Origin of the sequence: Lederbergia wuyishanensis (assembly GCF_022900255.1) — a bacterium.
Classification (GTDB): domain Bacteria; phylum Bacillota; class Bacilli; order Bacillales; family Bacillaceae_C; genus Lederbergia; species Lederbergia wuyishanensis.
Genome location: NZ_JALIRM010000016.1, coordinates 1 through 110,367 on the forward strand (window position 1 = coordinate 1; position 110,367 = coordinate 110,367).

Below are 110,367 nucleotides of genomic sequence, written 5' to 3' on the forward strand. Positions count from 1 at the left end.
ATTCGCTCGACTTGCATGTATTAGGCACGCCGCCAGCGTTCGTCCTGAGCCAGGATCAAACTCTCATTGAAGTTTGTAGCTCATTTGCTGGCAATGGTTTAAAACCATTGTTTTTAAAATAATTTAACGTTCGTTTCGTTCAGTTTTCAAAGATCAAACATGGTTGCTATTTTTTAGCGACTTTAATATTATATCAAAATCACTTTAGCTCGTCAACACTTTTTTTGAAAAACTTTTTTCGGAGTGTTTTTTCAGCTCGGAGCTTTTTTCAGCAACGGATATTAATATAACAAGGTTCTTTCTCTATGTCAATCACTTTTTATAATTTATTTTCCTGTACCGCTCGATCTTTTTGAAGAAGGTAAAACATACCGCATACAATCATATTGGGAAGCGACTCGTTTAAATAATGAAAATAGTGTTTTATAACGTTCTTCCATAGATTGTTTGACGATTGATTCTATTCTTGCGTCCTTTAAATCAAAAAGAATTTCATCCATTTCTCTTTTTAATAAATATATGATTTCTTCTTTATCTCGATCATTTAAAAGAAGACCAAGCATGTTTACACCTCGAATATTTTGGATTTCTATAGTGTTATCTTTATGTATAGTTATGTATGTCCATTTTAGTTACAAAATATAAACACTAAATACCATTAATATATTCATATCGCGAGCATCACCATACATAGACTAGTATGGACAGGCAGACGAGGAGGATTGGTATGAATTTTTTTATCACGGTAAATGGCCGTAAAGTAAAACAAGGGTTATTTGTCGTATTAATCTCTTTTTTTACAGCCTTATTTTTTTTCTCACAAGCTACTCTTCAAACTCCGGTGTTTGGAACTAAAGATGATCCTAAAGCAATTTATAAAGGGGAAAAAGGTATAAGCTTGACGTTTAATATAGGATGGGGAGATGTCCAGGCCGAACCCATTCTAAATGTATTGGAGGAAAAAAAAGTCAGATCGGCTACTTTTTTTCTTTCGGGCTCGTGGGCAGAAAAACATCCTGATATGGTAAAAAGAATTAAGGATATGGGCTTTGAAATAGGAAGTCTCGGTTATGCATACGAAGATTATACAGAATTAGAAGACGAAAAGGTAAGAAGAGATATCTTACGGTCGATCGACGTTCTGAAAAAGTTGGATATTAAAGATATTACATTGCTCCGCTCCCCTACCGGGCATTTCGATAAACGAACACTAAAAATCGCAAACAATCTTGGACTCACTGTTGTTCATTGGAGTCTCAATTCACAAGATTGGAAAAACCCTGGAGTTGATGCAATTGTAAAAAATGTTCAAAAGGTACAAAAAGGAGATATTATTTTAATGCATGCCTCTGATTCCGCAACTCAAACAGCTCAAGCCCTTCCACCTGTCATTTCAATTATTAAGGAAAAAGACCAACTCGTCACACTTTCAATACTTATTGCCAACGGAAAAGTGAAAACCACTTTAGTGCCATAATCATAAAAAAGCGATCCATTTAACGGGTCGCTTTTTTGGTTTGAATATTTGATGTTCGTTTTGCTCTTTCTTCTGCTGATAAACGATTATATTTTGGTAACATTAATATTTGGTACGCGTTACATGCAATTAGCGGGAAAATCATTAAGTAAATCCAACTTTCGTCATTAGGACGCAATACAGGAAGCCACTCAAGGATTGTAACGACTGCCATAAAAAATAATGCGGAAACGAATATACTTCGATTCGTCATTTTTGCTTTTAAGTAAGCGACAATTAGTGCCGCGATTAAAATAAATACAGCTAGCCCAATATACGGGAGCAAACTCTCATTTTCACCCGCAAAGGCTTGGAAACGGAAATATATAAGATCAAACAAGACAAAAACGACAAGAACAAGCTGAACAGCGTTCCATAAAGATTTAAATAGCCCTAGTCCAAACTGATGAATAAATAAATAAGCAAAAAAGCCTACCTGGCTTACAACTGCAAAAATAAAACCAACTCCAACAAGCCAAATAAATGTAGAGACAATTGCTCCAATTTTAACATCTGTAAAATATGGTTGGAATTCACTCCAACGAATAATAAACCCTAGTATGCCAGTTATCAAACCACCCAAAATGAGTGAGTTAAATAAAAACTTCATTAAGTTTCTTATTGTCACTTTAAGATTTCCCCCATCGATATACTTAACAAACCGATTTTATCAATCTTCCTATAAAAAAGCCACGATTGTCTAGATTGTGCATAAATTTTTCACAAAATCTCATATTAACTATAAGGGATATTGTTAAGAAAGGAGCCTCTTTCATGCGAAAAAGTGTTTATTTGCTCCTGTTAATTGCTTTATTAACGCTCTCTTCCTGCAGTGGCAATGAACCAGGAAATGCAAAATTAGATTATGACCAAACGAAAAAGATGATGGTTGATATTTTAAAGTCAGATGAAGGTAAAAAAGCCCTTCAGGATATGATGAAGGATGAGGAAATGAAACAACAATTGATTATGGATCAAACTGTTGTTAAAGATACAATTGAAAAAACACTAACATCTAATAAAGGTGAAGATTTTTGGAAAAAGGCAATGGGAGATCCTAAGTTTGCGGCTACTGTTGCAAAAAGCATGAGAAAAGAACATGAAGCTCTACTTAAGGATTTAATGAAAGATCCTGAATACCAAGGGTTATTAATGGATATTCTTCAAAATCCGGAAATGCAAAAAGATTTTGCTAAGGCACTAAAAAGTAAAGATTTCCGTGAACAAATGCAACAGGTTGTAAAAGATACGTTAGATAGTCCCCTTTATAAAGCAAAAATTCAAGAGTTGCTTTTAAAAGCTGCTGAAGAAGCAGGGAAGCAAGGCGGGAAATCGGAAAATAAAGATCAAGGCGGTGGGGGAGCCGGTAGCGGCGGAGGCGGTCAGTAAAAGTTTCTTAATCACATTCAGAACGAAGATACCATATAAAAAAAGCCATATATCCTAATCCAAGGTATATGGCTCTTTATTTGAAAACATTTAACCTAGTAGCTGTACCATTTTTCCGGCAATTTCACCGTAAATATGTCCGATTTTATGATCCTCACCGTAGATCGAAGGTGCAAAATCTTCTTCATTCCAGTCAGGTTGTTGCAGAGGTAGTTTTCCTAATACTTCTGTTCTAAGTTCTTCTGCAAGTTTATCTCCGCCACCTTGACCAAATACAAATTCTTTTTCTCCAGTCAATTTACTTTCAAAGTAAGACATATTTTCAATAACACCAAGAATTTCATGATTTGTACGGAGTGCCATTGCGCCTGCTCTTGCAGCAACGAATGCCGCCGTTGGATGTGGTGTAGTTACAATGATTTCTTTACAGCTTGGCAGCATTGTGTGTACATCAAGTGCAACGTCTCCAGTACCTGGTGGCAAATCAAGCAATAAATAATCAATGTCTCCCCATTCTACTTCACTAAAGAAGTTATTAAGCATTTTTCCAAGCATCGGCCCACGCCAAATGACAGGGGAATTATCTTCAACGAAAAAACCCATTGAAATAACTTTAACACCAAAACGCTCTACTGGGATAATTTGGTTTTCTCTTACCTTTGGACGGTTCGTAATGCCCATCATATCTGGAACACTGAATCCATAAATGTCTGCATCAATAAGGCCTACTTTTTTTCCTAGACGAGCAAGGGCCACAGCTAAGTTAACTGAAACAGTCGACTTGCCTACCCCTCCTTTACCACTTGCTATTGCGATAAAAGTTGTTTTGCTGTTTGGTGAAAGTAGACCGCCTGTGTCGCTTTGCAAGTCTCCAGAAGCACGGAGTTTTTCCAATTCCTCCTCTGGTAAAGTAGCGAAACGAATTCCTACAGTTTCAGCTCCCGCTTTTTTTAATGCATCTACTATTTTCATTTGGAACTGTAGTTGCTCAGGAGTTCCTGTTTTAGCCAATGCAATTTTTACACTGACATGTGCCTTTTCTTCTTTCGCTTTCACCTCAAGAATACCGTTAGTTTCTTCAAGTGTTTTATGTAGTAATGGATCTTCCATTTTTTTTAACAAATCATAAGCTTTCTGTTCAGTGATCAAGGCTGTACACCTTCCTTATCATCGATTTCATTCCTACCCAGTATAACATAATGCACTTTTGAAAGAATCTTATACGCTCATAGAAAAGCGGAGGACGCTTGATTAGGGGCGACATGCAAATGTTCTGAGAAAGAAAAGTCCGTCTTTTGACTTTTATGTCTCAGGTTATTTGACCTCGAGCCCCTAGCGACTGCAGCTGGACATAGAAAAGTGGAAGCGCCTGTTTATCGACGTATAAACTTCAGGGACTTAGACTTAGATAAAGGAAATACGATGAGGAACGAGTCGATGTTGACCTAGAGCCTGCAGCTGGACATTCTCCGTAAAACAAAAATTCGGGTTCATATGTGAATCCCGAATCATTCCAACGATTTTTCATTCGAAAAGAATCGAATGACCCCTTTATAAATAGAGAATGCGACTTTATCTTGATACTCTTCTTGCTTTAATGCTTCACGTTCTGTGGGGTTTGATAAAAATCCAATTTCTACTAGTGCACCTGGCTTTTTTGCGTTTTTCAACAAATAAATATGTTCTATGGTTTTTGCTTCCCTTTTAGTATTTCCTAAACTTTTGACTAGTTCGTCTTGAATAAACTTTGCTGCCCTTTTATTATCGGGATCATGTGGGGCATAAAACGTTTGAGCCCCACTCCAACGGGGAGATGGAATGGAATTTAAATGAATGCTAAGAAATAAATCCGCCTCTGACTCGTTTACGATTTTAAGCCTTTTTTTCAAATCCTCTGTTTTCCGCCGACTCAGTCCCCTTGTGTCAGACTCTGCCAAGTCAGTATCGGATTCTCGTGTCATTAATACGAGGGCTCCCTGCTCCTGTAAATAATCTCTTAATTTATTGGCGACTACTAATGCAATGTCTTTCTCTTGTGTATCTCCACTCTCCGCTCCTCCATCCGGACCGCCATGCCCAGGATCTAAGTATATAATTTTCCCTGTTAATGGAAGATTCCACGTATCAAAAGAGTCCTTTGGCAAAAAATTGTATTGAAAAAGAAGAAATAGGATTGCCGCCCCTACAGAAAATATAATAATTTTTGCTTTTTTCCCCATTCGATCTTCCCCTTCATGCTTTCTTCGTAAAAGCATATGGGACAAGATTGTTTTTTAGAACGAGTTTCCTAATGAAGACGTAATTTGTATCTTCTTTCTCCTTTTCGATAACCATTTATCCACCAATAATCTACAAAATGTTCACAAGCTATAAAGATGTCTTCATCACTAATCATCCTTTTCTCAAAATCCCAGTAAAGCCAAAAATAATATAATGTATCGATAAAGTGAGTAATTTCCCGATGACTTCTCTTTTTCACCATTTCGATTGTTTCGCCATGAATGGTGAATCGACTGAATTCTCCTCCATTTAGATATGCTTCAATAGCAACATCAAAACACGCTTCTTCTACCCCTTCCTCTAAAGGTCCTACTCCTATACGCATTCGATTAAAATGGACGATCATGCTCTTTTTTACTTCTTCTATAGATAATTCACGTAAAAGCTTGCGCTCATATAATAACTGTTTTTCTCGCTTTCTCTCTTCAAAATTCAACATGACATTCATATTACTTCATCCTCCCTTCACCTTAGTTTCAACGAACAGGGAGAAGTCATGCGCAATACAATCAAAAAATGATTTATGGAAATCGAAACATTATTTAACATTAAAACGTCTATAACATGTAAGGAGGCTTACAAATGAAGAAATATTTCGTAATAGCATGTCTCTTTTTATTAACGGGATGTACACCATTTATTAATAATAATGTAATTATTGACTGGGTTGATTTTTTACATTTTAATGGAGAAAAGTATTTAGGAAGTCAATTGGAAATTGCTGATTCAAAATTTATCGGAGGAAAAATAGGTAAAATTAAAAAGAAGTTGGATGACAATGTTAAAAATCCAAATTATAAATCTAAAAATGGTGATGCTGCTTTTCTTCCTGTTGGAACCAATTTGTACGAAGTAATAAATGAACCTAACCTTATAGCGGTAAGAGACAAGAATTCTATAAATGGTTATAAAATTTATTCCAAAACTGACTATAAATCTGATTTCTATTCCATTAACAAAGATGAAGTGGTGAAAATTCAAATTTTCGACGAAGTATCTTATGACCAATTCATCTTGAGGAAAGCTATTAACAATAAGAAAGACATCGGTAAATTTATAGATATTTTACAATCAGGCAATCCAGATTCATCCGTTGTTTTCGATTATGCCGATCCAAAAATGAGTTCGTATGTTGTCCTCGTTTATACTTCAGAATCCGTTGCCAAAAAAATCCCTCTCTTTTTTGACGGAGAAAAATATTTCTGGCATCACAGAGACAGTGAAGTGTTGCCTAAAGAAGTTGAAGAAATCTTGAATGTTAGAGATGATTAATATAAAAGGAATGGACTGAATTGCATAAAAGACTTTCTTACCTCTTTTTTATTACCGGATGCTTGATCATTGTGTTTAGTATATGGCAATTGTTCGAAATGAACTTTTTAAAGGATAATGCTTTAAAGGAAGCAAAAACAAAAATTGGACATATAAATAAAAAAGAGATCCAACCTGAAAATTTGATTGATATTAGCGTAAAAAATGGCGATGTCATTGGTATTTTAGAAGTTCCTGCCTTGGAGAAGGAAATCCCTATTTTGCATGGAGTCGATGAAGAAGAACTTAAAATCGGAGTTGGCCATTTTCCAGGAACCGCTTTTCCTGGGCAAAAAAATCAAATTGTATTATCTGGCCATCGGGATACGGTATTTCGGAAATTTGGAGAACTTAAAATTGGCGATTCTTTCATTGTAAAGATGCCTTATGGGGAATACGAATACATTATTGACCATACTAAAATTGTTAGTGCTGATGATCAAACTATCATAGTTCCAAATGACGGCCAGGAGGTTCTTACTGTCACTACATGTTATCCATTTCAATATATTGGGAATGCACCTGACCGCTATATTATTTACGCACTCCCTAAAAAGTGAAGCAAACTAAATGTAGGGCTTCACTTTTTATTATTTTTTCAAAAATTTGCCATAAAACCATTATCCTTTTAAATAAGAAGGTGTTATAATGATGTTGAGGATATTGCTCACTATTTCACAAATATATTCTCACTTGCTCAACATTTCACAATATCTTCAATCTACTATTTGCTTAAAATATCAAGGAGGTCTTTAGGATGTCTCATTGGAAAGGTTTTATAGAAGGTCGCTGGCAGCAGGAAGTGGATGTTCGAAATTTTATCGTGAATAACTATTCTCTTTATGAGGGAAACGAGGAATTTTTAGAAGGACCTACAGAAGCTACAAACGCATTATGGAAGCAAGTGATGGAGTTAACAAAACAAGAGCGTGAAAACGGCGGCGTGTTAGACATGGATACTAACGTAGTATCTACTATTACCTCTCACGGTCCTGGATATTTACAAAAAGAACTAGAGCAAATTGTTGGATTCCAAACAGATAAGCCGTTTAAAAGATCCCTCCAACCATTTGGTGGAATTCGTATGGCTCAAGCAGCTGCTGATTCTTATGGATTCAAAGTAGATGATGAAGTAGAAGAAATATTTACAAAATATCGCAAAACACATAACCAAGGTGTCTTTGATGTTTATACGTCTGAAATGCGTTTAGCCCGCAAAGCTGGCATCATTACCGGTCTCCCAGATGCTTATGGGCGCGGACGAATCATTGGGGATTATCGTCGAGTTGCCTTATACGGGGTCGATTTCCTTATTCAGCAAAAACAAGCTGAAGTCAATTTAATTGGAAACGGCATGATGACAGAAGAAGTCATTCGTGAACGTGAAGAAATGGCTGAACAAATCAATGCACTTAGGGAATTAAAAGAGCTTGCGCAAATCTACGGCTATGATATTTCTAAACCAGCAACGAATGCAAAAGAAGCATTCCAATGGCTATATCTTGCGTACCTTGCAGCAATAAAGGAACAAAACGGTGCAGCTATGAGCTTAGGCCGAGTTTCTACTTTCCTTGATATTTATATTGATAGGGATTTGAAAAACGGCACTATAACAGAAAGCGAAGCACAAGAACTCGTTGATCATTTCGTAATGAAATTGCGTTTAGTGAAGTTTGCTAGAACACCAGATTACAATGAACTATTTAGTGGTGACCCTACGTGGGTAACGGAATCTATCGGAGGAATCAGTCTTGACGGGAAACCGCTCGTCACCAAAAACTCTTTCCGATTCTTGCATACCCTAGATAATTTAGGACCATCTCCGGAACCAAACTTAACGGTTCTTTGGTCCACTCAACTTCCACAGAATTTTAAAAAGTACTGTGCAAACATGTCTATTAAAACAAGCTCTATCCAATATGAAAATGATGATTTGATGCGAGGTATTTATGGTGACGACTACGGTATCGCCTGCTGCGTATCAGCGATGACAATTGGAAAACAAATGCAATTTTTCGGAGCTCGCGCCAACCTTGCGAAAGCATTGCTATACGCGATTAATGGCGGTAAGGATGAAATTTTAAAGGCGCAAATTGGCCCTGCGTTTGCACCAATTACAACAGAGTATTTACAGTTTGAAGAAGTCGTAGAGAAATTTGACGCTATGATGGAATGGCTTGCAGGACTTTATATGAACACACTTAATATTATTCATTACATGCATGATAAATATAGCTATGAAAGAATTGAAATGGCTCTTCATGACAGAGAAATTTTACGCACGATGGCTGGAGGTATCGCCGGATTATCTGTTGTAGCAGATTCTCTAAGTGCCATTAAATATGCAAAAGTAAAACCAATTCGCGATGAAAATGGCATTGCCGTTGACTTTGAAATTGAAGGAGATTTCCCTAAATACGGAAATAACGATGCTCTTGTCGATGACATCGCAGTAAATCTTGTGAAAACCTTTATGAATAAGTTCCAAAAACATAAAGCTTATCGTGGTGCAACACCAACACTATCTGTCTTAACGATTACATCTAATGTTGTGTATGGTAAAAAAACGGGTAATACACCAGATGGAAGACGCAAAGGCGAACCATTTGCACCAGGAGCCAACCCGCTTCATGGACGTGACCAAAAAGGAGCGATTGCATCTTTGAGTTCTGTTGCAAAACTCCCATATGAATATGCATTAGACGGAATTTCTAATACTTTCTCTATCGTGCCTAAAGCACTTGGAAGAGAAGAAGAGACTCGGATTTCTAACTTGGCTGCAATTTTGGACGGATACATGACGAAGCAAGGGCATCACTTAAACATTAACGTATTCAATCGAGAAACATTGCTAGATGCAATGGAACATCCAGAAGAGTATCCACAACTTACAATCCGTGTTTCTGGATACGCTGTTAACTTCATCAAATTAACGAGAGAACAACAAATCGACGTTATTAACCGTACGTTCCACGAAACGATGTAATTAGAAAAGCGGAAGGCGCCTGAAGAGGAAGGAAGGCTAAAAGCGCAACGTCCTGTTGCGACGCCTTCCTGACCCGCATCCTGCGGGCCTCCGACAAGCAAATGTGCTGAGTCAAAAAAGTCCGGTCTTTGACTTTTATTGACTCAAGTTATTAGACCTCGAGAGGCTGCCGTCTGGAGCTAGACAGCAAGAGTATTAAATGGATAGAGCCAGTGCTAAGTGTGCTGGCTCCCCAAACGAAAGGATTTGAAGTAATGAAAATCCAAACTCGTATTCATTCAATTGAATCATGTGGTACAGTGGATGGCCCAGGACTAAGGTATGTCATTTTTACACAAGGTTGCCTATTACGCTGTCTATATTGCCATAACCCCGATACTTGGACATTTGGAAATGGAGAAGGAAAGGAAATTTCTGTTGAAGAACTAATGAAGGATATTAAAGATTATCTTCCTTTTTTACAAGCTTCTAATGGCGGAGTGACGGTTACTGGTGGAGAGCCTCTCCTTCACGTTGATTTTCTTATCGAATTATTTACTGAATGTAAAAAACTGGGTATCCATACGGCAATTGATAGCTCTGGCGGATGCTTCACGAGGAAAGAAAGATTTATTAATTCACTTGATCGTCTTATGGAAGTAACCGATCTTGTCCTACTAGATTTAAAACAAATCGATGAAGCAAAACATAAACACTTAACATCTGTTTCAAACAAGCATATTCTAGACTTTGCCCATTATCTTGAGGAGAAGAAAAAACCCGTATGGGTTCGGCATGTACTTGTCCCTGGGCTTACGGATGATGAAAAAGATTTACAAAAACTCGGTGCATTTATTCGTACTTTATCCATCGTAGAAAAAGTGGAAATTCTCCCTTACCATCAGTTAGGGGTTTATAAATATGAAGCACTAGGAATCGAGTATCCGCTCAAAGGTGTGCAAACGCCGGCAGATGAAAAAGTAAAGTGGGCTTATGGGATACTCATGAATGGATAACCAATGAATTACATCTCCGATATTTTTAATAAGTAGTCCCCTAAAATTCGCTAATTTTTTTAATTGGATGGATTTTAGGGGATTGTTCTTATTATAAACAATGGACGTTCCATCACTGTTGCCCATTGTTCCTAATCTTCAATTTGCTCTGGAGAAGGAATTTGAAAAGTAAATTCTATTTTTTCATTATTTATAAAAAGTGGGATGTGGCACTCTAAACCCTCAAATAACTTGTCATCAAGTAAAAAGTCTGCTTCAAAAGAGGCTTGCTTTCCAGCTGAAAAAGAAAAAATAACCGTATCATCTCCTTCTTTTATTGTTACCATATCGTCCCAACCGTGTCCTACCAAAGGAAAGTGCTTTTTCGGGTTCCTCAATAGAAGCACATTATCCGTAGTATCTTGATTTTTTGTTGCTGTCAATACAGCAGGAGAATTCCTTTGATTTTCAAGTTTGAAAGTAACTGAAATACGTTGTTCATCCATGTTATTGTAGTATTTGACTTTATATAAAGTCATTCGAATAACGTTATTATTTTGCGTTTCATTTAGCTCAACCTCCCTATTATATAACTTGTCATTCAAAATAAAGTGATTGAAAAGAAGGGAGCATCCTGCTAATAGGACTACGTAAAAGAATATAATTAACCATATATCTTTCTTCATCATTTACTGCCTTTCTGTACCTCAGATACCATTTGTTGAAAAATCTTATAAACACCTTCTTGCTTGATAACATCTAAATCATAATATTTTCCGCTACCTTTTAATGAGATGGCCTGGGGCTCCGGTCCATACAAAAACGAAATCACATGAAGATAGGCCTCATTTTGGTCGATTAATAATGGTCCTATTTCTGGGTCAGTTATCTGCTGAAGGTCCACTCCGTCCCGGGCAGCAGAATCACGCATCCTCTTTAGCCAGGACTCTAGATTATCGGACTGTTTATAATGTTCTAGTTGGGTTATCGTAGTATGACTTCCTGTTTCGATCATTTCTGTCTCCATCATTTTATAATTCACTACGGTTAAGGAGAGTCCGTCTTCGCTCTGTTCTTTCGGGACATAAATCATCTCAGCTTCTGCTTGTTGGAAAACCTCCCATCCAGCAGGAATGCTCACTGTAACAGATTTGGAAAATATTTTTGCGTTTGATAACGATACAGCTGATACTATCGCCACAAGGAAAATACCAACTAGAAACCATCTACGCTTTTCTTTACGGAATGAACGGATCATCTTCATTCTCCTCACCATTTGAGATTTGGTGGAAATAAAATTTGTTGCTCTCGGAAATTGCGGTAAATCCATATTACTTTGAATTACTTTTAATATGGTGTTCCCGTAGTCTTTCAGGGCATCACCATCAATTTTTGATAGTGCAAAGGCATCGCTCGAAAGCTCCTGATCTTCACGCATGCGGGAATAACAATACCAAAGTAAAGGATTGAACCAGTGAAGTAGCAACATAAGTGTCATTAACCAATTGACCCCAATATCGCGATGCTTAAAATGTGCCAACTCATGATAGAAAATAAACGATAAATCCTTCTTACTAAACTCCTGCAACTGTTTGGATGGCAGAATTAACTTTGGCCGCCACAAGCCGTACAACGCAGGAGAAAATATGGCGGGGCTTGCCATAAGTCGAATGTTCGAATGAATGTTTGATTTCTGTTTACACTTTTGAAATAGTTCCAGTATAGAAAGCTCAGAAATTGATCTGGACGAATCCAGACATTTGCTGAATTGACGATTAGAGCGATAAAGCTGAATGATTCCAATTACCATGACAGCCAGCCATATAAAAGCGGCAATTATAATTATAGGATGAAAATTACTTGAAGTGGGATTCTCGGAAGTTGTATTTGTATCTAGTTCTGTTCTAGGTTGGAGGGTTACAAATGATGGTTCAGAATAAAGGGTATGATTAAATTGAAAGGGTATAAATGCATCCGATTTACTCGGCGTAAATAAGTTAAATAAACTGAAGGAGCTCTCAGGTACCCAAGGGAGCATTAATCGTATGACAAGGATGAGCCAAAGCCAGACGAACCATCTCGGTTGAAGCTTTTTCTTGAATAGAGCTCTGATAAATAAAATAAAGACAGCGATTATACTGGATAATAAGGAAGTTACAAGTATCCATTTAAAACAATGAACGAGTATTGTAAGAAACTGGTCTATCTTAATCCCTCCTTTCATCAAGTAGGCGCTTTAATTCTTCGACATCATCTTGGGACAATTTATTGGTCTTAACTAAATGAACAAGCATAGGTTGAAGCGCTCCCCCGAAAATTCTCTGCAAAAAAGATTCCGATTCGTTTTGAATGCTTTCTTCTTCTGAAACAAGCGCAAAATATCGACGCTTCCTTCCTTCTTGCTCATAGCCAACCACTTTTTTACTCACTAATCTAGTGACGAGCGTTTGAATAGTCTTCGGTTTCCAATCCGTGCTTTGAGTCAGTTCATGAATAATTTCACTCATAGGTAAAGAATCGGAATTCCAAAGTACCTGCATAACAACCCATTCAGCCTCAGTAATGTTTGCAGCTTCCTCCTTCACTTTTTCACCTCCATAGGATTACAATTGTAAGTTTAAATTCATTTTATGCTAAAGTCTTATAAATGGCAATAGATTTCCATAAATAGAATGAAGTAAAATAACCTTTCAAAATAGGAGGAAACTCGCGTTTATTTCCATTTCATTGAAACCTTTTACAAACTATGGGTAAAATAAATACACTTATACACGAAATATGAGGAGGACAAAATGAATGTTCCGTTACACAGCTTTCACCTTAATAATATTTGTACTCTCTCTATTCCTCCCTTCTCTTGTAAAAGCAAACGAACAAAACTATGTCATTATCGGATATTATGCAGGTTGGTCACCACCTAAAAACTTCAATCCACAGTCCGTTACCCACATTAATTATGCATTTGCAGATGTGTGTTGGGATGGAAAACATGGAAATCAGGAAGCTAGTAATGGCGGCTTACAGCCTTGTACGGATTTCAACGGAAACGAACAAAACGATACCCCAAACGGCACTGTCGTTTTAGGCGCCCCCACTACCGACCTTCCAAACTTAGATAATTTAAAGGGCTTTAAGCATGTAAATCCACAATTAAAAACTTTAATTTCAATTGGTGGCTGGTCATGGTCAATGAATTTATCGCTCGTAGCCAGAACGGAAGAAACTCGTATGCAGTTTGCAGAATCCGCTGTTGCATTTATCCGGTCATTCGACATGGATGGAGTCGATCTTGATTGGGAATATCCAGTTAGTGGCGGTATGCCGAATAATCATCATGACCCTTCTGATAAGAAAAATTTTACCCTATTACTTCAGGAAATACGGAATTCCCTTAATCAAGCTGAACAAAAGGATGGAAAGAAATACTTGCTTACAATTGCGTCAAGCGCAGGGTTCTCCTATTTAGAAAACACTGAATTAGATAAAGTGGCAAAAATAGTCGACTACATTAATATCATGACGTATGACTTTAACGGGAGCTGGTCACAGACTACTGGCCATAACGCGCCCCTATACAAAGATCCACAAGCAATAGAAAATGATGTTCACCCTCATCATGTAGCTGCCGCCGTCAAAGGACATCTAGATCACGGTGTTCCTACAAAAAAGCTTGTTTTAGGTCTTCCTTTTTATGGACGATCTTGGGGAAATTGCAACCCTGAAACGGAAGGAAAAGTACTGGGTAACGGTGGATATCAGCTTTGCTCTGGTAATGGTGGGGGCAATCTAGAGCCAGGCACCTATGATTACAATTTTTTAGAAAAACATATTATAAATCAAAATGGCTTCCAGCGTTATTGGAACGATACAGCTAAGGTGCCATTCCTTTACAGTGAGGAAAAAAGAGAGTTCATTTCATACGATGATTCTGAATCTATAAAGGAGAAAACTCATTATATTACCCAAAGTGCTTTAGCAGGAGCGATGATTTGGGAATTGAGTGAGGATGATGAAACACAAACTTTAATGAACAGCGTACGCGAAGGTTTAGGTTTGCCAAACCTAGAGCCGTCAAAGCAACCTGAGGAAAAGCCAGCAACCAAGTGGACGTTCTTCATCATTACAGGCATTCTAATCATAATTCTTGTATTTTTTATTAGAAAAAAAAGAAAATAACAGCACGCCCATTTTGGAGTGCTGTTTTTCTTATGTCAGCTTTGATAATAATAACGATGCAATTGAAAAATATGTTATTAAAGAGAAAATATCATTTACAGTTGTAATCAAGGGACCCGAAGCAACAGCAGGGTCCAATTTACATTTATAGAGTATAAGCGGAATAATCGTTCCCGCCATTGTACCAAGTATCAGTGTGAACAAGAGTGAACCGCCTACGACAATACCCAAATATATATTCCCTTGCCAAATAAATGCAATGATTGAAATGAGTAGACCGCATGTAACTCCTATAAGGAGACTTACCCGAAATTCCCGTAATATCAATTTAACAACCGTTTTGGCATCTATTTCATTTTCAGCTAATCCACGGACCACTACTGCAAGTGATTGAGTTCCCGTATTTCCCGTCATTCCGGCAATAAGCGGCATGAAAAAAGCTAATGCTACTACTTTTTCAAGCGTCCCTTCAAATTTTGAAATAATACTTCCCGAAATGAGCCCTATAAAAAGGAGAATGATTAACCATGGCAATCGCCTGAAAGCTGCAATGAATGGCTTTGTATTAAAATCAATCTCCTTACTAGCTGTTGAAAGTTTCCCATAATCATCACTTGTTTCTTGAATGAGTGCGTCTACCATATTATCAAAAGTAATAATCCCAACTAGCACACCCTCTTCATTCGTAACCGGTAATGCCGTAAAATCGTAACGTTGAAGCAATCGGACAATATTGGCACGCTTTGTAGAGACCGTTACGCATAGAACCTGTTTAAGCATAATATTTCTCAACATTTCATTTGGCTCACCAAGTAGTAAATCTTTATATGGTACCGTACCTGTCAACTTTCCTTTTTTATCCGTAAGATATAAATGATTACTGCCCTCTGTATAAAGAGCATCAGCTCTAATTTTATTTATAGCATCACGTACGGTTGAGTTGTCCTCAATGGAAATATAACGATTCGTCATTAAGCTTCCGGCGGTATTATCCGGATAATCTATCATCGATTTGACATAGCTGGCATTTTTAGCATCCATGTCTTCTAAGAATTTTGTTATTTTTACTTGTGGGTATTTTTTTAGTAATCGAGTAAGAATATTCGTATCAAGTAAAGCGAGCACTTTATTTGCTTTCTCGGGTCCAATTTTCCCAAGTACCTCAAGCTTTTGCATCGTATTTATTTTTTGCATCATACTCGCAATAGTCGTTTCGTCCAGATTATGAAGGAGAGCTGTCCCGTGTTTTTCAGGAAGACTTTGAAAAATAATACTCATATCATAAGGTCGCTTTTTCCTAAACATTTCGTTTAATTCCTGAAATTTTTCATTTTGTAAGTTCTCGATGACTTTTAATGTTTCCTCTTCTAATTTCTCTTTTGTGATAATAGCAATCACTCCTTCCTTCTCGCACCTTCATAAAATCCTATATCCTGTTTCTTCTTTCTTAAACTTTTCAGTAGGAATTTGAATTCTTTGTAAAATCTGGTAACAATTTTGGTGATTCTTGCGTCTACCTATTGACTAAAGTTAGAGTAAAAGGAGAGAAAATATTCAATGAATCTATTGAAACGTTCAGGACTTTTATTAATAGCCATCATGTTATTTATAGTTATTGGGGCAGTAAAAGAAGGTTCAGCAAATGAACTGCCTTTCTCTGTTGGATCTGGCAGCACATTAAATGATTACACGGTTCAAGCCTCAAAGTATTTTATGAGCGGAACTACATTTATTCAGATAGTGTCTGCTGATAGAGTAAAAGTATCGGGAAATACGAAGGCTTATAACCCAGTGGATAATATAAAGGTTGATCTAATATTACAGAGATGGGATTCTTCCAGTGGACAATGGGTTGATGTACTTAATATCGGGAGTGCGACAAATTATAGTTCTTCAATCGTATCACTTTCCAAAGAAGCGAAGGTTTTAAAAAATTCATATTACCGCGTTTGGGGAATTCACCGTGTCATGCATGCGGGGGTCATTGAACAGCAAGCAAGCATTTCAACATATGTATTCGTAGATTAAGAGGTTCTCTCAAAGGGAACCTTTTTTATATTTGCATATATCCCAATCCATCATATCGGATTATAATTATGGTATCTAATTCCATCCCGTACGAGGTGACGTCTTGAGGTTAACCCTTTTAAGCAACATTCGCTTATTTATGTTTATATTGTTAAGTTACATATACTATGTTTCTGCTGAGATCCATACACTTTTTACTCTAATATTTGTCATTGTGGCTGGATTGGGATTCTCCATCAATCACTTTTTATTAGTTACTCCGCTGGCGAAAAGGTTTTTTGTTTTAGCTCTTACACTCGATTCTATTCTCACACTAGGATTTGTCTTTTTCTTCCCTGGCTCTACTCTCTATTTGATTTTGTTCGGAGTAAATGCTGTAACTCTTTTTTTAATTGCTGAAAACAAGCGCATTATTTGGGGATTTTCCATTGCCTTTTTCTTCGTCTGGTCGCTTAGTATCTACTACACGTATCGAATGATGGGTAGCATTGATGTTATGAGTAACATCATCAACTTCACCTTCATCGTTTTTGAAGCCATTGTAGGTAGGTTGATTCATAAGCTTTTACATGCACAAGAAAAAATTGCAGCCCAATATGACGAACTGCAAGAAACTCATCATGCCTTAAAAGATGCCCATGAGCAATTGCACCATTATTCTAAACAAGTTGAAGAACTAACACTTACCCAAGAGAGAAACCGCATATCACGAGAGATTCATGATACAGTTGGACATAAAATGACCGCATTACTTGTGCAACTGCAAGTAGCTAAAGAACTTCAAAATATTCAACCGGAAAAGAGCAAACAAACGATTCTCCTTTGCGAGGAATTGGCGAGAAATGCTCTTCAGGAATTACGTTTGTCAGTCCGTACTTTAAAAGATGAAAACAGATCTTTTATTACAACGACTAAAAAAATTCTTGCAGACTATCAAGAAATGACCGGATTAAAGTCTAGCTTTCATATACAAGGAGATGTTTCAAAAATACCAACTTCTATTCAACTGGACTTAACCCGCATCATCCAAGAATCGATTACAAACGCTGTACGTCATGGTCAGGCAACTGATTGTAACGTCACGATAGAGATAACCGACTCGGACATTCACACTTTTATAAAAGATAATGGAAGAGGCGCAGCACAGGTTAACCCCGGGTTCGGATTAAAGAATATGAGAGAAAGAGTTTACGAGCATGGAGGACATATTACGTTTGAAAGCAATCCTCAAGAAGGATTTATCGTAAAAATGAGTATGCCATTGAAAGAGATTCAGTGGCAGTTGGGGTGAACAAGGTGATAAAAATATTAATTGTCGATGACCAAGAATTAATGAGGGATGGCCTTGCTACAATTCTTAATCTTAGGCCCGAAATCGATGTAGTTGGAGTTGCATCCAATGGGCAGGAAGCGTTTGATAAAGCAAGTGAACTCCGGCCTGATATTGTATTAATGGATATTCGCATGCCCATTGCAAATGGGGTTGAAGGAACAAAATTAATTACTTCTTCACTCCCCGACACGAAAGTATTAATGCTTACAACCTTTAGTGACAGCGAATTAATTTTTGAAGCACTTGAAGAAGGAGCTAGCGGCTACTTATTAAAAGACATGCCGACAGACGCGATTGTTCAAGCCATTATGACAGTGCAGTCAGGCGGAATGGTACTACCTAGAGAGTCGACTGCTGAGATTGTAAAGGAAATGAGAAAAAACAAAGAAACTAACCATGTTAACGAAGTTCCCAAAATAATTAATGACTTAACGGAACGAGAGCTGGAAGTATTGAGTAAAATTGGCTTTGGATTAAACAATAAAGAAATTGCACAGGAGCTTTATATCTCGGAGGGAACCGTTAAAAACCACGTTTCTAACTTAATTAGTAAGCTTGAGCTAAGGGATCGAACACAAGCAGCCATCTTTGCCGTAAGGTACCATATCTCTAACTTCTGACTAATGACTTTTGGCATAGTGCCCTATGACATACAGCTATATAAGCTGTATTTTTTTATGGGAAAAATCTATCTGGAGAGAGATTTGTTAATAAAGGATACACAATATACTGTAATTAGTTAATAAAACGGAATTAAAAAAGGACGTGGAACGATGTTAGAAGTTAAAGAGCTTAAGAAAAGCTACGGAAAAAAAGAAGTAGTGAAAAATGTTTCTTTTACAATTGAAAAAGGTGAAGCATTTGGACTCCTAGGTCCTAATGGTGCAGGAAAATCCACTACTATCTCTATGATTTGCGGTCTTATTCCATACGTACAAGGAGAAGTGTTGGTTGACCATCTATCTGTAAAAAAATCACCAATGCTCATTAAGAAAAAAATTGGTGTTGTACCACAAGAAATTGCCCTTTACCCAACAATGTCCGCAAGGGATAATCTACTATTTTGGGGAGCCATGTATGGATTGAAAGGATCGCAAGCAAAAAAACGAGTAGATGAAGTACTAGAGTTTGTTGGATTAAAGGATCGCGCTAAAGATCGAATCGAAACATTCTCTGGCGGGATGAAAAGGAGAATCAATATAGGTGCAGCCTTAATGCACAAGCCGGAATTATTGATTATGGATGAACCAACAGTAGGAATTGACCCACAATCAAGGAATCACATTTTAGAAACTGTCAAAAAGCTAAATGAAGAAGGAATGACGATCATTTACACGAGCCATTACATGGAAGAAGTTGAGTTTTTATGCAATCGTGTCGGTATCATTGATCATGGCGAAGTCATTGCATTAGGAACACAAGCTGAGCTATGCAGTCGCCTAGTTGGTGGTTCAGTCATTCAATTAACTGTTGAAAATGATTCTATTCAAGCGATCGATGCTATTAAGAAACTGGAAAATGTAAATGAAGTTGTGAAGAAAGAAGAATCTAATACTCTAGAAGTTTATGCCGGGCAGCCATATGAGACATTAGGTTCCATTATGTCTGCAGCTGTGAATAACGGAATGAAAATTGGATCGGTTGAAATAAAAGAACCTAACCTTGAGACCCTTTTCTTACAATTAACAGGGCGCTCATTACGGGACTAGGAGGTTAATAAATGAGCTCTTTTACAATTGCGTGGAAAGATATGAATATCCGCTTACGTGATCGAAAAGGTTTTATCAGTATGTTACTGATGCCACTTGTCCTCACAGCAATCCTAGGTTCCGCTCTTAGTGGACTTTTTGGAGAAAGCGGGTCCATTCCGGATACAAAAGTCGGCATTGTCGTATCTTCGGCGGATGACTTTACAGATCAGTTTATCAATAAAGTGTTGCAAGGCGATGAGTTGAAAGAAAGTATTACTGTTAAAGAATATAAGACTGAAACAGCTTTAAAAACAGCTATGAAAAATCAAAAGGTTGATGTTGGGATGGTTCTTCCTGCTCACTGGGGAGACGGATTAATGAAGGGTGATGTCAAGGAAGTCACAATATTTAGTAATCCCGAAAAAGAAATTCAGTTTACGATATTAAACTCTATTACGAATTCTTTTATTAACCGAGTAACATCTGTTTCACTTGCAACAGAAGTGGTTTCAAAAGAAATAACGGCAGTTCCCGTTACGAATCAGGATATTAATATCCCAAATGTAATAGGAGGTTTTGCAAACGAACTTTCCGAAATTGCCAGTTCTGATTTGAATGCTGTAACTTCCGAAGAAGATGGTAAGGAACCTATTTCAGGAATGCAATATTATGCGGCAGCCATGTGTGCGATGTTTATTTTATTCAACACTACTGTTGGTGCAAAGTCGATTATCCAGGAACGTAAAACAGAAACACTGGCACGCTTAATGAGTAGCCCTATCTTACGTTCTTCCATTGTATTTGGAAAGTTTTTAGGCACTTTTTATTTTTCCTTCCTCCAATTTATCGTGTTTGTCATAGCAACTCACTATTTGTTTGGAGTTAATTGGGGAAGCAATATTTTACAATTACTTACGATTGGTTTAGCATTTTCCATTTCTGTTGCAGGGTTTTCTATGATTATTGCAGGAATCATCACAGAGGAAAAAACAGCTGATTCAGTCGGTGGGATTGGTGTTCAAATACTGGCCTTATTAGGTGGGTCTATGATTCCACTTGCCGCATTCCCAAATAGTATTCAACTTATAGGAAATATAGCTCCAAACAAGTGGGCTCTTGAAAGTTTTATAGAAATTATGAATGGAACGACTTGGAATACACTTATATTACCAATTAGCGTCCTCATTTTAAGTGGATTACTAACATTAACGATCGGGTCGCTTAGATTAAAGCCAAGATAAGGAGTGAAAAAGTATGAGAAGAATAAAAGCCATTATGATATTTGAATTAAAAAGAATATTTCAAAAGCCACAATCTTTCCTCCTTATGTTTGGTATGCCGTTATTGTTCACTTTTATCTTTGGTGCACTTTTTTCTAGCGACTCGGAACCGAAACCTAACATAGTGGTAGTAGATGAAGATCATTCCACCTTATCTAAAGCATTGATCAATGAGTTGGAAAGTAAAAATATTATGGAACTGAGTCTTGAGAATGCTAAAGACGCACGTTCAAAGTTCGATGATCAAAAGATAACAGGCTATATACGAATCGATAAAGGCTTTGAGGAGCAAATACTTAATAAAGATATTCCAGTCATTATTTTTGTATACTCTCCTTCATTTAATGGAGCAAAGATGATAGAACAAGTCATTAATGACAGCATGGTAAAACATAGAATTGTAGCTTCAGCTTCAAGTGTTTATCAGGAAATAACAGGAGACAACTGGAAAGGCGTTCAGGAGAAAATCACGAACGAGCTTGCAACTTCAGATGGAATAAAAAACATCCCAATTACGAAGAACAAAGAGCTTGAGACGATGAATAATATGACCGCTCGCTCTGCAGGATTTACGATTATGTTTGTCATGATATCTCTACTTATTAGTACAGGAGTATTTTTAGAAGCTAGACAGACGGGAGTATGGTACCGAATCATGTCGACACCAACTTCAAAAAAAGAGATATTAATCGGATACCTACTTGCCTTCTTCCTTATTGGATGGATTCAATTCGGGGTATTGATGCTCGTTTCAACCTTTGTATTTAATGTTAACTGGGGAAATATGTTAGGCATTTTCGTACTTGTTTCTTGCTTACTACTATGTACGATTGGGCTAGGTCTTTTTATTGCGGGCTTCGTCAAAACATCCGAACAGCAATCTGTATTTGGAAATCTAATTATTGTTTCCACCTGTATGCTCGGTGGTGTCTATTGGCCACTTGAAATCATGCCAAATATGATGCAGCAAATCGCTAAATTTGTTCCACAATACTGGGGCTTAGAAGGTTTTGCAGAATTAGCAGTAAGAGGTGGAACGGTAGCAGATGTTCTTGCACCTAGCGGAGTTTTACTAGTATTTACTATAGTATTCTTGTTTGTAGGAATGACAAGAATTAGATTTGAATGATAGGAGGAAAAAAATGAAAAAAAAGAAGTTCAATTTAGCCTACATGTCTGCAACAACATATCCTATCCTTCTCATAGGATTTATTAATAAAAACTGGGTAGTTATTACTTTAAGTTTCTTATTGTTAGCATCTTTTATAATAGGTGGGTCTATTCAAAACAAACGTCAAATATATTAAAAGCTATAATAGATGAATGATTTTCCAGACCGTTTTGAAAACGCTCGTCATACAAGGCGCGAAGACGCGAAAATAAATTGCCTTCATGAGCGAACGAGTGAGGAAAGCAACGCAGTATGCGAGCGTTTGTCAACAGTCTAAAGGTTCTCCGATTATCTTAGGAGAACCTCTTTTATATAGACTTTGCGATTATTAATATTTCTTCTTTCGTCAACTTACCCTCTATAGATAGATAATGGCTTTGAGTCATCCATATTAATTGGGCAGTTCCGTTTTTAAAAATGACTAAACTCCCCTTTTGCCCTTTTATCTCAACTTGTTCTATCGTCACGTCATCTTTATCCATACTTGCCCCAAATCCAATTGGATTCTCAATTGGCATTTCTGTTACCATAAAACCTCTATCCTTGCCAACATAGCTTAAATAAACAGCTTCAACTTGTTCTTCATATCCGTCCATAACGGTTACTTCCTCTAATTGAAACTCGTTCATAAGGTTTTTAGGAGTTAAGATTGGAAAGTGCGCAGCTTTCTTTGCCTCTTCTAGACTCATTTGTTTAGATACGATTTCCGTCTCGTCAATGACTTCGAACGTTCCCCCATCTAAACCTGGTCCATCACTTTCCCCTTCAGACTTCCCAAACAAATACACAACATTTCCTTGAATAGTATGGAAGATATCCGTAAATTGATTAAAAGCAATCCCTGATTTAGGTGCCGTAGCAAATAGAAGAATGAATAATAAAGAAGCAGAAATCAATAAAGGTTTACGAAATGTACGAATTAGCGGGGATGTTTTTCTCTTTCCATCCCTTCGCCTTTGAAGTTGATTCCACGCCTCCGATGCCTCTAATAGCGGAGGAGGACATTCATTCATTTTTTCACTCAATGCTTCGCGGATGATGTTGTCCAAATGGAGTTCTTTATATTTTGGCATTATGTATCATCTCCCTCATATCGGGTTGTGTTTCCAATGCTTCCCTTAATTTCAATTTTGCACGGTGGATTCGGGTTTTGACCATCGTCACCTTAATATCCAATGCTTCCGCAATTTCTTCGTATTTCATATCATGAAGATACGCCAGAATTAGTACTTGTTTATGTTCTGGTTTTAATTCATCAATCTCTCGAAGGAGTATATTTTTAAGAAATTTCTTTTCAACAATTGTTTCAACAGTAGAATAATGATCATCACTTTTGGAAAGCTGTTCATCTATAATATGGTCCTCAGTAACAACGTCATTCCATTTTTTGATTTTCCTTACATAATCAATGGCTGTACGGGATGCAATTGCTGCTAACCAAGCTCCTAACTTTTCACCATCTTTAACTGTATGCATATTTTGAAATGCCTTCAGAAAGGTTTCCTGTACGATATCCTGAGCCAATTCACGATCTTGAACAATATAGTACGCTGTATAATAGACACGCTGATAAAACATTTCAAAAATGATTCTCTCAGAATCACGATCTTTTTTTAATAGTTTTTGTACTAATCTATTAATCATCCCCACACCCTCTCTGAGTGAAGATTTCCTCAATTTTCCTTTTATTATAACTTAAGACGGATGACTTTTGTAAAAAGAAAATAAGATTTAGTATCTTCATAATATTTATGTAATCCTTCTTTCATGAATATGTACATTTTCACAACAAAAAGGGCAGAATATGTGGGAATTGTTCAGAATTTGTATAGTTTCCTATGCTGTAATGTACATTGAAAGGTCTTTTGTACTACGAATCAAGAGACCTCACAATTTACACTAAGTAAGATGGAGGCATTGATAATGAAATCCCCTTATAATCGCCCGACTGGCTTTCCATACCGGAAAGGGAGTTTCTACCTAAAAGTTTACACAAAATTTTGGTTAAGCCATTCGGTAGCATTCCTTTGGATGTGCATCTCTATTTACCTAGCAAGACATTGGCTAATTGATTTATCTATTATTATTTCTCTGCCCTTGGCGCTTTTAGTGATTGCTGGAATTTCATATATACCGGGGTACATGAATGCTTTTTTAGTGGTCAGTCTAATCATGGACAAACAACCAGTACTTAAAGATGAAAATCCGAATGATGCCATCACTTTGCTTATTGCTGCTTATAACGAGGAAGATAAAATCTATAATACGTTGCATTATATTGGGAAACAGGACTATAGTGGGCCCATTCAAGTAATCCTTGTTAATAATGGTTCTACCGACCAAACAGTGAGAATAGCATTGAAAGCAAAAGAAAATTTCCAGTTAAAGATGGATATTTTACATGAAAAAATACCGGGAAAGTTTCATGCCCTTAACCAAGGGTTACTCCATGTTAAAACACCTTATTTAATTACATTAGATGCTGATACTCTTCTGCATCAATCAGCCATTCGATATTTAGTAGCACGAGTAAAGAGTAGTCCGGCTGATGTCTCTGCCGTAGCAGGATCTATTTTAGTCAAAAATAGTCGAGATAATCTTTGGACAAAGATACAAGAATGGGACTACTTCCTTGGAATTGCCTCTATTAAACGATTACAAGGGCTATATCAAGGAACATTGGTGGCTCAAGGTGCTTACAGTCTATACAAAACGGAAAGTATACGTGAAATAAACGGATGGCCGGATGCTATCGGTGAAGACATTGTGTTAACATGGAAGCTACTTGAAAAAAGATGGAAAATATATTTTGAACCATTGGCTGTTGCTTTTACAGAAGTCCCTAGCTCGATGACTCACTTTTTTCGCCAACGATCAAGATGGGCTAGAGGGATGATCGAAGGGCTAAAACAAGTAAAACCTTGGCAACAGCCCCAAATATATACGAAGTATTTGACCGGCATAAACTTGATTATGCCTTATTTGGATATCATTTACACATTTTGTTGGTTACCTGGTCTTGTATTGGCATTTTTTGGATATTATTGGATTGTCGGTCCCATGACTTTACTTGTTTTACCACTCACACTCTTGAGTTACAGCATTTTATACTTCTACCAAACCAAATATGTATTTAAACCTTTAAACTTAAGAGTCCGAAAAAACATATTAGGATTTATATTATTTATTCTGGCCTATCAAATGATTATGTCGCCTACGTCTGTGTTTGGTTATGTACAAGAATTATTTAAGTTTCGGAGGAAGTGGAAGTGACAGAACAAAAGCGCAAGGTCCCAGCGTATCGTCGACTAGCAAATGTTCTGTGAAGGAAAAAGTCGTTCTTTGATTTTGACTGCGGAGGTTTTTGACTTTCAGCAGATAGCCTTGGTTTCTAGACAACGAAACACCTTATTTCAATAAATATAGACCTCATACAATGTTTTTTATATTAGCACAAAAAATCCAAATGATTACAAACGTACTGACAGTCTATGCTTTATTAGACTTAATCGAACTTCCTACACTATAATTAAGTTCATCTATTTGTGTTATGAAGGGATGGAGTATGATTTTATGACAAAAGGAAATTGTGTAGCAATCATTGGAACTGGCTTTGTCGGATCAAGCTATGCTTTTGCTTTGATGAATCAAGGGATTGCAGATGAACTGATTATGATTGATATTAATCAGGAAAAAGCATTGGGCGATGTGATGGATCTCAATCACGGAAAAGTGTTTGCACCTGATTTAACTCATATTCGATATGGAACTTATGAGGATTGTATCCATGCAGACCTTGTTGTCATTTGTGCAGGTGCAAACCAAAAACAAGGAGAAACTAGACTAGATTTAGTAGAGAAGAACTTAAAGATTTTTAAATCTATTGTGGAAAGTGTCATGGCAAGCGGGTTTGACGGTATATTTTTAGTTGCTACTAACCCTGTTGATATTTTAACATACGCTACTTGGAAATATAGTGGGCTTCCAAAAGAACGCGTTATTGGATCAGGGACTATCCTTGACACCGCACGATTCAGATATATGTTAGGCGATTATTTTAACGTTGCTCCAAACAATGTTCACGCTTATATAATCGGAGAGCATGGAGATAGTGAGCTGCCAGTTTATAGTTTAGCAGATGTTGGTGGCGTCCCAGTCTTAAAAATGATTGATCGTGATCGGCGTTATAGTAGAGAGGATTTAGATGATATTTTCGTGCAAGTGCGAGATTCCGCATACGAAATCATTATGAGTAAAGGTGCCACCTACTACGGAATTGCTATGGGCCTTGTAAGACTAACGAAAGCCATTTTACGTAATGAAAATACAATTCTCACTGTATCTACCTATCTTGAAGGAGAATATGGGGAAAAGGATGTATACATCGGGGTTCCAGCTATTGTAAATAGAGATGGAATAAGAGAAATAGTAGAATTGGAACTTAACGAGGAAGAACAACACTTATTTCATCATAGCGCTGAGACTATAAACAATATATTAAAACCTTATTTTTAAAATCGAACGAATGGCTGTCTAATAAGATAGCCTTTTTTTCATTCTATAAGTGAATGACCCCCAGCCAATATAAGCTGAGGGTCATAGAAGCTTCTACTATTTTCTTTCTCTCATCCAATCCGGTTTTGTAAAACCAGGAAAATCGCTGTCAATTACGTCTTCAAATTCTTTTGATTCTACAACTTCTTTAATATCTTTTACAAACTGTGCATCTTTATTTTTTCCATCGATGACGACACGGTTACGGTGAACATCTCTCATATTTTCGATCATGATTCCTTCATTCATATCAAGACCTGCTGCAAACACAAAGTTCCCAGGTACTGCAGCCATATCTGTGCTCTCAATTGCACGTGCAAGCTGTCCTGCTTCTAATGGTTGGAACTTAAGATTTTTTGGGTTATCTTTAATATCTTTTTCGGAAATCGTCAAATGGCTTACATCATCTTTCAATGTAATCAAGCCTTCTTGTTCTAATATTAATAAGGCTCTACCCATATTTGTAGGATCGTTTGGTAAGGCATATGTTGCCCCATCTGCAATTTCATCAATTGATTTAAATTTATTTGAGAAGACAACCATTGGAGAAGTCGGCACTGTAATGACTTCAGCTAAGTTTAATTTGTTTTGCTCTGCAAATGTTTCCATATAGATTTTATTTTGGAAAACGTTAGCGTCAATATCGCCTGTTCCTAAAGCATTATTTGGTTGGATATAGTCACTGAATTCTACTACCTTTACCTTATAACCTTTCTTTTCAAGACCAGGTTTGATTGCTTTTGTCACCATATCTGTAAATGGACCCGCAGTTGCACCAATAGCAATTTCCTTCTTATCATTGTTCGATTCTGATGAATCTTTTCCACCACAAGCAGCAAGTGCTCCCATTACTAGAACAAGAGTTAATACAAATAACCATTTTTTCATTTCTGTTTCCTCCTGAAGTTTTATCTTTTATCTGCATGTTTTGCCCAACTATCTCCAACAAGTTGAATGAGTTGTACTAAAACAATTAATACTAATACGGTTGTAAACATGATAACTGTATCATAGCGGTAATAACCATAACGGATGGCTAAATCACCGATTCCTCCTCCACCGACAACCCCTGCCATTGCCGAGTATGCAACTAGACTGATAGTTGTCAATGTAACTCCTTGTATAATACTAGACTTTGCTTCGGGGATAAGCACATCTTTAATGATCATCCATGGAGTTGCGCCCACCGATATTGACGCTTCAATAACTCCTTTATCAATTTCACGAAATGCTGTTTCTACAATTCTTGCAAAAAAAGGAATAGCCGCAACAGATATAGAAACCGACGCCGCAGTAGGACCGATTACTTTTCCAACAATCAACATCGTAAAAGGAATGAGTAAAACAAGTAAAATGATAAAAGGAATCGATCTAATTAAATTAATTAAAAAGCCGACAATTGTTTTTACAAGCTTTTGTTCCATAAACATACCTTCGTCTGTTACGAATAAAATAACACCTAATGGAAGCCCGATGAGAATGGCTACGAGAAGCGAGATGCCAACCATATAGATTGTTTCAAAAAATGCTTTATTTAAATCTGGAAGCATTTCGATAATATGCTCAATAACCAACCGTCATCACCTCCGCATTTCCCGTTCTCTCTTGCAGGTATGTTATGGCTTTAGCCACTTCATCTTTTTCACCTATGATTTCTAAAATAAAAATACCTAATGGCTCCTCTTGAATATACTCAATCTTTCCGTGTAGGAAGTTCCCTTTTACCTGGTATAACTGGAGCATATCTGATACAACCGTTTCTCCCGCTTTAGAGCCTTTAAATTGAATTTTTACAATTGTTCCTTGACACTCTCTAATCAATTTTTCAGGAATATCCAATTGAAGAATGTCACCAATAAATTGTTTCGTTAGTTCCGCCTCTGGTGCTGCAAAAATATCGTAAACCGATCCTTCCTCCACAATCTTACCTTCTTGCATGACAGCCATTCGGTCACATATTTCTTTCACAACTTCCATTTCATGCGTGATAAGAACGATCGTCAATCCAAGCTTTTGATTTATATTCTTCAATAAGGCTAGGATGGATTTTGTTGTACTTGGATCAAGAGCGGAAGTTGCTTCATCACATAATAAAACATCTGGATTATTAGCAAGCGCCCTTGCAATTCCTACTCTTTGTTTTTGGCCGCCGCTCAATTGTGCAGGGTACACATCCCTTTTATCTGCTAGTCCAACCATTTGAAGTAACTCTTCTGCTCTTTTTACTCGGTCTGCCTTTGGGTAATCTGCTGCTTTTAAGGCGAAAATAATATTTTCAATAATTGTTTTGGAACTTATCAAGTAAAAATGCTGGAAGATCATCCCTATCTTCTGACGTGCTTTACGAAGTTCTTTTGCTGCAAGCTTCGTTAAATCAGTTCCGTTGATAATCACAGATCCTGAAGTTGGCTCTTCGAGAAGATTCATACAGCGTAGTAAGGAACTTTTTCCTGCACCAGAATATCCGACAATACCAAAAATTTCGCCTTTTTCAATCGTAAGTGAAACATTATCGACCCCGAGGACTTCCCTTTTTTTCGTTTTATATATTTTCGTTACATTTTTTATTTTAATCATTGTTTCCACCTCATAAATGTTGAAAAGCGCGAAAATGGTATTGAAAAACCTCTCTTTATTAAAGGAAAATGCCTCTTTCCATTGAAAGAGGCATCGAAAAATAATCACTCATTTATTTTCGACTTATCTCCCAGAATGGTTTCATTCCGCAGGAAGTGGCACCTTTCCCATATATGGAGGTTGCCGGACGTCATAGGGCCTGATCCCTCAGTCACTCTTGATAAGTTAATCGTATTAAGTTCAATGTACATATTATGCGGGATTCTATACTACCTGTCAATATTTTTTTGGCCTGCGATCATCGAAAATTGGTATTCTACTTCGAATTTCGTCGATCTCATGTAGATCAATTTCACCTATTAAAAGTTCTTCCCCTGAACCACCTTCGGAAATAATAGTTCCCCATGGATCAATGATCATCGAATGGCCCGCAAATTCATTATTAGCGTCAGAGCCTGTTCGATTGCATGCAATGATATAACATTGATTTTCAATAGCTCGCGCTTGTAATAGGATTCTCCAATGTTCAACTCGTGGGGTTGGCCATTCTGCGACAACAAATAGTGCTTTTGCTCCACTCATAACCGATTTTCTCAACCATTCAGGGAATCTTATATCATAGCAAATAAAGCTTCCTGCTTTTTCTCCATCAAGGGTAAAAATAGGCTCATCTTCACCGGCTTGTAAGTATAAATGTTCATCCATAAGTTGAAAAAGGTGAAGCTTGCTATATTCATGGACAAGCTTTCCTTCTTTATCGATGATATACATCGTATTCGTCACTCCGCTGTTAACTTTCTTAGCGATAGATCCACCAACGATATGAAATTGATGTTTTTTAGCTTGTTCTTTTAGTAATTGAAGTACGTCTTTTCCTTCATCATGAGCAATTTCATCTAAACGAGTTAAATCATACCCTGTCGTCCATAATTCAGGTAATACAACGATGGAACATTGCTCTTTCGCCGCTTTTTCAAACCATTGCTCCACTGCTGAAAAATTATTATTCGGATTCCCAAATGCAATATTCATTTGAATACAACCAATTTTCCACTTCACTCTAAGCTCCCCCTTACTTATTTCTGTGCTTTACAAACGTTATCTTTCGTTATAACATTTTAACGTACAAAAGCGCAAGCGCCTGTTCATCGACGTACAAACTTCAGGGCCTTTGACTGAGATAAAGGAAACACGACGAGGGACGAGTCGATGTTGACTTATCGTAGGGAAAATGACAGGAAGTTTGCTAGTCGATAGGCGCTGAAGCTAGACGGATATAGCCATTTTTAGTAAAGTTTTGTCTTTAAGCAAAACCCCATTTCATAAATAACTATAAATGAAAAGGAAAATTCAATATTTTTATAGAGGTGTCACCAATGAAGAATTTTGAAACTTCGGATGTTTTAAAACAATTACCAAAACAGTTTTTTGCCTCGCTTGTACAAAAAGTAAATCAATACATAGCAAACGGCCATGATGTTATAAATTTAGGACAAGGAAATCCAGATTTACCAACCCCAAATCACATCGTGGATAGATTAAAGAGTGCCGCTGATGAGCCTATCAATCACCGTTATCCGCCATTTCGCGGTAAGCCTGAATTGAAAAAAGCTGTGGCAGAGTATTATAAGCGTGAATATAACGTAGAATTAGATCCAGAAACGGAAGTAGCTGTTTTATTTGGAGGAAAAGCAGGTTTAGTAGAATTACCCCAATGCCTTATGAATCCTGGTGATACGATGCTTGTTCCTGATCCAGGTTATCCAGATTATTGGTCAGGTGCAGCACTAGCAAATGTCAAAATGGAAATGATGCCATTAAAAGCTGAGCACCGTTTTCTCCCTCAGTATAATGAAATTCCATTAGAGATTGCAGAAAAGGCCAAAGTGATAATCCTCAACTACCCGAACAATCCTACTGGGGCAGTTGCCGATCTAGATTTCTTTCATGAGACTGTGGATTTTGCAGGGAAGCATCATATTTGTGTTGTACATGACTTTGCATATGGAGCCATTGGATTTGATGGGAAAAAGCCAGTCAGTTTTATGCAGGCTGAAGGTGCAAAAGATGTAGGCATTGAACTTTATACGATGTCTAAAACATACAATATGGCTGGTTGGCGTGTAGCGTTCGCAGTCGGAAATCCTTCTGTTATCGAAGCTATTAATCTTTTACAAGATCATTTATACGTTAGTTTGTTTGGGGCAGTTCAAGATGCTGCAACTGAAGCATTATTAAGCTCCCAACAATGTGCAGTGGAATTAAATGAGACATATGAGAAAAGACGAAATGCATTTATTTCAAGCTTGCATGAAATTGGCTGGAATGTCCAAGCCCCCCCAGGGTCATTTTTTGCTTGGCTTAAAGTTCCTGATGGCTATACGTCTGAGTCATTCGCCAATCTACTATTGGAAAAAGCCCATGTAGCTGTTGCACCAGGGATTGGTTTTGGCGATTATGGCGAGGGTTATATAAGGGTTGGCTTGTTGACAACGGAAGAGAGACTTCGTGAAGCTGCTAGAAGAATTGGTGATTTAGGTATATTTTAACTTTATGTAAAATGAAAAAATTCAGAGGGAATCCATCCACTCTGAATTTTATTTTTGCTAAAATCAATTTCTATCTCTTTTTTCTCCTACCAATTCGGGAATGGATTTTCCTTCGACATAATCAGGTTGATCCATTCCCATTAATGTATATAAAGTTGGTGCGATATCAAGAGTAGAGACTTTCGAATCAATGCTTCCTTTGGAGATACCATTCCCTGCTGCTAATAGGATAGGAAATAGTTCTTTTCTTGATGGATTGCCTCCGTGGTTACCGAGTACTTCAGTAGCCATCACTTCATCTCCATCATCCTGTGCCATATAATATCCTTTTTTAGCAACTAAAAGAATATCACCTGTATTTTCGTGATACATTTCCTTTAATTCCCTCTTAGGTATAATGACTTTATCATATGGATTCACCTTCTGATCAAAAGAAGCAAAAAAACCTGTGTCTTTTAATATTTTTATTGGCGATTCGTCTTCATAACGAATTATATTTTTGCCTTCCAATCGTCCATAAATATATGAAAGGGAACTCTTTAGAGGGATTTTCTTTTTTTTCAACTGCACATTTTTAAAAATAGAGACAATTTCTCTTTGAAGTGATACGTATTCTTTTTGATCGACGACTCCATCTTTTTCTATCCCTTTTACATTAATAAATATATGCGCAATCGATCCACTCGAAAGGGCAAATGCCTTTGATTTTTTTTCATCGATTTTCCCTTGGCTGTCTTTTACTAGTAATCCTTTTTTCTCTAACTCTTCATTAGGAGATAAACTAGAATGAACGGGCTCCATTCCATGATCAGAAACAAGAAATATACGATCGTTTTTATTTATCGTTAAAAGAACTTGACCCAGCATTTCATCAGACAAACGGTATGCCCAGCGAATATGTTCCATATAGCGTTCTGATTTTTCTTTTGAATAACCGGGTTGTCTCGGATTGATGAGCAGATAATTATGAGACTCATGGTCCACTTGAGGATAATAAAAGAATAATAAGTCAGGCTTGTACCTCTCTTTTATATATAGCGAGACATCCGTTGCCCATTGCGCAAAGCGAGTGCTGATTTCTTCGTATTCTTTGCGGGTAATCCATTTTTTCTTAAGTGCTTTATCATCATCTTGGACTGGAAAAAATCCAAAGTTTTCATTAATCGTCTCTTTAAAATCGGAAGGTCCTTCTATTACTGCTGATGTGACGGCCGTCCTGTACAATTTAGCGTCTGATAGGTCTGACTTTGTGGCCTTCAGCTTAAAAGAAAATCCCGCCAATTCTCTATTTTTAGTTGGAAAGGAAAGAAATCCCCATTCATCCAAGTGAACTTTTTCTGCTAATTTCATACTAGGGTCAAAAGAAAAATAAAAAGTATCATATTTATGTAGTTTACCTGAACTTTTCGCCATGATGTATACTGTTCGATTATCGTGCTTATCAAGCTTCAGTGGAAAGCTTGTTTTTTTAGTATTACCTTCTGTTTGAAAATCTAACGACAAAAAATCACTATCAGCCCATGTATTACCATAATAGACTGCGTAATCCGCTTTATATCCGTATTCGGGATTTGAGCCTGGAAAAAGAACAGTAGCCGTTGTTTTTCCTTCTTTTCGAGCTACTGACCATACAGGCTCCGCATCAAGTGGAGAAAAGAAGGCACTGTCACGGTTAGTCAATTTTTTATTACGTTTATGAATTTCATTGCTGACCATTCCGGTAGAACTTGGTCTTGCTCCTGTTGCTATCGCAGCATGCGATGCTGAAGTCAAGGAAGGAAAAATGGTTCGAATATTTTTAGCATACATTCCTTTGTCTACTACATCACTGAAATTTGGCATATCCCCTTTTTCCATATAACTCTCCAGATAGTCGTGGCGCATCCCATCAAATGAAACTACCATAGTTGATCCATTTTCTTCTACTCCTAAAACAACAGAAGGAAGAATCGTCATACTTAAAAAAGAAAGTAATAATATTCGCATTATCATCCAAACACACACCTATCTCTTGCTGATTTCTATGATATTTACCCTTTGTGGATTGAATCTAAGCTCCTTATCTTTTATGAATGGCATGTACATATATTCTGCTAATAACAAATCAGATGAATATTTGTTGAGGCTGAGGGGAAAATCTACTGAAGAAATTTTTGCTGGAGTTTAGTCTGAGCTATTATTTGAATCTCCTATTATGTCATCCATAGAACTTGTAAAAACTTATTTTACTTTTTTTGTATATTTCATAATGGTTAAGTTTATAAATATGTCATTTATACTAATTAACCATCTAATCCATTTTTCCTATTGTTCCCTTGTCCAAGTAGCTTAAATTGACAAAAATGGAACATGTTTACTAAGCTTGGAAGCAAGGTAAAAAAACAGAAAAGAATAAAAGCAATACCAAAGATACTTTATTATCTTGCCGAGATATCGTTAACTTTCCTTGTCGGTGAAGAAGGATACTTTCCCTAAATCAAAAATATTAGAAGGAAAGGATGGGTCAGTATGGCTCAATCAAACTTAAAAGTCGTTGTACAGAAATTCGGCAACTTTTTAAGCTCCATGGTGATGCCTAATATATCGGCCTTCATTGCGTGGGGCTTAATTACTGCACTTTTTATACCTAAAGGGATTTTTCCGAATGAAGGCCTTGCCAAAATGGTTGACCCAATGGTTACATATTTGCTTCCACTGTTAATTGGATATACAGGGGGAAAGCTCATCTACGATCAGCGTGGCGGCGTTGTAGGGGCGATCGTGACAATGGGGGTAATTGTTGGAGCTGACATTCCAATGTTCCTCGGTGCGATGATTATGGGACCTCTCGGAGGTTACGTCATAAAAAAATTTGACAAATTGGTTGAAGGAAAAGTTAAAGCGGGATTTGAAATGCTTGTTAACAACTTTTCGGCAGGAATTCTCGGTGGATTTCTCGCAATTTTGGCATTCTGGGCGGTTGGTCCTGCTGTTACTGTCTTTACGGGCTGGCTTGTTGCAGGAGTAGATTGGTTGCTCGCAACTGGTATGCTTCCATTGACCAGTATCCTGATTGAACCAGCAAAAGTATTGTTTTTAAATAACGCCATCAATCACGGCGTCCTGTCTCCCATTGGACTTGAGCAAGCAAAAGATACAGGGAAATCCATTCTGTTTTTGCTTGAAGCGAACCCCGGACCAGGAATTGGTGTTCTGTTAGCTTATACGTTTTTCGGGAGAGGAACAGCAAGAAGGTCTGCACCTGGGGCTGCCGTCATTCAGTTTTTCGGTGGAATCCATGAAATTTATTTCCCTTATATTCTAATGCGTCCAATGTTGTTCTTTGCCGTTATTCTCGGCGGAATCAGCGGAATCTTCACTTTAACACTACTCGGTGGTGGACTTGCAGCGCCAGCATCACCGGGGAGCATCGTTGCCATTATGGCTGTAACGCCACCACAAGCCGGCAACTATTTGGCTAATATTATCGGTATTCTTGTAGCAGGCATCGTCTCCTTTACTGTTTCCACCTTAGTTTTAAAAACAGGAAAGAAGGAAACCGATGAGGATATTGAAGAGGCTGCAAGAAAAATGCAGGAAATGAAAGGGAAAAGAAGTTCAGTTGTCGATACTTTTGCTACCGAACAGCTTACAATGCCTGCTGAAGTAAACAAAATCATCTTTGCTTGCGATGCCGGGATGGGATCGAGTGCAATGGGGGCATCAATGCTTCGAAAAAAGGTGAGGGAAGCTGGACTTGATATTTCCGTCACGAATATGTCAATCAGTAACCTCCCGGCCGATGCTCAGATTGTCATTACACAGGAAGAATTAACTCCAAGGGCAAAAAAGCAAGTCCCTGGTGCCTATCATATTTCTGTTGATAACTTCCTTTCCAGCCCAGAGTATGGAAAATTGATTGATCAGCTGCAAAATGTAGAAACGGCACCAATCGAAGATATCCATATAGAGGCGGTAGACGAAAGTGATGCTCCCGCGGCAGAGGATGCCCTCTTAAGGGAAGAAAACATCTTCCTTAATAAGAAATTCACAACGAAGGAAGAAGCGATCCGCTTTGCCGGACGAGTTTTAGTCGATGCAGGATATGTAAAGGAAAGCTATATTGATGCCATGATTGAACGCGATAAAATGACTTCCACTTATATGGGAAATGATGTGGCAATCCCTCATGGCACCGAAGAAGCAAAAAAAGATGTACTTCAGTCCGGCTTTACTGTTTTACAAGTACCGAGAGGAGTAGATTTTGACGGGCAGAAAGTGCGGTTAATTTTCGGTATTGCCGGGAAAGATGGCACACATCTTGAAATCCTTTCGGGAATAGCTGTTACATGTTCAGATATGAATAATATCGAAAAGCTTGTTGCAGCGAGATCCGCTAAAGAAATTATTGATATTTTAAATGATAAAGATAACTAACTGAATGCTATGAATAGAAAAGCAGATGCTTTTCTATTCACTTTTTTCACATGCGGGACAAGTGGGAAGCTTATTTAGTGAAGTTTGATGACAGTACATGACTTCCTGAGAAAAAAGTTTCTTTGAATAGGAACATTGAAGCTACTCCGACAACCAAACGGATTCGCTTTAATAAATAAAAATTGGATAAAGGAATGAAGTCAATGAATTTAGCAGTCCACTTTGGAGCAGGAAATATTGGAAGGGGCTTTATTGGAGCACTTTTTTCACAATCCGACTATCAGGTCATTTTTGTTGATATCGCCGATGATATTATTCAACAGCTAAACTCAAAAAAGCGCTATAATGTGAAGCTAGCGACGGATGGACAGGAAAATATCACGATTGAAAATGTGTCTGGCTTAAACAACATGAAACAGGAAGAACAAGTCATCGAGGCAATCGGGAGGACAACCTATCTGACTACAGCAATTGGTCCTAATATTTTGCCCCATATTGCTCCTCTCATAGCGAAAGGGATTACTGAGAGAGTTAAAACAAATAGTGAAAGGTTATATGTCATTGCATGTGAAAACCAAATTTCGGCAACAGATTTTCTTAAAGATTATATAGTTGAAAATCTGGACGAAGAAACGAAGAAAGTAATAGATGGAAAAGTACTATTTTTGAATTCGGCGGTCGACCGAATCGTGCCGATGCAGCATAATCAAGGCTCGCTGGATGTACTTGTAGAACCTTATTATGAATGGGTTGTGGAAGCCCGTGAGGAAATTCCAAGTGTTGAGGGGATGAAAATTGTATCAGATCTTGCCCCTTATATTGAAAGAAAGCTATTCACTGTTAATACAGGTCATGCAGTAATCGCCTACCTTGGATATTTGAAAAATAAGGCCACGATTCATGAGGCCCTCAATGACAATACAATTTTAGAGCAAGTCCATGCAACTCTTGCGGAAACAGGCGCCTACTTAATTAAGAGATATAATCTTGACGCAACAGAACATCAGCAATATATTGAAAAAATTATTGAACGCTTTAAAAATGCTCATTTAAACGATGTCGTAACAAGAGTTGGACGTTCTCCAATCCGCAAGCTTGGGCCAAATGACCGACTTGTTCGCCCTGCTTTAGAAGCTGCAAAAGTAAACCTTTCTTATGTCAATCTTGCAAAAGCAATTGCATCTGCACTTCATTTCAATGATGAAAACGATCCGGAAGCTGTCAAGCTCCAGATAATGATCAAGGAAAAAGGTCTTCAGGCGGTACTTAATGAAGTATGTGGATTGGATAAAAACAGTGAAATCACTCAGAAAATCATAAGGAATTATAAGGCTATTTCAGTAAAAGAAGATTTTTGATACAAAAGCCCTTACAGACGAGTAAAGTGAACCTTTCTATCAATAATAGTTAGCACCTTACAAAAATGATTTTCTTTAAAAGCCAAGCGTAATTAAAAGAAACAGAGTTTGAATGAAAATTCTCATTCCAGCTCTGTTTCTAATTTTTTTCTTGTTAGGTTGTTTTCGTAAAGTTTGTTGTTTTTGTAAAAGCCCAAAAGCTGGCTTTTTTATTTATCCTTGTTAATTGCTACAGTCACTCTAAAAAGATGATTTAATCCTCTCTTCCCCGGGCTTTAGAGTTTACCAGGCTTACCTGGTTTTGCAGGTTTACCCGGATTTTCTGGTTTGCCCGGTTTACCTGGGTCTTCTGGATTTTCAGGTATTTGTTTTTACAAGCGTCAGAACACCCAACACAGATGTATCTTGGTATCCTTGACCAGTAGTGTAGTTCCATGTCGCCACGCTTGGCGAGCACCGTCTTTTCCACCATTGATCTAAACGTCAAAGCCTATCTTCATGTTACTTTCCGGAATAACCTTTTTGAAAGGTATTTTCACTTCAACTATAGCCGTTATCTGATACATGAGTTACAGTGCCTCCATCAAACTTTTCATTCACTAAAAGTCATATTGTGCATCTTTCGCCTCGCGAATCTTAACATATGCATCTACAAGAAGCACAGTGTCTTCTACTAAACGCTCAATACGGAATAAAATATCATCATTCACTATTTCGTTTCGATAAAAATCCTTTTCTTCTATAAATACATACGTAGGGACGATATGTGCCTTCATATAGGAAAGTATTGGCTTTAATTGTTGCTCAGCCATCAAATAATGTTTTGGTGTACCTGCTGTTATAAGAATACTTACCACTTTATCTCGAAATGCATTTACTGGTAATAAATCAAAAATATTTTTTAATGTGGCTGCAATAGATGCTTGAAACACAGGCGTTCCGATAATAATAGCGTCTGCTCCCATAATTGTTTCTGTTACATACTTTGTATCGCCATCATAATCCCAATAGTTGCGTCCATCACTAAAGACCATGTCATATTCCGCTAAATCTAGTAATGTAATCTCTGCATCTGGATATTCTTCACGAGCTTTATTAAGTGTATAGTCCATCGCTATCCTTGTTTTATTTCCTACATTTGAGCCTGAAATTCCAACAATCTTCATGTTAATTACCCCCTGTATATTTCTTAATTGCTGGCATAATTTCTGTAGCAATTAATTCTATATTTTTCGCAATCTTATCAAATGGCACGCCACCAAAATCAATCTGGGCCATAAAGCGTTGTTGACCGTATAGTTCATATTGATAAATCATCTTTTCGATGATTTGCTGTGGACTACCAATCATTAAAGCATCTCGATGATCAGTCGCTTGCGCAAATTGTTGTTTTGGATAGCCACCGCCTCGTAACGCGAGCATACCGGAATTAGCGTGTGGGTAGTATTCTCTAAGAGCATCTTGAGAAGTTTCTGCCGTATAGAATAAACTTGTCGTTGCAATTGGCAATGTTGCTGGATCAAAACCACTGCGCTCTGCTGCCTCACGATACGCATCAACCGAAACCTTAAAGTTAATGGCTGGGCCACCGAGCGTGGTCAGCATCATTGGTACACCCGCATATCCAGCTTTAATGGCACTAGCAGGAGGTCCTCCTACTGCGCGCCAGATTGGCAAATGACCATTCAAAGGCTGCGGTAGAATCATTGCATTTTTAAGCGGTGCTCGGAATTGTCCTTCCCACGTTACTTTTTCTTCATTATTCAATTTCAGAAGAAGCTCCAATTTTTCTTCAAATAATTCTTCATAATCACGGACATTATACCCGAGCAAATCATATGCTCCAACACGTGAGCCTCTTCCAGCGACAATTTCCGCTCGCCCATTTGAAATTAAATCAATTGTGGCAAAATCTTCATACACTCTGACTGGGTCAGATACACTTAACACAGTTGCAGAGCTGGCAATTTTAATATTTTTAGTTGCTTGAGCAATCGCCCCTAAAATAACCGTATGTGCCTGTGTTGTAAAATGGATTTGATGACTTTCGCCGACTGCAAAAACATCAAGTCCTGCCTCATCAGCAAGCTTACTAGCCTCAATTAATTCTCTTATTCTCTGTTCCGCGCTAATCATGTTACCTGTATGTGGATTAAATAAATGATCTCCGATTGAATATAAACCGAATTCAATCCCTTTACTCGTATCAATACGATATTGTTCCATGTCTATTCACTCCTTCTTAATCAATTGGTTCTAATTTTGCTTCAATTTCTGCACGTCTTTCTTCCAAAAACGGTGGTAAATCTAATGCTATTCCTAATTCTTCGACAGTTGAATCCACAGTAAATCCAGGACCATCCGTTGCAATCTCAAATAAAATGCCATTGGATTCAAGGAAGTATAGACTCTTAAAGTAAAAACGATTGACAATTCCTGTTGAGTGAAAACCACGTTCTTTAACGACACCTTCCCAATAACGTAATTCTTCCTCATTTTTCACACGAATTGCTAGATGATGGATGCTTCCTCTTCCAGGTTTTTCTCTTTTCCCATCTTGCTGTTTAATGACAATTTCTCCGAATGATTGGCCTTCGACTGATTGATAAATCACTTCGCTATCTGTACGACCAACTTCTACGTAACCAAACATATCGCGTAATGTTTTAGCTGTTTTTTCCAAATGGCGGACTGTTAATTCGACCGTTCCCATTCCTAAGATACGATGCTTTTCTTTAATAACAGATTCCTTCCAAGACATCCAATACTCTGGAACAGATTCACCGTTGTTATTTAATAAGACCATTCTTAAACCTTCCGAATCTTCAAAATGCAACGCATCCCGTCCAGCGTATTTTGTAATTTCACCATGCTTAACATCCATTGACTCAAAACGCTTTTTCCAATATTCGAGACTTTCAACTGTTGGAACAAGTAAGCCAATTTGCGTAATGGCATTAGTACCGCGATATGTCCTACCTACATAAGGCATTTCAAAAAACGATAACTCCGTCCCAGCACTGCCTGTTAAATCTCCGTAAAATAAGTGGTACATTGAAGGATCATCTTGATTCACGGTCTTTTTTACTCTTCGTAGTCCTAATACATTTTGATAAAAATGATTATTAATTTGAGCATCCTTTGTAATCATGGAAATATGGTGATGACCAGGTATTTTATACATGTTATTTCCTCCCTTTTAACTTGACTAGTCAAGTGATAAAGTAAAAAAAATTACTCAGATGGTAATTCTCTTTTTTGACTATATTTGTGTACTCGCGTCATGAGTGAATATAGTGTTTTCTGTTCTTCTTCATTTAATACATCATCAAAAAATGACGATTGAAACTCAAGCTGTGCTGGCATTGCCTCTTTTAATATGGATTCAGCCTTCTCTGTTAAACTAATCGTTTTCGTTTTCCAATCTTGCTTTCGATATATATATCCTTCTTTTTCAAGTCGGGCGAGCATACGGGAAATACCGCCTTGGGTTACCGTTACCTTTTCAGCTAAATCGCACTGTGTAAGCGGCTGATATGTCTTTACTTGAACAAGTACATCAAATTGAGCCGTAGTTAAACCAAAATGCTTAAGAAATTCATTAGACAATTGGTTACTTTGGTTTGTAAAACGCATTAGACGCAGCCAAATTAACGATCCAAGTGTATTATTTCGCACTTTTTCCCCCTCCCTCTTCACTAACCTTAATATCACTTTACTACTCAAGTGATAAAAAATCAATTAAAATCTCTTTACACTTTTTTCCTTTGTCGTTTTATTTTAAACCGATCACTGATGGACGGGCTTATCCTAAAGACATACCCGTATTCACCGGATAGAGATTTCCTTTAAATCCGAATGAAACCCTGCCTGTTTCTTCAGATACTACTAGGACGAGGGCATCACTCCGCTCTGATAGACCTAAGGCAGCCCGGTGTCGTGTACCTATTTTTTCGTCACCTATTAATCTGTCCGAAAGCGGAAGAACATTTGCCGCAGAAACAATCTGATTAGTATGTATCATTACAGCACCATCATGAAGTGGATTTCCGGGAAAGAAAATGGATTCTAACAAAGAATGTGTCAGTTCCGCTCTGATTGGAATTCCGGGTTTAACCAAATTATCAAGAGAATCTTCACGTTGAATGACAATTAAACCACCATGTTTACGATGGGACATATTTTGAACGCAAACTGATAATTCAGGGTATTTTTCCGTAAATGGAGCTAAATAGCAATTTAAGTAAAAATTGGCCGCTTTCATATCAATGGAAATAAAATGCTCTTTTATTTTTTCGAAACTCCCCAGAAGACAGTGGTCCTCATTATCCATCGCAACTAAGTTATTTTGGAGTGCTGATATCACTTTACGAATATCCTCCTTTATCCTCAGTTTCATCGGGGAAAAATCACAATTCATTTGGTTCACGAAGAACACCTCCTATTACCGAGTGTATTTATTATATGTGATGAAGATATGGACCATTCAGCAATCGAAAGTTGTATAAAAATAGATAAGTGTATACACCCTAAGAAAAGCCCTTATCTAGAAAACTTTTTAAAATTATGTGACAACATCACTATTAATAGAGAAGAGGTATGCAACTTGCCTAATGTATCAGTATTCGGTGGAGAAACCTTTGAAGTGGAGATGGGGAAAAGATTAGTATTAGCTCTCGAAGATAACGGTATCAATATTCTACATCGCTGTGGGGGAAATGCTAGATGTACGACTTGCAGAGTAGAAGTATTGGCGGGGAATTTTAAGGAAGTAACGAATAAAGAAAAAAATGCCTTTGCTGATAAAGGAATTGATGAGGATTCATTTGAGGATTGTTTGCGCTTATCTTGCCAAATTCGTGTGAATGGAGACATCACTGTTCGACCCATAATGACGGTTGAAAATACGGGAAAAAAGGCTGGCCCAAGACCAGCTGACTAAGAGTAACACTTTTCGATAGAGTCAAGCATTCACAAATTCATGAGAATATCGCATGAAAAGAAACTTTTTTTCTTATAAGAATTAACATTATTTTATTAATTACTTTGACACTCACTTTTAGAGTGTTTTTTTATGGACTACATTATCGAGTTATGAATAATAAAAATGAACATATATTTAATTAATAGCTTATCTTGGAACGAGGTAATAATATGTTTATTTATGTTGTGAAAACGGGCGAATCAGTATTTTCCATTGCTACAAAATATCAAGTAACAATGGACAGCATACGTATGATTAACGGATTAACAACAGATCGATTAGTCCCAGGACAAGATTTACTCATTCCTACGAATATGTATACAGTTCAACCTGGGGACTCGTTGTATACCATTTCTCAAATGAGTTTAATACCAGTTGAAACAATACGTCTTATTAATGGTTTACACTCTAATGTAATCATGGTTGGAATGCAACTATATTTACCCCCTAGACCTAAATATGAAGCGGAAGGTTTTAGTTATATAACACCTTCGACGCCTGAAACAAATAGAATGATCGTTCAGTCCTTTGCACCCATTAATACTTTTTTTGGTATTTTTGAGTACCATATTCTTGAAGATGGGAGTTTAAGCACTTTAAATGATCAGCAACTTATTCAGCTATCTAGGGAGAACCATGTTGCTCCCCTTGCCGTGATTACGAACTTGACTTCAAGTGGCTTTAGTCCTGAATTAACTAAACGCGTTTTAAGTTCCCCTGAAATACGAAATCGTCTAATTAACAATATTTATAATTTGGTTAAGAGTAAAAAATATGCTGGTGTAAATATTGATTTTGAACGAGTGCGTGAGGAACAAAGGGATTTATTTAGTGGATTTTTACGTTATTTAAGAGAGCGCCTAAAGCCAGAGGGATATTATACATCTGTTGCTGTTCCTGCAAAAACGAGCGACGAAGTTTCTTGGCTTAAAGGATATGATTACGGCGGTATTGGAGCAGCTGTTGATTTTGTTTTTCTCATGGATTATGACTGGCATGAAGCAAGCAGTCCTCCTGGTCCTGTTGCTCCTATAAGGGAAGTAAGACAATCAATTGAGTATGCTCTTAAGCATATGGGCGTAAATAAAATAATCCTTGGTGTTCCTCGTTACGGATACGATTGGACCATGTCTGATGGGAATGTAGTTAGTGCACATGCTGTTTCTGTGGCTGGAGCAATAAGTACAGCTATGAAGTTTCAAGTGCCTATTCAGTATTCTTCGGAATATCAGCAGCCTTATTTTACCTATTATGATGAAACAGGTAAGAGGCACATTGTTTGGTATGAAGACACGAGGGCTCGAGCATATAAGTTTCAACTCGTGGTTGATTATCGCCTAAGAGGCGTTGGAGCTTGGCAATTAGGATTACATTTTCCTCAATCTGCTGTCATAGTAAGGGATTTTTTTAATATAAAAAAAATCCTTTAATAAAAGTCGTTAAGCTTCTTTTCTGAAAGTAGGATTCTTCATTAAATAACTAACGGAGGAATATATGTCTTCTTTTAACCCACAAAAGTTATCCGTCAATCTCATTCCTCCAGCCTCTTCTAACCAACCACTTGATGGAAGGAAATACACTCTTACCCATTCCGACCTTACAGGTGAGCTTTTTTTAAATATAGGAAATGTCTATAATTATAATGCTATTGATCCAAAAATGCGGGATGAGGTTCTGGCCGAATGGCAAAGAGATAAGCATTCTTACTTCTTCTTAATAGGAAAAGTTCATGTTGATGAAGGGGAATTCAGTGAAGAAAAGGCTGGCTTACGTTTTAATATATTTATTAAAGAAATGCCTACTGCCTTAAAAGGAATTGTATATGGAGACAAATCCTTTTTCGCTAACTATCCCTCACTTCTGTATGCCCCCATCTATATACATTTTCATTCTGCTTATCCAAAGTATCGTCAAATTCTATACTTTGGTACCCCAATACAACTATTACACGAAATATCACCCTTTTTTACTTTATAATCATCACGAAAAAATTTCTTAATAGAAAACAAAAATTAATGGGTAGAAAGTCTCGAATTTCCCTTGATTACCACATATCATATAGAGCGAATTACAATTCACTTTTGGTAAATTAGGTATCTATAATATTAATCTAGTGTAAGTGCTCTTAATTAATAACTGTCTATGTGCCACTCGGTATAATTATTGTTTAAACAATACTTTTCCTCATCAAAACGAAGGTGTGATTATTATGGTTAGTAATGTCAAGCTTCCAAAAACTGCGAGGAGCATTCGCTTCGCTGGTATGGCGTGCATCATCGGCGGATTACTATGGTCAGTGCTTGTTGGGGTTGAACAACTAAAGGAGCCGGTACCTTCAATAGTCAGTGGTTTACTGATACCTGTCCCGATGTTGCTAGGCATGGCGTGCGGTCCCCTAGGCATGCTCATATTCAGACCTAGCGGGAGCAGGCGAATGAAGCGGGTCGGGCTCATCGGCACGATTATCACTCTGCTGGGGGTATGTTCTTATCTGGCAACTACTTTGTCAAAATACATCGTAGGGTATGAAATAGAGTTCTTTTATCCCGTAGGAGCATTACTGGTTGGAGTCGGTATGCTAACTCTTGGAATTGCGGTTTTCGTTGCTCGATGGTTGTCGGGATGGCGTCGTATCGCGCCGCTCTTGGTTGGGTTGTACTACGTAGGGATGATCCCGTTTCAAATTATCTTCTTTATTATTCCTAACGGGCAACCTTCTCCTATACTACTCGGGTTTTGGAGCGTCGCATGGATTCTATTCGGATATGCTATCTGGTCTAGCGCTTCTACCTTGGAACAGTTGCCAGGTAGAGAAGCAGAATAGTAAACGAGAAAGCCCTATAGACATCAGATAAGCGGAAAAGGACGATGAGATAGTTTTCAAAAAATAAAAACAGGCTATCTCATCATAAACGAGATGGCCTGTAAACGTTGATATATCAATATTTTTATTGAGTTTAACGTTTTGAGAACTGTGGAGCGCGACGTGCACCTTTAAGACGGTATTTTTTACAAATAACAAATCTGTTCTGCTCTGTCGCTTAGTTCATACTACTATATGATATAAGACAAATTTCATTATCTATTATCATATTAGAATGATGTCATTACTTTCTTTTTGTTCATGAATAAAGACGAAGAATAGACTATTAGGAAAGCCACCATGATAAGGGCTGAAACCAGATAGATTGAACTATAATTTAGTTTTGCAGCAACTAACCCCATAATAGCGGACCCTCCTCCAATTCCTATATCAAGTGAATTATAAAACATGGAGGTTGCCTTTAAATAACGATCTGGTGTCGTTTTATTCAATACCCAAGCCTGTAAAGCAGGGAATAAAGCTCCTTGCCCCATTCCATATAAACATGCAGCACTTAATAAGCCATACAATGTAGTGGATTGATACAATAAAATAAATCCAATTATCATCGATATGGAACTTGGAATTATTACCCAAACAGGACCTATTCGGTCAAAAGTTTTTCCTGAAATGAATCGAATCAAAAATGCACTTATTGTGTTAATAAAATAAAACCATGCTACGCCCTCAATATTTAGTTCTTTAGCATAAAGTGCCATAAAGCTCATAACTCCACCCATACATGCACCCATTAACAGAATTAGGAAAGAAGGAATAATGGCAGTTGGATCAATCATTGGCTGTAATAAGTTTTGTTCTTTTTGATTTTCTTTCTTTTTACTTTCCGGAAAAGAAATGAAACTAACACAAACTAAGAATAAAAGTACACTAGCACCTGCTGTTATAAATAATATTATAGGATGATAAGAATTAATTAACCACAAACCGACAAACGGCGATATCGCCAATGCAATGGTAGTACCATTTCCAATCATCCCTATTCCTTCTCCCCTTCTTTCATTTGGAATGATCTCTGCTGCTAATGTAGTAAGAATGGTAATAGACAAACCTAAACCAAAACCATGAAAAATACGAAGGGAAAGAGCAAGATAAAAGTTGTTCGCGATGTAATAACCAAGAGTTGAAATTAAACATATAAGAATAGAGCTCACTAATACTTTCTTTCTTCCAAATCGATTTGTAAAAATCTCAGTAAAAAAGCGAATAAATACTGCTGAAAATGTAAAACTACCGATAATCAAACCTATCTGTGAGGTATTAAACCCACTTTGGTTTGATAAAAAAAGTGGAAGTGTAGGCAATAATATATCGAATGCAAAAAAAGAAAAAGCATTCGCTAACATGAGTAAAAAAAATATTTTTGTCCAGAGTGATGTCTTTTTCGACATGGCACATAACCCTTTCTTGAAAATTGAAAAAATTCAAGGGACTAACCCATTTATGTTTGTCTACTTAGACATCACATAACTGATTTATGCTTGATCTTAATCAAAATTAGTGCTGTCTGACACTTCACGCCAAGCCTCATACTCGGAGCAGCGGTTCTGTAGATATTGACTGATAAAACCCGCTAGACCAGTACCGACTAACAAGCGTAAAGGAGGATTAGAATCATTAATTACTGTCATCAGTCCCCTGGCAAGCTTTGCTGGGTCACCAGATTGTTGTTGGTGTCCCGAAAAATAGAAATTCCGCATCATTTCACGTTGTTTTTTATAGTCGGCAATCTCGATATCAGAAAATTTAGCAGAAGTCTGTTCATTAACAAAGTCTGTACGGAAAGGACCCGGCTCAACTAGCATACAACGAATTCCGAATCCTTTCAATTCCATGTTCAGGCCCTCAATCCACCCTTCCAAAGCGAACTTAGAGGCACTATACACAGAGCCTCCCTCTAAAGATGTGATTCCCATAGCTGAACTGAACACAATAATTGTGCCTGAGCCTTGCTTGCGCATGGTCGGTAATATGGTACGCGTAAGTTTCATAGTCCCAAATACATTGGTTTCCATCTGTTGACGAACGAGCCCTTCAGATGTTTCTTCAAAATATCCCAGCTGAGCGTATCCAGCATTATTGACCAGCACATCAATAGTTCCGAACCGCTCCAAGGCAGCTTTAACAGAAGATTGTACCTTTCCCTCATTTGTTATATCCAGACTCGTGATCAACAGGTTTGGAGATTCACCTAGAGTTTTTTCCATCCCTTCTGTTTTACGCGCTGTAGCGACAACTTTGTATCCTTTATTCAAGGCTTCTTTGGCGATAGCTGCGCCTATCCCCTTGTTCGCTCCTGTAATAAACCATACTTGTTCACTGCTCTTTTTCATATGTCTTCTCTCCTTATTTAATTTTGTTGAGATTGTTCTTGTATATGGCACAAGTTTATTATCCAATAAGACAAAAAAATCCATTATCTGATTTGTCTTTAATGATTGCCTAATTCTCTACTATCACTAACAATCTAAGCTTATAAGCTCTATAATAAAGTCAAAACAACAAGGAGGAGTCTATATTCGAGGAAATACGCAAACGACAGGAGGAACTCGTTAATCTCATAGAGAGTTATTCGGGACAGGACGGATTTTACCAGACAGATATCCCTTCTTTATTTTTTGCTCGATTGTCTAATGTAACTGATCCTGCTTACAGAATTTACGCGTCATCCTTCTGCTTTATTGCCCAAGGTTTGAAAGAGATATTGCTAGTGGAAGAACAATTCAAATATGGTCCTTCCGACTACCTAATTACATCTATGAATTTACCTGTAATCGGACAGGTCACAAAAGCTTCTGCCGATGTTCCATATCTGAGTTTAAGACTTGATTTTTCTCATATGGAAATTTTAGAAGTTTTAAATAACTCAAAAATCCAAATAGCCTCTAAGGATAGTGCACAACGAGCATTATTTGTCGGAAAAATCGAGTTAAATGTACTGGATTCATTACTTCGATTAGTTCGTTTGCTATACAGCCCTGATGATATTCCATACCTTGCTCCTATTTATAAAAGAGAATTACTATATAGACTTCTGCAGGGACAATATGGAATTGCACTAGCACAAATCGCACTAGAAGGGAGCAGCACCTATCGAATTAGAGACGTTATCGAACATATCAATTAACTACGATAAGCCTTTAAGAATTGAAGGTCTGGCAGATATAGCTAGTATGAGCGTATCTGCATTTCACAAACACTTCAAAGAGGTAACCACTATGAGTCCAATTCAGTTCCAAAAACAGGTCAGATTACAGGAAGCCAAGCGACTTTTAATGTCTGAATCAACAGATGCTGCTGATGTGGCATTCAGAGTTTGTTACGAAAGTCCCTCGCAATTTAGCCGGGAGTATTCCCGCATGTTTGGGTTCCCACCAATAGAAGATATTAGGCGCCTGAGAGAGCAATACAACCAAAAGGTAGATGCATGAACCCCTTGCCTATAGGGTTCATACCTATTTTCAATAATAGTTTCCTGGTAATTTTATCCTCCCACTAAAAACAATGGCATCTATTAGTGGATTGTTTGACATCTAATTTTTATGAAATATCGATCCTTTGATTGTCAAAATAATCATTTTCAAGAGAATAATTAGATTCAAAAGTATTTTTTGGCATAAAAAAAGACCCCCAACCAGTGACTGAACCCCGAATAGCGGACACCTTAAAATAGTGCCCTATTCGGGGTTCAGTTCAAACACAAGAGTCATTTTTATTTTGAAACATAATGCTTTTTTATAACTAATTTTATCCTATCCGTTTTATATAATTACTTTTGGATAGCATCAACGAATCTTTTTGTAATCTGCTGTGGTCTAGTAATTGCTCCGCCTACTACCACTGCATGGACATTGCTTTCTATTAAGGAACGAGCGATTTCAGGGGTGGATACATTTCCTTCTGCAATAACTTTTGCCCTTTTCACCTGTTTTATGATTTCTTTAATTACTTCATAATTATTATGGTCAATTTTCAATCCTTGTGTTTCCATAGTGTATCCATATAAAGTTGGTGCAACAATATCAAATCCAAGTTTGTCTGCATATATAGCTTCCTCAACGGAGGAAACATCAGCCATCAAAATAATATTTGGATATTTTGCTTTTATTTCCTTATAAAATTGCTCTAATGTGCTGCCATCAGGTCTAATACGGGCAGTGGCATCAGTCGCTATAATTTCTGATCCTGTTTCCATCAAAGCATCGATTTCATTCATAGTTGGAGTGATAAACACGGGATGATCTCTGTATACCTGTTTGATAATTCCAATAACAGGAAGTTCAACCTGCTTTTTAATTTCCAAAATATCAGATACAGAGTTGGCACGAATCCCTATTGCCCCTCCTTCTTTAGCAGCTACTGCCATACGTCCCATAATAAATGAGCTGTGTAAGGGTTCACCTTCTAATGCCTGACAGGAGACGATTAATCCTTTAAATAGCTGATCTAATACTGATTGCATTTATTACACTTCCTTATATGATAGATTCTAATCTAATTGACCCAAGTATTCTTCAACTTCGTTTTTTACAACCGTAACTTGTGGGCCATAAATAATTTGTACGCCATTTCCTTTTTTAACGATTCCTTTTGAACCTGTTTGTTTAATAATACTCTCATCAAATAATGATTCATCTTTGACTGTTACACGTAAACGAGTTGCACAGCAATCCACTATATCGATATTTTGCGATCCGCCTAAACCTGCAACAATTGTTTTAGCACGCTCAGTTGCAGCTACTTGATTAGTGGGAGATGTCTGTTTTTCATCATCTTCACGTCCAAGGACTTTATAATTCTTTTTCCTAATTAAAAACTTAAATGTAAAGTAATATAAGAAGAACCAAGGAATCCCTACAAATAACACATAAATCCAGTTTGTTTTATCCACACCTTGGAGGATACCAAAAAGAATAAAATCGATGAACCCTCCCGAGAAGGTTTGTCCAACTGTGATATTAAAGATATCAGCCATCATAAAAGCTAAACCATCAAATAGTGCATGGACAACATAGAGAACTGGAGCCACAAATAAAAAGCTGAATTCCAGTGGTTCAGTTATTCCTGTTAAAAATGAAGTCAAGGCAGCAGATAAGAGAATCCCTGCGACTAGTTTCTTATTTTTCGGTTTCGCACAATGATAAATTGCTAGTGCTGCTCCTGGGAGGCCAAACATCATGGTAATAAACCTACCAGACATAAACCTGGAAACTCCCTCGTAATAATGTTCTGTGTTTGGATCTGCTAATTGCGCAAAGAAGATGTTTTGAGTACCACTAACAATTTTTCCGCCAATCTCCATTGTGCCACCTAAGGCTGTTTGCCAAAATGGTAAATAGAAAATATGGTGTAGCCCTAAAGGACCAAGCATCCGTAAAACAAAGCCATAGATTAATGTTCCAATTACACCAGAGCTGGTTACCAACGAACCTAATTGGTTAATAAATAGCTGAACAAAAGGCCAAACAACAAAAAGAATTGCCCCAGCAATGATCGATGTAAAGGATACGACTATCGGAATAAACCTTGAGCCCCCAAAAAAACCTAACACTTGGGGAAGCTGGATTTTATTATATTTATTGTGTAGCAAAGCGGCTATTATCCCAATAATAATCCCGCCAAACACCCCTGTTTCCAAGGTCTGGATACCAACTGCCATCCCCTGTCCAGCTCCAGCTAAATTATCTTTAGCAAGCTTCCCAGTAATAGAGAGCAATGCACTTATTGTACTATTCATTACAAAATATCCAATCATGGCAGCCAGTCCAGCTGTCCCTTTATCGGAACGCGCTAAACCTACCGCGACACCAACGGCAAAAATGATAGGTAAGTTTGCAAATACGATATTACCTGCAGAACTCATAATCGTAAAAATGGCTTGAAGCCATGTAATATCTAAAAATGGATACGCTGAAACGGTATTTGGATTTGATAGCGCACCACCGATTCCTAGCAGAAGACCTGCAGCTGGTAAGACAGCTATAGGCAACATAAAGGACTTTCCAAATTGCTGTGCCTTTTCAAAAAATTTCTTCATAGTTGCTCACTCCTTTTCATGTTGTATATTTACAAGATAGCCAAAAGAAAGCACATTCTATATTCACGAATGTGCTTTCAAGACTTTTCATCAATGTCTACAATTTCTTGAAATGGTTTTCATCCTTATAAAGGGCTTTATTCTTTTACTTGCTGTTGAGAAAGTGATGGTTATCCTATACTTCCTAGAATTGTAAGGATAAAATCCCGCTCTCACCTTGTTTTGTTTTCCCTTGTTTTATCAAGTTAATTTTCGTAGCATTTGTGAAAACTATCGCTGTAACAGTTGAAGGCGCTGATTTTTTAATGAAATCAAGATCAAACTTCAAAATTTCTTTTCCTTTTGTAACCTTCTCGCCTTCTTCTACGACAACCGTAAAACCTTCACCCTTTAGATTGACCGTATCCATGCCAATATGGATGAGAATTTCCAAACCCTGTTTTGATTTAATTCCTATCGCATGTTTAGTTGGAAAGACATTCAAAATTTCACCATCGACTGGTGATACTACCGAACCACTTGCAGGGATAATCGCAAATCCATCCCCCATCATTTTCTGAGAGAAAACTTCATCTTCAACTTCAGTGATTGGAATGATTTCTCCCTCAATTGGCATCACAAATTCTTGATCGTTTAGTATTTTTTCTGCGGATGTTACATCATCTTTAGACTCTGCTGCATGATTTGATTTATTCTTATTTTTTCCCTTTAAAAAACCAAACAGATTCAATCCACTCCTTTTATATTTATATTTCCCTCTAAAAAAGAAAATATTAGAACTGAATAGATACAGTTGTCTATACCAACTTAATTAAGCATACGATTAGCGATTTAACCATTTCTTTTAATTTGCATCTTCCTGTTCTTTTATTGCTTAGGATTTGGATTGGTCTTAAAATAAGGCCAAATTCCTTTTGGCTTTTTCATAAAGATATGTTTTCATAAAATAATTACATTCAATCTTCATTCACTAACTTTTCCACAAACAAAAACAGACTATCTCATCATCAGTGAGATAGTCTGTAAACGTTGATATATAAATGTTTTTACAAAAATTAACGTTTTGAGAACTGTGGCGCGCGACGTGCACCTTTAAGACCGTATTTTTTACGTTCTTTCATACGTGGGTCACGAGTTAATAATCCTGCACGCTTAAGTGTTCCACGGTATTCAGGATCTGCTTCAAGCAATGCGCGAGCGATTCCGTGACGGATAGCTCCTGCTTGACCTGTATAACCGCCGCCTTTTACAGAAACAAGAACGTTGTAGTTTCCTACTGTTTCAGTTGCTGCTAGTGGCTGTTTAATGACTTCGCGTAAAGCTGCGAATGGAATATAGTCTTCTACATCACGATCGTTAATAATGATACGGCCTTCGCCTGGTACTAAACGTACGCGGGCAACAGAGCTTTTACGGCGACCTGTACCATAGTATTGAACTTGTGCCAATGTAATGCCCTCCCTTTAATTTACCCGCGAAGCTCGTATACTTCCGGTTTTTGTGCTTCATGTGGATGCTCAGATCCAGCGTATACATGCAATTTTTTACCCATTTGACGACCTAAAGAACCTTTAGGAAGCATGCCTTTAATTGCAAGCTCAAGCATTTTTGTTGGATACTTTGCACGCATTTCTCCAGCAGTTCTAGTTTTTAATCCACCAGCGAATCCTGAATGGCGATAATAGATTTTGTCAGATAGTTTCTTACCAGTCAATTCGATTTTATCAGCATTAATAAGAATTACATGATCGCCAGTATCAACATGTGGCGTGAAAGTTGGTTTATGTTTACCGCGCAAAATGGACGCAACTTCTGATGCAAGACGACCAAGAGTTTTGCCTTCAGCGTCTACAACGTACCATTTACGTTCGATTTCACTGGCTTTAGCCATATACGTAGTACGCATTGATTACCCTCCTAAATTTTACAAAATTCCAAGTTCGTATTTATTTCAATCACAATAAGTTTCCGGGGCTTATCGTGGGGTTAAAAACAATACCATAGGATATGATATCGTTTTTGACAAGCAAAGTCAAGATTTTTTTGAACGCCAGGTGAAGTTGTTTCATAAAAAAATTTACTATTGAACTTGTGTAATAATTACGAAAGTCGAGAAAACGGCAATATTCTTTTTTGAATTCGTGCGAATATCCCGATATTTGTGCATTCATTAGTAAAACCATGCAATTACGGGAAAGTGCTCTTAAGCATTTATTGAAAATGCAGGATTAGTACGTTGATGGATCTATCGTGACGATTTAATAAGTTTTATCACGATTTCTTGACTTGCACAGCCACTATCGTGACTTTTCTTGAAGTTATGCCGTGATTCCTTTTCTTGCATGGCAAATTCGTGTCATTTCTTGAAGTTATGCCACGTTTCCTTCATTGCAATACACATTGGTATAAAATGGCGAAACTATCTCAATAATAAACCTCCCACAAATACAAACCTTCTGCAGGTGCAGTTTTACCAGCAAGAGTACGATCGCGTCCAGCTAAGATATCTGGAATTCTTACAAGCTCGATTTTCCCGGTTCCAACATCAAGCAACGTTCCAACCATGATTCGGACCATATTATAAAGAAAGCCATTTCCAGTAAAGGTGAACACCAACTCATCCAAGTTCTGTTCAATGCTAATCTTAGATACGGTTCTCACTTTATTCTCCTTATCCGTTTTCGTGGAACAGAAACTTGTATAATCATGAGTACCAATTAAAAAGTCAGCGGCATTCTTTATTTTTGAGATGTCGGTTTTATACGGATGATATGCAGCATAATGACGTTTAAACGGATTACGAACGGAACCCATATACACAACGTACTTATACGTTTTTCCCTTTGCATCAAAACGTGCGTGAAAATCAGAAGAAGCAGTGTGCACTTCCATAATCGAAATATCCTCTGGCAGTAAACCATTCAAGGCTTTGACCCAGCGCTCTGATGGAAGCTGCAAAAAAGAATCAAAATGGATGACTTGTCCTCTAGCATGTACTCCTGCATCGGTGCGGCCAGAAGCAATTACATTTACATCTGCCCCTTTATGCATTGTTCTAAGTGCTTTTTCAAGTTCCTCTTGAACTGTTCTCCCATTAAGCTGAATTTGGTATCCTGAAAAACCGGATCCGTCGTAAGTGACTATCCCTTTATATCGTTGCATGCTTTTCAATCCTTCATTAAGACCTTAAAAAGATAAGCAAAACGGCTAATAGTATTAAAGCGGTAGCCACTGCCGTATCAGGAAAACCCCATGTTAACAGGCGATACTTCGTTCTTCCTTCTCCACCGCGATATCCTCTAGCTTCCATGGCTGTTGCCAACTCTTCCGCTCGCTTAAATGCACTTACAAAGAGTGGAATAAGCAATGGGATGACTGATTTGATTCGTTCTTTAAAAGGACCACCTGTAAAATCAACACCTCTAGCCATTTGGGCCTTCATAATTTTATCAGTTTCATCCATTAATGTTGGAATAAAGCGAAGAGAAATTGACATCATCAAAGCTAATTCGTGAACAGGGAATCTTACTTTTTTCAATGGATTCAATAAACTTTCAATCCCGTCCGTCAAAGTAATTGGCGTTGTTGTAAGAGTTAATAAGGACGTGATGAACACAAGTAAAGTAAATCTTAATGAAATAAAAATACCCAGTTTCAAACCTTCTTCGTAAATATTAACAAAACCTAATGAAAATATAACAGATCCCTCTTTATTAAAGAAAATCTGCAAGAAAAATGTAAAAATCACAAGAATGAGGACTGGCTTCAGACCATTTATTAAAAATCTAAGATTGATATTAGATAATAAAATAATCAAGCCTACAAAGAGTACTAGTAAACTATACGTATAAACATTATTTGCAAGAAAAATAATACAAATAAAGCCAAATACAAACAATAATTTAGAACGTGGGTCGAGGCGGTGGAGAATTGAGTTCCCAGGTATGTAACGACCCAAAATCATTTTCTCCATCATAATGATTCACCTCGCACTTGCATTTCCCTTAAAGCCATTGACAGCTCATCAATCGTCAAGCAAGTCTTCCCTATTTTTCTATTCATCTTTCGTTCAAGTGAATATTGGAATTTTACTACCTCAGGCACATCTAAACCTAGTTCCAATAATTCTTCGGGATTGGAGAAAATTGTTCTCGGATCTGCTGTCTTCTTTACTTGACCCCTGTGCATAATAACAATCTCATCAGCGTATTTAGCTGCATCTTCCATACTATGGGTAACCAGTATCGTAGATAAGCCTTTTTGTTTATGCAATCGATAAAACATATCCATAATTTCAGTACGTCCCCTTGGATCTAAACCCGCTGTTGGCTCGTCTAGAACGAGAACTTCAGGCTCCATCGCAAGTACACCTGCAATTGCTACACGGCGCATCTGGCCGCCTGACAAATCAAAAGGTGATTTTTGTAGTACCTCTTCTGGAAGACCGACTTCGACAATTAATTCTCTTGCTCTGCGCTTAGCTTCTTCCTCAGAAACACCGAAATTCATTGGACCAAAGCATATATCCTTTTCAACTGTTTCATCAAATAGCTGATGTTCAGGAAATTGAAAAACAATACCGACCTTTTGTCTAATTGGTCTAAGATTTTTTTCTTTTTTTCCTGCATCAATTACACGATCCCCTATGTGGACCTTTCCTTTTGTAGGCTTCAACAGTGCATTTAAATGTTGGAGAACCGTTGATTTTCCAGAACCAGTATGACCAATTAACGCCATAAATGTACCTTCTGGAATCGATATATTAATATCATGGATGGCTAGGTGTTCAAACGGTGTGTTAATCTGGTATTTATATTCTACATCTTGAAGTGTAATGTCCATAACTCATTCACCAACTCTGCATCTGTCAAATAATTTCGAGGTACTTCAAAGCCTTTTTCTCTTAAAGCTTTTGCCATCTTAATAGGAAACGGAATATCGAGACCAAGTTTAATCAGTTCTTCTTCAAGGAGAAAGATTTCATCTGGTGTACCTTCCTTATAAACGGTACCTCTATTCATGACAACAATTCGATCAGCCTGTGCTGCTTCCTCAAGGTCATGAGTAATCGAAATAACCGTTAAACCTTGCTCATCCTTCAAACCCCTTACAGTCTTTATAACTTCCTCTCTCCCTAAAGGATCGAGCATAGATGTTGCCTCATCAAGGATAATTACTTTTGGTTGCAGTGCAATCACTCCTGCAATGGCAACACGCTGTTTTTGGCCACCTGAAAGATGGTGTGGCTCTTGGTCAAGAAAATCAATCATCTTGACATGTTGTAAAGCCTGCTTTACGCGTGGTAACATTTCTTCATGTGGTACCCCATTGTTCTCTAACCCAAAAGCCACATCATCTTGAACCGTCGCCCCTACAAATTGATTATCAGGGTTTTGAAAAACCATCCCTACTAATTTGCGAATATCCCAAACTGAATCCGAAGAAAGAGGTATATCACCAACTAATACACTTCCATTTTGAGGAAACTGCAAACCATTTAATATTTTCGCCAATGTTGATTTTCCAGAACCGTTATGACCTACGATCGCTAACCATTCACCTTCTTTTACAGTTATGGATACATCGCTCAAGGCAAACGATTCCTGACCTTCATATTTAAATGAAACATTATTAATAGAAATAACGGATGAAGACATGTCTGTTCTCCTCTCAGCTCAGCTGGCTCACAAAAGCAAAATATGTCTGTAAATAGAAAAAAAGCCTGCACCTCACTCCAAGAAACTGCTATAACAGTTTCCTAATCCATCCTAGGATCTATCAGAATAAGGGGAGGAGGCGCATTGAGCTAGACAGGATTTTCACTAATTTAAAAAGTGCAAGTTGCTTACACTAAACAATAAAAACATAAGTGCCTATCGTAACGCTCTTTTTAGCTTTATCATTCTACGTTTATCAAAATGTTGTAGCGCTTTCGCTATCTATCAAAAGGGCAAAGACTTAATTGCCTTGCCCTTTCAATGAAAGATGTATTATACCAATTCGATAACAACCATTGGTGCACCGTCTCCGCGGCGTGGTCCAAGTTTCATGATACGAGTGTATCCACCTTGGCGCTCTGCATAACGTGGAGCGATATCGGCAAATAGTTTTTGAACAGCGTCTTGGTTTGTTTCAGCATTAGCTACTTCATTACGGATGAATGCTGCTGCTTGACGACGTGCATGCAAGTCACCACGTTTTCCAAGAGTGATCATTTTTTCTACAACTGAGCGAAGTTCTTTCGCACGTGCTTCAGTTGTTTCAATGCGTTCGCTAATAATTAAATCTGTTGCTAAGTCACGAAGCATCGCTTTACGTTGAGAGCTCGTACGTCCTAGTTTTCTATAAGACATCAAGTTTCCCTCCTTCGTTGATAATATTTATATACGTTCAAGCAATTTAGAGGTTGGTAGACCCTTTATTTAGGAGATCAGTCATCTTTACGAAGTCCAAGACCAAGATCATCTAATTTGGCTTTTACTTCTTCTAATGATTTTCTTCCTAAGTTACGAACTTTCATCATATCTTCTTCTGTTTTGTTAGCCAGTTCCTGGACCGTATTGATTCCAGCACGCTTTAAGCAGTTATAAGAACGAACTGAAAGATCTAGCTCTTCAATAGTCATTTCAAGAACTTTTTCCTTCTGATCTTCTTCTTTTTCTACCATAATTTCTGCATGCTGAGCTTCATCCGTTAATCCAACAAAGATATTTAGATGTTCTGTTAAAATTTTTGCACCTAAAGAAATAGCTTCTTTTGGTCCGATGCTTCCATCTGTCCATACATCCAGAGAAAGCTTGTCATAGTTTGTCATTTGTCCTACACGTGTATTTTCAACTTGATAGTTTACACGTGATACCGGAGTATAGATTGAATCAATTGGAATGACACCGATTGGCAGGTCATCTCTTTTGTTTAGATCAGCTGGCGTGTATCCGCGGCCGCGTTTAGCAGACATGCGTAAACGGAAATTCGCATTCTCGCTTAATGTTGCAATGTGCAAATCAGGATTTAAAATTTCCACATCACTGTCATGCATAATATCTGATGCTTTAACTACACCTTCACCTTGTACATCGATTTCTAAAGTCTTTTCTTCGTCAGAATACACTTTCAAAGCTAGTTTCTTTATGTTTAAGATGATAGAGGTAACATCTTCGACGACACCCTCTATAGTAGAAAATTCATGTTGAACACCTTCCACTTGGATAGATGTAACTGCAGCACCAGGTAGAGAAGATAGTAGGATACGACGTAAGGAGTTACCCAAAGTTGTACCATATCCACGCTCAAGTGGTTCTACAACGAACTTTCCATATTTAGAATCATCGCTGATCTCAATCGTTTCAATTTTCGGCTTTTCCATTTCGATCATTCAAATATACCCTCCTTCAAAACGTCGAAATCTCGGAGTGTATTTTCCCGAAATTCCCCTTGTTACATTCCCATTTGTGCAACAACTGGATGAAGAATAGATTCCATACGAGCATAAATTAACATATTCTCCCATTATAACCAAAGAATATTTACTTTATACAAGAATCATTATACACGACGACGTTTTGGCGGACGGCATCCGTTATGTGGAACTGGAGTAACGTCTCTGATTGCAGTAACTTCTAGTCCAGCCGCTTGTAAAGCACGGATTGCAGCTTCACGTCCTGCACCAGGGCCTTTTACTGTTACTTCAAGAGTTCTCATTCCATGTTCCATAGACGTCTTAGCAGCTGTTTCTGCAGCCATTTGCGCAGCATATGGTGTAGATTTACGTGAACCTTTAAAGCCAAGCGCTCCTGCTGAAGACCAAGAGATTGCATTACCTTGTGAATCAGTGATTGTTACGATTGTATTATTAAAAGTAGAACGAATGTGTGCAATACCAGATTCGATATTCTTTCTCACACGACGTTTACGAGTAGTAGTTTTACGTGCCATGTTAGCATGTTACCTCCTTTACTTATTATTTTTTCTTACCTGCTACTGTTTTACGAGGACCTTTACGAGTACGAGCGTTGTTTTTCGTGTTTTGCCCGCGAACAGGAAGACCACGACGATGACGAAGGCCACGGTAAGAACCGATTTCCATTAGACGTTTAATGTTTAAGGAAATTTCACGGCGAAGGTCACCTTCAACTTTTAGTGTATCAATGATATCACGGATTTTTGCAAGCTCATCATCAGTAAGATCGCGAACGCGTGTATCTTCGGAAACACCAGCCTCAGCAAGAACTTTAGAAGCAGTATTTTTACCGATTCCATAAATATATGTTAAAGAAATGACTACACGTTTTTCACGTGGAATGTCTACACCAGCAATACGTGCCATAAATAATGCGCACCTCCTTCTTATCCTTGTTTTTGTTTATGTCTTGGGTTTTCACAAATAACCATAACTTTGCCTTTTCTGCGTATTACTTTGCACTTTTCGCAGATTGGCTTAACTGATGGTCTGACTTTCATGTTTTATAACCTCCTTAGTAGTCCGGAGTGCAATGTTATTTATTTAAAACGATAAGTGATTCTTCCACGTGTTAAGTCGTATGGAGAAAGTTCCACCGTTACTTTGTCACCAGGAAGAATACGAATAAAATGCATGCGTATCTTTCCAGATACATGAGCAAGCACCGTATGACCATTTTCCAATTCTACTTTAAACATTGCGTTAGGCAAAGTATCAACAACAGTTCCTTCAACTTCAATTACATCTTCTTTCGCCATCAAAGCTATCTCCCTTCTCTAAAACATCCAGTTCCTCTTCTACAAATTTACCAAGTGCCCATCTAAGTTTCCCGTTCGTAACTCTACCAGCTTCCATTAAACTGTTTTGAACTTCCATAGAAACATAGTCGTAACACGTTAGATGTTGGATGTTCTTCTTTTTAGGACTATCGAACTTTCTTTTATCCCCATCCGCAATTAGAACAAACCGTTCATCGATGTGTTGGATAATAACCGCGAATTGTCCTGCGTCTCGTCCCTTATTGATAAGCACAATTTGACCTATACGGGGGGTCGAATCAGACTCATTCAACCAGATCACCTACGCTTAAATTCTTGTTAAAATCTCGTAACCAGTATCTGTAATGGCAATAGTATGTTCAAAATGTGCACATATTTTGCCATCTACTGTTACAACAGTCCAATCATCCGCCAATGTTCTAACATAGCGGCTGCCTGCGTTTACCATCGGTTCAATGCAAAGCACCATTCCGGGTCTTAAGCGCGGACCTTTATTTGGTGGACCGTAGTGAGGAATTTGCGGATCCTCATGTAAATTCTGGCCAATCCCATGTCCTACATATTCTCGGACAATCGAAAAACCATTGGATTCTACATATGTTTGAATCGCATAAGATATATTAGAAAGACGTACACTCGGCTTTGCCTCTTCTAAGCCAAGATAGAGAGATTTTTCTGTGACGTCGAGAAGTTTTTTTGCTTCTGCATTGATGTTTCCGACAGGATAGGTCCAAGCAGAATCTCCATGATAACCGTTAAGTTCGGCTCCAATATCAAGGCTGATAATGTCGCCATCTTTCAAAACCCGTTTTCCTGGGATTCCATGAACAAGTTCTTCATTGACGGACGCACATACGCTGCCGGGAAAGCCATTGTAACCTTTGAAAGAAGGAATTGCACCTAGACGCGTAATGAACTTTTCCGCAATGGCATCGAGTTCTTTTGTTGTAATACCTGGCTGAATATGCTTTTGTAGCTCCTGATGGGTCAACGCAACAATTCTGCCAGCTTCTCTCATGATTTCAATCTCACGAGGGGTTTTACAAATAATCATTATATCAAACCTTTTAGCAGTAAATCAATGTCTGAGTATACTTGATCAATATGTTGCTCTCCATTGATATTTTTCAAATAACCTTTTCCTTGATAAAAATCAAGAAGAGGTTGTGTCTGCTTCATGTTGACTTCGAGACGATTTTGAACAGTTTCTGCGTTATCATCTTGGCGTTGGTAAAGCTCTCCGCCACAACGATCGCAAATACCCGGTTCAGTGGGTGGATTAAATACAAGATGATAAGTAGCTCCACAGCTTTTGCAAATGCGTCGGCCAGTGAGGCGTTCCATCAAAATACTTTGATCCACTTGTATGTTAATGACATAATCTATTTTTTTGCTAATTTCAGCTAAGATTTTTTCTAGAGCTTCCGCTTGAGCAACTGTTCTAGGAAAACCATCCAATAGAAAGCCATTTTCGCAATCATTCTTACTTAATCGTTCACGGACGATACCAATCGTAACCTCATCCGGAACGAGCTCGCCTTTATCCATAAAGGATTTGGCTTTTAGACCTAGTTCCGTACCCTCTTTCATGGCAGCACGAAACATATCGCCTGTAGAAATATGAGGAACCCCATATTTTTCTACGATCTTATCGGCCTGTGTGCCTTTCCCTGCACCAGGAAGGCCCATTAGTACTAAATTCATCTGTACCGCCCCCGACATCTAAATGGGTTCAGGAACAATCTGCTTGTTCCTAAATCCACTTCGATTATTTAATGAAGCCTTTATAGTGACGCTTCACCAGCTGGGCTTCCAATTGTTTCATTGTTTCTAGTGCAACCCCTACGACGATCAAGAGACTCGTTCCACCAATTTGTGCGGATTGAGGCAAGCCTGCAAATTTAATGAAGAAGACAGGTAATATTGAGATTAACGCTAGGAAAAGTGCACCAACAAAGGTTAAACGATATAAAACTCTCGTTAAGTACTCTTGGGTGTTTTTCCCTGGTCGTATACCTGGAATATATCCGCCTTGTTTCTTTAAATTTTCAGCAACTTGTTCAGGGTTCACTTGAACAAATGCATAAAAATATGTGAAAGCAAGGATGAGTGCAAAATATATCACCATTCCAATTGGTTTCGTATGATCGAAAATATATTGAATGGTGCTAGCTACATCACCCGATCCAAAAAAAGTAGCAATTGTTTGCGGAGTCACCATAAATGCACTCGCAAAAATAACTGGAATAACTCCAGCTGCGTTTACCCTCATTGGCAAGTGTGTATTCTGTCCTCCAACTGGACTGCGTCCATCCATACGTTTTGCATATTGGATTGGAATTTTGCGCAATGCCTGTTGAACAAAAACAACACCTACTATGATTGCAATAATAGCAAGAATAATAAGCAGCATAATTACAATGTTAAGAAATAGCCGCTCTCCTGCACCTTGAAGCTGCTGGGCATATATCTGATTAACTGCGTTTGGAATACCTGCAACAATCCCTGCAAAGATGATAATTGAGATTCCGTTGCCAACACCTTTAGATGTTATTTCTTCCCCAAGCCACATAAGAAACGCAGTTCCTGCTGTAAGCACAATGGCAATAATGACATATGTGCCAAAGCTAGGGTTTTGGATGAGTTGTAAACCTGTCATTCGATTAAAGCCAAATGACATACCTACTGCCTGAATCAAAGCAAGAACAATCGTAAAGTAGCGTGTAAACTGAGCAAGTTTACGTCTACCAACTTCACCTTGTTTGGACCATTCCGTGAATTTTGGTACAACATCCATCTGTAATAGCTGTACAATAATAGATGCTGTAATGTAAGGCATTATCCCCATTGCAAAAATAGAGAAGTTTTTAAGTGCCCCACCACCAAAAATATTCATGAAGCCAAACAGACTTGCTTGATCTTGCATCTGAAGCACTCTAGCATCTACATTTGGAACAGGTATAAAAGCACCTAAACGAAATACAACTAACATTAACAAGGTGAATAGAATTTTTCTTCTAATATCACCTACGCGCATAAAATTGGAGATTGTCCGAAACATTAATTAGATCACCTCAGTTTTACCGCCGGCAGCTTCAATCGCCTCTTTAGCAGCAGAGGAGAATTTGTTCGCTTTTACAGTAAGCTTTTTCTCGATGTTGCCTTTAGCAAGAATTTTTACTCCGGATTTTTCATTGCGTACAACACCTGTTTCGATCAGAAGTTCTGGAGTTACTTCCGTACCGTCTTCAAAGCGATTTAATTCATCAAGGTTCACGATAGCATATTCTTTACGGTTAATATTCGTAAAACCGCGCTTTGGTAAACGTTGGAATAATGGTGTTTGACCACCTTCAAATCCTAGACGTACACCGCCACCAGAACGTGCATTTTGTCCTTTATGACCTTTACCAGCAGTTTTTCCATTGCCTGAACCGATGCCTCGCCCAACACGGTTGCGCTCTTTGCGGGAACCTTCAGCAGGTTTTAGCTCATGAAGTTTCATAGTTGGCACCTCCTTATTTTTCGAAATAGATTACTGCTCTGTTACAGTGACTAAATGAGAAACTTTATTGATCATTCCGCGAATTGCTTCAGTATCGTTGTGCTCAACTGTTTGATGCAATTTACGAAGTCCTAGTGCTTTGACAGTTTCACGTTGGCCTTCAGTACGACCAATTAAGCTCTTTGTGAGGGTAATTGCTAATTTATTCGCCATTTGATTCCCCTCCTTAACCTAATAGTTCTTCTACTGTTTTATTACGTAATTTCGCAACGTCCTCAGCACGTTTTAAATTTTTGATTCCTTCGATTGTTGCGCGAACCATATTGATTGGTGTGCTAGAACCGAGTGATTTAGAAGTGATATCAGATACACCAGCAAGTTCAAGTACCGCACGGACTGGTCCACCTGCGATAACTCCTGTACCTTCACTAGCTGGCTTAAGTAGGATCTGTCCACCGCCAAAACGTCCGATAATTTCGTGAGGAATAGTCGTTCCTACGATTGGAGCTACGATGAGGTTTTTCTTAGCATCTTCAATTGCCTTGCGGATTGCATCTGGAACTTCTTGTGCTTTCCCAGTACCAAAACCAACATGACCATTTTTATCACCGACTACTACAAGTGCTGTAAAACGGAAACGACGTCCACCTTTTACAACCTTTGCTACACGGTTTACTGTAACTACGCGTTCTTCAAGTTCAAGTTTGTTAGCATCGATTTGACGCATCTATTTTGTCCCTCCTTTTTCGATTAAAATTCAAGGCCGTTTTCACGTGCAGCTTCTGCTAAAGCTTTTACACGTCCGTGGTATAAATAACCGCCACGGTCAAATACAACTGCTTTAAATCCTTTATCTACTGCTCTTTTCGCGATTAGAGCTCCTACTTTTTGAGCCGCTTCAACATTACCTGCAGACTCGATGTTCAATTCTTTATCAAGTGTAGAAGCGCTAGCCAATGTTACGCCGTTTTCATCATCGATTAATTGAGCGTAGATGTTTTTATTAGAACGATATACGTTTAAACGAGGACGCAATTCAGTTCCACTTAATTTAGAACGTACACGTGCATGTCTTTTTTGACGTACTTTGTTCTTATCTTGCTTAGTGATCATTACGAGTCACTCCTTTCAAGTAGCCTAAGCCGCATTATTTACCCGTCTTACCTTCTTTGCGTCGAACATTTTCGCCTTCATAGCGGATTCCTTTACCTTTATAAGGCTCTGGAGGACGAACAGCACGGATATTAGATGCTAGGGCACCAACTTTTTCTTTGTTATAGCCCTTAACAATAATTTTTGTGTTTGCAGGAACTTCGATTTCAAGACCTGCCTCTGGTTCGAATTCAACAGGATGAGAATAACCTACGTTTAAAACAAGCTTACTTCCTTGTTTTTGTGCACGGTATCCAACCCCAACTAGTTCCAACGTTTTTTCATAACCTTTAGAAACTCCTTCTACCATGTTTGAAAGAAGGGAACGAGTTGTTCCGTGAAGGGAACGATGTTCTTTAGCTTCTGAAGGACGAGTAACGTTGATGATGTTATCTTCAATATTGATTTGGATATCTGAATTGAATGTATTTGTTAATTCACCTTTAGGACCTTTAACAGTAACAGTTGAACCATCTTTAACTACTGTTACGCCTGCAGGGATTTCAATTGGTTTTTTACCAATACGAGACATTTTCTTGCACCTCCGTTCTTCAAAAAAATATTACCACACGTATGCGAGTACTTCTCCGCCAACTTGCTTCGCTCTTGCTTCCTTGTCAGATAATACACCTTGTGATGTAGATACAAGTGCGATACCAAGACCGTTTAGTACTTTAGGAACCTCGTTTGCTTTTGCGTAAACACGTAAACCTGGTTTACTAATACGCTTTAAGCCAGTAATTACTCGCTCATTATTGGCACCATATTTTAAGAAAATGCGGATGATGCCTTGCTTGTTGTCTTCGATATATTCAACATCACGTACGAAACCTTCACGTTTAAGGATTTCTGCGATATCTTTTTTAATGTTAGAAGCAGGAATTTCCAACTTCTCATGTCGGACCATATTCGCGTTGCGGATGCGTGTAAGCAAATCTGCAATTGGATCAGTCATAACCATTTATTTTACCTCCTTCCCAAATTCGGTCTTACCAGCTGGCTTTTTTAACGCCAGGAATTTGACCCTTATAAGCTAGTTCACGGAAACAAATACGGCAAAGTTTAAATTTACGAATGACGGAATGTGGACGGCCGCAACGTTCGCAACGAGTGTATTCCTGCACTTTAAACTTTTGAGTACGTTTCTGCTTTACGATCATAGATTTTTTAGCCACGTTTTCGCCTCCCTTATTTAGCGATTACTTTTGGAACGGCATTCCAAATGCAGTTAATAATTCACGAGCTTCTTCATCTGTGTTCGCAGTTGTAACAATTACGATGTCCATACCACGAACTTTGCTCACTTTATCATAATCAATTTCAGGGAAGATGAGTTGTTCTTTAACACCTAGTGTATAGTTTCCACGACCGTCGAATGCCTTCTTAGAAATTCCACGGAAGTCACGTACACGTGGAAGGGAAACAGAAACTAGTTTGTCAAAAAACTCATACATACGCTCTCCGCGAAGTGTAACTTTAGCGCCAATTGGCATACCTTCACGTAGGCGGAATCCTGCGATTGATTTTTTTGCTCTTGTAACAACTGGTTTTTGACCTGTGATAATGCTAAGTTCTTCAACTGCATTGTCTAAAACTTTTGCATTTTGTACAGCGTCGCCAACACCAGTATTGATAATGATTTTTTCGATTTTCGGTACTTCCATAATCGATTTATAATTGAACTTGCTCATAAGAGCAGGAGTTACTTCTTTTTGATACTTTTCCTTTAGGCGGTTCATGTAGTGTACCTCCCTTCATCAATGAACTATTTATCTAATGCTACACCTGATTTTTTAGCTACACGGACTTTTTTGCCATCAACTACGTCATAACCAACGCGAGTTGGTTCATTTGTTTTTGGGTCAAGCACCATCACGTTAGAAACATGGATTGCTGCTTCTTTACTGATGATTCCACCTTGTGGATTATCTTGAGAAGGCTTTGAATGTTTTTTTACAATGTTCACACCTTCAACAAGCACACGGTCCTTTTTAGGGAATGCAGCTAACACTGTGCCAGTTTTCCCTTTGTCTTTGCCTGTGATGACCATTACTTTGTCACCTTTTTTAACATGCATCGAATCGCACCTCCTTGACTTTAGTGAATCTAAATTTATTAAAGAACTTCTGGTGCTAAAGATACGATTTTCATAAAATTGTTATCACGAAGTTCGCGAGCGACTGGTCCAAAGATACGAGTTCCACGAGGAGCTTTGTCATCACGAATAATAACACATGCATTTTCATCGAACTTGATATAAGAGCCATCCGCACGGCGTGCACCGCTTTTTGTACGAACGATAACAGCTTTTACTACGTCACCTTTTTTGACAACGCCGCCTGGTGTTGCTTGTTTTACTGTACATACGATAATGTCGCCAATGTTTGCAGTCTTACGACCGGATCCACCTAGGACTTTGATTGTTAAAACTTCACGTGCACCAGAGTTGTCAGCCACTTTTAAACGAGATTCTTGTTGAATCATCTAGTTTACCTCCCTTCGGAACACTTATATCCGAAACAATAAATTAAATAATGACTGCTTTCTCAACAACCTCAATTAAACGGAAACGTTTAGTTGCTGAAAGTGGGCGTGTTTCCATGATACGTACTACATCGCCAACTTTAGCTTCATTTTGCTCATCATGAGCTTTGAATTTTTTAGAGTACTTTACGCGCTTGCCGTATAATGAATGCTTTTTGTATGTTTCAACCATAACAGTTACGGTTTTATCCATCTTGTCGGAAACAACGCGTCCTGTATACACTTTACGCTGGTTGCGTTCACTCATTCCGCAAACCTCCTCTCCGATTATCGATTATTAACTTCGAGCTCTCTTTCACGAATCACAGTTTTCATACGTGCAATATCTTTGCGAACTTCGCGAAGACGGGCAGTGTTTTCAAGTTGCCCAGTAGCTAATTGGAAGCGAAGGTTAAACAATTCTTCCTTCAATGACTTTACGTTTTGTTCTAATTCGGCAGTGGTTAAGTCACGGATTTCTTTAGCCTTCATTACGTTCACCACCAATTTCTTCTCGTTTTACAAACTTACACTTAATAGGAAGTTTGTGCGCAGCAAGACGAAGCGCTTCACGTGCCACCTCTTCTGATACACCAGCAATTTCAAACATGATTTTGCCAGGTTTTACTACTGCAACCCATCCTTCAGGAGCACCTTTACCGGAACCCATCCGAACTTCTAGAGGTTTTGCTGTATATGGTTTGTGAGGGAAAATTTTAATCCAAACTTTACCGCCACGTTTCATGAAACGAGTCATCGCAATCCTTGCGGCTTCAATTTGACGATTCGTAATCCAAGAAGCTTCTAGAGCTTGTAAGCCAAATTCGCCAAATGCAACTTCTGTACCGCCTTTTGCACGACCACGCATTTTACCGCGATGTTCGCGACGATACTTAACGCGTTTAGGCATTAACATGATTATTTTCCTCCTTCCACAGATTTTTTCTTTTCTGGAAGGACCTCTCCACGATAAATCCATACTTTAACGCCGAGCTTGCCGTAAGTTGTATCTGCTTCAGCATGTGCATAGTCGATGTCAGCGCGAAGTGTATGAAGTGGAACTGTTCCTTCGCTATAATGTTCAGCACGAGCAATATCCGCTCCACCAAGACGGCCGGATACTTGAGTTTTAATACCAAGAGCTCCTGCACGCATTGTGCGTTGGATCGCTTGTTTTTGAGCACGACGGAAAGATACACGATTTTCCAATTGACGTGCAATGTTTTCTGCTACGAGCTTCGCATCAAGATCTGCTTTTTTAATTTCAATAATATTAATGTGTACACGTTTGTTTGTTAGTTCGTTCAATGCTTTACGCAATGCTTCAACTTCGCTTCCACCTTTTCCGATAACCATACCTGGCTTAGCAGTGTGGATAGTAACGTTAACGCGATTTGCAGCACGCTCAATTTCAACACTTGAAACGGAAGCGTCAGACAAACGTTTAGTAATATACTCACGAATTTTAATATCTTCGTGTAATAAAGTTGCGTAATCTTTGTCAGCGTACCATTTGGATTCCCAGTCACGGATTACGCCAATACGCATACCGATTGGATTTACTTTTTGACCCACTAATTATCCCTCCTTCTTTTCTGATACCACGATAGTAATGTGGCTTGTGCGTTTGTTAATTTGGCTCGCACGACCTTGTGCACGCGGACGGAAACGTTTCATTGTTGGACCTTCGTCAACATAAGCCGCGGACACTAAAAGATTATTTATGTCCATATCATAATTGTGTTCTGCGTTAGCTACAGCAGACTTTAAAAGTTTTTCTACGATTGGGGAGGCAGCTTTCGGTGTTAACTTCAAAATTGCAACTGCTTCGCCCACTTGCTTTCCTCGAATAAGATCAACTACTAAACGTGCTTTACGAGGAGCAATTCGAACTGTTCTTGCAACAGCTTTAGCTTGCATCAGGATGCCCTCCTCTCATTAGCGTCTTGTTTTTTTATCATCAGCGGCATGACCTTTGTATGCGCGCGTTGGTGCAAACTCACCAAGCTTATGGCCTACCATATCTTCACTGACATATACAGGTACATGTTTGCGGCCATCATAGACAGCAATCGTATGTCCTACGAAGCTTGGAAAAATAGTTGAACGGCGAGACCAAGTTTTAACAACTTGTTTCTTATCACTTTCGTTCAAGTTTTCTACTTTTTTCATTAAGTGCTCATCTACAAAAGGCCCTTTTTTTAGGCTGCGACCCATGGTTGAACCTCCCTTCGTGATTGCACTACGGTCCTCTCAATGAACCGTAGATTAATCGCGTTATTTTTTACGGCGGCGTACAATAAATTTATCTGATTTGTTCGCTTTTTTACGAGTTTTGTAACCAAGAGTTGGTTTACCCCAAGGTGTAACAGGAGTTTTACGTCCGATTGGTGTACGACCTTCACCACCACCGTGTGGATGGTCATTAGGGTTCATAACAGATCCGCGTACGTGTGGACGTTTGCCCAACCAACGAGAACGACCTGCTTTACCGATGTTTACTAGTTCATGTTGTTCGTTTCCTACTTGACCAATTGATGCACGGCAAGTTGCAAGGATCATGCGAACCTCACCAGAGTTCAAACGAACTAACACATATTTTGTTCCTTCTTTACCAAGAACTTGTGCAGAAGTACCTGCAGAACGGACTAATTGTCCACCTTTACCTGGTTTTAATTCGATGTTATGCACAACTGTACCAACAGGGATGTTAGCAAGTGGAAGTGCATTTCCTACTTTAATGTCAGCGTCTGGTCCAGACATAACTTCCATGCCGACTTTTAAGTTTTTAGGTGCCAATATATAACGTTTTTCACCATCATGATAGTTAATTAGTGCAATATTAGCGGAACGGTTTGGATCATACTCGATTGTAGCAACGCGTCCTGGTATACCGTCTTTAGTTCTTTTAAAGTCGATGATACGGTATTGACGCTTATGACCACCGCCGCGAAAGCGAACTGTAGTTCTACCTTGGTTGTTACGACCGCCTTTTCTATGAAGAGGCTCTAGTAATGACTTTTCTGGTGAATCAGTAGTGATTTCAGAAAAATCTAAAGCTGTCATATTACGACGTCCGTTTGAGGTAGGTTTGTACTTTTTGATCGCCATTTTTTTCCCTCCTCTTAACTTTTTTTCACAACATAATTATACTTCGAATAATTCGATTTCCTTGCTGTCTTTCGTTAATGTAACTACAGCTTTACGGCGTTTGTTTGTATAGCCACCGAAACGGCCCATACGCTTAAACTTACCTTTGTAGTTCATTATGTTTACTTTTTCAACCTTCACTCCGAAGATGCTTTCAACTGCATCCTTCACTTGTGTTTTATTCGCCTTTACGTCCACTTCGAACGTATATTTTTTATCGACCATTATATCAGTAGATCGTTCTGTGATAACGGGGCGCTTCAATACATCACGTGCATCCATTATCCAAGCACCTCCTCTACTTTTTCGACTGCGGCTTTAGTAATGACCAATGTGTTGTGACCTACAACATCCAATACAGAAATATTGCTTGCGTCAACAACTGTTACTCCAGGAATGTTTCTTGCAGATAAAGCTACATTCTCATTAAGAGCTTCCGTTACAACTAGTGCTTTTTTTCCAACTGGAAGATTAGAAAGCACGCTAACGAACTCTTTAGTTTTTGGAGCTTCAAAGTTTAATGACTCTAATACTACTACGCTCTCTTCTAAAACTTTAGCAGAAAGTGCTGATTTAATAGCTAAGCGACGAACTTTCTTAGGAAGTTTGTAGCTGTAGCTGCGTGGAACTGGACCAAATACTGTTCCACCTCCGCGCCATTGTGGTGAACGGATGGAACCTTGGCGAGCACGGCCTGTTCCTTTTTGACGCCACGGCTTGCGTCCGCCACCGCGTACTTCAGAACGGGTTTTTACTTTTGATGTTCCTTGTCTTAATGAAGCTCTTTGCATAACAATCGCTTCAAATAACACATGGTTATTAGGTTCGATACCAAAAATGGATTCACTAAGTTCGATTTCACCAACCTTGGATCCAGCTTGGTTATATAATGCTACTTTAGGCATTCCTATTTCCTCCTTTCCTTAAACGATATTTATTTCACTTTAATTCCTGTTTTGACTTCAAGCATTGCTTTTTTAGGTCCTGGAACATTACCTTTTACTAAAATAAGGTTACGTTCTGTATCAACCTTTACAATAGGAAGGTTTTGAATTGTAATTCTTTCTCCACCTGTACGTCCTGGCAAAGCTTTTTGTTTAAATACGCGTGCTGGATCAACTGCTCCCATAGATCCTGGTCTACGATGGTAACGAGAACCGTGGGACATAGGTCCGCGAGATTGTCCGTGGCGTTTAATTACACCTTGGAATCCTTTACCTTTTGAAATTCCTGTTACATCTACTAAATCGCCCTCAGCGAAAATATCTACCTTGACTTCTTGACCAACTTCAAACTCATCTAAATTAATTCCGTTAAATTCACGGACGAAGCGCTTAGGTGCAGTGTTTGCTTTAGCAAAACGCCCTTTTTCTGGTTTGTTAGCAAGCTTTTCACGCTTGTCTTCAAATCCAAGCTGGACTGCTTCATATCCATCAGTTTCAACTGTTTTCTTTTGAAGAACAACGTTTGGAGCCGCTTCGATTACTGTTACAGGGATTAGTTCACCATTTTCAGCAAAAACCTGCGTCATTCCGATCTTTCTTCCTAAGATTCCTTTGGTCATGAGTCACACCTCCTGATTTCCAATATAATTTATTGATTATAATTTAATTTCAATGTCAACGCCAGATGGCAAGTCTAATCTCATCAATGAATCTACAGTTTGTGGTGTAGGATTGATAATATCAATTAGACGTTTATGTGTGCGCATTTCAAACTGCTCACGAGAATCCTTGTATTTGTGCACCGCACGAAGAATTGTGTAAACAGTTTTCTCAGTTGGCAATGGAATTGGCCCTGAGACATTTGCACCTGAACGTTTTGCAGTTTCTACGATCTTTTCAGCTGATTGATCAAGAATTCTATGATCATAAGCCTTTAATCTGATACGGATTTTTTGTTTTGCCATTACTTTCCCTCCTTTATCGCCTATTTTTGAAATAGACATACTCCGTGAAAATTTCCCACACACTCGCCATGGCAAAGCGGCCGGGTGTGTCAGCAACCTTCCACATCATTGCAGTCAAAAACCAACATTATTCATTATACATAGATTATTAAGCCAATGCAATATTAAATGAATAAAATCAATCTTTTTTGCACCTGTTTTATTATACAGATGTGAACCGCCATTTTCAATAGAAGATTTTTTGGTAAATCCAAAAACATTCCTTATTATAAAGTTTTTAGTCCCAAGATAACAGTCGAAATAACGGAGGTTTTTTGTTAAAAAAACTGTTTACAAATAATAAACGTTTGGATACTATGAATATAAAGTTGCCTAAAGGAAACTTTTTGTCCGTAGGTTATATTAATTTTACAAGGCTAATAATTTAGCGTGCAGACTAACTTTAAAAAAAGAAGAAAGTAGGAGAATTGAAAGATGAAAAAAAAGCTAAAAGCAGGTTCCAAAATGAGTTTCTTTTTTTTAGTGTTAACTTTATTATTTGCGACCTTTACAATGACTGCATGTTCATCTGCCAAAGAAACTTCTAAAAGTAACGAAGGTAAAGTAAATGTCACAACAACAATTGGAATGATTTCTGATGTAGTTAAGGAAGTTGGCGGAGAACATGTAAATGTTATAGGACTCATGGGCTCCGGCGTAGACCCACATTTATATAAAGCGTCTCAAGGAGATATCAAAAAACTGGATCAAGCGGACATCATCTTTTATAACGGGCTGCATCTTGAGGGGAAGATGGTTGAAATATTTGAAAGATTGGCGAAAAAGAAACCTATCGTTGCAGTATCGGATAATATAGATCGTTCAACTCTACGTTTAGGAGATGAAAATATGGGAACGGAGTTTGATCCACATATTTGGTTCAATGTGGCGCATTGGATGAAAGTAACAGAAAGCATTCGCGATGCCTTAATTGAATACGATCCAGTTAATAAGGAAGTTTATCAAGAAAATGCTGCAAATTATATAAATCAATTAGAAGAACTTGATAGTGAAGTTAGAGAAAAAATCGCCTCCATCCCTGAATCGGGGCGAGTACTTGTAACAGCACATGATGCTTTTGGATATTTAGGAGATGCTTACGGAATTAAAGTTATGGGGTTACAAGGAATTAGCACTGCATCAGAAGCAGGCACGAAAGATTTGATCGATCTACGCAATTATTTAGTAGAAAACGAAATTAAAGCTGTATTTATTGAATCTAGTGTTCCTCGTAAGGCTATTGATGCTGTAATCCAAGGCGCAAGAGAAAAAGGACATAACGTAGAGATTGGCGGAGAATTATTCTCAGATGCTTTGGGTGAAGATGGAACCCCAGAAGGTACTTACATTGGAATGGTTCGCCATAATGTAAATACAATTGTTGGCGCTCTTAAATAGTTGAATAGACTAAGGAATTAAAAAGGAGGAAGGAATATGAATTCCCCATTAAAAATTCACGATTTATCAGTAGCTTATCAAAAAAAACCGGTACTTCGGAATATTTCATTTGAAGTACCGGAAGGCAAGTTGATTGGGATTATAGGACCAAATGGCGCAGGTAAGTCTACATTAATCAAAGCTGCTCTTGGTTTAATTCCCCGTTTATCAGGATCAGTTAAAATTTACAACCGTCCCTATAAACAACAACGAAAAATCGTAGGATATGTACCACAACGAGAATCTGTAGACTGGGACTTTCCTACGAATGCTCTAGATGTAGTGATGATGGGGCGATATGGGCACTTAGGCTGGGTGAAAAGGCCAGGTCGAGCAGAAAAAGAGTTTGCAATGGAATGTTTGAATAAAGTTGGAATGACTGACTTTGCTTCAAGACAAATAAGTCAACTATCTGGTGGTCAGCAGCAACGTATCTTTTTAGCTAGAGCGCTTGCACAAGATGCGAAGTTGTATTTTATGGATGAACCCTTTGTCGGTGTTGATGCAGCAACAGAAAAAGCTATTATTACACTATTAAATGAATTAAAAGCAGAGGGAAAAACAGTGCTTGTTGTTCACCACGATCTTGCAACAGTTAAAGATTATTTTGACTGGGTGCTTTTATTAAACATAGAATTGAAAGCTTTTGGACCGACAAATAGTGTATTTACTTCTGAAAAATTACAGCAAACATATGGGGGGAAACTTGCCATGCTGGAAAACGATAATCAATCCTCACTGATCATTACTTAAAGGTAGGGTGAAGAAAATGCTCGAAAGCTTAAAAATATTTTTAGATCCAAATACACAGTGGATTTTATTTGGCAGTATGTTGCTCGGATTATGCAGTGGAGTAATTGGAAGTTTTGCTTATTTGCGTAAACAATCATTAATGGGAGATGCCTTATCTCACGCTGCTCTCCCTGGCGTTTGCATTGCCTTTATGCTAACAGGGTCAAAATCAGTGTTCTTCTTTTTAATTGGTGCATCTGTTGCAGGTATCATTGCAACATTTGGAATCGGGTTTATTACCCGCCATACTAGAATTAAACAGGATTCTGCATTAGCAATTGTCCTTACCGTTTTTTTTGGGCTTGGTATCGTTCTCCTTACCGAGATTCAACATAGTGGTGCTGGAAATCAAAGTGGCTTAGATAAATTCTTATTTGGGCAAGCGGCTGCTTTAGTACTATCGGATGTTATCATAATGGCAATCGCATCAGCAGTCCTAATCAGCATATGTATGCTTTTATTTAAAGAATTTAAAATTACAAGTTTTGACCCAGGTTTTGCTAGAGGGATGGGATTTCCTGTTGCTTTTTTAGAACAGTTAATCATGCTTCTTATTGTAATGGCAGTTGTAATTGGAATCCAAGCAGTCGGTGTGGTGCTGATGTCTGCCTTGCTTATTACACCTGCGGTATCTGCCAGATACTGGACTGAAAAACTAAGTGCCATGGTGTTTTTGTCCGGAATCTTTGGAGCACTTAGTGGTTTTGCTGGAACGTATATAAGTGCTACTGGCAACAACTTGCCAACTGGTCCAATCATCGTCCTCGCTGCAACTGTATTTTTTATTATTTCAGTCATATTCGCTCCTCGTAGAGGACTCTTATCTAAACTCCTAATTCACATCTTAGCGAAACGTGCCCTAAAAACAGCCAGACATAAATTAAAAGGAAAGGAGAGGACGGTGTGAGTGCTTTTTGGATCATTTTAACCGGAGCATTGGTGGCAAGTGCATGTGGTCTTGTTGGGTGTTTTCTTGTTTTACGAAAAATGGCAATGATTGGAGATGCAATCAGTCACGCTGTCCTTCCAGGCATCGTCATCGCCTTTCTTATTAGCGGTTCAAGAGACTCATTGGTCATGCTGTTTGGAGCAGCAATAATCGGCCTCATTACCGTATTTTTAATCCAACTATTCACCCAAAGCGGTGTCCAGTCAGATGCTTCGATTGGAGTTGTATTTACGGCATTGTTTGCAGTTGGTATTGTCCTCATCAGCTTATACACAAGGGATATTGATTTGGATCTAGATTGTGTACTTTATGGCGAAATAGCATATGTACCGTGGAATACGATTGATTTTATGGGTCTGGACATTGGCCCGAAGGCTGTATGGGGTGTCGGCCTCTCCTTGTTACTTAGTATCATTTTTATTTCTTTATTTTATAAACAGTTTAAAATATGTTCCTTCGACCCAGCAATGGCTGCGGCAGTAGGAATTCCTGTTGCTTTATTTCATTATTTACTAATGGGACTTGTTTCAATTACAACTGTGGCTTCATTTGAAAGTGTTGGAGCAATTCTAGTAGTTGGAATGCTTGTTGTGCCACCCGCAACAGCGTATCTATTGACAGAAAAACTAAGTCGAATGATAGTATACACAGTTATCATCGGTTGCTCTAGTTCCATTCTTGGTTATTATATAGCCAGTTTATTAGACGCCTCTATTGCAGGGAGTATGATTTGTGTCGCTGGCGGATTGTTTATTCTTGCTTTACTCTTTTCGCCATCTCACGGGGTGATCATGCGTAAACTAAAGCAAAAGAAATTAATTCAAACCGTTTAAAGTTCTTTGTTGATTTGGTGGCATGGAGTGGAAGGCGATTACTCCCACTGTAATACGGTCACAGGAAAACCCATAGGCACTACAAGCACCGTGGATGCTCACATCTGTTTCTTCCTGCAGCGTCCTATCGACTAGTGGATTCCTCCATCCCTTTCCACGATAAGTCAACATGGTCTAGTTTTGTTTAGCGGCGTCGAAAGCTCTTCGCGGTCAAATAATTCTAGTTGTCTAGAACAATCGAACAGCAATTGTGACAAACACCGTTGTTCATGAAGCTATTCAAACTCTATCTCAGCCGGTTGGTTTAAGGAATAGGTTTTTAAACTGTTCCATCTATATTTTCACCCAAAAGCAGTTTTGGTCAATATGATAAAATGCAAAAAAAAGCAGCGGGAAACGAGTTTCCTTGCTGCTTTTTAACGTTATTACTTTTCGATTACTGATACAACGCCAGAACCAACTGTACGTCCACCTTCACGAATAGAGAAACGAGTTCCGTCTTCGATTGCGATTGGAGAAATTAATTCAACAGTCATTTCAATGTTGTCACCAGGCATTACCATTTCTACTCCTTCTGGAAGATGAACGATTCCAGTTACGTCAGTAGTACGGAAGTAGAACTGAGGGCGATAGTTTGTGAAGAATGGAGTATGACGTCCACCTTCTTCTTTAGACAAAACATAAACTTCTGCTTTGAAGTTAGTGTGTGGTGTGATTGTACCAGGCTTAGCTAATACTTGACCACGTTGGATATCTTCACGAGCAACCCCACGAAGAAGTGCACCGATGTTGTCTCCAGCTTCTGCAAAGTCAAGAAGCTTACGGAACATTTCAACTCCAGTTACAACAACTTTTCTTGATTCTTCTTGAAGACCGATGATTTCAACTTCTTCACCGACTTTAACTTGTCCACGCTCTACACGTCCAGTAGCAACTGTACCACGACCTGTGATAGAGAATACGTCCTCTACAGGCATCATGAATGGTTTGTCAGTGTCACGTTCTGGAGTTGGAACGTAGTCATCAACAGCGTCCATTAATTCAATGATTTTTTCTTCCCATGCTGGGTCTCCCTCAAGAGCTCTAAGAGCAGAACCTTTAACAACAGGAATGTCGTCGCCAGGGAAGTCATATTCAGAAAGAAGATCACGAATCTCCATTTCTACTAACTCAAGAAGTTCTTCATCGTCAACCATGTCACATTTGTTCATGAATACAACGATGTAAGGAACACCTACGTTACGAGAAAGTAGGATATGCTCACGAGTTTGTGGCATTGGGCCGTCAGCAGCAGAAACAACAAGGATTGCTCCGTCCATTTGAGCAGCACCAGTGATCATGTTTTTAACATAGTCAGCATGTCCTGGGCAGTCAACGTGTGCATAGTGACGTTTTTCAGTTTCATATTCAACGTGAGAAGTAGAGATTGTAATACCACGCTCGCGCTCTTCTGGAGCGTTGTCGATCATGTCATAACCTTTAGCTTCACCGCCGCCGCGCTTTGCCATAACAGTTGTAATCGCAGCTGTAAGAGTTGTTTTACCATGGTCAACGTGACCGATAGTACCAATATTAGCATGTTCTTTGGAACGATCAAATTTAGCTTTAGCCATTTGAAAATCCTCCTTTTATTTAAGAAAAATTATAAGTATGAGAGACGCTTTAAAATTAGAACAAGTAATTTTAAAGCGGCCCTTAAAGCATATCTAATAGTAGTTATACTTGATTAATGATTTAAAATCAATTATTGACCGCTATTTTTTTTGATAATTTCTTCTGAAATAGATTTTGGTACTTCCTCATAGTGATCAAAGAACATTGTATAAGTTCCGCGACCTTGAGTATTAGAACGAAGTGATGTTGCATAACCAAACATTTCAGCAAGAGGAACGAATGCTTTTACAACTTGTGCGTTTCCGCGTGCTTCCATTCCTTCAACGCGTCCACGACGTGATGTAATATCACCCATGATATCGCCAAGGTATTCCTCAGGGATTACGACTTCAACTTTCATGAGTGGCTCAAGCAATACAGGGTTACATTTTTTCACAGCGTTTTTAAGTGCCATAGAAGCTGCAATTTTAAATGCCATCTCACTCGAGTCAACATCATGGTAAGAACCGTCAAATAGTCTTGCTTTAACGTCGATTAATGGGTAGCCAGCAAGTACACCGTTTGCCATTGAATCTTCAAGACCAGCTTGTACAGCAGGGACATATTCACGAGGAACAACCCCACCCACAATTCCATTTTCAAATTCGAAGCCTTTTCCTTCTTCGTTAGGGGAGAATTCAATCCATACATGACCGAATTGTCCACGACCACCGGATTGGCGAACGAACTTACCTTCTACTTGAGCAGAAGTACGGAATGTTTCACGGTATGATACTTGAGGAGCACCGACGTTTGCTTCTACCTTGAATTCACGTTTCATACGGTCAACAAGGATGTCTAAGTGAAGCTCACCCATACCAGAGATAACAACTTGACCTGTTTCAGGATTTGTTTCCGCACGGAATGTAGGATCCTCTTCCTGAAGCTTTGCAAGGGCAGAACCCATTTTGTCTTGGTCTGCTTTAGATTTCGGTTCAATTGCAACTGAGATAACTGGTTCAGGGAATTCCATAGACTCTAAGATAACTAAATCTTTTTCGTCACATAGTGTGTCACCTGTACCTGTATCTTTAAGACCAACCGCTGCCGCGATATCCCCACTATATGCAGTAGAAATTTCTTCACGGTGATTGGCATGCATCTGCAGGATACGTCCGATACGTTCGCGTTTACCTTTAGTGGAGTTTTGAACGTAAGATCCAGAGTTCAAAGTTCCAGAGTATACACGGAAGAACGTTAGACGACCAACATATGGGTCAGTCATTACTTTGAAAGCAAGTGCCGAGAATGGCTCGCTATCGTCAGCATGACGAGCAACCTCTTCTTCTGTATCAGGAACAATCCCTTTAATAGATTCAATATCAGTCGGTGCAGGCAAGTAATCAAGAACTGCATCAAGTACTTTCTGAACACCTTTGTTTTTAAATGCTGTTCCGCAAAGAACTGGGTAAAATTCTACTTTCAATGTTGCCTGACGGATAGCAGCTTTTAATTCTTCAACGGAGATTTCTTCTCCTTCGAGATATTTCATCATAAGTTCTTCATCAAAATCCGCAACAGCTTCAATTAAGCCTGCGCGCATTTCTTCCGCTTGGTCACGTAGATCTTCAGGAATTTCTCCTTCAACAGCATCAAGTGCTGCATCTCCTTCGTAGAACCATGCTTTCATTTCTACAAGATCAACCATACCTGTGAAGGTATCTTCCGCACCAATTGGAAGTTGAATTGGATGTGCGTTTGCTTGTAGACGATCATGAAGTGTTTTAACAGAGTATAGGAAGTCCGCACCAATTTTATCCATCTTATTAACGAATACAATTCGTGGAACACCATATGTTGTAGCTTGGCGCCAAACTGTTTCAGTTTGAGGCTCAACGCCTGATTGAGCGTCAAGTACAGTTACAGCTCCATCAAGTACACGCAGGGAACGTTCAACTTCTACTGTGAAGTCTACGTGTCCTGGTGTATCGATGATGTTAACGCGGTACCCTTTCCATTGTGCAGTTGTAGCAGCAGATGTAATGGTAATTCCACGTTCCTGTTCCTGTTCCATCCAGTCCATTTGTGAAGCACCTTCATGTGTTTCACCAATTTTATGAATGCGCCCTGTATAGAAAAGAATACGTTCGGTAGTTGTTGTTTTACCAGCATCGATATGAGCCATGATTCCGATATTACGTGTCTTTTCTAAGGAGAAGTCTCTTGGCATTTCGTATTTCTCCTTCCTGGGATGAGTAGTAAAATTTTATAAAATGATATCTTACCAGCGATAATGTGCAAATGCTTTGTTTGCTTCAGCCATTTTATGCATATCTTCACGCTTTTTAATAGAAGCTCCAGTATTATTGGCTGCGTCCATAATTTCATAAGCTAGACGCTCTTCCATTGTTTTTTCTCCGCGAAGACGAGCATAATTTACTAACCAGCGTAGTCCTAAAGTTGAGCGACGGTCTGGGCGCACTTCAACTGGTACTTGGTAGTTAGCACCACCAACACGGCGAGCTCTAACTTCCAATACTGGCATGATATTTTTTAAAGCTTGATCAAATACTTCCATTGCATCCTTACCTGTGCGGTCTTGGATGATATCAAAAGCTGAATAAAGAATAGTTTGTGCTTTACCTCTTTTACCGTCTACCATAAGCTTGTTGATTAAACGAGTTACAAGCTTTGAGTTATGAATCGGATCTGGTAGCACATCTCTTTTTGATACAGGTCCTTTACGTGGCATCGGTGTTCCTCCTTTCGATGAATCTATCTAGTCAAAATTTATTTTTTAACTTTAGGTTTTTTCGTACCGTATTTAGAACGGCTTTGTGCACGCTTGTCAACACCAGCTGTATCAAGTGCACCGCGAACGATGTGGTAACGAACACCCGGTAAGTCTTTAACACGGCCTCCACGAATAAGAACAACACTGTGTTCTTGTAGGTTATGGCCAATACCTGGGATATAAGCAGTTACCTCGATTCCGTTAGTCAAACGAACACGTGCATATTTACGCAATGCTGAGTTTGGCTTTTTTGGAGTCATTGTACCAACACGTGTACATACACCACGCTTTTGCGGTGAAGATACGTTAGTGTTTACTTTTTTAAAGCTGTTATAGCCTTTGTTAAGTGCAGGTGAGTCAGAAGTTGTTACTTTTGATTTTCTATTTTTGCGCACTAATTGGTTAATTGTAGGCATTTTTGTTCCTCCCTTCGTTCTTTTATAAGCCCACACATCCAGGTGGTTCTTTTTAAGGCAAAAAACAAGTTTTTGCAATTAATATATAGTTGCAAAAACACCTTTAATGAATGATGGCAACAGTTGTTGCTCCGACATCAATGCCGCATGCTTTCCCAAGCTTTTTCATAGAATCCACTATCGTAATAGGGACATCCATTTCTTTAGCTGTGTGAATAATACTTTCCGTAATTCGCGAATCCGCATCGGATGCAACGAAAACTTCTTGTACATGCCCTGATTTAAGAGCTCTTACTGTCTGCTTTGTTCCTACGATCACATTTGAAGCCTGTGACACTTTTTCATAAGACATTTTCCATATCCTCCAAAGTAACAGGTATAATGATAGGAGCACCTTGAATATAGTATCATCTGTCATTTTCCATGTCAATAACAAATGCGAAAAAAAATTCAAGGTATTGCTAGCCGACGGAATCGCCGACTAGCAATTTAATATTAACTAGATTTATTACTCTGCACTCATTACTTCGTCTTCTACTACCATTGCGGAAGCTGCCTTTCGGTACCTCTGCATTCCAGTTCCAGCTGGGACAAGCTTTCCGATAATAACATTCTCTTTCAATCCTAGCAATTGGTCTGTCTTTCCTTTGATAGCAGCATCTGTTAGTACGCGTGTTGTCTCTTGGAAAGAAGCAGCGGACAAGAAAGAATCAGTTTCTAACGAAGCTTTTGTGATACCAAGCAATACTGGACGGCCAGTTGCAGGGTTTCTTCCTTCTAGAAGTGCTTTTTGGTTGGCATCCGTAAATTGATGGACATCAAGTAGTGTACCTGGCAATACATCTGTCTCACCTGCATCAGCGACACGTACTTTTCTAAGCATTTGGCGAACCATTACTTCAACGTGTTTATCGCCAATCTCTACCCCTTGCATACGGTATACCTTTTGAACTTCAAGAAGCAAATACTCTTGAACTGCAGCAACATCGCGGATGCGAAGCAACTCTTTCGGATCGATGGATCCTTCTGTTAATTCTTGACCACGTTTTACTTGGTCATTAACAGCAACTTTTAATCGTGCAGTATATGGAGCATTATATGTGCGTGTCTCAATTTCCCCTTGAACTACAATCTCGTGCTGACGATCGCGACCTTCAGAAATGGAAGTGACGACACCGCTAATTTCAGTGATGACAGCTTGCCCTTTCGGATTTCGAGCTTCAAATAACTCTTGGATACGTGGAAGACCTTGAGTAATGTCGTCTCCCGCAACTCCTCCTGTATGGAAGGTCCTCATCGTTAATTGTGTTCCTGGTTCTCCGATGGATTGAGCTGCAATAATACCTACCGCTTCGCCTACATCAACGACAGAGCCAGTAGCTAGATTGCGGCCGTAGCATTTTTTACAAACGCCATGGCGGGTGTTACATGTAAATGCAGAACGAATCCATACTTCCTGAATGCCTGCATTTTCAATTTCTTTAGCAAGATCTTCGTCAATGAGTTCATTTTCGGAAACTAAGACATTGCCTGTTTCAGGATGAACAATTTTCTTCCTAGCATAGCGTCCAATTAAGCGCTCTTCAAGTGGCTCTATGATTTCAGTTCCATCTTTAAGCGCTGCAACAAGGAGTCCTCGATCCGTTCCACAGTCGTCCTCTCGAACAATTACATCCTGTGCAACATCTACAAGTCTTCTTGTTAAATAACCAGAGTCCGCTGTTTTCAGTGCTGTATCTGCAAGACCTTTACGAGCACCGTGTGTCGAGATGAAGTACTCTAGAACCGTTAGTCCTTCACGGAAACTAGATTTAATCGGCAACTCGATGATTCGACCGGCCGGGTTAGCCATGAGTCCCCTCATACCCGCAAGCTGAGTAAAGTTCGAAGCGTTACCCCTCGCACCAGAGTCACTCATCATGAAGATAGGATTCAATCTTTCTAATGTTTTCATTAGTTTACTTTGAATCGTATCTTTTGCTGCACTCCAGATGGAAATAACACGATCATAGCGTTCTTCCTCTGTAATGAGACCGCGCTTAAATTGCTTCAAGACATTATCAACTTTATTTTGTGCTTCATTCAAAATCGTTTCTTTTTCGGCTAAAACTACGATATCTGATACCCCAACTGTAATCCCAGCCTTAGTTGAATACTTGAATCCAAGATTTTTCATACGGTCGAGCATTCTTGAAGTTTCCGTAATATGGAAACGTTTAAAGATTTCAGAGATGATATTCCCTAAAATTTTCTTTTTGAATGGTTCCACAATTGGTTGTTGTTTAATAAACTCGGCAACATTTGTTGTCGGATTGACAAAGTATTTATCAGGAGTAACTCCTTCTAAATTTTCATTTGTCGGTTCATTTATATATGGGAAAGATGGTGGAAGAATTTCGTTAAAGATCAACTTACCTACTGTTGTTAATAATAGGCTATTGTTTTGTTCTTCCGTAAATTTTTCATTTTTCAAAGAGCTTGCTTGAATCGCGATTCGAGAATGAAGATGAACATACCCATTCTGATACGCAATTAATGCTTCATTCGTATCTTTGAATACCATCCCTTCTCCATCTGCACCTTCACGCTCAAGAGTTAAATAATAGTTACCAAGTACCATATCCTGAGACGGTGTTACAACTGGCTTTCCGTCACGTGGATTCAAGATGTTTTGAGCCGCAAGCATTAACAAACGTGCTTCTGCTTGTGCTTCTGCTGATAGCGGTACGTGAACAGCCATTTGGTCTCCGTCAAAGTCAGCGTTGTAAGCTGTACAAACGAGAGGATGGAGTCTAATCGCTCTTCCTTCTACTAGAGTTGGTTCAAATGCTTGAATACCTAGTCTGTGAAGAGTCGGTGCTCTGTTTAATAGAACTGGGTGCTCACGAATTACATCTTCGAGGACATCCCAAACTTCTGGCTGAACTCGTTCTATTTTTCTCTTCGCACTTTTAATATTGTGTGCAAGGCCTTTTTCAACCAATTCCTTCATAACAAATGGCTTAAATAGTTCTAGAGCCATTTCTTTCGGTAACCCACATTGATACATTTTTAGGTTAGGACCTACGACGATTACTGAACGGCCGGAGTAGTCAACACGTTTTCCGAGAAGGTTTTGACGGAAGCGCCCTTGTTTTCCTTTTAACATGTGTGAAAGGGATTTTAACGGACGATTTCCTGGACCTGTTACAGGCCTTCCTCTTCTACCATTGTCGATTAAAGCATCCACCGCTTCTTGAAGCATCCTTTTTTCGTTTTGAACGATAATGCTAGGTGCTCCTAGATCTAATAACCTCTTTAAACGATTGTTTCTGTTAATGACACGACGATATAAGTCATTTAAGTCCGAAGTGGCAAAACGTCCACCTTCAAGCTGAACCATCGGACGCAATTCAGGTGGAATAACTGGCAGAACGTCTAGAACCATCCAATCAGGCTGATTTCCGGAATGACGGAAAGCTTCTAGTACTTCCAAACGCTTAATAGCGCGAGTACGACGTTGTCCTTGTGCCGTTTTAAGTTCTTCTTTAAGTTGGTCTACTTCTTTTTCAAGATCGATATCTTGAAGTAATTTTTTAATAGCTTCTGCACCCATAGATGCTTGGAATTGCGAACCGTATTTTTCGCGGTATGCACGATATTCTTTTTCAGAAAGAAGCTGTTTTTTATCTAAGGTCGTACTACCTACTTCTGTCACAACATAGGAAGCGAAGTAGATAATTTCTTCCAAAGCGCGAGGGGACATGTCGAGGACAAGTCCCATACGGCTTGGAATACCCTTGAAATACCATATATGTGAAACTGGTGCAGCTAACTCAATATGCCCCATTCTTTCACGACGAACCTTCATACGTGTTACTTCTACGCCACAGCGATCACATACTACTCCCTTATAGCGAACACGCTTATACTTCCCACAATGACATTCCCAGTCCTTTGTTGGACCGAAAATACGTTCACAGAACAAACCGTCTTTTTCCGGTTTCAATGTACGATAGTTGATTGTTTCTGGTTTTTTTACTTCACCGTAAGACCAAGAACGGATTTTATCAGGTGAAGCAAGACCGATTTTCATATACTCAAAATTATTAACATCCAGCAAGGGGCCTACCTCCCTTTTCGTCTACAGGTTTTACCCTAATTGCTAATTTCAAGGAATTATTCATGTGATGCTGCCGTTTCTTCAACTTTAGCATCTGGAGCAATATTCAGTGTATCAGCCTGGTTGACATCGTCATCATCATCCAGGTCTCGCATTTCTATTTCTTCTTCATCACCTGATAAGATTTTGACATCCATACCAAGACTTTGAAGTTCTTTGATTAATACTTTAAATGACTCAGGCACTCCTGGTTCAGGAACATTTTCACCTTTAACAATGGCTTCATATGTTTTTACACGACCTACAACATCATCAGACTTAACTGTAAGGATTTCCTGAAGTGTGTAAGCTGCACCATATGCTTCAAGTGCCCAAACTTCCATTTCTCCAAAACGCTGTCCACCAAATTGTGCCTTACCACCAAGTGGTTGCTGGGTAACAAGTGAGTAAGGTCCCGTAGAGCGAGCATGCAATTTATCGTCAACCATGTGCGCAAGTTTAATCATATACATGATACCCACGGATACACGGTTATCAAAAGCTTCTCCCGTTCTACCATCATAAAGGACGGTTTTTGCGTCACTTGCCATTCCTGCTTCTTCAATCGTTTCCCAAACGTCTTCTTCAGTAGCACCGTCAAAGACTGGTGATGCCATGTGAAGGCCTAGACTTCTAGCAGCCATACCCAAGTGAAGTTCGAGTACTTGCCCGATATTCATACGGGATGGTACACCAAGTGGGTTAAGCATTACATCGACTGGAGTTCCATCTGGCATATACGGCATATCTTCTTCAGGAAGGATACGGGAGATAACCCCTTTGTTTCCATGGCGTCCTGCCATCTTATCCCCTTCAGAAATTTTACGCTTTTGAACAATATAAACACGAACGAGTTGATTTACTCCCGGAGGAAGTTCATCTCCATCTTCCCGGTTGAATACTTTTACATCAAGCACGATTCCGCCGCCACCATGTGGTACGCGAAGAGAAGTATCACGGACTTCACGAGCTTTTTCCCCAAAGATTGCGTGAAGTAGACGTTCCTCTGCAGTAAGTTCTGTTACTCCCTTAGGAGTTACTTTTCCAACAAGCAAGTCACCATCTTTTACTTCAGCACCGATACGGATAATTCCGCGCTCATCTAGATTGCGAAGCGCATCTTCTCCAACGTTCGGAATATCACGTGTCATTTCTTCTGGTCCGAGCTTCGTATCACGGGCTTCAGATTCATATTCTTCAATATGAATAGATGTATATACATCGTCTTTTACAAGACGCTCACTCATGATAATCGCATCTTCGTAGTTGTATCCTTCCCATGTCATAAATGCGACAAGGACGTTTCTTCCAAGTGCCAATTCACCTTTATCCATCGATGGACCGTCACCGAGGATTTCTCCCTTAGACACTCGATCGCCAACACTAACGATTGGACGCTGATTGTAGCATGTTCCTTGGTTAGAACGAATAAACTTTTGCATACGATATTTACGAAGGTCACCCTTAACCTCTTGACCGTCAACTTCTTGAATACTGCGAACCCATACTTCACGGGATTCAACATGCTCAACAATTCCGTCTTGCTTACAGATAACAGCAGCTCCTGAATCTTTGGCTGATACGTATTCCATACCAGTACCTACAAGAGGGGCTTCTGGTTGCATAAGTGGAACAGCTTGTCGTTGCATGTTCGCTCCCATTAGAGCACGGTTCGAGTCGTCGTTCTCTAAGAATGGAATACAAGCTGTTGCAGCAGAGACCACTTGTTTCGGCGATACATCCATGTAGTCAATTCGGTCTCTTCTAACGACAGTGTTTTCTCCACGGAAACGAGCAATGACTTCTTCGTTTAAGAATCCACCTTCATCAGAAAGAGGAGCATTTGCTTGGGCCACAACATAATTATCTTCTTCATCCGCTGTTAAATAATCGATTTGGGACGTAACTAACCCAGTTTCAGGGTCAACACGGCGATATGGTGTTTCAATAAATCCAAAACGATTCACTTTAGCGAAACTGGATAAAGAGTTAATCAAACCAATGTTTGGACCTTCTGGCGTTTCAATCGGACACATACGACCATAGTGTGAGTAGTGAACGTCACGGACTTCAAAGCCTGCACGTTCACGAGTTAATCCACCAGGTCCAAGTGCAGATAGACGACGTTTATGGGTTAACTCCGCAAGCGGATTTGTTTGGTCCATAAATTGCGATAGCTGGGAACTACCGAAAAATTCTTTAATTGATGCGATTACTGGACGAATGTTAATTAACTGCTGTGGAGTGATCGTGTTAATATCTTGAATGGACATACGTTCTCTTACGACACGTTCCATACGAGATAAACCGATTCTAAACTGATTCTGCAACAATTCACCCACAGAACGTAGACGACGATTACCAAGGTGATCGATGTCATCAGTGTCTCCTACATCATAAAGCAAATTAAAGAAGTAGCTTATAGATGCAATTATGTCGGCGGGTGTAATATTTTTAATAGCTTCCTCAACATAGGCATTTCCAATTACATTAATGACTTTTTCCTCGTCATCATGTGGAGCGTATATTTTAATGGACTGAACAACGATATCACCATCTAATACTCCGCCATGTTGATTATAGGTTTTAAAACCAGTGCCATTTTCTAAATTAGAGACGATTCTATCCAAATTACGGCGATCAAGCACTGTACCTTCTTCTGCAATGATTTCTCCCGTTTCCGGATCAGCTAATGTTTCAGCCAACCGTTGTCCGAAAAGACGATTTTTAATATGGAGCTTTTTGTTCAATTTATAGCGTCCAACACTCGCAAGATCATATCTCTTCGGGTCAAAGAACCTGGAAACTAACAAGCTTTTTGCATTGTCCACTGTAGGTGGTTCACCAGGGCGAAGGCGCTCGTAAATTTCGAGCAATGCTTTTTCAATGCTTTCTGTGTTGTCTTTTTCAAGTGTATTACGAAGATATTCATTGTCACCGATTAAATCGATGATTTCTTGATCAGAGCCAAATCCCAATGCTCGTAAAAGAACTGTTACTGGTAATTTCCTTGTACGATCGATACGTACATATACTACGTCTTTTGCATCTGTTTCATATTCAAGCCATGCACCACGATTGGGGATGACTGTTGCTGTAAAACCTTTTTTTCCGTTCTTATCGAGCTTTCCGTTATAGTACACACTCGGAGAACGAACAAGTTGTGAAACAATGACGCGCTCGGCACCGTTGATAATAAAAGTACCCATTTCTGTCATTAGCGGGAAATCACCCATAAAGACGTCTTGGTCTTTAACTTCACCTGTTTCTTTATTGACCAGGCGAAGTTTAACTCTTAGTGGAGCGGAATAAGTAGCATCTCGCTCTTTCGATTCTTCGACTGAGTATTTGGGTTCTCCAAGACTATAATCGATGAATTCTAATGATAGATTTCCAGCAAAATCCTCGATTGGCGAGATGTCCTGGAACATTTCCTTTAAGCCCTCATCAAGAAACCATTGGTAGGATGAAGATTGGATTTCGATTAGATTAGGTAGCTCCAATACTTCGCTGATTCGTGCAAAGCTTCTGCGCTTCCTGTGCCGTCCGTACTGAACTAGTTGACCTGTCAACTGATTCACCCCTCAAATCATGCGTTATAATGATTGCATTTAGTCTGGATAAACCAGAAAAAATGGTGTATCATAGAACAAAAAGAAAAATGGTTTTGCTTGAAAACCACATTTTTCACATGACGAACTATTATTTTATAATCTTTTCCAACTTTGCCAAATTCCATACAATTTATTATAAAAATGACAAAAGATTAGAAAACACTATATTCGCATTTTACAATGCTACCACAAGGTTATTTACAAGTCAATGTTTTTTTGCTTTTAAAATGTAATAACCTTTCTTTTTCGCCACTGTGTCTACACCGCCGAATAATTCCTCGAGCTTCGCCTTTGCTGACGGAGCTCCTTGCTTTTTTTGAATGACTACCCACAACTCTCCTCCAGATCTTAAATGTTGAAAGCTTTGTTCAAAGATAGTATGAACAACTTCCTTTCCAGCTCGAATAGGAGGATTGGTTAATATTGCAGCAAAATTTTCCACATTAACATTTACAAAGCGATCACTTTCATATATCTCTGCATTATCAATGTCATTTTTTTCGGCATTTTCCTTTGCCAATCCAATCGCCCTTTGATTCACATCGATCATATGAACTAACCGATTCGGAAAATCCTTTGCAATACTTAAGCCGATCGGGCCATACCCGCACCCAACATCTAATATTGGGCCAGCTATTTCCGGAGGATCAAATGTATCGATTAATAATCGGGATCCAAAGTCTACTTCACTTTTTGAAAAAACACCTTGATCCGTTTTAAAACGAAATGGATGATTCCGTAATTCTACATTCCAAAACTTCGGATCACTAACAACTTCAGGTTCACGCGAATAATAATGTTCAGCCAATTGACAACCTCCTCATGACCCACAAATGAGTTAATTAAAGTTCGAAAAAAAATTAGTGAAAAAAAGCCCGCTTAAACGCAGCGAGCTTTTTATTTTCTAGATGATTACTTAACTTCGACGCTAGCTCCAACTTCTTCAAGTTTAGCTTTGATTTCTTCTGCTTCTTCTTTAGATGCGCCTTCTTTAACTGGTTTTGGAGCATTGTCAACAAGTTCTTTCGCTTCTTTCAAGCCAAGGCCTGTAAGTTCGCGTACAACTTTGATAACTTTGATTTTTTGTGCACCAGCATTAGCTAGTACTACATCAAATTCAGTTTGTTCAGCAGCAGCTTCGCCACCAGCAGCACCGCCAACTACAGCTACAGGAGCAGCAGCAGTTACGCCGAATTCTTCTTCAATTGCTTTAACAAGATCGTTTAATTCAAGAACTGTCATATTCTTGACAGCTTCAATGATTTGTTCTTTAGTCATGATTTATTTCCTCCGTTAATTTTATTAGTTTTTAAATAGGAATTCCGATATTAAGCGCTTTGTTCTTCTTTTTGGTCTGCAACAGCTTTAGTTGCAAGTGCCAAGTTACGAATAGGAGCTTGTAGAACGCTAAGCAACATAGAAAGCAACCCTTCGCGAGATGGAAGTTCTGCAAGTGCCTTAACTTCTTCAACAGTTGCAATATTACCTTCAATTACACCAGCTTTGATTTCAAGTGCTTCATTCTTTTTCGCAAAGTCGTTCAAAATTTTCGCAGGAGCTACAACATCATCAGCACTGAATGCAATAGCATTTGGTCCTGTCAAAGATTCATTTAAGTCTGTAAGTCCAGCAATTTCTGCAGCGCGGCGTGCCATTGAGTTTTTGTAAACTTTAAATTCAATACCCGCTTCACGAAGTTGTTTACGAAGTTCAGTTACTTGTGCAACTGACAAACCACGGTAATCAACAACAACTGTAGAAACACTTGATTTTAACTTCTCAGAAATTTCTTCAACAACTTGTTTCTTTTGTTCAATTACTTTGCTCATCTTTACACCTCCTAGATTCCAGATGGACATTTATACCATATACAAAAAACCTCCACATATAGACATGGAGGTTTCACGCGTCAATCATCCGAACAGATTGATCTTATATCGCAATGACCTCGGTAGGAAATTAAGCTTTTTGGGCACCTACTGTCTACGGTACAAATGATTAAATTTTCAACAAAGAGTATTCTATCAGATTATTTTCCGATAGTCAACTATTTTTATACTGAAGAAGGATCCACTTTTACGCCAGGTCCCATTGTTGAAGTAACTGTAACATTCTTCATATAAGTTCCTTTTGCAGCAGATGGCTTCGCTTTTAATAATGTATCAAAAATAGTAGCAAAGTTTTCAACAAGTTTCTCTTGATCGAAAGAAACTTTTCCGATAGGAACGTGAATAATACCTGATTTGTCTACACGGTATTCAACTTTACCAGCTTTAATTTCGTTTACAGCTCTTGCTACATCAAATGTAACAGTTCCTGTTTTTGGGTTTGGCATTAAACCTTTAGGTCCTAGTGTACGACCAAGCTTACCAACTTCACCCATCATATCTGGAGTAGCTACGATAACATCAAATTCAAACCAACCTTGGTTGATTTTATTAATGTATTCTGAGTCTCCTACGTAATCAGCACCTGCAGCTTCTGCTTCTTTAAGTTTTTCACCTTTAGCAAAAACCAACACACGTTGAGTTTTACCTGTACCATTTGGAAGTACAACTGCACCACGAATTTGTTGGTCAGCTTTTCTAGGGTCTACACCTAAACGGAAAGCTGCTTCTACTGTTGCGTCAAATTTAGCGTAGTCAATTTTTTTCACAAGTTCAATTGCTTCAGAGATAGCATAAGCTTTTGAACGATCAACTTGCTTTAAAGCTTCTACATATTTCTTACCTTTTTTAGCCATTAATATTTCCTCCTATAATGTGGTTTTAGCGGAATGTGACCTCCCACGTCGTAAAGCGCGAGCGCTTCGTGCAGCCTATAAAGCAAATGTTCTGAGGTAAGAAAATTCCTTATTGGACTTTTATTGACTCAGGCTAATTTTAACTTCAAAAGCTAAGCGCTGGAGCTAGACAACCGAAAAACGAAGCGCCTATTTGACGCCAATGCAAAATGAACAAGCTTGCTTTTTCACAATAAAGGAAGGCTGTGAAGCAGCCTCCCTCTATCAACAACCTCTAAAATCAAAATCAGTCTTCGATTTTGATACCCATGCTGCGCGCAGTGCCTTCAACCATGAGCATAGCCGCTTCAACGCTAGCTGCATTTAGGTCTGGCATTTTTGTTTCAGCGATTTCACGTACTTTATCGCGTTTCACAGTCGCAACTGACTTTTTATTTGGTTCACCAGAACCAGACTCGATACCAGCTGCTTTTTTAAGTAAAACTGCAGCTGGTGGAGTTTTGGTAATGAATGTAAAAGAACGGTCTTCAAATACCGTGATTTCAACTGGAATAATTAAACCAGCTTGATCTGCTGTACGAGCATTAAATTCCTTACAGAATCCCATGATATTTACACCTGCTTGACCTAGTGCTGGTCCAACTGGTGGAGCTGGATTCGCTTTGCCCGCAGGAATTTGTAATTTTACAAGTTTAATTACTTTTTTAGCCACGAGACACACCTCCTTAAGTCCGTGATGTGGTAAATGGGTTTTCACCCTCCCACTCAACATATCAAAATATTAGATATTAATGTTTAATCAGTTCTCCTTTTCGGAAGCATACTGACCTAGAAGATATTATCACTTTTTACAATAGATTTCAAGTTGTTTCAAATTATATTTTCTCAATTTGAGTGAAATCCAATTCAACAGGCGTTTCACGGCCAAACATATTAACCATAACTCTTGCTTTTCCTTTTGTTTGGTCCATATCTTCAATTTTTCCAGTAAAGTTAGCAAAGGGCCCTTCTTTTACCGTCACTGTTTCACCAGGTTCAAACTTCACGTCAATTCGTTTTTCTTCTAATCCCATTCTCTTTAGAATGAATGAAATTTCTTCGGGTAACAATGGTGTTGGCTTTGAACCTGATCCCGAAGAACCGACAAATCCTGTTACACCTGGCGTATTACGCACAACATACCATGAATCATCTGTCATAATAATCTCGACAAGGACATAACCTGGGAATACTTTTCTTTTTACAACTTTCTTTTTCCCGTTTTTGAAATCTGTCTCTTCGTCTTCAGGAACGATTACTCGGAAAATCTTATCTTGCATGCCCATGGACTCAACACGTTTTTCGAGATTCGCTTTGACTTTATTTTCATAGCCGGAATAAGTATGGACAACATACCAGTTCTTTTCCATTTATTAGGACGCTTCGTCCTTCCCTCCCTGTATACTTAAAATTTTCTCCAAATGAAAAAACCCGTTGACCGGGCTCTAGACTCTGTATTTATATTTTTCATTATACCATGAGGAACTGTATATTATACAAGTCCTGAGGTAAAATAAGAATTTACATTCCGAGAATAAAACGTATTGCTTTAGAGATGACTAGGTCAACACCTGCAAAAAATAATGCCAGTATTGTAACAGTTGCTACAACCGTAATTGTATAACCGGTAAGTTCCTTTCTTCTTGGCCAACTTACTTTCCTCATCTCTGAGCTTACATTGCGAAAAAATTGGGTTAAGCTTGACATGATCGTACCTCCAAGTATATAGCTGCTTATGTGTGAATGTATGCTATTTTGTTTGTTTGTGAATTGTATGAACGTTACAACTTCTGCAAAATTTCTTTAATTCCAGGCGTGTAGCGTCTTCTTTATTCTTGTCTGTCATATAATTGCGCGAGCCACACACTGCACAGACTAATGCAACTTTCTTTTTCACTTGCAGCACCTGCTCTCCCAATTATCTAATAAAAAATATCACGGAAGTTTATTTCTGTCAATAAAAGGTTTGGAAATTAAACGCTTAATTCTCGCAGTTCCAAATAACGCTCAAGCTTTCTTTTTACCCTTTGTAAAGCGTTATCAATTGACTTTACGTGACGATCTAATTCATCGGAAATCTCTTGATATGATCGCCCATCTAAATAAAGCGCTAACACCTTTCTTTCCAAATCACTCAATAATTCCATTACTTTTTCTTCGATATTATTTAGTTTTTCTCTATTAATTAGAAGTTCCTCAGGATCGAGAATCTTTGCACCGGAGATTACATCCATTAATGTACGATCTGATTCTTCATCGTATATTGGCTTGTCCAAAGAAACATAGGAATTTAGCGGGATGTGTTTTTGTCGGGTGGCTGTTTTGATTGCAGTGATAATTTGTCTAGTAATGCAAAGCTCAGCAAAAGCCTTAAATGATGAAAGCTTGTCTTCTTTAAAATCTCGGATAGCTTTGTATAAACCTATCATGCCTTCTTGCACAATATCTTCTTTATCTGCTCCGATTAAAAAATACGAACGGGCTTTCACCCTTACAAAATTGCGGTATTTTTTAATGAGGTAATCTAGTGCTTCACTTTCTCCTTCTTGAATCAGTTCGATTAGTTCTTCATCTTCTAATAAATCATATCTGATGTCGTCATCTAGTCTGATATTTGAGATCACCGTATCCCCCACCCTCAAAACCATCGATAAATACTATTATACATGACAAATTTTTCTAGCGTCAACTAGTCATTTTTCACCACGTCGCCATTTTTCGAAAATTGCTGCAACTTCATCGCTTAATGGAATCTTTGATACAGGAAGTTTTTCTCTTGTCTTTTCGAGCCGCTTATCTATCTTTCGATCAATCGCCTGAACCTCAATCAATAGTTCTCGGGCGGAAATTCTGAGGGCCCCTTGTCCAAAAATGGCCCATTGTTCCGTGTAATCTGAAGTGGCAACATGGATTTGCGTTCGAATATTGCTCAATTCTCTGGCTAATTTTTCAATCCGTTCATCTGCGGTTTCTTCAGCTTTCGTATAAATAACATCAATTTTATGCTTTCGGTATTTTTTTTCTACTCCCTTCACATCATAAGCATCAAAAACGACAATTACCTTATATCCTGTATAGCCTTGATAATCAGCCATTATTTCAATTAACCGATCCCTCGCGGCTGCCAGATCCTTCTTCTTTAATTCAATCAGCTCGGTCCAGGCACCGATGATGTTGTAGCCATCGACAATAAGGATATCCATTATGTCAACCCTCGATTGGATTCCGTTTACGATGAACTTCATACATAAGTAAAGCAGCCGCTACTGAAGCATTAAGTGATGTAACATGTCCTGACATTGGCAAGTGGATTAAGAAATCACATTTTTCCCTGATTAATCGTCCAATCCCTTTACCCTCACTTCCGATTACGATAGCTAACGGCATAGTAGCGTCCATCTTTCTGTAATCTTGGCTACCCTTTGCGTCAGTTCCAAATACCCAAATACCACGTTCTTTTAATTCATCAATAGTTCTAGCAATATTCGTAACACGTGCCACCGGGATATATTCAATTGCTCCTGTTGATAGCTTTGCCACTGTAGCGGTTAGACCTACTGCCCTTCGCTTCGGAATAATGATGCCATGCACCCCTGCAGCATCTGCGGTTCGCAATATAGAACCTAAATTATGAGGATCTTCTAGCTCGTCTAAAATAAGAAAAAACGGATCTTCTCCCTTTTTGGAAGCATGTGCAAATAAATCGTCAATTTCAGCATATTGGTAAGCTGCTACCTGAGCAATGACGCCTTGATGATTCTCCTTTGTGTTCTGCTCAATTTTTTGCTTTGGAACGTATTGAACTAAAACATTGCGTTCTTTTGCAAGTTTCACTATTACCTGCATTTGTCCTTTTTGAGATCCTTCAGCAATCCAGATTTTATTAATATCCCGGTCTGATTTCAACGCTTCTATAACGGGGTTTTTCCCCGCAATCCACTCCTGACTCATGCTGTTCCCACTCCCCCGGTTTCAATCTTCATAATTGCCTCATCGATTATTTCATTAAGTCGATTACGGTCGTTCGCTAAATAAACCCAGCCAATCACCGCTTCGAAAGCGGTGCTATGGCGGTACGTAATGACGTCAGTGTTTTTGGGGGTTGTCCCAGATTTTGCGTTTCTTCCCCGCTTCATAACACCAATTTCCTCTTCAGTTAAAAAGTTTTCTTCAATCATTTGCTTTAATATTCGTGACTGTGCTTTTGCCGAGACAAAACGGGTCGCTTCTCGGTGAAGCCGATGTGGTTTTGTTTTACCGTTAAGTAAAAGGTAATGCCTAATAAACACATCATAAACGGCGTCACCGATATAAGCGAGAGCTAAACTATTTAATTGCTTGTAGTCTACTTCTTTTCCAGGCAAGTTCATATTGATTATCCCCGTTTCCATCTTGTCCCTTGTGGTGTATCTTCAAGAATTATATTCATTTCTTTTAATTGATCGCGAATTTGGTCAGCACGTTGGAAGTTACGATTTTTCCTTGCTTCCAATCGCTCTTGAATTAAGTTATCAATTTCTTCGTCAAGCAAATCCAACGTTTCCAATTGTAAGCCTAGAACAGAGAATAATTCTTCAAATGTGTTCATGAAAGATACAATGACATTCTCAGATGTGTTTTCTTCCATCAAATAGTAATTTGCCTGTTTCACAAGTTCAAATAAAATAGAGATTCCATCCGCTGTATTGAAATCATCGTCCATTTCTTTTATAAAATCATTCTTCAAATCTGAAATTTTGTCCAGCCATTCATCATCGTTCGTTGTTAAATTGGCACTGACCTCTAAACGATGTTTTAAATTTTGATAAGATGTTTTTAATCTTTCAAGACCCGATCCAGCATTTCTTAACAATTCATCTGTAAAGTTGATCGGATTACGGTAATGGACTGCTAACATAAAGAACCTTAATACTTGAGGATCTACAGATTTAAGAATATCGTGAACGAGTACAAAGTTTCCAAGAGACTTCGACATTTTTTCATTATCGATGTTAATATATCCATTATGCATCCAATATCGAGCGAATGTTTTCCCAGTCAATGCTTCTGATTGGGCAATTTCGTTTTCATGATGTGGAAAAGTTAAATCTTGCCCGCCTGCATGTATATCAATCGTATCACCCAAGTATTTCCGAGCCATAGCAGAGCACTCAATATGCCAGCCTGGTCTTCCTTCGCCCCACGGACTATCCCAATAAATTTCTCCTTCCTTTGCCGCTTTCCATAGTGTGAAATCAAGAGCATCTTCTTTCTTTTCACCAGCTTGAATTCGGGCTCCTATTTTTAAATCATCAACCGATTGGTGGGAAAGCTTACCATACTCGTCGAAACGTCTTGTTCTATAATAAACATCTCCATTTGATTCATAAGCAAAACCTTTTTCAATTAAAGTTTCAATAAATTCGATGATGATATCCATATTTTCCGTTACACGCGGATGAAGGTCTGCTCTCTTGCACCCAAGCGCCGATACGTCTTCATAAAATGCATCAATGAATCGTTCCGCTACTGTCGGTACGTCTGTTCCAAGTTCAGCTGCTGCTTTAATAAGCTTATCGTCTACATCTGTAAAATTAGATACGAAATTCACATCATATCCTCGATATTCCAAGTAACGGCGAACTGTATCGAATACTATAGGAGGCCTTGCATTTCCAATATGAATATAGTTATAAACGGTCGGACCACATACATACATCTTTACTTTTCCTTCTTCTAAAGGAATAAAATCTTCTTTCTTTCGTGTTAAAGTATTATAAATTTTAATGGCCATCAATCGATACTCCTTTCGAGATTTCCTTCCGCAATTGAGAGATTTCTTCTTGTAATTGTGAAATCTTTTTATCCATATCTGTACATTTATCTGAAATTGGATCAGGTAAATCACAATGATTTAAATCTTTAATTCTTACTCCGTCCCGGATGACGACTCTTCCTGGTATTCCTACAACAGTGGAATTAGGAGGCACGTCTTTCAAAACAACGGACCCTGCTCCTACTTTTGAATTTTTCCCAATTGTGATATTTCCAAGTACCTTAGCACCTGTTGCAATAAGGGCATTATCTTCAATCGTCGGATGCCTTTTACCTTTTTCTTTTCCCGTTCCACCCAAGGTTACCCCCTGATAGACAGTCACATTATTACCGATTTCACACGTTTCTCCAATCACAACCCCCATCCCATGGTCTATGAAGAAACGTCGCCCGATGACCGCACCAGGATGAATCTCAATCCCAGTAAAAAAACGATTAATTTGTGATATGATTCTCGCGGCAAAATACATTTTCCTTTTGTATAAAAGATGTGCTACCCGATGAGCCCAAATCGCATGCAATCCGGAGTATGTTAAGATGACCTCCAAACTCGTTCGTGCAGCAGGGTCCTGATCGAATACAGTCTCTATATCTTCTTTCATTCTTTTAAACATAAATTAGGCACCCCCTTTTTAAAACGTAAGCGTGTGTACCAAGGTACAGACTTAACTGATTTAAATTCCATATATATAAATAAAAACGCCTCTGATAAAATCAGAGACGCTTTAGCGCGGTTCCACTCTGGTTGGGCAATAGCTTAAATAAATAAGCGGGTGCCCCAGCTCCTTCTTGATAACGGCAAGACTACCGCCTGCACCTACTTAGTTTTCCTGTTCGGATGAGGACTCAGAGGTGCACTTCAAAAAATGAATGTCTGGTCCCGCTCTCAGCCAGTGGCGGTCCTCTCTGATCAGCTTCATTTTTTTACTTTTCCTCTTCAACGTTTTGATTATAACCATAATATATTACATTTTTATCTAAATGTTAACCCTACAAACGCTCTAGTCTTCTTTTTATTTTTTCTTTTCCTAATAATTCGATTGCGTTAGGAAGCTCTGGCCCATGAGTTTGTCCTGTCACTGCGACACGAATAGGCATAAATAATTTTTTCCCTTTTTGCCCTGTCGATTTTTGGACAGCTTTTATTGCTTGCTTAATACCGTCCGCTTCAAAAGGTGAAAGGGCATCGACTTCGTCATAAAATGCACTCAATACTTCAGGCACCTGCTCCTCTTCTAGAACGGCTTTTGCCTCTTCGTCGTATTCAAGGTCATCTTTAAAAAACATACTTGATAACTCTACGATTTCTGCTCCGTAGCTCATTTGATCTTGATATAGGGCAACTAAACTTCTAGCCCATGTTTCTTCTTCTTGACTTAACTCTTCACTAACAAGTCCTGCTTTTACAAGATGAGGAAGTGCAAGAGCAACAACTTGGTCTAAATCAAGCTTTTTCATATATTGATTATTCATCCAAGCAAGCTTTTGCTTATCGAATAATGCTGGAGATTTCGATAGTCGATTTGCATCGAAAATATTAATGAATTCTTCTTTTGAAAAAATTTCCTCTTCACCTTGTGGAGACCATCCAAGCAAGGCAATGAAATTAAATAAAGCTTCAGGTAAATACCCTAGTTCAGCGTATTGCTCAATAAATTGAATAATGGATTCATCACGTTTACTCAATTTTTTTCGACTTTCATTAACAATTAGTGTCATATGCCCATAAGTAGGAGGTTCCCAATCAAATGCTTCAAAAATCATCAATTGTTTTGGCGTATTAGAAATATGATCGTCTCCACGCAGAACATGACTAATTTTCATTAAATAATCATCAATGGCAACGGCAAAATTATATGTTGGGATTCCATCTTTCTTTACAATGACAAAGTCACCGATACCGTCAGATTCAAAGGAAACATCATCCTTAACCATATCTTTAAATGCATAAACCTTACCAGCGGGAACTTTAAAGCGGATGCTCGGAATTCTTCCTTCTGATTCAAGCGCCACTTGCTCTTCTTTGGAAAGATGAGCACATTTCCCAGAATAACGAGGCATTTCGCTGCGTGCGATTTGCGCTTCACGTTCCTTCTCTAATTCTTCTTCAGTACAGTAACATTTATAAGCTAGTCCACGATCTAAAAGTTGATCATAATATTCTTTGTAAATGGCAACACGTTCGGATTGTCGATATGGACCATAACCGCCGTCCTTGTCCACACTTTCATCCCAATCGATTCCGAGCCATTTTAAGTACTTGAGCTGACTCTCTTCGCCGCCTTCAATATTTCGTTTCAAATCTGTATCTTCAATTCTTATAAGGAATGTTCCACCTAAATTGCGTGCGAACAAATAATTAAATAGTGCTGTACGCGCATTTCCAATGTGCAGATGGCCCGTTGGACTCGGAGCATAGCGCACTCTAACGTCATTTGACATTTTCTTGCCTCCATTCAAAATCACGGTCTTTCTATTTTACAATAATTCAAAGTATGATTAAAGTTATTGAGTATAAACTTTATATAGTTGATTTTCACTTTAGAAAATCGCTTTTCGTAGGATGTATGTGACTACATCTTTTTCTCTATTAAAATTACCGCCTGCGTAGCTATTCCTTCCTCACGCCCCACAAAGCCAAGACGCTCGGTTGTTGTGGCTTTTACATTTACTTGAGATGTGTCAGCCTCTAAAAGCTCTGCAATCCGCTCTCTCATGTTATCAATATGAGGAGCCATTTTCGGTTTCTGCGCCATAATTGTACAATCGATATTGACAAGGGAATACCCACGTTCTTTTACAAGATTCCAAACATGACTTAAAAGCTTTGCTGAATCTGCATCTTTAAAAGCCGGGTCTGTATCAGGAAAGTGCCTTCCGATATCACCCTCCCCAATAGCTCCCAGACAAGCATCTGCCACTGTATGTAAAAGTACATCTGCATCCGAATGTCCAATTAATCCTTTTTCATAAGGAATTTCAATTCCACCTATTATTAATGGTCGACCTTCAGCAAACTCATGTACATCAAAGCCTTGTCCAATTCTAAACATTCATACATTCTCCTTTCAATTTTAAGGGACAAGTTTTATGTATATTTTAATCTAATCCGTACTTTTGATTTCGTTTATTTATGATAGCCTCTGCGAAGTAGAGATCCTCTGGCGTAGTTAATTTAATGTTATCATAATCACTCTCGACAATTTTTACCACGTGTCCGTTTTTCTCTACGAGCGATGCTTCATCTGTCCCTAAAAATTGTTCTTTTTGTGCCTGCTCATGTGCGCTCTGCAGCACGGAAAAACGAAAAGCTTGTGGGGTCTGTACCTGCCACAAGCTGGATCGGTCTACCGTTTCAATGACTTCGAAATCTATAACTTTTTTAATTGTATCCTTGACCGGAACAGCCGCTATGGCCGCCCCACACTCACTGGCTGACTGTACAAGATGCGATATCGTTTCAGGACGAATAAAAGGACGTGCTCCATCATGAACAAGAATAATTCCTTCTGTCTCCGCAGCTTTCAATCCATTATACACACTATATTGCCTCTCGCTACCACCATAAACAATGTGAATCTTCGTATAGTGACTTTGGATTTCAGCAAAAAATGAATCGTCATCCGAATGAATCACTAGAATAATCCGACTACAACTAGAATCTTTTTCAAAAACATCAAGTGTATGAAGTATAATGGGTCTTCCTGCCAAATTCATCAATAATTTATTATAACCTGCACCCATTCTCTTACCAGATCCCGCAGCTGGAATAATCACTTGATAATTCATTGCATTTTCCCCTATCTTGACCATGTTGAATGTATACTATAATGCCTTTTCCAATAACTTTGGTTTTGCAAAAATCATCCTACCAGCTGAAGTTTGCAGGACACTTGTCACAACAACATCGATTCGTTTACCAATATAATTTCTACCTTCTTCTACGACAATCATCGTTCCATCGTCTAGGTAAGCGACACCTTGATTATACTCTTTCCCGTCTTTTATGACTTGGACATTTAATTCTTCGCCCGGAAGAACAACCGGTTTTACAGCATTAGCAAGGTCATTAATATTTAATACTTGAACGTTTTGAAACTCGCATACTTTATTTAAATTATAATCATTCGTTACGACAACACCATCAGTAAGCTTGGCCAGTTTAATCAGTTTGCTATCTACCTCTTGAATATCATCAAAGTCAATCTCGTACATCTCAACTTGTATATCTATTTCTTTTTGAATACGATTAAGGATATCAAGTCCCCGTCTCCCCCTGTTTCGCTTCAATGCGTCAGACGAATCTGCTATATGCTGCAGCTCCTCGAGAACAAATTGAGGAATGACTATGACTCCATCCAAAAATCCAGTTTGGCAAATGTCAGCGACCCTACCATCAATAATAACGCTAGTATCTAGTATTTTTAACCGTTTGGAGGCAGTCTCTTTTTCCGTTTCTACACCATCTACTCCTCGTTTCTTTCCGCTACGATTAATAGAAAAAAGACTCGTAAGTTCATCTCGCTTTTTAAAACCTACTTGGAATCCTAAGTACCCTAGCAATAACGTCAACAATATTGGAACGTACGTATTGATAATAGGAATTTCCATTTGGTTAATGGCCAAGCCTGCTAAAAATGCGACAATCAAACCGGAAATAAGACCAAGACTACCAAATAAAATATCAGTGATCGGAGCTTTAACAATCCTATCTTCCAACCACTTTACTCCATTGACAATAAAATCAACAGCCCAAAAAGTTAATAAATAAAAAATAATTGCACCTATGATAGCGGTAATATACGGATTATTAATTAACGCTACGTTGTCTAACTTTACCAATTTTAATAATTCAGGAATTAGAAAAATCCCTAAAGTCCCACCCAGCAATAAAAAACATGCTTGCACAATTCTTTTTAACATACCTTCCTTCACCTCCTCCTTTTAATTATGAACAATTTATTTACTTTAAAACCGTGGGCTTGCAAATTATCAAGAACTGATACTAGTTGAAAGATATTATGGGTTCTCTTTAAAATATAAGTTCTCATTTTAATATAACATTATTTGTAAAAATTCTCCTTCACCAAAAGGTAGCAATTTTAAATAATAATGTCAATTTTAGCATAGGAAAAAAGACATCTTTTTAAAAAACACATTAATTTAAGAAAATGCATGCTGTAGTGCTTCTCCTACTGTGTTAACTCCAATAATCTCGATTCCGGCAGGGACTTTCCAGCCTCCAATATTATTGGCAGGGATAATTACCCTTTCGAATCCTAGCTTTGCAGCTTCCTGGACACGTTGTTCAATTCTAGATACACGACGCACTTCACCTGTTAATCCCACTTCACCAATAATGCAATCCGTAGCTCTTGTTTGTTTATCGCGGAAACTTGAAGCTATACTTAATGCAACAGCAAGGTCAATTGCCGGCTCATCAAGCTTAACTCCTCCTGCTACTTTTAAATAAGCATCTTGGTTTTGTAACAATAAACCAACTCGCTTTTCTAACACAGCCATAATTAATGAAACTCGGTTGTGGTCAATACCAGTAGCCATTCTCCTAGGATTTCCAAAGCTAGTTGGTGATATTAGAGCTTGAATTTCTACTAATACTGGGCGTGTCCCTTCCATAGAAGCTACGACTGTGGAACCCGAAGTACCTTTTGATCGCTCCTCCAGAAATATCTCAGATGGATTCTCTACTTCTTCAAGACCAGATTCTTTCATTTCAAAAATTCCCATCTCATTTGTAGAGCCGAAACGGTTTTTTACCGCTCTTAAGATTCGATAAGTATGATGTCGTTCCCCTTCAAAATAAAGTACAGTATCTACCATATGTTCTAATAAACGCGGCCCTGCTATCGAACCTTCTTTTGTTACATGGCCAACAATAAAAATAGCGATCCCTTTCGTTTTGGCGATGCGCATGAGTTCTGCGGTACATTCTCGAACCTGGGAAACACTCCCTGGAGCGGATGTGACTTCAGGATGATAGACGGTTTGAATGGAGTCTATCACTACAAATTGTGGAGATAAATTTTCAATTGTTTGGTGAATCAATTCTAAATTTGTTTCTGCGTATATATACAAATCTGGGGACGAAACATTAAGGCGATCAGCTCTTAGTTTAGTTTGCTTGACCGATTCTTCTCCAGAAATATAGAGGACTTTTGGATTTACTAGAGCAAGCTGTGCAGAAACTTGCAAGAGTAAAGTGGATTTACCAATTCCAGGATCCCCGCCGATTAATATAAGAGATCCCGGAACAACTCCTCCACCGAGTACCCTATTTAATTCTTTTAGCTGTGTTGTTACGCGTGGTTCATTTTTAGTTTCAATGGAAGTAATAGGAGATGCTTTGGAAAGTTCTTCAGAAGAGGTATGTTGAAATGATCGTCTCGGTTGTTTCCCGATTATATCTACTTCTTCCACCATTTGATTCCATTCCCCGCAGCCAGGACACCTTCCCATCCATTTGGCCGATTCATACCCACATGATTGACACATAAATTTTGTTTTTTTCTTTGCCATCTTTTTCTCCTTTGATATAGAAATGCGAAAGTGCCTGCTAATCGCCGTACAGGCCCACAGGATGTGGGTCCGTCGACGTCGCCACAGGACGTGGCGGAGTTTAAGTCGACGTTCCTTCTTCGGCCTTTGACTGAGATAAAGGAAACACGATGAGTCCGTCAGGACGAATCAATGTTGACTTACGCAAAAGAAAAGGACAAGAAGTTTGCTAGTCGATAGGCGTTGTAGCTAGACATAAAAATTGCAGAAGCACCTTTGGTTAAATATACCGTTTTAAGAAACAAACAGGGTACACCTATAAACAGTGTACCCAGGTTTTTTGATTCAGCAAAAAATGCTTAAAGATGTCAATTATGACATGGATTTTTCAGTTGATTTTACTGTAAATTCTCCATTTTCTACATCGATCAAAATGTGCTGCCCGGTACCAATATTACCTTTCAACAATTCTTCTGATAAACGATCTTCAATAAACTTTTGAATGGCTCTTCTAAGTGGACGGGCTCCGTATTCAGGATCAAAACCTTCTTCCGTGATTTTGTCTTTAGCAGCCTCTGTCATTTCTAAATCCATTTCCTGCTCTTTTAATCTATTCATTAATTGATCAGCCATAAGTGTAACAATTTGTTTCAAGTGTGGCTTTTCAAGAGCATGGAATACGATAATTTCATCAATACGGTTAAGGAATTCAGGACGGAAGGCTTTTTTCAATTCTTCCATTACTTTACTTTTCATATCTTTATAATCCTGTTCCCCATCTTGAATACTGAAACCAACATATTTATTACGTTTTAGAGATTCTGCCCCAACGTTTGAGGTTAAAATTAATACTGTATTTCTAAAATCTACCGTTCTTCCTTTTGAATCCGTTAAACGGCCATCTTCTAAGACTTGCAATAAAATGTTGAATACATCAGGGTGTGCTTTCTCAATTTCATCAAGCAAAATAACGGAATATGGTTTCCTTCGTACTTTTTCAGTTAATTGCCCGCCTTCTTCAAAGCCTACATAACCTGGAGGCGAACCAACAAGTCTAGATGTTGAATGCTTCTCCATGTACTCGGACATATCAATGCGGATCATCGCATCTTCATCACCAAACATCGCTTCTGCTAGAGCTCTTGCAAGCTCAGTTTTACCAACCCCAGTAGGACCTAGGAAGATAAATGAACCAATTGGCCTTTTTGGATCTTTTAGACCCGCCCTTGCTCTTCGAACTGCTTTTGCTACTGATTTTACTGCTTCTTCCTGACCAATGACCCTAGAATGTAAAATTTCTTCCAAGTTAAGCAGCCTCTCGGTTTCTGTAGATGCTAGCTTAGAAACTGGGATTCCAGTCCAGCTAGATACAACATGGGCGATATCGTCGACTGTAACTTCGCTATTTTCTTGACCTTGTTTTTCTTTCCATGTTTTTTTCGTTTCCTCTAGCTCCTCACGAAGACGTTGCTCTGAATCTCGAAGGGAGGCTGCTTTTTCAAACTCCTGGCTTTGAACAGCTGCATCTTTTTCTTTTCGAATCGTCTCTAGCTTTAATTCAAGCTCTTTTAAGTTTGGGGGAGTTGTATAAGAACGAAGACGGACTTTTGAGCCTGCTTCATCAATTAAATCAATCGCTTTATCCGGTAAAAAACGATCAGATATATAACGATCGGACAATTTTACAGCTGCCTCAATCGCCTCATCTGTAATTGAAACACGGTGATGTGCCTCGTAGCGATCGCGTAATCCTTCTAAAATTTGAATGGACTCTTCTACTGTCGGCTCATCAACCTGAATTGGCTGGAAACGACGTTCTAATGCCGCATCCTTTTCAATATATTTTCGATACTCATCAAGTGTAGTAGCACCAATACATTGAAGTTCTCCACGTGCCAAGGAAGGTTTTAAAATATTGGAAGCATCAATGGCACCTTCCGCACCTCCAGCACCAATCAGCGTATGAAGCTCATCAATAAATAGAATGATATTTCCCGCTTGGCGAATCTCATCCATTACTTTTTTCAAGCGATCTTCAAATTCACCACGATATTTAGTACCCGCAACAACGGTACCCATATCTAGCGTCATGACTCGTTTATCACGTAAAATCTCTGGTACTTCATTTTGAATTATTTGCTGTGCTAAACCTTCTGCAATCGCTGTTTTACCAACACCAGGCTCACCAATTAATACAGGATTATTTTTTGTCCGCCTGCTTAATACTTCGATAACCCTTTGAATTTCTTTATTTCTGCCAATAACAGGGTCTAAGCTTCCTTCTCTAGCAATAGCAGTTAAATCACGGGCGAGTCCGTCTAATGTTGGGGTACTAGCACTTGATGAACTACCACCATGGCTATTCGCTTCATTGCTTCCTAATAACTGGAGAACCTGTTGACGTGCTTTATTCAAGCTTACTCCCAGATTTGTTAAAACACGGGCCGCTACTCCTTCACCTTCGCGAATTAATCCTAATAGAATATGCTCAGTTCCGACGTAGGAATGACCAAGTTTTCTCGCTTCGTCCATGGAAAGCTCAATTACTTTTTTTGCCCTAGGTGTATAATGAATGTTCTGCGAAGTATCTTGACCGCGACCAATTAAATTCTCTACTTCTTTTTGAATCTTTTCCGGCCCCAATGCGAGACCATACAAGGCTTTTGCTGCTATTCCTTCGCCTTCTCTAACAAGTCCAAGCAAAATATGTTCCGTGCCGATACTGCTGTGCCCAAGACGAACCGCTTCCTCTTGAGATAATGCCAATACCTTTTGTGCTCTCTCAGTAAAACGCCCAAACATCATACGACTCTCCTCCTAACTTTCTCTCTCTTCAAGTTTTAAACGCTCACGAATAATGGTTGCTCTTTTAATATCACGTTCAGCCGGTCGGAGGGGACCGCCAGCAAATTGTTGTAAGAATCCAGGCTGTGTTAAAATCATTAATTCGTTGAGGATATTTCTTGATAAATGTTTTATATACCCTGTATCTATGCCCAATCTTACATCTGATAAACATTCCGCAGCCTCTTTTGTTTCAATTATGCGGCTGTTTGCTAAGATTCCATAAGATCTAAATACTCTATCCTCTAATTGTATGTTCGATGTCTTTACTAAAGCTTCTCTCGCTGATCTTTCTTGCGCAATAATCTGTTGTACTACACTCGTTAAATCTCCAACAATGTCTTCTTCAGATTTTCCAAGAGTGATTTGATTTGAGATTTGAAAAATATTGCCCAGCGCTTCGCTTCCTTCACCATAAATCCCTCTTACAACGAGACCCAGCTGATTAATGGCAGGAATTATGCGGTTCATTTGTCTCGTTAAAATTAGAGCGGGTAAATGAACCATGACAGATGCCCTTAATCCAGTACCAACATTTGTTGGACAACTTGTTAAATAGCCGAAGTCCTCATCGAAAGCATAGTCTACTTTTCCCTCTAACAAATCGTCAATTTCATTGGCTCTTTTTAGAGCTTCATTGATTTGCAGCCCAGGAAATAAGCACTGGATTCTAATATGGTCTTCTTCATTAACCATAATACTAATATCTTCATTTTCGGATAATATAACAGCACCATGGGAAGCATTTTCTGCGAGGCGGGGACTAATTAAATGTTTTTCTACAAAGACCCTTTTTTGTAATGATTTTAAGTCTTCTACTTCTAAAAGTTCCATTACTCCATAGGATTGAAACAATCCGTTACTTAGTAATCCTTTAAGCTGATTAATAATTTCCCTTGCCTCTTCATTACTAAACAATGTAGGGAATTTATAATTACGAAAATTTCTTGCAAGGCGTATTCGGGAACTTAGAATTATATCAGAATCAGGACCTTCTGCGCTCATCCATGAACTAGCCGCTTTATTAAGAAATCTTTCGAGATTCATACTCTCCCCTCCTCATTCAACATCGTATTTTCGAGGGAACGGATTTGGTCACGTATTTCAGCAGCTTTTTCAAACTCTTCTTGTGCAATCAATGAACGAAGCTCTTCTTTTAGTAATTGAACCTTCTGCTTTATATGAATGGATCCCCCAATCCTTTTTGGAACCTTTCCTCCATGCTTAATATTGCCGCTATGAAGCCTCCTTAGAATCGGCGCCATATGATCCTTAAATGCGTTATAACAATTAGCACAGCCAAATCGGCCGATATTTATAAATTGTTGAAACGTCATTTTACATACTTCACACTGAACAATTTCTTCTGATGGAGAAGGTTGGGATTTTGCCTTTTGAAAAGTGGGATCTAAATTTAAGAGTCCTGCAAGTATGTCGTTTATTGAAAAACCACCGGCTCCATCTATCATAAATAACTCGCCCTTTTCCTGGGCACATTTTTCACAAAGTTGGATTGTCGTCTTTTCACCATTCACGACTTTCGTGAAATGCATCGTTGCGGGTCTTTCTTTACATTCTTGGCATATCATCACCTTCACCTTGCCTTCATTCGTATTTAATCGCCTGAAGCATTGCTTTCAATAATCTTGCTCTCATTTCATCCCGTTCAGGTAAATCAAGATATATGACAGATCTGTCTATTACACTTAACATTAATTTTGCTTCTTTTTCGGTTATAACCCTTTCATCTAAAAGCCGAAAAATAATATCCTGTGCATTGGTCTGGGATATTTTTCTTCCTACCAGCACTTTCAGCTGATCAATTAGATGAGCTTTGGTATGAGTCCGTACCTTCGTAATCCGGATATAACCGCCTCCCCCTCTTTTACTTTCAACCATATATCCTCTTTCAATCGTAAAGCGAGTATTTATGACGTAGTTAATTTGAGAAGGAACACATTGAAATTTATCTGCAATTTCACTTCTTTTAATCTCAACAATTTCTGTATCACTTAACTCCAACACTTTTTTTAAATAACTTTCAATAACATCCGATATATTCCGCATCATCAAGCCACCTCCTTGAAATGACGCTTGACTTTGACTATATTTGACTTAATTATACTAGAGAATATGTATAAATTGCAATTGTCTATTCTCTACATTATTTTATCCATCATGAAAAAAAACGAAACCAATTGTATAGGTTCTTTCAAAATTCATTTAGAAAAGTTGATGAAAATGACCGTGATGTTCTCCACATAGTGGATTGGTGAATTTCATTATTAAGATTAGTCAAGCTTGGAAGTGACGCTCAATCGGCTTGATGAACTTTGAATGTAGAATTAGTGGGAGGGAGGGCAGACCATCGAGATTGGCGATTGGTGACCTTTATAGGTGAATTATATGTGATTTAGGGTACCAATCCGACGATTGGTTTCCTTAAGTAGCAAATTCTAAATGTCTTAGGACATCAATAACTGAATTGGTGACATTCAAAACCAAAATATTTACTACTTAGGGCATCAATAAGCTTTTTGATTACCTTCATCAGCAGAATCCATTAGAACTTATGGGGATCCATGCCTTCGGCATTTTTTGGGGAAAACAAAAAAGACACCTAATATTTTGGATGTCCTTGGTTGCCTGGCAACGTCCTGCTCTTGCAAGGGGAAGCCCCTTACTACCATCGGCGCGAGAGCTTAACTTCCGTGTTCGGGCTGCGGATCAGGATGACCGGCGAATCTCTTCGTCATCCGCGCTCGTTCGATTCTCATGGGCATAGCCCCATTCCGAGTCTCTCTCCCTTGATTCCTTGATCTTCTTGGTCCTCCTGATCCTTGCCTACATTGATTTCGTTCTTTACTTCCATGCCTTCGGCATTTTTTTTAGGAAAACAAAAAAGACATCCACTAATGGGATGTCTTTGGTTGCCTGGCAACGTCCTGCTCTTGCAAGGGGAAGCCCCTTACTACCATCGGCGCGAGAGCTTAACTTCCGTGTTCGGGCTGCGGATCAGGATGACTGGCGAATCTCTTCGTCATCCGCGTTCGTTCGATTCTCATGGGCATAGCCCATTCCGAGTCTCTCTCCCTTGATTCCTTGATCTTCTTGGTCCTCCTGATCCTTGCCTACATTGATTTCGTTCTTTACTTCCATGCCTTCGGCATTTTTTTAGGAAAACAAAAAAGACATCCACTAATGGGATGTCTTTGGTTGCCTGGCAACGTCCTGCTCTTGCAAGGGGAGGCCCCTTACTACCATCGGCGCTGAAGAGCTTAACTTCCGTGTTCGGGATGGGAACGGGTGTGACCTCTTCGCCATCGCCACCAGA

Annotated in this window: 121 protein-coding genes, 2 rRNA genes, 2 pseudogenes, 1 riboswitch and 2 other annotated features; of the genes and pseudogenes, 28 read left to right on the top strand and 97 right to left on the bottom strand. The window is 38.6% G+C overall.

What is annotated here, in order from left to right; translation table 11 throughout:
- Both MT489_RS19525 and MT489_RS19530 read right to left on the bottom strand, forming a co-directional pair.
- Positions 1 to 71 (bottom strand): 16S ribosomal RNA (locus MT489_RS19525); the annotation flags it as partial.
- Between the two features lie 255 nt (positions 72 to 326).
- A complete protein-coding gene (locus MT489_RS19530) occupies positions 327 to 563 on the bottom strand; it encodes a hypothetical protein (RefSeq protein ID WP_244683241.1) in 237 nt (78 codons plus the stop codon).
- Positions 564 to 727: 164 nt separating this feature from the next.
- Here MT489_RS19530 and MT489_RS19535 point away from each other — a divergent pair, with 164 nt between their 5' ends.
- Complete coding sequence (locus MT489_RS19535; protein WP_244683242.1) at positions 728 to 1,477, top strand: polysaccharide deacetylase family protein; 750 nt, start codon at positions 728 to 730, stop codon at positions 1,475 to 1,477.
- A gap of 19 nt (positions 1,478 to 1,496) precedes the next feature.
- Here MT489_RS19535 and MT489_RS19540 read toward each other — a convergent pair whose 3' ends face one another.
- Entirely contained in the window at positions 1,497 to 2,144 is a 648-nt protein-coding gene (locus MT489_RS19540; protein WP_244683243.1) for a KinB-signaling pathway activation protein, read from the bottom strand.
- 146 nt (positions 2,145 to 2,290) lie between these two features.
- Here MT489_RS19540 and gerD point away from each other — a divergent pair, with 146 nt between their 5' ends.
- Complete coding sequence (gerD, locus tag MT489_RS19545; RefSeq protein WP_244683244.1) at positions 2,291 to 2,905, top strand: spore germination lipoprotein GerD; 615 nt, start codon at positions 2,291 to 2,293, stop codon at positions 2,903 to 2,905.
- Positions 2,906 to 2,995: 90 nt separating this feature from the next.
- Here gerD and MT489_RS19550 read toward each other — a convergent pair whose 3' ends face one another.
- From MT489_RS19550 to MT489_RS19560, 3 genes are all read right to left on the bottom strand, one after another.
- The gene (locus tag MT489_RS19550; RefSeq protein WP_280518713.1) at positions 2,996 to 4,054 is read right to left on the bottom strand and encodes an Mrp/NBP35 family ATP-binding protein; all 1,059 of its coding nucleotides are present in this window, start codon (positions 4,052 to 4,054) and stop codon (positions 2,996 to 2,998) included.
- 359 nt (positions 4,055 to 4,413) lie between these two features.
- Positions 4,414 to 5,124, bottom strand: coding sequence for an N-acetylmuramoyl-L-alanine amidase CwlD (cwlD, locus tag MT489_RS19555; protein WP_244683245.1), 711 nt, complete (start codon positions 5,122 to 5,124; stop codon positions 4,414 to 4,416).
- A 68-nt stretch (positions 5,125 to 5,192) separates the two neighbouring features.
- The gene (locus tag MT489_RS19560; RefSeq protein WP_244683246.1) at positions 5,193 to 5,633 is read right to left on the bottom strand and encodes a DUF2521 family protein; all 441 of its coding nucleotides are present in this window, start codon (positions 5,631 to 5,633) and stop codon (positions 5,193 to 5,195) included.
- A gap of 134 nt (positions 5,634 to 5,767) precedes the next feature.
- Here MT489_RS19560 and MT489_RS19565 point away from each other — a divergent pair, with 134 nt between their 5' ends.
- From MT489_RS19565 to pflA, 4 genes are all read left to right on the top strand, one after another.
- Positions 5,768 to 6,457, top strand: a complete 690-nt coding sequence (locus tag MT489_RS19565) for a hypothetical protein (protein WP_244683247.1) — start codon at positions 5,768 to 5,770, stop codon at positions 6,455 to 6,457.
- Between the two features lie 71 nt (positions 6,458 to 6,528).
- Complete coding sequence (locus MT489_RS19570) at positions 6,529 to 7,056, top strand: class D sortase (RefSeq protein WP_244683248.1); 528 nt, start codon at positions 6,529 to 6,531, stop codon at positions 7,054 to 7,056.
- A 197-nt stretch (positions 7,057 to 7,253) separates the two neighbouring features.
- Positions 7,254 to 9,482: a formate C-acetyltransferase gene (gene pflB / locus MT489_RS19575; RefSeq protein ID WP_244683249.1), complete on the top strand. Its 2,229-nt coding sequence runs from the start codon at positions 7,254 to 7,256 to the stop codon at positions 9,480 to 9,482.
- A gap of 254 nt (positions 9,483 to 9,736) precedes the next feature.
- Positions 9,737 to 10,477: a pyruvate formate-lyase-activating protein gene (pflA, locus tag MT489_RS19580; RefSeq protein WP_244683250.1), complete on the top strand. Its 741-nt coding sequence runs from the start codon at positions 9,737 to 9,739 to the stop codon at positions 10,475 to 10,477.
- A gap of 131 nt (positions 10,478 to 10,608) precedes the next feature.
- Here pflA and MT489_RS19585 read toward each other — a convergent pair whose 3' ends face one another.
- The 3 genes from MT489_RS19585 to MT489_RS19595 are packed head-to-tail and all read right to left on the bottom strand — an operon-like array spanning position 10,609 to position 13,041.
- The gene (locus MT489_RS19585; protein ID WP_244683251.1) at positions 10,609 to 11,145 is read right to left on the bottom strand and encodes a hypothetical protein; all 537 of its coding nucleotides are present in this window, start codon (positions 11,143 to 11,145) and stop codon (positions 10,609 to 10,611) included.
- Positions 11,142 to 12,680 carry a M56 family metallopeptidase gene (locus tag MT489_RS19590; RefSeq protein WP_244683252.1) on the bottom strand — a complete coding sequence of 513 codons (1,539 nt, stop codon included), beginning with the start codon at positions 12,678 to 12,680 and terminating at the stop codon, positions 11,142 to 11,144. The genes MT489_RS19585 and MT489_RS19590 overlap by 4 nt, the downstream gene beginning before the upstream one ends.
- Positions 12,664 to 13,041, bottom strand: a complete 378-nt coding sequence (locus MT489_RS19595; protein WP_244683253.1) for a BlaI/MecI/CopY family transcriptional regulator — start codon at positions 13,039 to 13,041, stop codon at positions 12,664 to 12,666. The genes MT489_RS19590 and MT489_RS19595 overlap by 17 nt, the downstream gene beginning before the upstream one ends.
- Positions 13,042 to 13,252: 211 nt before the next feature.
- On the opposite strand from MT489_RS19595, the gene MT489_RS19600 reads away from it, so the two are divergent.
- Positions 13,253 to 14,632, top strand: a complete 1,380-nt coding sequence (locus MT489_RS19600; protein ID WP_244683254.1) for a glycoside hydrolase family 18 protein — start codon at positions 13,253 to 13,255, stop codon at positions 14,630 to 14,632.
- 30 nt (positions 14,633 to 14,662) lie between these two features.
- Here the strand turns inward: MT489_RS19600 and mgtE are convergent, their stop codons facing one another.
- Positions 14,663 to 16,030 carry a magnesium transporter gene (gene mgtE / locus MT489_RS19605; protein ID WP_244683255.1) on the bottom strand — a complete coding sequence of 456 codons (1,368 nt, stop codon included), beginning with the start codon at positions 16,028 to 16,030 and terminating at the stop codon, positions 14,663 to 14,665.
- A gap of 159 nt (positions 16,031 to 16,189) precedes the next feature.
- On the opposite strand from mgtE, the gene MT489_RS19610 reads away from it, so the two are divergent.
- From MT489_RS19610 to MT489_RS19640, 7 genes and pseudogenes are all read left to right on the top strand, one after another.
- A complete protein-coding gene (locus MT489_RS19610; protein ID WP_244683256.1) occupies positions 16,190 to 16,660 on the top strand; it encodes a DUF6147 family protein in 471 nt (156 codons plus the stop codon).
- Positions 16,661 to 16,763: 103 nt separating this feature from the next.
- The gene (locus tag MT489_RS19615) at positions 16,764 to 17,951 is read left to right on the top strand and encodes a sensor histidine kinase (protein WP_244683257.1); all 1,188 of its coding nucleotides are present in this window, start codon (positions 16,764 to 16,766) and stop codon (positions 17,949 to 17,951) included.
- Between the two features lie 5 nt (positions 17,952 to 17,956).
- Complete coding sequence (locus MT489_RS19620) at positions 17,957 to 18,613, top strand: response regulator (protein WP_244683258.1); 657 nt, start codon at positions 17,957 to 17,959, stop codon at positions 18,611 to 18,613.
- A 153-nt stretch (positions 18,614 to 18,766) separates the two neighbouring features.
- Positions 18,767 to 19,445, top strand: a pseudogene (locus MT489_RS19625) (ABC transporter ATP-binding protein); the annotation flags it as partial.
- Positions 19,446 to 19,713: 268 nt separating this feature from the next.
- A complete protein-coding gene (locus tag MT489_RS19630) occupies positions 19,714 to 20,925 on the top strand; it encodes an ABC transporter permease (protein ID WP_244683260.1) in 1,212 nt (403 codons plus the stop codon).
- 13 nt (positions 20,926 to 20,938) lie between these two features.
- Positions 20,939 to 22,093 carry an ABC transporter permease gene (locus MT489_RS19635; protein WP_244683261.1) on the top strand — a complete coding sequence of 385 codons (1,155 nt, stop codon included), beginning with the start codon at positions 20,939 to 20,941 and terminating at the stop codon, positions 22,091 to 22,093.
- A 13-nt stretch (positions 22,094 to 22,106) separates the two neighbouring features.
- Entirely contained in the window at positions 22,107 to 22,271 is a 165-nt protein-coding gene (locus MT489_RS19640; RefSeq protein ID WP_244683262.1) for a hypothetical protein, read from the top strand.
- 172 nt (positions 22,272 to 22,443) lie between these two features.
- Here MT489_RS19640 and MT489_RS19645 read toward each other — a convergent pair whose 3' ends face one another.
- Positions 22,444 to 23,208, bottom strand: a complete 765-nt coding sequence (locus MT489_RS19645) for a DUF4367 domain-containing protein (protein ID WP_244683263.1) — start codon at positions 23,206 to 23,208, stop codon at positions 22,444 to 22,446.
- Entirely contained in the window at positions 23,195 to 23,779 is a 585-nt protein-coding gene (locus MT489_RS19650) for an RNA polymerase sigma factor (protein WP_244683264.1), read from the bottom strand. The genes MT489_RS19645 and MT489_RS19650 overlap by 14 nt, the downstream gene beginning before the upstream one ends.
- 279 nt (positions 23,780 to 24,058) lie before the next feature.
- Here MT489_RS19650 and MT489_RS19655 point away from each other — a divergent pair, with 279 nt between their 5' ends.
- Both MT489_RS19655 and MT489_RS19660 read left to right on the top strand, forming a co-directional pair.
- Positions 24,059 to 25,408, top strand: coding sequence for a glycosyltransferase family 2 protein (locus MT489_RS19655; RefSeq protein ID WP_244683265.1), 1,350 nt, complete (start codon positions 24,059 to 24,061; stop codon positions 25,406 to 25,408).
- A gap of 300 nt (positions 25,409 to 25,708) precedes the next feature.
- Entirely contained in the window at positions 25,709 to 26,650 is a 942-nt protein-coding gene (locus MT489_RS19660; protein ID WP_244683266.1) for an L-lactate dehydrogenase, read from the top strand.
- Positions 26,651 to 26,746: 96 nt separating this feature from the next.
- Here MT489_RS19660 and MT489_RS19665 read toward each other — a convergent pair whose 3' ends face one another.
- From MT489_RS19665 to MT489_RS19680, 4 genes are all read right to left on the bottom strand, one after another.
- Entirely contained in the window at positions 26,747 to 27,577 is an 831-nt protein-coding gene (locus MT489_RS19665) for a MetQ/NlpA family ABC transporter substrate-binding protein (RefSeq protein WP_244683267.1), read from the bottom strand.
- 20 nt (positions 27,578 to 27,597) lie between these two features.
- Positions 27,598 to 28,239: a methionine ABC transporter permease gene (locus tag MT489_RS19670; RefSeq protein ID WP_370876433.1), complete on the bottom strand. Its 642-nt coding sequence runs from the start codon at positions 28,237 to 28,239 to the stop codon at positions 27,598 to 27,600.
- 13 nt (positions 28,240 to 28,252) lie between these two features.
- Positions 28,253 to 29,266, bottom strand: a complete 1,014-nt coding sequence (locus MT489_RS19675; protein WP_244683269.1) for a methionine ABC transporter ATP-binding protein — start codon at positions 29,264 to 29,266, stop codon at positions 28,253 to 28,255.
- 120 nt (positions 29,267 to 29,386) lie between these two features.
- Positions 29,387 to 29,493, bottom strand: a riboswitch (SAM riboswitch).
- Positions 29,494 to 29,542: 49 nt separating this feature from the next.
- The gene (locus MT489_RS19680; RefSeq protein WP_244683270.1) at positions 29,543 to 30,325 is read right to left on the bottom strand and encodes a carbon-nitrogen family hydrolase; all 783 of its coding nucleotides are present in this window, start codon (positions 30,323 to 30,325) and stop codon (positions 29,543 to 29,545) included.
- A gap of 317 nt (positions 30,326 to 30,642) precedes the next feature.
- Between MT489_RS19680 and MT489_RS19685 the strand changes: the two genes are divergently transcribed.
- Complete coding sequence (locus MT489_RS19685) at positions 30,643 to 31,815, top strand: pyridoxal phosphate-dependent aminotransferase (protein WP_244683271.1); 1,173 nt, start codon at positions 30,643 to 30,645, stop codon at positions 31,813 to 31,815.
- 63 nt (positions 31,816 to 31,878) lie between these two features.
- Here the strand turns inward: MT489_RS19685 and MT489_RS19690 are convergent, their stop codons facing one another.
- Complete coding sequence (locus tag MT489_RS19690; protein ID WP_244683272.1) at positions 31,879 to 33,807, bottom strand: alkaline phosphatase family protein; 1,929 nt, start codon at positions 33,805 to 33,807, stop codon at positions 31,879 to 31,881.
- A gap of 516 nt (positions 33,808 to 34,323) precedes the next feature.
- Between MT489_RS19690 and MT489_RS19695 the strand changes: the two genes are divergently transcribed.
- Together MT489_RS19695 and MT489_RS19700 are read left to right on the top strand one after the other, a co-directional pair.
- Complete coding sequence (locus MT489_RS19695; protein ID WP_244683273.1) at positions 34,324 to 36,231, top strand: PTS mannitol transporter subunit IICBA; 1,908 nt, start codon at positions 34,324 to 34,326, stop codon at positions 36,229 to 36,231.
- A gap of 203 nt (positions 36,232 to 36,434) precedes the next feature.
- Positions 36,435 to 37,589, top strand: a complete 1,155-nt coding sequence (locus MT489_RS19700) for a mannitol-1-phosphate 5-dehydrogenase (protein WP_244683274.1) — start codon at positions 36,435 to 36,437, stop codon at positions 37,587 to 37,589.
- A gap of 599 nt (positions 37,590 to 38,188) precedes the next feature.
- On the opposite strand, the gene MT489_RS19705 is transcribed toward MT489_RS19700, so the two are convergent.
- From MT489_RS19705 to cdaS, 5 genes are all read right to left on the bottom strand, one after another.
- Positions 38,189 to 38,755, bottom strand: a complete 567-nt coding sequence (locus MT489_RS19705) for an NADPH-dependent FMN reductase (protein WP_244683275.1) — start codon at positions 38,753 to 38,755, stop codon at positions 38,189 to 38,191.
- 1 nt (position 38,756) lies between these two features.
- Positions 38,757 to 39,815: an LLM class flavin-dependent oxidoreductase gene (locus MT489_RS19710; protein ID WP_244683276.1), complete on the bottom strand. Its 1,059-nt coding sequence runs from the start codon at positions 39,813 to 39,815 to the stop codon at positions 38,757 to 38,759.
- Positions 39,816 to 39,831: 16 nt separating this feature from the next.
- Positions 39,832 to 40,773 (bottom strand): ring-cleaving dioxygenase, encoded by a 942-nt coding sequence (locus MT489_RS19715; protein WP_244683277.1) that lies wholly within the window; start codon positions 40,771 to 40,773, stop codon positions 39,832 to 39,834.
- A 50-nt stretch (positions 40,774 to 40,823) separates the two neighbouring features.
- Positions 40,824 to 41,267: a MarR family winged helix-turn-helix transcriptional regulator gene (locus MT489_RS19720; RefSeq protein WP_244683278.1), complete on the bottom strand. Its 444-nt coding sequence runs from the start codon at positions 41,265 to 41,267 to the stop codon at positions 40,824 to 40,826.
- Positions 41,268 to 41,394: 127 nt separating this feature from the next.
- On the bottom strand, positions 41,395 to 42,018 hold the full coding sequence (gene cdaS, locus MT489_RS19725) for a sporulation-specific diadenylate cyclase CdaS (protein WP_244683279.1): 624 nt from the start codon (positions 42,016 to 42,018) through the stop codon (positions 41,395 to 41,397).
- Between the two features lie 177 nt (positions 42,019 to 42,195).
- Between cdaS and MT489_RS19730 the strand changes: the two genes are divergently transcribed.
- The 3 genes from MT489_RS19730 to MT489_RS19740 all read left to right on the top strand — a co-directional run bounded on the left by MT489_RS19730 (position 42,196) and on the right by MT489_RS19740 (position 44,550).
- Positions 42,196 to 42,531: a 2Fe-2S iron-sulfur cluster-binding protein gene (locus tag MT489_RS19730; RefSeq protein ID WP_244683280.1), complete on the top strand. Its 336-nt coding sequence runs from the start codon at positions 42,196 to 42,198 to the stop codon at positions 42,529 to 42,531.
- Between the two features lie 212 nt (positions 42,532 to 42,743).
- A complete protein-coding gene (locus tag MT489_RS19735; RefSeq protein WP_244683281.1) occupies positions 42,744 to 44,003 on the top strand; it encodes a glycosyl hydrolase family 18 protein in 1,260 nt (419 codons plus the stop codon).
- A gap of 64 nt (positions 44,004 to 44,067) precedes the next feature.
- A complete protein-coding gene (locus MT489_RS19740; protein WP_244683282.1) occupies positions 44,068 to 44,550 on the top strand; it encodes a staygreen family protein in 483 nt (160 codons plus the stop codon).
- Between the two features lie 210 nt (positions 44,551 to 44,760).
- On the opposite strand, the gene MT489_RS19745 is transcribed toward MT489_RS19740, so the two are convergent.
- Positions 44,761 to 44,955: a hypothetical protein gene (locus tag MT489_RS19745; protein WP_244683283.1), complete on the bottom strand. Its 195-nt coding sequence runs from the start codon at positions 44,953 to 44,955 to the stop codon at positions 44,761 to 44,763.
- Between the two features lie 121 nt (positions 44,956 to 45,076).
- Here MT489_RS19745 and MT489_RS19750 point away from each other — a divergent pair, with 121 nt between their 5' ends.
- Positions 45,077 to 45,397: a hypothetical protein gene (locus MT489_RS19750; protein ID WP_244683284.1), complete on the top strand. Its 321-nt coding sequence runs from the start codon at positions 45,077 to 45,079 to the stop codon at positions 45,395 to 45,397.
- Positions 45,398 to 45,666: 269 nt separating this feature from the next.
- On the opposite strand, the gene MT489_RS19755 is transcribed toward MT489_RS19750, so the two are convergent.
- Both MT489_RS19755 and MT489_RS19760 read right to left on the bottom strand, forming a co-directional pair.
- Positions 45,667 to 46,845 carry an MFS transporter gene (locus tag MT489_RS19755; RefSeq protein WP_244683285.1) on the bottom strand — a complete coding sequence of 393 codons (1,179 nt, stop codon included), beginning with the start codon at positions 46,843 to 46,845 and terminating at the stop codon, positions 45,667 to 45,669.
- A 96-nt stretch (positions 46,846 to 46,941) separates the two neighbouring features.
- Positions 46,942 to 47,787, bottom strand: coding sequence for an SDR family oxidoreductase (locus tag MT489_RS19760; protein WP_244683286.1), 846 nt, complete (start codon positions 47,785 to 47,787; stop codon positions 46,942 to 46,944).
- A 182-nt stretch (positions 47,788 to 47,969) separates the two neighbouring features.
- On the opposite strand from MT489_RS19760, the pseudogene MT489_RS19765 reads away from it, so the two are divergent.
- Positions 47,970 to 48,885, top strand: a pseudogene (locus MT489_RS19765) (AraC family transcriptional regulator).
- 338 nt (positions 48,886 to 49,223) lie between these two features.
- On the opposite strand, the gene MT489_RS19770 reads toward MT489_RS19765, so the two are convergent.
- From MT489_RS19770 to rpsJ, 40 genes are all read right to left on the bottom strand, one after another.
- Positions 49,224 to 49,916 carry an N-acetylmannosamine-6-phosphate 2-epimerase gene (locus tag MT489_RS19770; protein WP_244683287.1) on the bottom strand — a complete coding sequence of 231 codons (693 nt, stop codon included), beginning with the start codon at positions 49,914 to 49,916 and terminating at the stop codon, positions 49,224 to 49,226.
- Positions 49,917 to 49,943: 27 nt separating this feature from the next.
- A complete protein-coding gene (locus MT489_RS19775; protein ID WP_244683288.1) occupies positions 49,944 to 51,491 on the bottom strand; it encodes a maltose/glucose-specific PTS transporter subunit IIC in 1,548 nt (515 codons plus the stop codon).
- Positions 51,492 to 51,675: 184 nt separating this feature from the next.
- A complete protein-coding gene (locus tag MT489_RS19780; RefSeq protein ID WP_280518714.1) occupies positions 51,676 to 52,221 on the bottom strand; it encodes a PTS sugar transporter subunit IIA in 546 nt (181 codons plus the stop codon).
- Between the two features lie 325 nt (positions 52,222 to 52,546).
- Positions 52,547 to 52,939 (bottom strand): 30S ribosomal protein S9, encoded by a 393-nt coding sequence (gene rpsI, locus MT489_RS19785; protein WP_244683289.1) that lies wholly within the window; start codon positions 52,937 to 52,939, stop codon positions 52,547 to 52,549.
- A gap of 20 nt (positions 52,940 to 52,959) precedes the next feature.
- Positions 52,960 to 53,397, bottom strand: a complete 438-nt coding sequence (gene rplM / locus MT489_RS19790) for a 50S ribosomal protein L13 (protein ID WP_244683290.1) — start codon at positions 53,395 to 53,397, stop codon at positions 52,960 to 52,962.
- A gap of 518 nt (positions 53,398 to 53,915) precedes the next feature.
- Complete coding sequence (gene truA, locus MT489_RS19795; RefSeq protein WP_244683291.1) at positions 53,916 to 54,653, bottom strand: tRNA pseudouridine(38-40) synthase TruA; 738 nt, start codon at positions 54,651 to 54,653, stop codon at positions 53,916 to 53,918.
- 16 nt (positions 54,654 to 54,669) lie between these two features.
- Entirely contained in the window at positions 54,670 to 55,467 is a 798-nt protein-coding gene (locus tag MT489_RS19800) for an energy-coupling factor transporter transmembrane component T family protein (RefSeq protein WP_244683292.1), read from the bottom strand.
- Entirely contained in the window at positions 55,464 to 56,333 is an 870-nt protein-coding gene (locus MT489_RS19805; protein WP_244683293.1) for an energy-coupling factor ABC transporter ATP-binding protein, read from the bottom strand. The genes MT489_RS19800 and MT489_RS19805 overlap by 4 nt, the downstream gene beginning before the upstream one ends.
- Entirely contained in the window at positions 56,309 to 57,148 is an 840-nt protein-coding gene (locus MT489_RS19810; RefSeq protein ID WP_244683294.1) for an energy-coupling factor ABC transporter ATP-binding protein, read from the bottom strand. The genes MT489_RS19805 and MT489_RS19810 overlap by 25 nt, the downstream gene beginning before the upstream one ends.
- A 333-nt stretch (positions 57,149 to 57,481) precedes the next feature.
- The gene (gene rplQ, locus MT489_RS19815; RefSeq protein ID WP_213127124.1) at positions 57,482 to 57,844 is read right to left on the bottom strand and encodes a 50S ribosomal protein L17; all 363 of its coding nucleotides are present in this window, start codon (positions 57,842 to 57,844) and stop codon (positions 57,482 to 57,484) included.
- A 77-nt stretch (positions 57,845 to 57,921) separates the two neighbouring features.
- Positions 57,922 to 58,866: a DNA-directed RNA polymerase subunit alpha gene (locus tag MT489_RS19820; protein ID WP_244683295.1), complete on the bottom strand. Its 945-nt coding sequence runs from the start codon at positions 58,864 to 58,866 to the stop codon at positions 57,922 to 57,924.
- A 170-nt stretch (positions 58,867 to 59,036) separates the two neighbouring features.
- Entirely contained in the window at positions 59,037 to 59,426 is a 390-nt protein-coding gene (rpsK, locus tag MT489_RS19825) for a 30S ribosomal protein S11 (RefSeq protein WP_244683296.1), read from the bottom strand.
- A gap of 25 nt (positions 59,427 to 59,451) precedes the next feature.
- Entirely contained in the window at positions 59,452 to 59,817 is a 366-nt protein-coding gene (rpsM, locus tag MT489_RS19830) for a 30S ribosomal protein S13 (RefSeq protein ID WP_244683297.1), read from the bottom strand.
- A gap of 20 nt (positions 59,818 to 59,837) precedes the next feature.
- On the bottom strand, positions 59,838 to 59,951 hold the full coding sequence (rpmJ, locus tag MT489_RS19835; protein ID WP_213112031.1) for a 50S ribosomal protein L36: 114 nt from the start codon (positions 59,949 to 59,951) through the stop codon (positions 59,838 to 59,840).
- A 39-nt stretch (positions 59,952 to 59,990) separates the two neighbouring features.
- Entirely contained in the window at positions 59,991 to 60,209 is a 219-nt protein-coding gene (gene infA, locus MT489_RS19840; protein ID WP_207521113.1) for a translation initiation factor IF-1, read from the bottom strand.
- Positions 60,187 to 60,522 (bottom strand): KOW domain-containing RNA-binding protein, encoded by a 336-nt coding sequence (locus tag MT489_RS19845; RefSeq protein ID WP_244683298.1) that lies wholly within the window; start codon positions 60,520 to 60,522, stop codon positions 60,187 to 60,189. Before MT489_RS19845 ends, infA begins: the two co-directional genes overlap by 23 nt.
- Before the next feature lie 15 nt (positions 60,523 to 60,537).
- Complete coding sequence (map, locus tag MT489_RS19850; RefSeq protein WP_244683299.1) at positions 60,538 to 61,284, bottom strand: type I methionyl aminopeptidase; 747 nt, start codon at positions 61,282 to 61,284, stop codon at positions 60,538 to 60,540.
- Positions 61,284 to 61,934 (bottom strand): adenylate kinase, encoded by a 651-nt coding sequence (locus MT489_RS19855; protein WP_244683300.1) that lies wholly within the window; start codon positions 61,932 to 61,934, stop codon positions 61,284 to 61,286. The genes map and MT489_RS19855 overlap by 1 nt, the downstream gene beginning before the upstream one ends.
- Positions 61,935 to 61,998: 64 nt before the next feature.
- Positions 61,999 to 63,291 carry a preprotein translocase subunit SecY gene (gene secY, locus MT489_RS19860; RefSeq protein WP_244683301.1) on the bottom strand — a complete coding sequence of 431 codons (1,293 nt, stop codon included), beginning with the start codon at positions 63,289 to 63,291 and terminating at the stop codon, positions 61,999 to 62,001.
- Positions 63,292 to 63,294: 3 nt separating this feature from the next.
- The gene (gene rplO / locus MT489_RS19865; RefSeq protein WP_244683302.1) at positions 63,295 to 63,735 is read right to left on the bottom strand and encodes a 50S ribosomal protein L15; all 441 of its coding nucleotides are present in this window, start codon (positions 63,733 to 63,735) and stop codon (positions 63,295 to 63,297) included.
- A gap of 30 nt (positions 63,736 to 63,765) precedes the next feature.
- A complete protein-coding gene (gene rpmD / locus MT489_RS19870; RefSeq protein ID WP_244683303.1) occupies positions 63,766 to 63,948 on the bottom strand; it encodes a 50S ribosomal protein L30 in 183 nt (60 codons plus the stop codon).
- A 13-nt stretch (positions 63,949 to 63,961) separates the two neighbouring features.
- On the bottom strand, positions 63,962 to 64,462 hold the full coding sequence (gene rpsE / locus MT489_RS19875; protein WP_244683304.1) for a 30S ribosomal protein S5: 501 nt from the start codon (positions 64,460 to 64,462) through the stop codon (positions 63,962 to 63,964).
- Positions 64,463 to 64,485: 23 nt separating this feature from the next.
- Positions 64,486 to 64,848 (bottom strand): 50S ribosomal protein L18, encoded by a 363-nt coding sequence (gene rplR / locus MT489_RS19880; RefSeq protein ID WP_244683305.1) that lies wholly within the window; start codon positions 64,846 to 64,848, stop codon positions 64,486 to 64,488.
- Positions 64,849 to 64,882: 34 nt separating this feature from the next.
- Entirely contained in the window at positions 64,883 to 65,419 is a 537-nt protein-coding gene (rplF, locus tag MT489_RS19885) for a 50S ribosomal protein L6 (protein ID WP_244683306.1), read from the bottom strand.
- Between the two features lie 30 nt (positions 65,420 to 65,449).
- Positions 65,450 to 65,848, bottom strand: coding sequence for a 30S ribosomal protein S8 (gene rpsH / locus MT489_RS19890; protein ID WP_213131530.1), 399 nt, complete (start codon positions 65,846 to 65,848; stop codon positions 65,450 to 65,452).
- Between the two features lie 28 nt (positions 65,849 to 65,876).
- A complete protein-coding gene (gene rpsN, locus MT489_RS19895) occupies positions 65,877 to 66,062 on the bottom strand; it encodes a 30S ribosomal protein S14 (protein WP_213131531.1) in 186 nt (61 codons plus the stop codon).
- 24 nt (positions 66,063 to 66,086) lie between these two features.
- Positions 66,087 to 66,626 (bottom strand): 50S ribosomal protein L5, encoded by a 540-nt coding sequence (gene rplE, locus MT489_RS19900; RefSeq protein WP_244683307.1) that lies wholly within the window; start codon positions 66,624 to 66,626, stop codon positions 66,087 to 66,089.
- A 26-nt stretch (positions 66,627 to 66,652) separates the two neighbouring features.
- Entirely contained in the window at positions 66,653 to 66,964 is a 312-nt protein-coding gene (gene rplX / locus MT489_RS19905) for a 50S ribosomal protein L24 (protein ID WP_244683308.1), read from the bottom strand.
- Between the two features lie 38 nt (positions 66,965 to 67,002).
- A complete protein-coding gene (rplN, locus tag MT489_RS19910; protein WP_244683309.1) occupies positions 67,003 to 67,371 on the bottom strand; it encodes a 50S ribosomal protein L14 in 369 nt (122 codons plus the stop codon).
- A 43-nt stretch (positions 67,372 to 67,414) separates the two neighbouring features.
- Positions 67,415 to 67,678, bottom strand: a complete 264-nt coding sequence (rpsQ, locus tag MT489_RS19915) for a 30S ribosomal protein S17 (protein WP_220156945.1) — start codon at positions 67,676 to 67,678, stop codon at positions 67,415 to 67,417.
- A gap of 20 nt (positions 67,679 to 67,698) precedes the next feature.
- Positions 67,699 to 67,902, bottom strand: a complete 204-nt coding sequence (gene rpmC, locus MT489_RS19920; RefSeq protein ID WP_244683310.1) for a 50S ribosomal protein L29 — start codon at positions 67,900 to 67,902, stop codon at positions 67,699 to 67,701.
- Positions 67,892 to 68,326 (bottom strand): 50S ribosomal protein L16, encoded by a 435-nt coding sequence (rplP, locus tag MT489_RS19925; protein WP_244683311.1) that lies wholly within the window; start codon positions 68,324 to 68,326, stop codon positions 67,892 to 67,894. The genes rpmC and rplP overlap by 11 nt, the downstream gene beginning before the upstream one ends.
- Positions 68,327 to 68,328: 2 nt before the next feature.
- Positions 68,329 to 68,985, bottom strand: a complete 657-nt coding sequence (gene rpsC / locus MT489_RS19930; RefSeq protein WP_244683312.1) for a 30S ribosomal protein S3 — start codon at positions 68,983 to 68,985, stop codon at positions 68,329 to 68,331.
- A 3-nt stretch (positions 68,986 to 68,988) separates the two neighbouring features.
- Entirely contained in the window at positions 68,989 to 69,330 is a 342-nt protein-coding gene (gene rplV / locus MT489_RS19935; protein WP_244683313.1) for a 50S ribosomal protein L22, read from the bottom strand.
- 18 nt (positions 69,331 to 69,348) lie between these two features.
- The gene (rpsS, locus tag MT489_RS19940) at positions 69,349 to 69,627 is read right to left on the bottom strand and encodes a 30S ribosomal protein S19 (protein WP_244683314.1); all 279 of its coding nucleotides are present in this window, start codon (positions 69,625 to 69,627) and stop codon (positions 69,349 to 69,351) included.
- 60 nt (positions 69,628 to 69,687) lie between these two features.
- Positions 69,688 to 70,521 carry a 50S ribosomal protein L2 gene (gene rplB / locus MT489_RS19945; protein ID WP_244683315.1) on the bottom strand — a complete coding sequence of 278 codons (834 nt, stop codon included), beginning with the start codon at positions 70,519 to 70,521 and terminating at the stop codon, positions 69,688 to 69,690.
- Positions 70,522 to 70,557: 36 nt separating this feature from the next.
- The gene (gene rplW / locus MT489_RS19950) at positions 70,558 to 70,842 is read right to left on the bottom strand and encodes a 50S ribosomal protein L23 (RefSeq protein WP_244683316.1); all 285 of its coding nucleotides are present in this window, start codon (positions 70,840 to 70,842) and stop codon (positions 70,558 to 70,560) included.
- Positions 70,842 to 71,465, bottom strand: coding sequence for a 50S ribosomal protein L4 (gene rplD, locus MT489_RS19955; RefSeq protein WP_244683317.1), 624 nt, complete (start codon positions 71,463 to 71,465; stop codon positions 70,842 to 70,844). The genes rplW and rplD overlap by 1 nt, the downstream gene beginning before the upstream one ends.
- A 29-nt stretch (positions 71,466 to 71,494) precedes the next feature.
- Positions 71,495 to 72,124: a 50S ribosomal protein L3 gene (gene rplC / locus MT489_RS19960; protein ID WP_244683318.1), complete on the bottom strand. Its 630-nt coding sequence runs from the start codon at positions 72,122 to 72,124 to the stop codon at positions 71,495 to 71,497.
- 36 nt (positions 72,125 to 72,160) lie between these two features.
- Positions 72,161 to 72,469 carry a 30S ribosomal protein S10 gene (rpsJ, locus tag MT489_RS19965; protein ID WP_066145209.1) on the bottom strand — a complete coding sequence of 103 codons (309 nt, stop codon included), beginning with the start codon at positions 72,467 to 72,469 and terminating at the stop codon, positions 72,161 to 72,163.
- 474 nt (positions 72,470 to 72,943) lie between these two features.
- Here rpsJ and MT489_RS19970 point away from each other — a divergent pair, with 474 nt between their 5' ends.
- The 4 genes from MT489_RS19970 to MT489_RS19985 are packed head-to-tail and all read left to right on the top strand — an operon-like array spanning position 72,944 to position 76,519.
- The gene (locus MT489_RS19970; RefSeq protein WP_370876431.1) at positions 72,944 to 73,906 is read left to right on the top strand and encodes a metal ABC transporter solute-binding protein, Zn/Mn family; all 963 of its coding nucleotides are present in this window, start codon (positions 72,944 to 72,946) and stop codon (positions 73,904 to 73,906) included.
- Between the two features lie 36 nt (positions 73,907 to 73,942).
- Positions 73,943 to 74,698 (top strand): metal ABC transporter ATP-binding protein, encoded by a 756-nt coding sequence (locus MT489_RS19975; protein ID WP_244683319.1) that lies wholly within the window; start codon positions 73,943 to 73,945, stop codon positions 74,696 to 74,698.
- A gap of 16 nt (positions 74,699 to 74,714) precedes the next feature.
- Positions 74,715 to 75,644, top strand: a complete 930-nt coding sequence (locus tag MT489_RS19980) for a metal ABC transporter permease (RefSeq protein ID WP_244683320.1) — start codon at positions 74,715 to 74,717, stop codon at positions 75,642 to 75,644.
- Positions 75,641 to 76,519: a metal ABC transporter permease gene (locus tag MT489_RS19985; protein ID WP_244683321.1), complete on the top strand. Its 879-nt coding sequence runs from the start codon at positions 75,641 to 75,643 to the stop codon at positions 76,517 to 76,519. The genes MT489_RS19980 and MT489_RS19985 overlap by 4 nt, the downstream gene beginning before the upstream one ends.
- Positions 76,520 to 76,944: 425 nt before the next feature.
- Here the strand turns inward: MT489_RS19985 and tuf are convergent, their stop codons facing one another.
- The 32 genes from tuf to rrf all read right to left on the bottom strand — a co-directional run bounded on the left by tuf (position 76,945) and on the right by rrf (position 110,367).
- Positions 76,945 to 78,132 carry an elongation factor Tu gene (gene tuf, locus MT489_RS19990; RefSeq protein WP_244683322.1) on the bottom strand — a complete coding sequence of 396 codons (1,188 nt, stop codon included), beginning with the start codon at positions 78,130 to 78,132 and terminating at the stop codon, positions 76,945 to 76,947.
- Positions 78,133 to 78,263: 131 nt separating this feature from the next.
- Positions 78,264 to 80,342, bottom strand: a complete 2,079-nt coding sequence (gene fusA / locus MT489_RS19995; protein ID WP_244683323.1) for an elongation factor G — start codon at positions 80,340 to 80,342, stop codon at positions 78,264 to 78,266.
- Between the two features lie 51 nt (positions 80,343 to 80,393).
- The gene (gene rpsG / locus MT489_RS20000; RefSeq protein ID WP_244683324.1) at positions 80,394 to 80,864 is read right to left on the bottom strand and encodes a 30S ribosomal protein S7; all 471 of its coding nucleotides are present in this window, start codon (positions 80,862 to 80,864) and stop codon (positions 80,394 to 80,396) included.
- Positions 80,865 to 80,902: 38 nt separating this feature from the next.
- Positions 80,903 to 81,322: a 30S ribosomal protein S12 gene (gene rpsL, locus MT489_RS20005; RefSeq protein WP_244683325.1), complete on the bottom strand. Its 420-nt coding sequence runs from the start codon at positions 81,320 to 81,322 to the stop codon at positions 80,903 to 80,905.
- A 103-nt stretch (positions 81,323 to 81,425) separates the two neighbouring features.
- Positions 81,426 to 81,674 (bottom strand): 50S ribosomal protein L7ae-like protein, encoded by a 249-nt coding sequence (locus MT489_RS20010; RefSeq protein ID WP_244683326.1) that lies wholly within the window; start codon positions 81,672 to 81,674, stop codon positions 81,426 to 81,428.
- Positions 81,675 to 81,830: 156 nt separating this feature from the next.
- A complete protein-coding gene (rpoC, locus tag MT489_RS20015) occupies positions 81,831 to 85,424 on the bottom strand; it encodes a DNA-directed RNA polymerase subunit beta' (protein WP_244683327.1) in 3,594 nt (1,197 codons plus the stop codon).
- Positions 85,425 to 85,480: 56 nt separating this feature from the next.
- On the bottom strand, positions 85,481 to 89,035 hold the full coding sequence (rpoB, locus tag MT489_RS20020; RefSeq protein ID WP_244683328.1) for a DNA-directed RNA polymerase subunit beta: 3,555 nt from the start codon (positions 89,033 to 89,035) through the stop codon (positions 85,481 to 85,483).
- A 247-nt stretch (positions 89,036 to 89,282) separates the two neighbouring features.
- Positions 89,283 to 89,885 (bottom strand): class I SAM-dependent methyltransferase, encoded by a 603-nt coding sequence (locus MT489_RS20025; RefSeq protein WP_244683329.1) that lies wholly within the window; start codon positions 89,883 to 89,885, stop codon positions 89,283 to 89,285.
- A 104-nt stretch (positions 89,886 to 89,989) separates the two neighbouring features.
- Positions 89,990 to 90,355, bottom strand: coding sequence for a 50S ribosomal protein L7/L12 (gene rplL, locus MT489_RS20030; protein WP_244683330.1), 366 nt, complete (start codon positions 90,353 to 90,355; stop codon positions 89,990 to 89,992).
- Between the two features lie 50 nt (positions 90,356 to 90,405).
- Positions 90,406 to 90,906 carry a 50S ribosomal protein L10 gene (gene rplJ, locus MT489_RS20035; RefSeq protein WP_244683331.1) on the bottom strand — a complete coding sequence of 167 codons (501 nt, stop codon included), beginning with the start codon at positions 90,904 to 90,906 and terminating at the stop codon, positions 90,406 to 90,408.
- A gap of 33 nt (positions 90,907 to 90,939) precedes the next feature.
- Positions 90,940 to 91,084 (bottom strand) — a sequence feature (ribosomal protein L10 leader region).
- 46 nt (positions 91,085 to 91,130) lie between these two features.
- Positions 91,131 to 91,820 (bottom strand): 50S ribosomal protein L1, encoded by a 690-nt coding sequence (gene rplA, locus MT489_RS20040; protein WP_244683332.1) that lies wholly within the window; start codon positions 91,818 to 91,820, stop codon positions 91,131 to 91,133.
- Positions 91,821 to 92,106: 286 nt separating this feature from the next.
- On the bottom strand, positions 92,107 to 92,532 hold the full coding sequence (gene rplK / locus MT489_RS20045; protein ID WP_213111992.1) for a 50S ribosomal protein L11: 426 nt from the start codon (positions 92,530 to 92,532) through the stop codon (positions 92,107 to 92,109).
- A gap of 163 nt (positions 92,533 to 92,695) precedes the next feature.
- The gene (gene nusG, locus MT489_RS20050; RefSeq protein ID WP_244683333.1) at positions 92,696 to 93,229 is read right to left on the bottom strand and encodes a transcription termination/antitermination protein NusG; all 534 of its coding nucleotides are present in this window, start codon (positions 93,227 to 93,229) and stop codon (positions 92,696 to 92,698) included.
- Positions 93,230 to 93,380: 151 nt separating this feature from the next.
- On the bottom strand, positions 93,381 to 93,566 hold the full coding sequence (gene secE, locus MT489_RS20055) for a preprotein translocase subunit SecE (RefSeq protein WP_244683334.1): 186 nt from the start codon (positions 93,564 to 93,566) through the stop codon (positions 93,381 to 93,383).
- Between the two features lie 43 nt (positions 93,567 to 93,609).
- Positions 93,610 to 93,756: a 50S ribosomal protein L33 gene (gene rpmG, locus MT489_RS20060; RefSeq protein WP_244683335.1), complete on the bottom strand. Its 147-nt coding sequence runs from the start codon at positions 93,754 to 93,756 to the stop codon at positions 93,610 to 93,612.
- Positions 93,757 to 93,832: 76 nt separating this feature from the next.
- Entirely contained in the window at positions 93,833 to 94,483 is a 651-nt protein-coding gene (gene sigH / locus MT489_RS20065) for an RNA polymerase sporulation sigma factor SigH (protein WP_244683336.1), read from the bottom strand.
- Between the two features lie 69 nt (positions 94,484 to 94,552).
- Complete coding sequence (locus MT489_RS20070; protein WP_244683337.1) at positions 94,553 to 95,062, bottom strand: NYN domain-containing protein; 510 nt, start codon at positions 95,060 to 95,062, stop codon at positions 94,553 to 94,555.
- 4 nt (positions 95,063 to 95,066) lie between these two features.
- Positions 95,067 to 95,810: a 23S rRNA (guanosine(2251)-2'-O)-methyltransferase RlmB gene (rlmB, locus tag MT489_RS20075; protein WP_244683338.1), complete on the bottom strand. Its 744-nt coding sequence runs from the start codon at positions 95,808 to 95,810 to the stop codon at positions 95,067 to 95,069.
- Positions 95,807 to 96,229 (bottom strand): Mini-ribonuclease 3, encoded by a 423-nt coding sequence (locus MT489_RS20080; protein WP_244683339.1) that lies wholly within the window; start codon positions 96,227 to 96,229, stop codon positions 95,807 to 95,809. Before MT489_RS20080 ends, rlmB begins: the two co-directional genes overlap by 4 nt.
- Positions 96,230 to 96,234: 5 nt before the next feature.
- Positions 96,235 to 97,632 carry a cysteine--tRNA ligase gene (cysS, locus tag MT489_RS20085; RefSeq protein WP_244683340.1) on the bottom strand — a complete coding sequence of 466 codons (1,398 nt, stop codon included), beginning with the start codon at positions 97,630 to 97,632 and terminating at the stop codon, positions 96,235 to 96,237.
- Positions 97,622 to 98,287, bottom strand: coding sequence for a serine O-acetyltransferase EpsC (epsC, locus tag MT489_RS20090; RefSeq protein WP_244683341.1), 666 nt, complete (start codon positions 98,285 to 98,287; stop codon positions 97,622 to 97,624). Before epsC ends, cysS begins: the two co-directional genes overlap by 11 nt.
- A 99-nt stretch (positions 98,288 to 98,386) precedes the next feature.
- Positions 98,387 to 98,623 (bottom strand) — a binding site (T-box leader).
- 40 nt (positions 98,624 to 98,663) lie between these two features.
- Positions 98,664 to 100,115 carry a glutamate--tRNA ligase gene (gene gltX / locus MT489_RS20095; protein WP_244683342.1) on the bottom strand — a complete coding sequence of 484 codons (1,452 nt, stop codon included), beginning with the start codon at positions 100,113 to 100,115 and terminating at the stop codon, positions 98,664 to 98,666.
- A gap of 131 nt (positions 100,116 to 100,246) precedes the next feature.
- The gene (gene ispF / locus MT489_RS20100; RefSeq protein WP_244683343.1) at positions 100,247 to 100,726 is read right to left on the bottom strand and encodes a 2-C-methyl-D-erythritol 2,4-cyclodiphosphate synthase; all 480 of its coding nucleotides are present in this window, start codon (positions 100,724 to 100,726) and stop codon (positions 100,247 to 100,249) included.
- A 46-nt stretch (positions 100,727 to 100,772) separates the two neighbouring features.
- On the bottom strand, positions 100,773 to 101,462 hold the full coding sequence (ispD, locus tag MT489_RS20105; protein WP_244683344.1) for a 2-C-methyl-D-erythritol 4-phosphate cytidylyltransferase: 690 nt from the start codon (positions 101,460 to 101,462) through the stop codon (positions 100,773 to 100,775).
- 36 nt (positions 101,463 to 101,498) lie between these two features.
- Positions 101,499 to 102,596: a PIN/TRAM domain-containing protein gene (locus tag MT489_RS20110; protein WP_244683345.1), complete on the bottom strand. Its 1,098-nt coding sequence runs from the start codon at positions 102,594 to 102,596 to the stop codon at positions 101,499 to 101,501.
- A gap of 240 nt (positions 102,597 to 102,836) precedes the next feature.
- On the bottom strand, positions 102,837 to 104,210 hold the full coding sequence (radA, locus tag MT489_RS20115) for a DNA repair protein RadA (protein WP_244683346.1): 1,374 nt from the start codon (positions 104,208 to 104,210) through the stop codon (positions 102,837 to 102,839).
- 351 nt (positions 104,211 to 104,561) lie between these two features.
- Entirely contained in the window at positions 104,562 to 106,994 is a 2,433-nt protein-coding gene (clpC, locus tag MT489_RS20120) for an ATP-dependent protease ATP-binding subunit ClpC (RefSeq protein ID WP_244683347.1), read from the bottom strand.
- Between the two features lie 12 nt (positions 106,995 to 107,006).
- Positions 107,007 to 108,080, bottom strand: coding sequence for a protein-arginine kinase McsB (gene mcsB, locus MT489_RS20125; RefSeq protein WP_244683348.1), 1,074 nt, complete (start codon positions 108,078 to 108,080; stop codon positions 107,007 to 107,009).
- Positions 108,077 to 108,622 carry a protein-arginine kinase activator protein McsA gene (gene mcsA / locus MT489_RS20130; RefSeq protein WP_244683349.1) on the bottom strand — a complete coding sequence of 182 codons (546 nt, stop codon included), beginning with the start codon at positions 108,620 to 108,622 and terminating at the stop codon, positions 108,077 to 108,079. Before mcsA ends, mcsB begins: the two co-directional genes overlap by 4 nt.
- A gap of 16 nt (positions 108,623 to 108,638) precedes the next feature.
- Entirely contained in the window at positions 108,639 to 109,100 is a 462-nt protein-coding gene (locus tag MT489_RS20135; RefSeq protein ID WP_244683353.1) for a CtsR family transcriptional regulator, read from the bottom strand.
- A gap of 948 nt (positions 109,101 to 110,048) precedes the next feature.
- Positions 110,049 to 110,192, bottom strand: a complete 144-nt coding sequence (locus MT489_RS20140) for a hypothetical protein (RefSeq protein ID WP_244683350.1) — start codon at positions 110,190 to 110,192, stop codon at positions 110,049 to 110,051.
- Positions 110,193 to 110,251: 59 nt separating this feature from the next.
- A 5S ribosomal RNA gene (rrf, locus tag MT489_RS20145) occupies positions 110,252 to 110,367 on the bottom strand.

Excerpts from the sequence above, each read along its gene's own strand:
- tuf (WP_244683322.1), bottom strand. The coding sequence starts at position 78,132 with ATGGCTAAAGCTAAATTTGATCGTTCCAAAGAACATGCTAATATTGGT.
- rplB (WP_244683315.1), bottom strand. The coding sequence starts at position 70,521 with ATGGCGATCAAAAAGTACAAACCTACCTCAAACGGACGTCGTAATATG.
- rplJ (WP_244683331.1), bottom strand. The coding sequence starts at position 90,906 with ATGAGCAAAGTAATTGAACAAAAGAAACAAGTTGTTGAAGAAATTTCT.
- MT489_RS19800 (WP_244683292.1), bottom strand. The coding sequence starts at position 55,467 with ATGATGGAGAAAATGATTTTGGGTCGTTACATACCTGGGAACTCAATT.
- rplF (WP_244683306.1), bottom strand. The coding sequence starts at position 65,419 with ATGTCTCGTATTGGTAAAAAACCAATTGAAATCCCTGCAGGCGTAACA.
- rpsL (WP_244683325.1), bottom strand. The coding sequence starts at position 81,322 with ATGCCTACAATTAACCAATTAGTGCGCAAAAATAGAAAATCAAAAGTA.
- MT489_RS19735 (WP_244683281.1), top strand. The coding sequence starts at position 42,744 with ATGTTTATTTATGTTGTGAAAACGGGCGAATCAGTATTTTCCATTGCT.
- ispD (WP_244683344.1), bottom strand. The coding sequence starts at position 101,462 with ATGAATTATCAAGTGATTATTCCAGCTGCGGGATCTGGTAAGAGAATG.
- radA (WP_244683346.1), bottom strand. The coding sequence starts at position 104,210 with ATGGCAAAGAAAAAAACAAAATTTATGTGTCAATCATGTGGGTATGAA.
- MT489_RS19970 (WP_370876431.1), top strand. The coding sequence starts at position 72,944 with ATGAAAAAAAAGCTAAAAGCAGGTTCCAAAATGAGTTTCTTTTTTTTA.
- MT489_RS19980 (WP_244683320.1), top strand. The coding sequence starts at position 74,715 with ATGCTCGAAAGCTTAAAAATATTTTTAGATCCAAATACACAGTGGATT.
- infA (WP_207521113.1), bottom strand. The coding sequence starts at position 60,209 with ATGGCGAAAGAAGATGTAATTGAAGTTGAAGGAACTGTTGTTGATACT.
- rpsK (WP_244683296.1), bottom strand. The coding sequence starts at position 59,426 with ATGGCACGTAAAACTACTACTCGTAAACGTCGTGTGAGAAAGAATATC.
- gerD (WP_244683244.1), top strand. The coding sequence starts at position 2,291 with ATGCGAAAAAGTGTTTATTTGCTCCTGTTAATTGCTTTATTAACGCTC.
- MT489_RS19645 (WP_244683263.1), bottom strand. The coding sequence starts at position 23,208 with ATGCCAAAATATAAAGAACTCCATTTGGACAACATCATCCGCGAAGCA.
- cysS (WP_244683340.1), bottom strand. The coding sequence starts at position 97,632 with ATGGCCATTAAAATTTATAATACTTTAACACGAAAGAAAGAAGATTTT.
- map (WP_244683299.1), bottom strand. The coding sequence starts at position 61,284 with ATGATTATTTGTAAAACCCCTCGTGAGATTGAAATCATGAGAGAAGCT.
- rpsJ (WP_066145209.1), bottom strand. The coding sequence starts at position 72,469 with ATGGCAAAACAAAAAATCCGTATCAGATTAAAGGCTTATGATCATAGA.
- MT489_RS19810 (WP_244683294.1), bottom strand. The coding sequence starts at position 57,148 with ATGTCTTCATCCGTTATTTCTATTAATAATGTTTCATTTAAATATGAA.
- rpsS (WP_244683314.1), bottom strand. The coding sequence starts at position 69,627 with ATGGGTCGCAGCCTAAAAAAAGGGCCTTTTGTAGATGAGCACTTAATG.
- rplN (WP_244683309.1), bottom strand. The coding sequence starts at position 67,371 with ATGATTCAACAAGAATCTCGTTTAAAAGTGGCTGACAACTCTGGTGCA.
- MT489_RS19685 (WP_244683271.1), top strand. The coding sequence starts at position 30,643 with ATGAAGAATTTTGAAACTTCGGATGTTTTAAAACAATTACCAAAACAG.
- epsC (WP_244683341.1), bottom strand. The coding sequence starts at position 98,287 with ATGTTTAAAAGAATGAAAGAAGATATAGAGACTGTATTCGATCAGGAC.
- MT489_RS19805 (WP_244683293.1), bottom strand. The coding sequence starts at position 56,333 with ATGGACATTACACTTCAAGATGTAGAATATAAATACCAGATTAACACA.
- rplP (WP_244683311.1), bottom strand. The coding sequence starts at position 68,326 with ATGTTAATGCCTAAACGCGTTAAGTATCGTCGCGAACATCGCGGTAAA.
- MT489_RS19600 (WP_244683254.1), top strand. The coding sequence starts at position 13,253 with ATGTTCCGTTACACAGCTTTCACCTTAATAATATTTGTACTCTCTCTA.
- rplO (WP_244683302.1), bottom strand. The coding sequence starts at position 63,735 with ATGAAACTTCATGAGCTAAAACCTGCTGAAGGTTCCCGCAAAGAGCGC.
- MT489_RS19610 (WP_244683256.1), top strand. The coding sequence starts at position 16,190 with ATGAATCTATTGAAACGTTCAGGACTTTTATTAATAGCCATCATGTTA.
- rlmB (WP_244683338.1), bottom strand. The coding sequence starts at position 95,810 with ATGAGTCAGGAGTGGATTGCGGGGAAAAACCCCGTTATAGAAGCGTTG.
- rpmC (WP_244683310.1), bottom strand. The coding sequence starts at position 67,902 with ATGAAGGCTAAAGAAATCCGTGACTTAACCACTGCCGAATTAGAACAA.
- rplV (WP_244683313.1), bottom strand. The coding sequence starts at position 69,330 with ATGCAAGCTAAAGCTGTTGCAAGAACAGTTCGAATTGCTCCTCGTAAA.
- ispF (WP_244683343.1), bottom strand. The coding sequence starts at position 100,726 with ATGTTTAGAATTGGACAAGGCTTTGATGTACATGAGTTTGCTGAAGGT.
- MT489_RS19630 (WP_244683260.1), top strand. The coding sequence starts at position 19,714 with ATGAGCTCTTTTACAATTGCGTGGAAAGATATGAATATCCGCTTACGT.
- MT489_RS19690 (WP_244683272.1), bottom strand. The coding sequence starts at position 33,807 with ATGATAATGCGAATATTATTACTTTCTTTTTTAAGTATGACGATTCTT.
- MT489_RS19755 (WP_244683285.1), bottom strand. The coding sequence starts at position 46,845 with ATGTCGAAAAAGACATCACTCTGGACAAAAATATTTTTTTTACTCATG.
- MT489_RS19635 (WP_244683261.1), top strand. The coding sequence starts at position 20,939 with ATGAGAAGAATAAAAGCCATTATGATATTTGAATTAAAAAGAATATTT.
- MT489_RS20070 (WP_244683337.1), bottom strand. The coding sequence starts at position 95,062 with ATGGATATCCTTATTGTCGATGGCTACAACATCATCGGTGCCTGGACC.
- MT489_RS19675 (WP_244683269.1), bottom strand. The coding sequence starts at position 29,266 with ATGATTAAAATAAAAAATGTAACGAAAATATATAAAACGAAAAAAAGG.
- rpsH (WP_213131530.1), bottom strand. The coding sequence starts at position 65,848 with ATGGTTATGACTGATCCAATTGCAGATTTGCTTACACGCATCCGCAAC.
- truA (WP_244683291.1), bottom strand. The coding sequence starts at position 54,653 with ATGCAACGATATAAAGGGATAGTCACTTACGACGGATCCGGTTTTTCA.
- MT489_RS19700 (WP_244683274.1), top strand. The coding sequence starts at position 36,435 with ATGAATTTAGCAGTCCACTTTGGAGCAGGAAATATTGGAAGGGGCTTT.
- rplL (WP_244683330.1), bottom strand. The coding sequence starts at position 90,355 with ATGACTAAAGAACAAATCATTGAAGCTGTCAAGAATATGACAGTTCTT.
- mcsA (WP_244683349.1), bottom strand. The coding sequence starts at position 108,622 with ATGATATGCCAAGAATGTAAAGAAAGACCCGCAACGATGCATTTCACG.
- MT489_RS19975 (WP_244683319.1), top strand. The coding sequence starts at position 73,943 with ATGAATTCCCCATTAAAAATTCACGATTTATCAGTAGCTTATCAAAAA.
- MT489_RS19650 (WP_244683264.1), bottom strand. The coding sequence starts at position 23,779 with ATGATTAATAGATTAGTACAAAAACTATTAAAAAAAGATCGTGATTCT.
- MT489_RS19740 (WP_244683282.1), top strand. The coding sequence starts at position 44,068 with ATGTCTTCTTTTAACCCACAAAAGTTATCCGTCAATCTCATTCCTCCA.
- MT489_RS19710 (WP_244683276.1), bottom strand. The coding sequence starts at position 39,815 with ATGGAACAATATCGTATTGATACGAGTAAAGGGATTGAATTCGGTTTA.
- MT489_RS19640 (WP_244683262.1), top strand. The coding sequence starts at position 22,107 with ATGAAAAAAAAGAAGTTCAATTTAGCCTACATGTCTGCAACAACATAT.
- rplW (WP_244683316.1), bottom strand. The coding sequence starts at position 70,842 with ATGGATGCACGTGATGTATTGAAGCGCCCCGTTATCACAGAACGATCT.
- rplD (WP_244683317.1), bottom strand. The coding sequence starts at position 71,465 with ATGCCTAAAGTAGCATTATATAACCAAGCTGGATCCAAGGTTGGTGAA.
- MT489_RS19665 (WP_244683267.1), bottom strand. The coding sequence starts at position 27,577 with ATGAAAAAATGGTTATTTGTATTAACTCTTGTTCTAGTAATGGGAGCA.
- MT489_RS19695 (WP_244683273.1), top strand. The coding sequence starts at position 34,324 with ATGGCTCAATCAAACTTAAAAGTCGTTGTACAGAAATTCGGCAACTTT.
- MT489_RS19535 (WP_244683242.1), top strand. The coding sequence starts at position 728 with ATGAATTTTTTTATCACGGTAAATGGCCGTAAAGTAAAACAAGGGTTA.
- MT489_RS19745 (WP_244683283.1), bottom strand. The coding sequence starts at position 44,955 with ATGCCTAGCAACATCGGGACAGGTATCAGTAAACCACTGACTATTGAA.
- MT489_RS19585 (WP_244683251.1), bottom strand. The coding sequence starts at position 11,145 with ATGATGAAGAAAGATATATGGTTAATTATATTCTTTTACGTAGTCCTA.
- rpmJ (WP_213112031.1), bottom strand. The coding sequence starts at position 59,951 with ATGAAAGTCAGACCATCAGTTAAGCCAATCTGCGAAAAGTGCAAAGTA.
- MT489_RS19770 (WP_244683287.1), bottom strand. The coding sequence starts at position 49,916 with ATGCAATCAGTATTAGATCAGCTATTTAAAGGATTAATCGTCTCCTGT.
- MT489_RS19715 (WP_244683277.1), bottom strand. The coding sequence starts at position 40,773 with ATGTATAAAATACCTGGTCATCACCATATTTCCATGATTACAAAGGAT.
- MT489_RS20110 (WP_244683345.1), bottom strand. The coding sequence starts at position 102,596 with ATGTTAAAAAGAATTGTGCAAGCATGTTTTTTATTGCTGGGTGGGACT.
- MT489_RS19775 (WP_244683288.1), bottom strand. The coding sequence starts at position 51,491 with ATGAAGAAATTTTTTGAAAAGGCACAGCAATTTGGAAAGTCCTTTATG.
- MT489_RS19855 (WP_244683300.1), bottom strand. The coding sequence starts at position 61,934 with ATGAATTTAGTACTAATGGGCCTTCCTGGTGCAGGGAAAGGCACACAG.
- rplR (WP_244683305.1), bottom strand. The coding sequence starts at position 64,848 with ATGATCACTAAGCAAGATAAGAACAAAGTACGTCAAAAAAGACATGCA.
- gltX (WP_244683342.1), bottom strand. The coding sequence starts at position 100,115 with ATGTCAAATGACGTTAGAGTGCGCTATGCTCCGAGTCCAACGGGCCAT.
- secY (WP_244683301.1), bottom strand. The coding sequence starts at position 63,291 with ATGTTTCGGACAATCTCCAATTTTATGCGCGTAGGTGATATTAGAAGA.
- pflB (WP_244683249.1), top strand. The coding sequence starts at position 7,254 with ATGTCTCATTGGAAAGGTTTTATAGAAGGTCGCTGGCAGCAGGAAGTG.
- MT489_RS19530 (WP_244683241.1), bottom strand. The coding sequence starts at position 563 with ATGCTTGGTCTTCTTTTAAATGATCGAGATAAAGAAGAAATCATATAT.
- rplQ (WP_213127124.1), bottom strand. The coding sequence starts at position 57,844 with ATGTCTTATAGAAAACTAGGACGTACGAGCTCTCAACGTAAAGCGATG.
- MT489_RS19590 (WP_244683252.1), bottom strand. The coding sequence starts at position 12,680 with ATGAAAGGAGGGATTAAGATAGACCAGTTTCTTACAATACTCGTTCAT.
- cwlD (WP_244683245.1), bottom strand. The coding sequence starts at position 5,124 with ATGGGGAAAAAAGCAAAAATTATTATATTTTCTGTAGGGGCGGCAATC.
- rplC (WP_244683318.1), bottom strand. The coding sequence starts at position 72,124 with ATGACCAAAGGAATCTTAGGAAGAAAGATCGGAATGACGCAGGTTTTT.
- rpsG (WP_244683324.1), bottom strand. The coding sequence starts at position 80,864 with ATGCCACGTAAAGGACCTGTATCAAAAAGAGATGTGCTACCAGATCCG.
- rpsE (WP_244683304.1), bottom strand. The coding sequence starts at position 64,462 with ATGCGTCAAATCGATGCTAACAAACTTGAACTTGAAGAACGCGTAGTT.
- nusG (WP_244683333.1), bottom strand. The coding sequence starts at position 93,229 with ATGGAAAAGAACTGGTATGTTGTCCATACTTATTCCGGCTATGAAAAT.
- MT489_RS19560 (WP_244683246.1), bottom strand. The coding sequence starts at position 5,633 with ATGAATGTCATGTTGAATTTTGAAGAGAGAAAGCGAGAAAAACAGTTA.
- fusA (WP_244683323.1), bottom strand. The coding sequence starts at position 80,342 with ATGCCAAGAGACTTCTCCTTAGAAAAGACACGTAATATCGGAATCATG.
- clpC (WP_244683347.1), bottom strand. The coding sequence starts at position 106,994 with ATGATGTTTGGGCGTTTTACTGAGAGAGCACAAAAGGTATTGGCATTA.
- MT489_RS19565 (WP_244683247.1), top strand. The coding sequence starts at position 5,768 with ATGAAGAAATATTTCGTAATAGCATGTCTCTTTTTATTAACGGGATGT.
- rpsQ (WP_220156945.1), bottom strand. The coding sequence starts at position 67,678 with ATGAGTGAACGCAACCAGCGTAAAGTGTATACAGGACGCGTTGTTTCC.
- MT489_RS19670 (WP_370876433.1), bottom strand. The coding sequence starts at position 28,239 with ATGCTTCCAGATTTAAATAAAGCATTTTTTGAAACAATCTATATGGTT.
- MT489_RS20080 (WP_244683339.1), bottom strand. The coding sequence starts at position 96,229 with ATGAACTTGCCTGGAAAAGAAGTAGACTACAAGCAATTAAATAGTTTA.
- MT489_RS20140 (WP_244683350.1), bottom strand. The coding sequence starts at position 110,192 with ATGGAAGTAAAGAACGAAATCAATGTAGGCAAGGATCAGGAGGACCAA.
- rpmD (WP_244683303.1), bottom strand. The coding sequence starts at position 63,948 with ATGGCGAATAAATTAGCAATTACCCTCACAAAGAGCTTAATTGGTCGT.
- MT489_RS19655 (WP_244683265.1), top strand. The coding sequence starts at position 24,059 with ATGAAATCCCCTTATAATCGCCCGACTGGCTTTCCATACCGGAAAGGG.
- MT489_RS19705 (WP_244683275.1), bottom strand. The coding sequence starts at position 38,755 with ATGAAGATTGTTGGAATTTCAGGCTCAAATGTAGGAAATAAAACAAGG.
- MT489_RS19760 (WP_244683286.1), bottom strand. The coding sequence starts at position 47,787 with ATGAAAAAGAGCAGTGAACAAGTATGGTTTATTACAGGAGCGAACAAG.
- MT489_RS20135 (WP_244683353.1), bottom strand. The coding sequence starts at position 109,100 with ATGCGGAATATATCGGATGTTATTGAAAGTTATTTAAAAAAAGTGTTG.
- rplA (WP_244683332.1), bottom strand. The coding sequence starts at position 91,820 with ATGGCTAAAAAAGGTAAGAAATATGTAGAAGCTTTAAAGCAAGTTGAT.
- rplE (WP_244683307.1), bottom strand. The coding sequence starts at position 66,626 with ATGAACCGCCTAAAGGAAAAGTATCAAAAAGAAGTAACTCCTGCTCTT.
- rpsM (WP_244683297.1), bottom strand. The coding sequence starts at position 59,817 with ATGGCACGTATTGCTGGTGTAGACATTCCACGTGAAAAACGTGTAGTC.
- secE (WP_244683334.1), bottom strand. The coding sequence starts at position 93,566 with ATGTCAAGCTTAACCCAATTTTTTCGCAATGTAAGCTCAGAGATGAGG.
- rplX (WP_244683308.1), bottom strand. The coding sequence starts at position 66,964 with ATGCATGTTAAAAAAGGTGACAAAGTAATGGTCATCACAGGCAAAGAC.
- MT489_RS19660 (WP_244683266.1), top strand. The coding sequence starts at position 25,709 with ATGACAAAAGGAAATTGTGTAGCAATCATTGGAACTGGCTTTGTCGGA.
- mcsB (WP_244683348.1), bottom strand. The coding sequence starts at position 108,080 with ATGAATCTCGAAAGATTTCTTAATAAAGCGGCTAGTTCATGGATGAGC.
- MT489_RS19820 (WP_244683295.1), bottom strand. The coding sequence starts at position 58,866 with ATGATCGAAATGGAAAAGCCGAAAATTGAAACGATTGAGATCAGCGAT.
- MT489_RS20010 (WP_244683326.1), bottom strand. The coding sequence starts at position 81,674 with ATGTCTTATGAAAAAGTGTCACAGGCTTCAAATGTGATCGTAGGAACA.
- pflA (WP_244683250.1), top strand. The coding sequence starts at position 9,737 with ATGAAAATCCAAACTCGTATTCATTCAATTGAATCATGTGGTACAGTG.
- rplM (WP_244683290.1), bottom strand. The coding sequence starts at position 53,397 with ATGCGTACTACGTATATGGCTAAAGCCAGTGAAATCGAACGTAAATGG.